The organism is Photobacterium sp. (assembly GCF_033720175.1).
GTDB lineage: Bacteria > Pseudomonadota > Gammaproteobacteria > Enterobacterales > Vibrionaceae > Photobacterium.
The window spans coordinates 57,672-173,014 of sequence record NZ_JAWWDA010000006.1; the positions used below are offsets into that span (position 1 = coordinate 57,672).

The following is a 115,343-nucleotide window of genomic DNA, read 5'->3' on the forward strand; positions in this document are numbered from 1 at the left end:
CAAGGCGATGTTATCGCCAGATTTCCCCATTTTAGCACGGTAGGTTGGCAGATCTTCGACAAAAACAATCGCCGATTCCGGCAAATCAATCGGAATAATATCGCCCGCCTGCAGCTCCATCAAATCACGCAATGATAAATCAAGATCCAACAGGTTGGCGCGAATATTCACTGGCACATCCATGATTTCATCACGCAGGGCTTTGCTCCAGCGTACATCGGTATCCATCTTGTCGCTCTGCACACCGGCATCGAGCAGTTCCCGGATCGGTTCAACCATGGAGTACGGCATCACAACGTGGAAATCTCCCCCACCGCCATCCACTTCAATATGGAACGAACTGACGACAATCACTTCTGTTGGGCTAACAATGTTGGCCATGGTCGGGTTGACTTCTGAGTCAAGATATTCAAACTCAACGCCCATCACCGGCGACCAGGACTCACGGTAGTCTTCAAACACCAGTTTCAGCAGCATCTGGACTATGCGACGCTCTGTCGGGGTAAACTCTCGCCCTTCGATCTTGGCATGGAACCGGCCATCACCACCAAAGAAATTTTCCACCAGGATAAAGACCAGACGGGCTTCCATAGTAATTAATGCCGTACCTTTAAGCGGCCTGAAGCGCACCATGTTCAAACTGGTCGGAACGTACAGTGTATTCTGGTACTCACCAAATTTGATCATCTGCACGCCGTTAATTGATACTTCTGCCGTTTTACGCAGCATGTTAAACAAGCTGATACGCATATGGCGGGCAAAACGCTCGTTGATCAGTTCCAACGTTGGCATTCGGCCACGAACAATTCTGTCCTGAGATGAAAAGTCGTAATCGGCTACACGGTTGTCACCGGCAACCTCGCCCTCTTCATCTTCTACGTCATCAACACCATGTAACAGGGCATCGATTTCGTCTTGAGTTAGTAAGTCACTCACATTAAACCTATTGCATTACGAAACCAGTGAAGAGCACACGCTCGACGACTTGGTTACCGGAGACTTTCATCATCGCAGATTGTATCGCAGACAGTGCCTGCGTACGCAAGTCAATACGACCACTTGGGGTACGTAGCTGTTCTACCGTTGCCGCACCAAATGCTTGTAATAACGTACTTTCAATCAACGGGGTATGTTGCATGGCCACAGCTTCATTACTATCACCACGTACCATTAACTGTACTTTGACTTGTACCAGGCGATCGCGTTTATCGCCCGTGACATTAAAAATAAACGGTTGCGGAAGGATAACGTAATAAGCCGGCTCAACCTGAGTCGCTTGCTGTGTGGCGGCAGCGCTCTTTTCCGGCTCAGGGGACTCATCCCCCAGCAGTAACCATGCACCGACGCCGCCACCCAGTAGCACAACGACGAGTGCAATGATAATAATAAGCTTTTTTTTGCTTCCCGTATTTCCAGCGCCTTCGGCCATTCTTTCTCTTACCCTTTATTATTTATAATTTTATTTAAAATCAGAAGCTTAAATGTCAGCTTTTTATTCGACGCCTCTCAGCATCCGCATAGGGGACTAGTCTAAGTCTCGCTATTTCTTAAGCATAATAATCCACCCGATCATCAGCCTGCTTGACAAACATTTCTACCGCTTCTGAGCCTGAATGCCCCATTTCCGATTCGCCGCCTGTATGGTCGCTGCCGCCAGATTGTTGCTGGGTACCACCTTGCTGACCAGATTGGCCTAGTTGTTGACGCGATCCATCTTGTTGTACCGTGCTTTGTGCTAACTGTAATCCTTGCTGATGAAGCATCTCACGTAATCTTGGCATTGCCTGTTCAATCAGATCTCGGGTTTGCTGATTACCGACCGTAAACTGGACCGAGGCCTGATCCTGGTTGAGCGAGAGTTTAATCTGCAACTTACCTAACTCGGGTGGATCTAAACGGATATCAACATGTTTGAGGTTTTTCGACATCATCATGTTAACTCGCTCAGCCACTTGATCGCCGGCTTGTTCTTTAGACAACTGCAACGGAGTTTGTGCCTGCGCTAAGGCTTCACTTTTTGCCTGCCCGTTAATACTTTGTTGCCCGGACAATGAGCTGATCTGATGTGCAATATCAGCCGGTTTCGTCTCGGCATTGAGGTTAGCGCTCCCTTCGACCGTCGCGGCCAGAGCAGCACTGTTAACCGCCGAATCCACCAAAGCCGTATCACCTGTTGTCGGATCTGCCACTCCAGCGGTGGTCGTCACCATTGCGCCCGCCAGCACCGACGATGCCTGAGTGGTTGCCCAGGGTATCACCGTCGCGCCGTCTACCGGGGCTGCCATAACGGTACCATTGACGACGGTTGCGGGTGCAGCCGCTAACGTCGTTGCCAACGCCCCGCCAGATGTCGTCAGTGACAGCTTACTTAGGCCTCCGATATTGTCAGCTTCTACCTGCGACGGCATATCTGCCGGTAACAGTTGCGCAGACAACCTGACTTTGCCTGCGACCGCTTGCTCACCATCGGTTGTCACCGCCATCCCGGCCATCACTTGAGGATCTATCACCTGAGAAGCGATGTCTTCACGGTTCGGTAAAAGTTCACTCGCTTGGCTATCCGACCCAGCTACCTGTGCAGATGACGCGGCAAAAACATTCGCCAGTTGCTCAGGACTGAGATCCGATTTGCTCTGAACGTCCGCTTCAGAGAGAGGCAGCCCTGCAGGATCCTGCGTACCAGCCGCCATCGTAGCTGTTGCCGCCACACTGCCAGTGTCGCTCGACGCATCAGTTGTTGTGTCACCCGTTACCGAGCCCATCATTTGGCTCATCAAGGGCTTAGCCGTATCACTGGTTGCTGCATCTGGCGGCAACGTTTTGCCAGCAGCCGAATGGGACTCCGACAGTTGCTGATTGGCTGCCGACAAGCGGTTAAGTAATTCTTCAGCGTCCGCCATTATCTGATGCTTATCTTCCGGATCAAGCGCTGTTTCTTGTGAGTCGGCTTGCTTGCCCGAGATTTGTTCGCTCTCGGTAGCAGATGCGCTCAATTTGCTCACGTCGACGATCTGTTCTATCTCAGCAAGCTGAACATCATCGCTCACTACATCTGAATCAATTTCGGTACTCAGGGTTTGTGCGGAAACAAAACCAAGCACCTGATTTTCTGGGTCAATGTTATCTGAACTGACCTTTTTGGCCGCACTCGCTGGCATGTCTTGCTTATCGCTGATTACGTCGTTCAGCTCGCTGGCAAAACGGTCTGCTCCATTGCTAGCCGCAGATGGTTGCAGATCGCCCTTTACGCTTTCAGCCGTCGCTTTTCCCTCAACGGCGATTTTACCGCTCCCCGAGCGAGGTAATGATGCTGAAAAATCTGCTGACAATAGACTAGACGAATTCATTGCGACTCTTTACATTGAGAATACCGGTAAGAATTTCATGCAAAAAACGCACCAGATTATACATTTCAGAAAGCGAATAGCGCGTTTCAAACCTCTCGCCCCTAACGCCTGCGAGCAAACTGCAGGGTCGAAAATTCATCCATCATCTGTTGTTCTTGCCGATCGAGCTTTTGCTGCCGTTCCGTCTTTTTTTTGTCTAACAGCCATTCGATCGAACGACGCTTTTTTCTTACCTCGTGCCAATGTTCGCTGCACTGTTCCACCTGAAAGTCAAACTGATAGCCGGCTTCTTTTTGCTTAGCAAGCGTCTCATCAAGCTGAGTCAGGAATTTTTGTAAGTGACTATACGAACTGGCCGTTAATCCTTGCTGACCACGCACTGAAAACTGTTTACAGTAATCCAGCCGGTACTGTTCTATTTGCTGCAGCTGCTGAAGATAATTTCCCTGTTCTAACCGGGCCTGATTCAACGCAAGCGATGCCTGATGTTCTTCATCTTTGGTTTTATTTAAAATCAGTTCTAATGCACTGTCTGACATAGCCGTTCCAATTTGCTCAGGCCATTAGCCTTGGGGCGCTTGTTTATCTTTCAACATAATTGCGGTGTCTTTGTGTTTGATTAGCCACTTAAGGTTGAGCGCAACATATTGACGCACATATCGTATGGTACAGACTCTTTCATCTCCTGCTGCAGATAAGCGTCTAATTTTGGCTTGAAGATAAAGGCCTGGTCGATACTGGGATCCGTTCCGGGTTTATACGCACCGATTGAAACCAGATCCTGATTCTTGCGGCAAATGGACAATATCTGCCGCACGGCTTTTGACATCAACATGTGCTCGTCACTGACAATCGCAGGCATTACACGGCTAACCGAACGTTCAACATCGATGGCCGGATAATGTCCGGCATCGGCCATTTCTCGGGATAAGACAATGTGACCATCGAGGATCGCCCGCGAGGCATCGGCGATGGGATCTTGTAAATCATCTCCTTCGGTCAGCACAGTAAAGAAGGCTGTAATTGACCCCTGGCTCTCGCTGCCGTTCCCCGCCCGCTCTACCAGCGCCGGTAACTTGGCAAATACTGAGGGCGGATACCCTTTGGTCGCCGGAGGCTCGCCCACCGACAAGGCGATTTCACGCTGGGCCTGAGCAAATCGAGTCAGTGAATCCATCAATAACAGAACATCTTGCCCCTGATCTCGGAAATATTCCGCGATTGTCAGAGCAGTCTGACACCCTTTTAAACGCATTAAAGGTGACGCATCAGCAGGTGCCGCTATTACCACGGCACGCTGGCGTCCCTCTTCACCGAGGATCTCGTCAATAAACTCTTTTACTTCCCGGCCACGTTCGCCGATCAACCCGACTACAACAACCTGGGCTGTCGTGCCGCGGGTCATCATGCCGAGGGTCACCGACTTACCGACACCTGAGCCGGCAAACAATCCGATGCGCTGGCCTTTGCCAACCGAAAGCAAACCATTAATGGCTTTAATACCCACATCAAGCGGCTCTTTGATCGGCTTACGCGCTAATGGGTTGATCGGCGCGGCATTAAAAGGGGCGCGGGTGGCGGTAAATATCTCGCCCAGACCATCAAGTGGATTACCGACGCCGTCGATCACCCGGCCTAATAATTCCGGCCCGACAGGTAAGCCGCTGTCCTGTAATACCGGCGTCACTCGGGCGCCAGGCATCACTCCGGTCAGCTGTTCACTGGGCATCAGAAATAAGGTTTCACCCGAGAAGCCAACAACTTCAGCTTCCATCTCACCGTTTAAGGTTTCCACGCGGCACTGACTGCCAACAGGCGCACGGCAGCCAATGGCTTCTAACGTTAAACCGACAACGCGGACCAGTCGTCCGGAAGCAACAGGGCGACACGCTAAGCCTTCAGTCTGGTATTGAGAGAGTCGCATTGCCAATGACGAAGACATTACTGCCCTCCTGACGGCTGGCTGTTGGCTCCACTAAATTGTTGCAATAAATGGCGAATACGATCTTCAATAAAATAATCGACCGTGGAGTCCTGTGATTTCAACTGAAGATCACCACGACTGAGTGACGGCTCCGCCTGTAATGACCACTTTCGCTCGGTCAGATCCTCTTCGCCATATGCTTTGCGCACCACGTCAAGATCATCAGGGTGAAGACTTAACTTTGTCTGGCGCTCGGCTATCGGTAGAGTAGCAATCACTTCACGGATGGTATTGAGTATAACTTGAGGATTAGTCTGTACTTCCACCCGAATTAATTCACGGGTCAGGCTGGTTACCAGATTCAGAACCTGATTTTCCACATCGGTATCGATTTGTTGCAATGGCGTGGCAAGCTGCTCAATCAACTGCATAAGATGCGATACCTGCTCACTAATTTGGGTTTGCCCCTGCTCCAGCCCTTGTTCCAGCCCTTGCTCACGGCCTTCCACCAGCCCCGTTTCAAGTCCTTCGGCCTTGCCGGCCTCGAAACCTTCAGCGTGCCCGGCTGCTTTACCCTCAGCAACCCCTTCGTCATAGGCTGATTGACGGATATCTTCTAAGTCAGAAGCCGTTAACGGGGGAGGCCCTTGTTCTTCTTCCTCTTCAAGCTCCTCTGACTGCCAGCTCGGATCGTAGTTAAGGGCATTATCACTGGGTGCCTCTCGCTGCTGGCTGTAGTCAGGGTACGCCCAACGTTCAAGCTCCTGAGCCTGATGTTCAGATACGCGAAGAAAACCACGGCGGCGTTCATTCGTCATACTGATAACCTAGGACAAGATCTGATTAGCTTACAGGAATTCATCAGCACCACCGCCACCTCCGAGCATTAACTCACCGGCATCGGCCAGACGACGGGCGATAGAAAGAATTTCTTTCTGTGCCGCTTCCACATCGGCCACACGGATAGGACCCATTGCTTCCAGGTCGTCTTGCAGCATTTCTGCCGCACGTTTTGACATATTACGGAGAATTTTCTCACGCAGGGTATCATCAGCACCTTTAAGGGCTTTCTGCAGCAGATCTTGCGGTACGTCACGCAGTAACAACTGGATTCCGCGATCGTCCACCTCAACAAGATTTTCAAATACAAACATCAGATCTTGGATTTGTGTTGCCATATCCTCGTCATTTTCATGGATCTGATCCATCAACAAGCCTTCGACATTGTTATCGAGGTAGTTCATGATTTCAGCCGCTGCTTTCAAGCCGCCAATTTTGGCCGCCTGAGTACCAGCCTGACCGGCAAACTGTTTCTCCATGATGTCATTCAGTTCATGCAATGCTGCTGGCTGAACTTCTTCAAGATTGGCAATACGCATCATCAGATCAAGCCGGACACGCTCTGAGAACTGAGACATGATTTCGGCAGACTGCTCAGGCTCCAGGTATGACAGTACGATAGTCTGGATCTGCGGGTGCTCGTTAAGAATAATGCTGGCAACCTGCCGCGGATCCATCCACTTCAATGAATCCAGCCCGCGAGAACCACTGCCCATCAGGATCTGATCAACCAGGTTATTCGCTTTATCTTCACCTAACGCAGCAATCAGGGTATTACGGACAAAATCTTCGCTGCCCGTACCGATACTGCTGTACTTCTGAATATCTTCGAGGAAATGGCGATGTACTGCAGAGGCCTTCTCCTGACTCAAATCTGCCATACTTGCCATCGAGCTACCGACTCGCTGGACCTGTTTCGGTTCAAGATGACGAATAATACTGGCCGCGTCCTGTTCACTGAGGCTGAGCAATAAGATCGCTGCTTTCTCAGTGCCGCTTAAGGTCATGACATCAAATTTTTTATCTTCAGTGGTTGCAACTTCATTAGCCATCTTCGTTTAACCAACCTTTCACTACTTGCACTGCTAAATCTTGCTCATTTGCCACCAACGCTCTGACCGCTTTTAGCAGATCTTCATCTTTATGCAGGTTTGGCAAATCTATATTACTGCTACTCAATTCAAAACTTTCCATACCATCGAGCTCAGCACCAATCAAACCAACCCCCTCTTCGCCATTGGCAAGGATCGGTAAGCCATTTGCATCAAGCGGCGTACCATCTGAGGCCTGGTTCGGATACAACAATTTTTTCATCGCCGGACGAACCAGCACGATGATTACGACGATAATCACCAAAGCGGCAGCCAGCCAGCGTATCCAGTTATTGAAATTCGGATGCTCCCAAATAGGCAAATCAACCAATTGCATCTCTTCCGGTACCGCGAATGCAACTGAGATGACTTCCAGCAGATCACCCCGTGACTCAGCAAACCCAACCCCGCCCATTAACAACCTGCGGATTTTAACCAAATCAGCTTCACTGACCGGGACGCGGGTAATTTCACCGGTTTCAGGGTTAATCACTTGCTTGTAATTGATCGCCACAGATACGGTCTGACGACTGATCGTGCCTGATTGGGCCCGCTTATGACTAATCGTGGTATCTAGTTCGAAGTTACGGGTGGCTTCACGGTGAACAGAGCCGTTGTTTGACCCCTTGCCTGACTGCATATCAGCAATGTCTTGCGGGATAGATGAGTCTGCAGGAGGCTGATTACTTAATGCGCCGGGAATGCCTGCAACCACATTGCCGTTATTGTAATCTTCCAGCGTATATTCACTGCGGGTTGATGGCGTCGCAGGATCAAACTGTTTACGCGTTTCTTCAATCGCACTGAAATCCATCGAGATATCGACCTGAGAGGTATAATTTCCCAGCCCTAAAACAGGAATTAAAATTGCGTCAATTTTTTCACGCAAGGTTTTTTCCTGTTTACGCTCTAATTCATATTCTTTACGCTTCGCCGTCGCACTCGGATCTTCAGTGCCCGAACTCAACAGCCGACCATGTTGATCGGTCACCGTCACTCGGGTTGGTTTCAGGTTAGGAACAGCCGTTGCCACCATATCAACAATGGAGTCAACTTCTTGCTGACCCAGCATGCCATTTGATGACAAGGTCAGAAACACCGTTGCTGACGCTTCCTGATTATGACGTACAAACACGCTTTGCTTAGGCATCGCCAAAAGCACCTGGGCTTTGCGTACCTGACGGATCTGTTCAATGGCACGAGCAAGCTGACGTTCCCGACTAAGCTTTAACCGCTCACGTTCAAGACGCTGGGAAACACCAAAGCCCATGTCTTGCAGCAAAATATCATCGCCTTCGGACACCACCGAATTTAACCCCGTACGGGTTAAGTCCAGCTTAATTGCAGCAAAATCATCAGCCGGAACACGAATCGTGTTCCCTTCCAGTTTGTAGTTCACCTTCTTCTGATCAAAATGATCAAGGATCGGAATAAGTTCATCTGTGGAATAGGTGCCGAGCGGACGCATCTCGGGCTCTTTTATCCACATCACCACCATGACAATTAATGCCACACAGATAGCAACAGACAGCACAAGAATAACCTGGCGTAATAAGTCCAGGTTGCCTAACAGGCTATCAACACGAGTGGCGCTTTTTTCTTCTGCATCGGGGTTATGCAGATCGAGTTCACTGTCTGTGACAACAGGAGCCGGTGCATTTCCCGCTACAGCTAATTCGTGGTTTGGTGTTTGTTCCGACACTAACTATATCCTGGATTACACTGGCATATTCATTAATTGTTTATAAGCTTCCACCAGTTTATTGCGAACCTGTACGGTAGCTTCAAAAGCAACACTCGATTTATTTCTTGCAATCATCACATCGGATAACGATACACTGCGATCCCCTTGATCGAACCGGGTGCTGAGATCGCTCGATTGCCCCTGAAGCTGATTAACCGACTTAACCGCATCGTTAAGCAATGCACCAAAATCGGCACTGACCTGCTGTCCCGTTGCCGGGCGAGAGGTATTTTGCGCTTCCAGCTTCAGGCTTTGCATTTCTGTTTGTAGTCCATTGACGTTCATTGTCTTCCTCGCGCTGTCATTATATTGACGATGGTGTCGATTAGCACTGCTTTTGCTCATTAAATGGCAAACTTAACGCCAGTTTTATTAATAAGCCGTAATAAATCACGCTTAATCTTATCAGAGTGGGATCTCAATTCCGGCATCGCGCATTTTTGCTAACTTGTAGCGCAATGTTCGCGGGCTGATGCCCAATTGTTCAGCCACGTCTTTACGTCGGCCTTCACAGCTTTTAATGGTATCGAGAATAATGGTGAACTCCTGCTCGCGAAGTTCATTTCCTAGTCCGTCGCGTGACGCTGCAACCGAGACAGGTTCAACAGTGGGTCGTTCTGCAGGTAATTGCACTGTCGTATGCAATTGTACCGCGGATTGCAGGCTGTGCGCATCCAGCCAGTCCAGCCCTTCCAGTAAAATATGTCCGCTTTCAATACTGAGGCTGTCACATAAAATTAATGCACGCTGAATAACGTTATCAAGCTCACGTACATTGCCCGGCCACCCGTATTGCTGCAATTTCACTTGCGCACTCTGGCTCAGTACCGGTACCGGTAACCCTTGTTTCATACAATGGCGTTCAGTGAAATATTGTGCCAACGGCACGATATCACCTTTACGATCTGTCAGCGCCGGCCAGACTAACGGAAACACATTCAGACGATAATACAGATCTTCGCGGAAATGTCCTTGCGCCACATACTGTTTTAAATCGCGGTTGCTGGTTGCCAGAACACGGATATTCAGCTTGATACTTTTACGACTGCCCAAGCGTTCGACTTCACGCTCTTGCAACACCCGGAGCAATTTTGCTTGCAGGTTTAAATCCATCTCACTGATTTCATCCAGTAAAATAGTGCCGCCCTGGGCTTGCTCAAATTTTCCCGGACACGCTTGCACGGCCCCGGTAAATGCGCCTTTTTCATAGCCGAATAACGTGGCTTCCAGCATATTATCCGGGATCGCCGCACAGTTAATGGCAACAAATGGGCCTTCGCTGCGATTGGAGTGATCATGGATGTAGCGCGACATAACCTCTTTACCGCAACCGCTCGGGCCTAGCACCATTACATTGGCGTCCGTTTTCGCGACCTTATCAGCTAAAGCGAGTAGTTTGAGGCTCTTCTCATCAGCGACAATAGCATGGCTTGACTCACTCTTGACTGGCGCATAACGACTCACCATGTTGAGCAGTACTTCGGGGGCAAATGGCTTAGCCATATAATCAATCGCCCCTTCTTTCATTGCTGATACCGCATCTTCAATGTTGGCGTAAGCGGTCATTAACAAAACTGGTGTCTTCGGCCAGTGCAGTTTGATATTACGTAATAACCCCAAGCCATCCATACCGGCCATCTGCACATCAGAAACGACAATATCAACAGGTTCCGATTTCAATATCAGTAAAGCTTGTTCTGCACTGTCTGCTTCTATCCATTGGTACCCCGCCAGCGCTAATGTATCAATCAAGGCTTCACGCAAGCCTTCATCATCCTCTACGACTAATACACGGCTTTGATTCATCGAAATTCTCCTAGCGCTGCCTGCTTCAAGGCCTGTTGTTCACTGTCCGAGCAGGTATTAACCTGCAGCGGTGCCTGATTTTCCGCAAGGGGAACCTTTAAAGTAAAACACGCCCCGTGGCCTGGTTCTGACTTTAATAAAAGGTGACCTTTATGGGCATTTGCTACCATCTGTACCACCGCCAGCCCCAATCCGGTTCCTTGCTGACGAGTCGTGAAAAACGGCTCTAATATTTTCGCCTGCATATCAGCCGGGATACCCGGCCCGTTATCGGTTACCGACAGATAGACATCACTGTTATACCGGGTGCAACTTACCGCGACTTTACATTGTTTACCCGACATCTGAATCGCGTTGGTGATCACATTACTTAATGCACTGGCCAGTGCATTGGCATTGCCCAAAATCATTGCACTTTCATCATCGCAATCAATACTGAAGTCGACCTGGTTCGCCACCACCTGCGCCTCCACCATTGGTTCCAGCTCGTTAAGCAAGCTCTCGAGGTCAAAGCGGTTTACCACCTTGTTGTCTCCGCCCTTGGCAAACAGCAACATATCATTGACTTGCTTCTCCAGGTCGTGAAGGCGATCAACTAATTTCGTCTGAAAGCGCTGTCGGGTCTGGGTATTCAGGTTAGGTGCCGATAAATTAGAGGCATACAGCATCGCACTTGATAAAGGGGTACGCACTTGATGTGCCAGAGAAGCGACCATTCTCCCCAGAGATGATAGCCGTTGCATTTCACTGAAACGGGATTGCAGCAGACGAGTTTCGGTCATATCGGTGATCAGAATCAGCTGACCGGCATCAGAAGCAGAAATCGCTAATTTAACCTTACGTCCGCTACGTAAAGAGACTTCATGACCGTCATCCTCCTGAGGAGCAAAAGCACGCTGGATCACCGAGAACCAGCGCTCTCCCTCAAGCGGCTCTTCTAACAGCCGGTGAGCCTCTGGGTTTGCTTCACATACGCACCCCATCGGATCAAGTAGAATCACTCCCGCAGGCATGACATCCAGTACTTGTTTATAACGGCTGATTTGCTGAGTTAACGTTCCTAGCGGAGATTCGATTTCACCCATGCGATACCTAACAAAAGTACATAAAATGCTTAATTAAGCATTTTCCATGCCAAATTAAAACCAATAGTATCAACAGGTTGAGTAAGAGGAAAGGGCTTTGGCAGGGTCAATAAAATGACACCCGCCCTAAAAAAGTGACAATTTAACGTAATTCTTCTTTGTTTAAACCATACTTACGCATTTTCTCAACCAGAGTCGTTCGACGCATACCTAACATATCAGCGGCACGGGCAACAACCCCCGACTGAGCTTCAAGTGCCTGGCAGATCATCTCTACTTCAAGTTCAGCCAGCATCTCTTTCAGGTTTACCCCTTCCGACGGCAGATCATTTAAGCCTAAGATTTCTTCCTGTTCACTATATGAAGAGGCGAACATATCGGCTAATGCTGCACGTTCCTGATCTTCTGTCGACAGAAAATTCTCTTCTGGCTGGAAGTCAGGAATATGGCTATAGCGATATTTCACCGGCAAATGATTCACATCGACCATTTCCCCCGGATACAGGATAAGAAGGCGTTCAACCAGATTCGCCAGTTCGCGAACATTGCCTGGCCAGTCATGCTCCATCAATGAAGTAATCGCCCGCGGCGTAAAGTGGATTAACTTCGCGCCTTCCGCTTCCATTCTTGCCAGCAGTTCTTGCAGCAACAGCGGCGTATCTTCAATACGTTCACGTAACGCCGGCATTTCAATAGGGAACACATTCAAGCGATAGTATAAATCTTCACGGAAGGTATTCTCGAGGATCATTGCATCGAGATTACGGTGTGTCGCCGCAATAATGCGGACATTGGTTTTAATGGTCGCATTTCCCCCCACCCGCTCAAAACAACGCTCCTGAAGCACGCGCAGTAATTTCACCTGCATCGACATCGGCATATCACCGATCTCATCGAGAAATAACGTGCCTCCGTCAGCCAACTCAAAACGTCCCTTGCGCGAAGAAATCGCCCCGGTGAAGGCCCCTTTTTCATGGCCAAACAATTCACTTTCAAGCAGATCCGGTGGAATAGCACCGCAGTTAACTGGCACGAATGGGCCGTTGCCACGAGAAGAGTGATAATGAATATTGCGCGCAACAACTTCTTTACCGGTACCGGATTCCCCAAGGATCAAAACACTGGCATCTGTTGATGCAACTTGCTCTATAAGGTGTCGTACCTGGCTGATGCTTTCACTGCGCCCCACCATGCTGCGGAATAACACATTCTTGCGCCCGATCTGAGGCACCTGAAAAGTACGCTTACCAAGAAACTCCTGACAATGGCGTAATGCACCGGCTAACTGACCGTAATTTAGCGGTAACTCTAACTCACCCACATAGTTGGTCAGCCCTGCTAAGTCGCGGGCATGATCAGATAAGGCAATCACCGGGATATGATTATGAATGCGTAAGTAGTCCAGAATTTTCTTAAGTGATTTATTGGAACTAATTTTACCCAGTAAACAGGCACCCCATGCCCTTTCCCAAAGTGGGTTTTCTACTTCATCGGTTGATACTGCTTCATGCTGTTCACCAACAAAGTTAAGAATCACACTGAGGTCATGACGGTGCTGCAGATCGTCATCAATAACGAGGGTCTTTGCTATACCTTGCATAGGACTGATATTGCCTGCCTTTATAAGAATTTTATATTTTGTGGCGTATTCGAGAGGAACAGCAACCAAAAGTTATGGGCTGCTATTGTAATAAAAGCACAGGAGAAGGCAACCGGGGACGCATAAAAGCTGTGACCCCAGTACAAAGGAATAAATAAACTAAGACAGGTTTTGGCTAAAATTGGATCTATTCAGGGGATTTCTGTAACTATCTAGCAATCCCCATTGACTATAGACGATAAGAATAACGACTACACATCAAGCTGAGTCATGTTGTGATAATCCACCGGGATCTGTTCCCATGCTGATTTGATCTCACGTAGCATATCGATCACATCATCAATCGGCTCAGGCTTGTTTTCCTGGTTTGCCAGGTAAATTTGCTGGATCATGAAGTCGTACAATGCGTCAAGGTTGGCCGCAATCTCACCGCCGTCTTCCATCGACAGGCAGCTGCGTAAACTGATAATAATATCGAGTGCTTTACCCAAACGTTCGCCTTTGATAGCAATCGAACCTTGCTGCATCGCGGATTTACCCTGGATAAGGCGCTCTATTGCACCGCCCATTAACATCTGGATCACCCGATGAGGAGATGCCGACGTTAACTGACTGTCTACTGAGACTCGTTTGTAAGCCTGTAGCGATCCTCTCATTGCCATTTTATTACCTTACCGAAATTTATTATAAACCTGCATCGAGCGTTGCCCGTGCTGTAGTCGTTGTAGTTGGCTTGCTGACATATCTCTGTGGTGACGGATCCGCGCAAGCAAACACGTTGTCCGTTCAACCGCAGCCTGCCACTCCTCTTTATTTAAGCGTTCAGGCTCAGCCATCAACTGTTGTAAAAGAGACTCGCGTTGCTGCAATAACTGTTGCAACTCATCAGAAGCAACGTCACCTTCAACAGCTAAAATCGCCTCCAGTTCATTGTCTAACTGATTTAAACGTTGCATAAAGGCTCTCTTCAATCATTACATCTGGGGCATCATGCTCATCATAGAACCAAGCTGGCCCTGCATTTTACCCATTGCTGAATCCATCGCCGTAAACTGATCATGGGTGCGCTTTTGCACGCTGTCCATGCGACGATCTAACTTCGCCTGATCAGAATTTAAACGCGTTACCTGATCTGTTAAGCTGTTTTCCCGCCCTCTGATACTGCCAGTGATCCCGGTATGCGAGTGGATCAAATCTTCAACCCTGCGCGCAAAACCATTAGGACCACCAAAAAATTCGCCGACATCGGAAAAATTCTTATCAAGCTGTTTGTCCAGCAGATCATAATCGACCTCCAGCCGGCCGTTCATACTCGTGGTGATGCCCAGTTCCGTCAGGGTTTTAACCGACGCTGGTGCATCATCGACCGGCGTCGAAAAAGCGGCTCGCAGTTGGTTGGTGACAGCACGGATAATGGTGTCACCCATTAAAGGGCCTTTTTCCTGAGTTTGTGGATCAAACTTGCCAAGTTGCTGGCTGACATCAAAAAACTGGTTATAAGCATTCACAAACTGCTCAATGGCGCCACCGACCTGGTTACGATCATAACTCACATCCACGACAGCATGGGGCGTTTCCAGGCCATCGGTCAACTGAGCTAAGTTCAGATCAACCCCTTTAATCGCATCTTCAATCACGTTCGTACTGCTGGTGACAACCGCCAACCCATCAATCAGCACGCGGGCATCTTTCGCCGGCTGCATTTCAGTCATGGAATTAACGTCATGGTTGCTGTTGAAACCAAACTTTTGCAACGTACTGAATGAAGGCGCATCGACTTTAACCTTGATGCTATTTTCTTCACCAGGTTTATCAGACGCCAACACCAAACGCGCCCCGACATCATCTTTAATGATGGATGCCATCACTCCGGGGTTAGATGGATGTCGGTTTATCAGCCGAACAACATCGATAATTTTGCTTTCATCTTCCGGGATATCAACCGTAAACGGCGTACCTGCCAGGCCGATAGCAAGTTTTCCCGCTCCCAATTTCTCTTTTTCATCAAAAGAGCTTGAAACAATTTTGTGAGATTGGGCGAGTTGTTGAACGTTAACCGTATATTTACCGGGAATGGCTTCGGGTGAGGCTGAAGCGGTTAAAACATCAGTGTCGTTAGAACTCGCCGTTCGCGCAGATAATACATCATTGTGACGAAAATCCGCCATCAGGTTTTTCATGGTATCTAACGAACCTTTCAGCCGCCCGTAGGCACTGAGACTGACATCAACTTTATCTCGCTGCTGATTGATACGCGCTTCTTTTGGAGCCCGTTCAGATTCAACGATCTTATTAACCATGTTGTTAATATCAAGACCTGAAGCGGTGGCTGATGCGCCTATGTTCATTGACTACCTCAAATGATACCAGAGTTACACTTTTGTCGTTACCAGCCCCCCGGAATGCGATGCTAGCTGCCGGGAAAGTTCCAACATATCTTCATCAGGGATCTGCCTGACCACATCACCATTTCGTTTTTCATAGACAGTGACAACATCACGACCAGATTCTTCATCGATACGAAATGCCAGGCCTTTATTCAAGGTGCCGACAAACTCTTCGATTTTTTCAACCATTTTCTCAAGCTGTTCGCGTTGGATCTCACCATGCTTTTTCAGCTCCGTCGATTGCTCTACCCGACGGACGTCCGCTTTACCTTTATCACTGCTGTGATCAAGGTCTGCGGCATTAACGGGGTTAGATGCTGATGGCAAGCCCCGAGAATCGTCTGAAATACTAGCAACATTTGTGCCATTTCTTGATAGCGATGAGGGCTGAGATGAAGTTGACACGGGTTTTATATCCATAATCATTCACCTTCTTACTTTTCTGAAAGCTGCATATAGCAGAAAACGGCAAGGGAAGGCCCCTTGCCGTTTTTAATGGAATTAACCTAGTAGGCTAAGTGCAGCTTGTGGCGCTTGTTTTGCTTGCGCAAGAATTGACGTCGCAGCCTGAGAAAGGATCTGGTTCTTGGTCATATTCGTTGTTTCTTTCGCAAAATCAGTATCACGAATACGGCTGTTAGAAGCAGAAACGTTTTCGTTAACGTTGTCTAAGTTGTTGATGGTGTGGTTCAGACGGTTCTGAGACGCACCCAACTTCGCACGGTCAGAGTCAATTTGCTTCAGGGCGTTATCAAGAATGGCGACGGCCTGCTGTGAACCACCTACCGATTCAACGTTGATCTCCTGAACAGATGCACTGCCCGCACCGGCTGCAGCATCTGCCAGACCTAGCGCAGCCGTTGTTGCTCCGCCTTCAAATGTGATCGCGGTATCTGAATCAGAAACAACCTGTAGCGCTAACTTTTCAACATCGTTGCCATTGGCATCTTGTTCAATAATCGTTGCAACAGATGCATTCACACCATCAACACGACCATTGATCTTGGTCGCAAGCTCTTCAATGTCATCGCCTTCTTTCATCTGAACAGCTGTGCCATTGATTTTAAGATCTTCACCAGCCATCGCAGCAGACACTTGCCAGTCAGAACCAACGCCAGCCGTTCCTTTCACTGCGGTGCTACTCATCGCATCAGCACGAGTATCAGTCAGAGTAAGCTGTACCGCTTCACCTGAGTCGGCACCAACCTGAATAGAGCGACTGCCAAATGTACCGTTCATCAGCTTGGTACCACCGAAAGAGGTGGTTTCGGCGATACGGTTTATTTCATCTTTCAGTGCTGTCACTTCTTCCTGGATAGCAACACGGTCATCTTTAGAGTTAGAACCGTTAGCAGACTGTAGTGACAAGTCACGCATGCGCTGCAGAATGTTAGTCGTTTCCTGCATTGAACCTTCTGCGGTCTGTGCCATAGAGATACCGTCATTGGCGTTACGTACCGCAACATCCAGACCACGGCTCTGGGTCATCAAACGGTTAGATATTTGCAGACCTGCCGCATCATCTTTCGCACTGTTGATTTTGCTACCTGTCGCAAGACGCTCCATAGATTTGCCAGTTGCTTCAGTTGCCTGGCCTAAGTAACGCTGAGCGGTCATTGCAGAAACGTTAGTGTTTACTGTAACTGCCATAATGTATCTCCTTCAGTATTCAAAATGGCTTGACCAGCCCAGCCGGAAAAACCTTGTTATTCTTAGTACATGAGTTGTAACGGCATGCTCAGGAAAACCTTTAAGTTTTTTTTTAGAAAATTTTGAAAACCGTAAGAAGTGTGATCAAGTTAATAAAAATCAACCCGATAATGTACAAAATCGTTCTGGGGTTCGGGAGGCCAGGAACAGGCAACAAAAAACGGCAAGGGATTGCCCCTTTGCCGTTTTTTATTTCAATGCGGGAAGACTATTGCAGCAGCGTCAGTGCTGCCTGTGGTACCTGCTTGGCCTGAGCCAGAATCGAGGTGCTGGCTTGCTGCAAGATCTGATTTTTAGCCATCTGCGTCGATTCCTTGGCAAAGTCCGTATCACGAATACGACTGTTCGAGGTCGATACATTTTCGGCAGTATTGGCCAGGTTGTTGATGGTATGGCCGAGACGGTTCTGCTTCGCACCCAGATCCGCACGCTGAGTATCGATATACTTCAGTGCCGCATCAATCGTACCGACAGCCTCCTGGGCACCGCCAACCGTGCCTACATCAACTTTTTGTACCGTGATTGACTGACTTGCTGAACCACTAAACAGATCCACACTTGCGCCCGCCGCATCTTTGCCTTGCGCGAGCTTTGTTGTGCCATCAATGGTGACGGCTCCGTTTTCGGAAAAAAGCTGAAGCTCACCTTTTTCACTGACAGAGGCGACAACGGCGGTTTGTTGCCCATTGATTCGCGTCGCCACTTCTTCAATATCATCACCGGCAATCATGTTAACTGAGACAGGATCGGTAGAGCCCGCAACCTTAATGACCAGTTGATCACCTGCAGCCGCTTGCCAGTCAGCACCCGCCATCCCTTTGGCCTTGATGATATCGCCCCCCATGCGCGAGTCATCGGCACGGACGCTGGTCAGGCCCATGATGATCGCTTCACCGGAATCTGCACCAATCTGAAACGCCGCTTCGCCGAACTGACCATTCAACAGTTTACGACCACCAAACGCCGTCGTTTCCGCAATACGGTTCAGCTCGTCCTGCAACGCTGAGACTTCTTGCTGAATTGCCTCACGATCATCATCTGAGTTGGCGCCGTTGGAAGACTGGAGTGACAGATCACGCATACGCTGCAGAATACTGGTGGATTCTTGCAAGGCACCTTCTGCCGTCTGGGCAATCGAAATACCGTCATTGGCGTTGCGTATGGCAACATTCAGACCCCGAGTTTGCGCCACTAGACGATTGGAAATTTGCAGACCCGCGGCATCATCTTTTGCGCTGTTGATTTTGCTACCCGTGGATAGACGCTCCATCGATTGGCTAAGCTCACCAGATGCTTTATTCAGGTAACGCTGCGCAGTCATGGCAGACACGTTGGTGTTTACAGTTACACCCATTTTGCTCTCCTTTGACTTTCGCTTTCAAGCGAAACAGCCTACCCGCAACGAACAGTTCAAAAGACAGTGAAGCGGGGCCAGCTATAAATTAATTTTCATTGGCAATAAATTTGCCACCGACCAGAACAAAGCAAACAACGTGCCAACATTAAAATCGTTATATAACATAATGTTAATGATGGGTGGCAACGGCAATATATAAAGGCGGCAATAACGTGCCCTTTAAGTCTATCGGGTAATTCCAATCGGAATAACAGTCGAACCATGCAGCAAGAGTAGGGGGCAGAAAAAGAAAAAGCCTTTGCATCAACAAAGGCTTTTCTTTTTCCAGACAAACCATTCGAGACAATCAAATATAATTGAACAGGTTCAAGTCTTTGGTTTTAGCAAAGGCTTGCTGCGATGCCTGCAATGCCATCATATTTTCATTTAGTTCAATGACGGCACTGGCATAATCTAAATCTTCCAGTGTGCCGCGAGCCTGGCTCATTACGATTCTAAAATCCTGGTGCATATCTTCCTGACGATCTAAGGTTTGCAGGCGAGTACCCACCTCTGAGCGTGTTCGGTTTATATGCTTGAACGCTTGCGACATCTCTTCTGCGACCTGATGCAATTCTGCACTGGCTGAGGCATCAGACACATCTTTATCCGCCAGCTCAATACCCCGCTTAAAGGCATCGAAAACACTGATATGCTCCTGGCGATTTAATGTCAGACTATCACCATCTGTCACCTCGCCTTCCAGATCAATTTGCAGTGTTCCCCATTGGATTCCGGTTTGCGGATCAAAAGGAGCGCTATTAACTAACGTGCCATTTTGAAACAGTTCGTATGATGTTCCGGCTCCGGACGTTGAAAACGCCACCCGATATTCAGACTGATCAGTATCGTTAGTATTGCTGGCCTGTGATAACAGCAATAATGAACCGCTCTGCAGAGCGTAATCAGCCTGGTAGTCACCATATGGATTAGCGACTTCCATGAAGAGTTTATCACCGGCATCATTGACCGGAACATCGACCGAAGGGGCCACTTTTGCCATCCGCTGATAACTGTCACCAACATAGGTCACATGGCCACTGTTATCACGGAAAAAAGGCTGCTGGCTGTATTGGGTGCCGGCAAAAACAAAATTACCTGACTCATCTTTGCTGTTAACCAGATTCATAAATGAATCGTATAACCCCTGCATATCCTGTTTATGTGCAACACGGTCATCACCAGACAATGAACCATTCACCATCATCATGGATTTACGCTTTGCCTCATCCAACAAGTTTTCAACTTCAGCAACAGCGGTTTCTTCATTGTTCAGGCGATTTCTCGCCATGGTAATACTTTTAATCGACTGATCAATGACGGTATTCTGTTGATCGAAGTTCTGAATATAGATTGATGACACCGGGTCATCACCGGCCGTTAGCAGGCGTTTTCCCGATGCTAATTGCTGGTGATTTTCCTGAACCCTCACTTGCTGACGATTCATATCATTGGCCACTGAGCGATAATTATGGAAGCTGGCAACACGGCTGATCATGACTTATGTAACTCCTTATCGTGACGCATTGAGGAGGGTTTCAAAGGTTTCATTTGCCACCGTCATAATACGTGACGATGCCATATAGGCTTGCTGGAACTTCATCATATTGGCCGCTTCTTCATCCATGTTTACCCCTGCAATTTCTGCAACCCGGCTTTCAGCCGCATCTTTTTCAACTAATCCGACTTCCTTCAGGCGTGCCGCCGAGGCCTTTTGCACCCCTATCTCGGTATTGAGCCCTTCATACACATCAATCACCGTTGAACGGCCGTTATTCATGAGTTTTTGTGACTGTAATTCCTGCATTTTTATCAGGTTACCATTATCACCAGAAGCAGCGTTCAGGTTAACCGCAAAGAGATCGCCCCCGATTGCACCTCCGGTTAAGGTGAATCGGGTTCCTCCCACGTTTACCTCTGTGGCCGGCGGATAAGCTTGCGGGGCCTGCAGAATATTGCCTTTCATATCTAGCACCGCAAACTGGCTGGCATCCGGCGACACTGCAACCTGAAACTCATTCAGCGTGCCTGCCGCAATAATACCGAGATCAGCGTTGCCATTAATTTTCGTGGCGGAGCTTAAATAACTTTGTGCTGCAAGCTGGGCAGGATCGCCTAAAGTCACCCGTATTTCACCCGCCGCATTCCGGGTCGGCCGTAGCGCTATATGCTCGCCAGCCCCAATCGGTACATCCATCTCCACCCGGAAGCCATCCATCGAGAAAGTCGGTGGCGTACCGCTAGGGATCACGTTCTGGCGGGCACCGTCAGGAGAAATCAGCGTGTGCTGACTGCCATCAAAGGTTAAATCGTATTCACCGATTTTTAACGCATTAATATCTTCGATATAGACTTTTAAATCGGCACCAGAGCCGGTAGGTATTCTTGCTCGGGCAGCTGCCGAGCGGGGGTCATTGACATCATGAAACAGGTTGGCACCGATCTGGCCGTTGAGATCGAGACCTTGCGATTGCAGTTCATTAACGGAATCGGCAAAACCGATAGCAATGCGTCCCATCTCATCCATGCCCTGTGACAATGTTTCATCGCGATACTGAAACAGTGCCGCCAGCTTGCCACCAATGTCATCATTTCGGATGGTTTTTAAAGACTTACCCTCAACAACAGCCAACTGTGTTTGCTGTGGATCCGGCTTGCCGCTGACCATACGCAGCTCGCTGGACTCAATACCCGAAACCAGAGTATGACCGCTGCCAATCATAATATTGAAGACTTCATCGTTTTTGCGGGTCACGGTGACTTTGGTGTATTGCGACAATTCATTAACCAGGTTTTGATGGCGATCCATCAAGTCATTATCAGCGCCTGAAGCGGGTGTTTTCACTAAAGCTTTATGAATATCAACCAGTTCTTTTCCGATATCATTGACGCGATCCAGGGTACGCGCCAAGACGTCATTAGCGACTGTTTTTTGCTGTGCCAATATTGTGTGGTTATCGTTAAGCCCGGCGGCAACCAATTTCGCCTTTTCAAGCACGACTTTGCGTGAGCCCATATCATTAGGGCTGTCAGACAGGGCTTTTACCGCGTCATACCATTGATTCATATCTTCAGGGATTTTTTTTGCACTGTTTGCCAGCATATTATCTAAACGGCCTAACTGCCCTTCCCGCTCAGTGGCATAACTTAAGTTGGTGGTTGTCAGGTTAAGCTCATTGGTGGCAAATTGATCGTAACCGCGGCGAACTTCTGCCGCGTGCACCCCAGTACCGTACTGACTACCGCCCCACCATGTGGGATCATTGGTTTCCTGAACCACTGACTGACGGCTATACCCTTCGGTATTAACGTTGTTGATGTTATGGCTGGTAGTATTGAGCTGCCGCTGTGCAGTAAGCACACCTTGAGAGCCCAGACTGAGCAGATCAAAAGCCATAACGCCTCCCGTTAGTATAAGGTTTGGTAAATCAAATAATTACCTGATTGCAATGCAAAAATCATTCCAATATAGAACTTTAAAATTAAAGTATTGATTCTATTTGGTTTTAAAATAATCCATGACAGAGGGAAGCGGAAAGGGGCAAAGGATTGCCAGAGAGGGAGAAAGCATCGCTTTCTCCAAAACAGGTTTATTTCATCAATGATTTTACAGTATTCATGACACTGATAACTTTATCGGAGTAGTTGGGATCGGTCGCGTAACCGGCCTGGTGCAAGTTCCGAATAAAATGGGAGGGTTCGGCAGGTTGTTCTAACGCTTTCGAATAACGCGGGTTATCGTTCAGAAAACGAACGTAATCATTGAAACTGTCCTGATAATTATCATAGGAGCGAAACGCCGCTTTTTCTTGCACTGCAATACCTTGGTGAAACTCTAAGGTATTGGTCGCCACTTTGTTGCCAGACCAGCGTGGATCGGCTTTGATATTAAACAGGTTATTACTGGATCCTGCCGCATTTTTAATGACTTTCTTCCCCCAGCCTGTTTCAAGGGCTGCCTGAGCAATGAGCACGGAAGGATCGGTCCCTATCGCACGGGCCGCTTTTTCGGCATACGGGCGCATTTTGGTGACAAAATCTTGCGGTGTATCGAACGTTTGTTGCCTTTTGGCTGCCAACATTGGCGGTTGAGCGATGTTCATGGTGCTGGCCTGCATCGCTTTGAATACGTCATCCGCCGCTTGATCCACCATTGCCTGATCCGGTTTTTTACCCTGCCCGTCGACGGGCAGACGCAGTGGCCCATCATGCACCGCATTACGTAGCACTTTATCTGTCTGCTGAGCGTCTTCACCGCCCAGTTGCGCGACAATCATGTCGGCTAACCCCAGCGATCCCGTAGAACTTAATTCACTGGCCATCTGCTCATCATGCATCTGCTCAAAGAATTTCGTGTTCTGGCTACTCATCAGATCAGATTCAAACGCTTCGTTGGCCTGACGCATCGACTTAAATAACATCTGAGTAAAAATCGACTCAAACTGCTCGGCGGCAGCACGTAGTGAGCCTGCCTCGTCCCCGTTGATGCCTGCTCGTAACCTTTCTAAATTTGAAATGTCATGGACAAAGCCAGTGTCGATATTTTTCATTGATGTAATTTCAGTCCTGAGTATTAGGTTCTGTGGTCGGGCATGCCCTTAAATAATAATGAGTTGGCCTTCAATGGCTCCCGCCTGCTTTAATGCCTGCAAGATAGCCATTAAGTCTGAAGGGGCTGCTCCAACCTGATTCACAGCGCGCACCAGCTCGTCTAAAGTGACGCCCGGTTCAAACTTAAACATACGAGAATCTTCTTCTGTCACTTCAATATCGGAGTTAGGCACGACAACCGTTTCCCCGCCGGAAAAAGCATTGGGCTGACTAACCTGGTAGTTTTCCTTAATTGAAACGGTCATACCACCATGAGTAATCGCAGCCGGATTCAGCTTCACGTGCTGGCCTACCACAATGGTTCCGGTACGTGAATTTACTATAATTTTGGCCGCGCCGTCAGCAGGGTTGAACTCAATATTTTCAATCGTTGATAAGAATGCAACACGCTGGCTGACATCGCGAGGGGCACGAACGCGTACCGATGTGGCATCCACTGCGGCCGCCATTTGCGGGCCTAAAAACTGATTGATTGCATCAGACATGCGCTGCGCGGTTGTAAAATCCGAGTCGAACAGGTTAAAGGTAAGAAAGTCACCACGACCAAATGGGTTAGGCACTTCCTGTTCAACAATCGCACCATTCGAAATTCGTCCTACCGTCGGTATATTACCCACCACTTTCGAACCATCGGCTCCCGTTGCACTGAAGCCGCCAACCACCAAACTGCCCTGTGCCACTGCATACACTTTGCCATCCAGACCTTTTAGGAAGGTTTGCAGCAAGGTACCGCCACGCAAGCTCTTGGCGGAACCGAGTGATGACACCGTTATATCAATAGACTGGCCTTGCTTGGTAAAAGGCGGCAGTGAGGCGTTGACGGCAACCGCAGCAACATTTTTGGTCTTTGGCTTAGTACCGGCAGGTAACTGAATACCAAAATTTTGCAGCATCGCGTTAAAGCTCTGATCGGTAAAGGGGGTCGTTTCGCCTGTTCCCGGCAGACCGACAACCAGCCCATACCCCACCAATTGGTTACTACGTACCCCGGCGACTTCTGACACATCTTTAATGCGTGCAGCTTGCAGTGGCAATGCCAGCATCAGTGTCAGACTCATGCAAAAAGTACGTAATTTCACTTTGGCGCTCCGCAATTCACTATCGAATAATTTAAAATTTAAATAACCTTGCAGCGAGTGGAATTGCTGCTAGAGGCTGACGTTAAAAAAGCGCGCCAGCCATCCCTGTTCTTGGGTATCTTGCCTGTCACCGGTGCCTGAATACTGAATACGGGCATTTGAAATACGGGTTGAGGCAATGGTATTTTCCTGGCTGATATCATCCGGACGGATCGTACCACTGACTCGGATATATTCATCACCCGTATTAAGGGTTAGCCATTTCTCGCCTCGAACCATCAGGTTGCCATTCGCCAGTACGTCAATCACTTCTACCGAAATAGAGCCCTTGATACTGTTGCTTTGATCGGCAGAGGTACTGCCGGCAAACTTATTGGCGTTCGCCACTTCATAAGAGAGGTCGCGATCGCCAATTGTCAATGGCTTGCCACCTAAAACCAGAGGATCCATCGATAAATCCGTTGATTTATCAAGATCGGTACTGGCACTTTTTTTCGCCTGGGTTTTCTCTTCTAACAATACCGTGACGATATCACCAATACCGCGCGGCTTAGTGTCATCATACAGATCTTGTGCCTGTGCCAGGCTAAACAATGAACCCGTTGCCGTTGCATAGTGCTCGGGCTTAGGTTGCGGTCGAACCGTGTTCCAGGCCGGGTCGCCTGCCTGCGGATCCTCCCGACGCCGGAGCATATCAATTAAATCCGAACCTTGACCAGCCGAACCCTCGACGGCATCAACCGATGTTGTTGCTTGGGCAACATCGGACGCTTCCGGAACCTGCGGCATAATTTCACAACCGGAAAGCATGACCACCAGACATACCATTAACTTTTTCATGTTAATTTAGCTCCCCGTTACAACTGCTGGTTCACGTAGCTCAGCATCTGATCAACGGTAGAAATCACTTTCGAGTTCATTTCATAGACCCGCTGCGCTTCAATCATGTTAACCAGCTCTTCGGTTACATTCACGTTTGACGTTTCCAGCATCGACTGGCGGATAGCCCCCATTCCATCAAGACCCGGAACACCTTCCTGGGCATCACCGCTCGCCCCTGTCGGCAAAAACAGGTTCTGGCCAATAGGTTCAAGGCCACCTGGATTGATGAAATCAACCGTCGTGATTTGTCCTAATACCTGATTTTCCTGCTGGCCACGAATTCGCGCTGATACTTCACCATCATTACCAACAGTAACGCCCACCGCATCCTCTGGTACAACAATTTCAGGTTGCAGCACATAGCCGGATCCTGTGGTTACCATCTGACCTTCGCCATTGATGGTAAACTGACCATTACGGGTATAACCCATGTTGCCGTCTGGCAAGAGGATCTGAAAGAAGCCATCCCCTTCAATCATCATGTCCATGGCGTTATTGGTCGTTTGGGTATTCCCCTGGGTAAAGACCTTTTGTGTTGCCACCACTTTTGAACCCGCCCCCAGCATCAGGCCGGTAGGTAATTGGGTATCCTGCGATGATTGACCACCAGGCTGATTAATATTCTGGTAAAACAGATCTTCAAAAACCGCACGGCTTTTCTTGAAGCCCACGGTCGAGGCATTCGCCAGGTTATTTGAAATGGTCGAGATATTGGTTTGCTGGGCGTCAAGACCGGTTTTACTTACCCATAGAGCTGGATGCATATTCGTTTCCTTTTATCGGATTAGCCTAAACGCAGCAGGGAAGAAGACGCCTGGTCCATTTCTTCTGCGGTTTTCATTATCTTGACTTGCATTTCAAAATGACGCTGAAGATCGATCATACTGGTCATTTCCCCCACCGCATTAACATTGCTGCCTTCCAACGCCCCTTTCAGTAAGGTGACACCCGCATCAGCATCAAATACCTGATCCGGTGTTTTCGATTTGAACAGGCCATTGACGTCTTTATACAACTCACGATTATTCGGGCGTACTAACTTCAACCGATCGACGACTTCCATCGCTTCCGGTGGCGCACCCTGGGGTAATACCGAAATCGTACCGTCGTTACCGACTTCAATTTTGCTGATTGGGAGAGGGATAAAGATCGGGCCGCCATTTTCACCCAGCATCAGATTGCCGTTGCTGTTTTGCAGCATACCGGTTTGGTCTATTTTCAGGTGGCCTGCACGGGTATAGGCTTCCTGACCCGAGGCATCCAAAACCGCAAGCCAGCCATCACCTTCAACGGTAACATCAAGATCGCGCCCGGTTGTCATAACGGAGCCTTGCGAAAAATCTTGCCCGGGACGTTCTGTCATCGCAAAGACCCTAGATGGCAAACCTTCGCCGTATGCCTGCATACTACGCGCTTGCTCCAGATCAGCTCGAAAGCCCGTTGTTCTCACATTGGCAAGGTTGTTGGCATGTAACTGCATACCATACATATCTTGCTTGGCACCACTCATGGCTAAATACAGCGCACGATCCATTATGACTCTCCCATCTCAACTCTACAAAACAAAGCAATAAGTATGCCAATGATAATAATTGAATATTAATCAATATCTTGATGAGTTACAGGCGTGATGAATAAATCAGAAAGGGCAATTTTATGACGGATAGGAACAAACTTTGCCGCCTGATGGTCAGGCGGCAAACTGTTTTATGGTGCCAAGGCCGGTTTATCTTTCAACAGAATTGCTGCAATGTTGAAAAATAAACCGGTCCTCTGATTGTTATCGGATTTGCAGGATAGTCTGTTGTAGCTGGTTATCCACTTCCAAGGCACGGGAGTTGGCCTGGAAGTTACGCTGAGCGGTAATAAGATCAACCAGCTCCTGGGTCATATCAATATTAGACTGTTCCAGTGTGCCACTTTTCACGGCACCAAATGCGCCCTGACTGGCTTCTCCCCAGATAGCAGCGCCAGAGTCCTGGCTTGTTACCCACTGCGTGCCGCCTTTAGATACCAGCCCCTGCTCGTTAGGTACGCGTACCATACCCACTCGACCCAATGTCACGTTTTCACCATTACTGTAGGTAGCAACAATAGAGCCTTTAGAATCGATATCCACCTTCGCCAGATACCCGGTGGTAGCGCCATCTTCGCTGAAACGACGCATTTCAAACGGGGCGGCATACTGGGTTGGCTCATCAAAATTGATATTTAAGGTCTGGGTATCGTCGGCACCATTTAGCTCAAGTCCCGCCCCGCCGTCACCTTTCCCCAGACTCTGGGTCACGATTTTCTGGCCATTATTCACCGACTTGACAGACCCGTCGGTATTAAATTCAATATAGGTACCAATATGGCCACTGCTATCAGGTGCATTTGCAGCACCAGTTGCGACTTCACCATCACCTTCCGGTGCGGTATTAACACTCACTTGTTTCTCACCGGTGGCATCCGTTACGGTATAGAAAGCCGCCCAGCGGTTTGCAACACTATTCGCTGCGTCATCTGCCGCCGCAGAGCCAGCATCTTTAACGTAATAGGTCGTCATTTTATATGGCTGACCGAGTGAATCATACATGGTCACAGATGTTGATTTGTTATAGGTATCTGAATCATTAAAATCAAATTTCTGTGCATCTTTTGCTTCAGCCGCGGCAGGTAAATTAACCCCGATATCAATGTTTTTAGAAGCTCGTGGCTGACCAAACTGATCCGGTACCTTCAGCGCCTGTGATTCGTAAGACATCACCTGATCCGTTTCCTGATCAACGCCGTAACCCAGCAGGTACTGACCTTCGGAGTTAACGATCTGGTTCTCTTTGTTAAGGTGAAAAGCACCATTACGTGTCAGGCTATTATTCTGAGGTTGTAGCTTATCATCAGCCACCGCAAAGAAACCGCTACCAGAGATACGGAGATCCATCGGGTTGTTCGTGTAGATACTCGACCCTTCATGGAATTGCTGTGCGACAACAGACGTCTGCACACCACCGCCTGTCGTGGTCTTGGCATTTGAAAAGATTGAGCTGGAGTACACATCACCAAATTCAGCACGTGACTCTTTAAATCCATAGGTATTAGAGTTAGCAATGTTATTACTTGTGGTGTTCAGATCTTTCTGTGACGCACCAATACCGCTCAATGAAATATTAAATCCCATGTTCTGAATCTCCTAATACCTGTTTAGACCTTGCCGACTTCTAACACTTCAGCAAGTTTAAATGGCGAGTCAAAGCCCGCGAGGTTAAGCATGACATTGCCGTCACCATTACCAAGCAACACACTGTTGACATTCGCATAGGTAGACACATCAAATTCTTGGTTTTTACCGTTAACTAAACCAGCCACTTTCAATTTATAGCGGCCTTCCGGCAACTGATTGCCATTTTCATCGGTACCATCCCACTCAAGACGATGTTCACCAGGAGGCTTGGCACCAAGATCAAACGATTTAATCAACTGGCCCTGTGCATTTTCAACGCGGACCAGCGTGTTATTAAGCGCTTGGGGTAACTTAACCATGCCGGTAATACCACCGTCAGCTTGTTTCACGCCGGTGGTGCTTGGGATCAATACATCACGCCCGACCAATGAAGACGCTTGCAGCGCCTGATTAGACGTCATGGCGGAGTTCAAGCTGCCAAACTGTTCATTCATCTTGGTGATACCGTCTACCGTGGCAAATGATGCCATCTGGGCAATCATCTGATCATTACCCACCGGTTTAAACGGATCTTGCTGGGCAAGCTGCTTGGTCAGCAACGACAGAAAGTCTTCTTGTTTAAGCTCGTTCTGACCCGTTACTTTTGACTGCGATTCTTGCAGCTTTTTCTCTTGCATCCCCTTGAGTTGATCAAGGTAGGACAAGTTGCTTTGACCTGTGCCTGTAATACCGGTCATAACAGTGGCTCCTTAACCCTTATTTACCCATCTTCAGTGTACTCATCAGCATCTGCTTACTTGCATCTGCAACCTGAACATTGCTCTGATAAGAACGAGACGCCGAAATCATGTTAGCCATTTCTTCCATCACATTGACGTTAGGTTTGTAAATATAACCTTCAGCATTCGCCATTGGATGTTGCGGATTATATTCCGCACGAAGTGGTTTCTGGCTTTCAACAATACCTTTGACCTGTACCGGTACACTTTCCTGGCGCTGAGCACCTGCATTTTGCAGGGCGGCGGCAAAGATCGGATGACGCGCTTTATAGGTTTCTTCCGCAGAGCTACTGACACTATTAGCGTTAGCAAGGTTACTTGAAGTGGTGTTCAGACGAATTGATTCTGCGCTCATGGCAGATCCTGTCACATTAAACACATTAAACAGGCTCATCGATTACTCCCCCCTCAGTGCCTTGCTCAGATTCTGAAATTTAGAACCTAAAAAATCCAGTGATGCCTGATATTCTAGCGAATTTTGCATAAACAGATTTTGCTCTAATTGTGCATCAACCGTATTACCGTCACCTGTATCAGGTTGGGTCGGAACACGGTACATCTGCTCACCCATAATTTTTGTAGAGGCAGAGATATGCCGCCCATCGGTTCGGCTCAGGCCAATGTTTGCCCCTGATGTTGCCGCTTTTAATGCACGCTCAAAGTTCATATCTTTGGCTTTATACCCCGGGGTATTAGCATTCGCTATGTTGCTCGCCAAGGTTTCAGCACGCTTACCGCGTACGCCAACCGTATGCTGGTGAACACCTAGCGCTTTATCAAAAGAAATGGACATACTCGCCTCCAAAGTAACTTGATATATGTAAAGCAATTACAGTGCCAAGTTTTACTTCAAGAAAGGGTGAACAGAGTTCGGGGAGAGGTAGAGAGTAGAGAGTAGAGAGTAGAGAGTAGAGAGTAGAGAGTAGAGAGTAGAGAGTAGAGAGTAGAGAGTAGAGAGTAGAGAGTTTCGAGACGCTAGTGGGCTCTTTCCAGAACCTAGCACCTCGAAACTCGAATTTTTACTTCAACTTGTAGATAATCCCTGGATTACAACGGATCATCTCAAACTTATCGGTTAGCCCCGTCAGCGATTCAGATGCCCCTAAGAACAAATACCCTCCTGGGTTTAAACTGGCGGCCATTTGGTTAAGCACCTTAGCCTTCATATCAGGAGAGAAATAAATCAATACGTTACGGCAGAAGATAACATCAAACTTACCGAGTAACGCATAGCTATCCTTTAAATTTTGCGGACGGAAGCTAACCATCCGTTTCACTTTGTCATTTACCCGCATACGGCCATCGCCATTATCTTCAAAGAAAATACGACGACGCTCTGGTGACAGACCGCGACTCAGGGCCAGGTTGTCATATGCTCCAGCACGACAGGTATCTAACATGGTTTGAGAAATATCCGTCGCAGTGATCTGCACCCCTGTCGGCAACATTCCCGGACGACGGTTCTGAAGTTCCAGTGTTGTCATCGCAATGGAATAGGCTTCCTGGCCTGAAGAGCTCGCCGATGACCAAATCTTAATCGGACGCTTGTTAGCGGCTAACTCCGGCAGAATTTTGTCGCCCAGGACAGCGTATGGGTAGGAATCCCTAAACCATAACGTTTCATTGGTTGTCATGGCATCAACAGCGGCGATACGCAACTCTCGATTTCGACCACTTATCACTACTTGCAGTAATTCAGATAGAGATGATAGCGAAAATCGGCTGACTAATGGACTCAGGCGGCTACGCACTAAGTACTGTTTACTATCGCCAAGTACAATACCGCATTGAGCTTCCAGAAAACGGCAGAAGTCTCGGTATTCTTGGTCCTTTATTGTTATAGCTGTCATCTACTACTCTTTGCTTTGTAAGATTATTCCGGCATCGCAGCTTTAACCGCAGCCCCCAGCTCATCTGGGTTAAATTTAGGAATAAATGCGTTTGCACCGACACGCTCAACCATTGCCTGGTTAAATACTCCACTCAAGGAAGTGTGCAGGATAACATGTAAATCTTTTAAGTTGGCATCATTACGTATTTCAGCCGTCAGTGTATAGCCGTCCATTTCCGGCATTTCTATATCTGAAATCACCAGCGCAAGCTGCTCATAGATACTGCCTTCCTTTGCCATCTCCCTCAGTTTATTGATCGCTTCTTTACCATCTTTCACTAAGACACATTCACAGCCAATCGCTTCAATCGCTCGCTGCACCTGCTTACGCGCCACACTGGAATCGTCGGCAACCAAGACTCGGCGGATCTCAGGCGAATCACTGATTAACTCTTCAAGCACCGTACCGGTAATGTCAGTATTGACTGGCGAAATCTCATCAAGGATTTTTTCAACATCGAGAATTTCAACCAGTTCATTGTCGATTTCGGTTACCGCCGTCAGGTAGTTTGCTTTACCTGTTCCTTTTGGTGGCGGCAAAATTGCCTCCCAGTTCATGTTGACAATCCGCTCAACAGAAGTGACTAAGAAGCCCTGAATAGAGCGGTTAAACTCAGAGATGATCACAAAACAGTTATCAAGATCATCGATCGGACGACCACCTGTCGCCAGGCTCATATCTATCACAGAGATCGTCTGGCCGCGAATATGCGCAATCCCTTTCACCAATGGGTGTAAATTTGGTATGGATGTTAATTTCGGGCACGGGAGTACCTCTTTCACCTTGAATACGTTTATTCCGTAGCGCTGACGTCTGTTAAGCTTGAATGTCAGAAGCTCCAAACGATTTTGACCAACGAGTTGGGTGCGCTGATTAACCGAATCAAGTATCCCCGTCATAAGGTGACTCCATGTTATGTATTTTTATATTTAGGAAAGTGAAGACGAGAAATCTTATCTGTAATCACATACTATGAGCATTAAGACTACCCATAGTAGCCCCATAGACTGTTAATAAAGAGTAAAGTCGTGAGCCAAAGAACACATTTAAAACTCTTCAAATTGATCTTCGGCCTGTTACCGATTTTCTTTAGCACTATTCTTTTCGCAGCACCGCAAACTGTACTTGAGACGGTACGCAGTGCTGCAGAAGATCATGTCTCACAAATCATTCCAATACCAGCTAATGGACAACTCAAAATTACCGCTTCGCCATTAGACTCCCGGCTAAGACTATCACAATGCTCAGCCTTACTGGAAAGCTCTATTCCCGGTAAACAGTCACTCTCTGGCAATATCACGGTATTAGTCCGTTGCTCGCCGGAAAACTGGCAAGTTTATGTTCCTGTTAATGTACAACTATTACTGCCACGAGTGGTTGCCGCCAAACCTCTGCCACGCGGCTCTTTACTCACCGCATCACATTTGAACGTTATGTTGGTAGAAAGCCGTTTTCAGCGAGGAATCGTCTTTGAGCATCCTTATCAAATTATTGGTTCAACCGTAAAACGTGCCGTTAACATGGGCGAAGCTGTGCAAGGTGGGGATATCTGTCTGGTTTGTCGAAACGACACCGTGATGATAAAAGCAAATGGCGGGGGCTTAAATATTGTGACTAAGGGTAACGCTTTAACGGATGGCTCGCTGGGTGAACAAGTCCGGGTACAAAATAGTCAGTCGAAACGTATCATTGATGGTATTATTACCGGAGTTGGTGAAGTAACCGTAAATTTTTAAAAAAAGACTAAAGTTATTATACCCGCCAGCCGATATCATGGTTGTCTCTAGTTTATTGTTCAAAGGCTAAATTTATGGCAAGTATTGATCAACTACGTTCCGGTCAACCAATGACAACGGCACGCAGTCATCAGAACAATGTGTCAAATTCATCATCAGCGCCATCAGGGGCTAAGCCACCTGTAGCACCGAGAGGGCAACATGACGCCGTGTCATTAAGTTCTCAAGGTAAAGCGGTTGGGCAAATTCACCAGCAACTTGCTGCTGAACCAAGCTTTGACAGTGCAAAAGTCTCAGCAATAAAAAAAGCTATCGCTAGCGGTGCTTATGTTGTTGATGCTGACAAGCTGGCATCTAACATGATGAAATTTGAAGATGAGCTGCGTGGGCTGTAAATCCGCCCATTGCTCTCTTTTTCATTCGTTTGCCGACTGCAACCAGTGAGAACCGAATGTCCCAGAGCATAGAGCAATTACTAGAACTTCAGAACGCGACGCTAATCTCGCTCTCACGCCTGCTTGAACAAGAGAAAGGTGCCATTGTTAACCGCCAGTCAGTCGAGATTGATCGTCTGGCGAAAGACAAACTCGCACTGATTAATCAGATCCAACAGCAAGATCACCTCATTGCCAGCCATACCCATCGCCAACAATTAGTTGATAATCCAGAACTTGTGCAAAAAGTCGAACAGATAAAAGTGATTGTGGCACGCTGTAAAGAATACAATGCCGTTAATGGTGAAGCGCTGCAGCGCGCACAGCTCAGTTTCCACAAACTCAATAACTTATTTCAGCAAAGCCGTGGCAAGCAGCAGATGACCTACAACAGTGAAGGGGTTGCACAGAATATCCGCTCTTTAGGGACGAATATAAAGGCCTAGCCTAGGTGCTAAGTACTAGATATTCGATACTACAAGAAGACATCACTTCTTAATCAAAATAATGCCTTTTCTTTTCCTAGCCCTCTTAGACTCGATTCTCGGTCTTTCTCTACTCTGTAACTTAAAACATCGTCTCTTGATTGGACGGCAAATGGAATACTTCGCCATGCTGCTTCAGCTTCTCCATTTTACGTAAATCTAATTGCATTTCAGTTACATAGCTATCCCCTACCGGATAACTGCTAATGACCTCTGCGCCTCGAATAATACCATCAACGGCACCATCCGTACTTTCAAGACCCAACTGTTGATCATCCATTTCCGCACGCGCACTAATTCGCATGCCATAGACCTGTTCAGTCAGTTCACGGTAGGCATCAATTTTAGACGCACGCATCGCACGCATACGCTTTTCTTCATGAGTACGGCCTCGCTGCTCACTGATCGTTGCATATCCAACAGCGGTTATTTTTTCATCACTGCGCATTTCGGTTAAAGGCTGACAACCCGCTAACAGTAGAAAAATCACCATCATCCAGCAACGCATAACAACTCCTAAGGCTTCAGAACTATAGTATTACGATCAAATTGTGTGGTTTCAGAACGGATAATAACACCATTTTGGATTCGCATTTTATTCAAAGAGTCGAGATCACGTCCAATACGATCTGCAGGCAAAAAACCCTGGGCAGAAGCAATCACGACACGAGAACGCATACCTATAATACGGGCATTGACCAGGACACCTGCGCCCTGACGCAACATGGTACCGGTTAAGACATAGTCAACAGGCTGCTGAGCGGCAAGCTCTTTCCAGTTCCGACTAATAGAAAAATCACCATCAGGGGTCACTTTTATCGCTCCGGTCGCTTTATAATCAACAACGGTGTATCCCCGTTGCTGCATCTGAAACATAAAGCTTTCCGTCACCGAATTACCCAGCCAGTTTGTTTCCGTCATTTCTTGCAGATCAACAAATGAAGTCACGGCCAGCGGCGTTTTGGCGGTCAGGTACTGGTTCGAATTGATCAGCTGTTCGGTTAACCCTTCAACAAAAAAGTCCATCGTATGGCGAGGGGTTTCCGTTAACATAAAAGCACTCCCCGTATACGGTTCTTTGCCATTGTAAATCGGAGAGTAGGTACATGATACCGTCAGTAGTGACAGCAGCAAGACTATCCATTTTTTCATTCTAACCAGCTCCGGATGAAAAAAGACTTGTAGCCTGTTATCGCCCATTGAAAGAAAAACTTTATCCATAATTTCACTATTACCATAGAAAATGTTTTTAGGAACACTCTTTGCATACGCTCTTGCGTACTCGCAGTGTTGTCATGTTCAACGATTCACTTAAAATAGCCAGGCAAGCATGAACACTAACTTGAGATAGGAAACGGCAAGTTTTATCTTCTGCTAATCGACATACAAGCAAATTCCATACCTAAGTTGAGAAAATATGAAAAGAAACATAATAAGATGCTTAAGTAGTCTGTGTTTAATTGCTTCATTCTGCGTGAATGCTGCTTGGCTTGAGGTCACCGGTCAAGCGGCTATGCTTGAAAGTGAGAGTACGGCCCGAAGCAACGCCCTTGAAGATGCCATCTATCAGGCCATGCTATATTCCGGCGCTGATATATCAAGTTTCTCTCATATCAAGCCATATCTAGTATCAGAGCGTGAAGAATATCAGTTCAGCGGCAATGAAGTTCGCCATGTCATGGTGTTAAAAACCCAGAAAAAAAGCGGCAATCTTTATGTGACCGCGCGCATTGATATCTACCCATCGGCAAATACTTGCCACAAAATCCAATACAAAAAAGGAGTACTGCTCGGCCAGTTCGACATTGTCTCGCCTCAACATGCCGCTATGGGTGGGATTTATCAGCTGGGTGATGACTTCACCGCGATGCTTCAACGTCAGATTGAAAGAAAATCGCAGAGCTTTGTTGTCTCTGGGATCACTCGAGTACCAATTCGACCTGAACAGCCTGACGCAATGACCATGCTGGCGGAAGACAATGATGCCCAGTACATTATCAATGGCCAAATAACCGATCTCACCTCAACATTAGATCAAAAGCTCATAAGAAGTGATCAGGTAAACCGACAGTTTGCCGCAACAGTACAAGTGATGGACGGCAAAACCGGTGAACAACTCTTTCAGAATAATTATCGGGAGGTTGCCGAATGGCCTTTTTCACGAGTCAGTCAGGTTGATACTAAAAGTGCACGATTCTGGCAATCCAGTTACGGCCAGGCGGTACAACGAATTAGCCGTAACGTAATGCTCGATTTGGAATCTTCCCTGTCTTGCCGTACCAGCTTACCGGAAGTTGTGAATGTTAATGGTAATACCGTACAAGTTAATGTGGGCCGTATTCATGGGGTAACCCGAGGAGATCAGTTACAACTCTGGCATAGCGCCGGCTTTATTGATCAAATGGGGATCCCGCGTAACCGTATGGTTCAGACAGACATCACCCTAACCGTCGAACGTGTCTACGAGAAGTCAACCGAGTTGTCAGTTAACCAGACCGATCTGGCCGGCAGCATTCAAGCTGGTGATTTACTGACCAGGCAAATACTCCGATAGCAGTAATTACTTAAAATCAGAGAGAATTTAGGTATAATGGCCTTCAAGCACTTAGCTTGAAGGCTCCCTTAGCTCAGCTGGATAGAGCGTCCCCCTCCTAAGGGGAAGGCCGCAAGTTCGAATCTTGCAGGGAGCGCCATTTCAACGTAGCTAATCTCCAATTATCTTAACTACCCTCTACCTGCTTTCCTTCATTTATTGATAATGCCATCCAGTGCCAACTTGCCATGCACAAAAATCATAAAATAAAAACCAGGCAGAAATCGAACATAATGAACTGACAGACATAAAAAAACCTCACCGAGGTGAGGTTTATCATTCTGGCAATTATCGCTTTCTCATAATTAAGACAAAACGATAAAAAAATTTGGTGGAGCTAAGCGGGATCGAACCGCTGACCTCTTGCATGCCATGCAAGCGCTCTCCCAGCTGAGCTATAGCCCCAAATAACAAACCAATATTAAAAACATAATGAATTCATGTCAATACCTTCAATATTCACATCCTCACATATTCCACAATTCTGCCAACTTGATCAAATTTGTGCTGTTTTTGAAATTTTGGAAATTTTATAAGGTCTCTTTTTAAGCATAAGGAAGCCACTGCTTATTAAGATTTGAAAAATATGATCCTGTTCTATGCTCTCAAATGAATGGGATGTAAACATTCATTTTTATGCGATAAATGTAGGATTTTGTAGGTTCAATTATAACACCTGCAAATAACAATGAATTGAAACTTCAACGGTACATGGGAGATTGCGTATGAAAAAGTTAACGATTTTTGTTACAGCAGCATTACTATCAATGAGTTTTAACTCAATGGCATTTACTCTTGCTGGCACTCCACTGGTTATAGACCAAGATGCTTTCAGATACTGCGCTGGTGCAACCAACTTCAATGTTTGTATAGAACGTTATGAGTTAATACATAAATCGAAGAAATAATTTAAGTCTTTATCTAGCGATAACAAGCGGAATGAACAATCATTCCGCTTATTCGTTTATGCGTTAGCTTCACGCTCGGCAATATAAGCCAAGGCCATGTTAATTCGAGCAATCACGCGCTCTTTACCCACCATCATCATCACCGCATCAACAGATGGTGATTGCCCCTGGCCAGTAACAGCAACACGCAGTGGCATACCCACCTTGCCCATGCCGACTTCAAGCTCTTCGCAGGTTTCAGCAATCACTTTATGCAAATTTTCAGTTGTCCACTCAGCTAATGTTTCTACTTTGGCCAGTGCCAATGCCAATGCATCTTTTGCGACAGGTCGCAGGTGTTTCTTCGCTGCCCCTGCTTCAAACTCGCTGAAGTCTTGGTAGAAATAGCGAGATTGCTCCGCCAGTTCAATCAGCGTATTACAACGCTCGCCAACCAGTTTAATGACATCCGTAATCGCAGGACCATTCGCGGTATCAATTCCTTTTTGATCTAAATGCCATTGCAGGTATTTAGCCACGTACTCAGGCTCTGCTGTTTTAATGTAGTGATTGTTCAACCACAGTAACTTGTCGGTATTAAATGCAGATGGAGACTTACTGATTGAACCGAGGCTAAACAGCTTAATCATCTCTTCCATTGAGAAGATTTCCTGATCACCGTGTGACCAGCCCAGGCGTACCAGGTAATTCAATAGCGCTTGCGGCAGATAACCTTCATCACGATACTGCATAACACTTACTGCACCATGACGCTTAGAGAGTTTAGTGCCGTCATCACCTAAGATCATTGCACAGTGTGCGAACTCAGGTACCGGTGCACCCAAGGCTTCATAAATGTTGATCTGGCGGGGGGTGTTGTTAATGTGGTCTTCACCACGCACAACTTGGGTAATACCCATATCCCAGTCATCGACAACGACACAGAAATTGTACGTCGGGCTACCGTCGGTACGACGAATGATCAGATCATCGAGTTCACTGTTAGCAATTTCGATATGACCACGAACTTTGTCATCAAAAACCACCGTCCCTTCTTTCGGGTTACGGAAGCGAATAACAAAAGGAGAATCTTCCGTTGCGGCAGCATTGGCGGCAACAACCTTCGGGTGACTTGCATCGTAACGCGGCTTAAGGCCGGCTGCCATTTGTTCTTCACGAAGTTCTTCAAGCAGCAGTTTCGGGCAGTAACACTTATAAGCTTTATCTTCAGCCAGTAGCTGATCGATTAGCTGGTTATAACGATCAAAACGTTTAGTCTGATAGTAAGGACCTTCATCCCAATCCAGCCCCAGCCACTCCATACCTTCAAGAATGGCATCGATCGCTTCTTGTGTAGAGCGCTCAAGATCAGTATCTTCGATTCGAAGAACAAATTCGCCATCCATATGCTTAGCAAATAACCAAGAATAAAGTGCGGTACGGGCACCACCGACATGGAGAAAGCCTGTTGGACTTGGAGCGAAGCGAGTTTTAACCGTCATGAAAGAACCTTAAGTAAAAATGATGAGCCAAATAGTAGTGCAACCGCACCACCTTCATCGATATTGACGCATTTTACCACCAGCCCAGCAATCCACAATACAGTTATATGGCCAAACTACCTCAAAATGCGAGATTCATAGCGACTTCCGCTAACTCAATTCAAGCGATATGTGTGGGAATACCATTCACTTTAAACACATTTGTGAAGAGAAGGCTGAGTATACAGTGGGCTGTGTCACTAAAAAGTATGCGTCTTATTATATTTCAGCAATCAGAGTATCAGCTGAAATCCAAGAATTTAAAATGTTTAATATTTTCCATATCACTACCATCACAAAGAAGAACAAAATAACACCCTCTAAATTTCACGTCACGATGCTTAATAAAGTTAACTGACGACTTTTACTAAAAAATCATGTGAGCCAACTCTATTATGTTTGATAATTAATTAAAAACCAATCACAAACGTTTATCCTTACGTTATCATCTCTAATTAAACACACACCGATGACTATTTAAAAAAAGGTCTATTTCAATGAAAATTAAAAATATTGTTACTTGTAGTATGATTAGTCTATTTTCATTACCAATTGTAGCTGACGTTACATTAGCACTTCCAAAAGAAGTGACTGTTTTATCGGTCAATGGAAAAGAAGGGAAAAGTGGATTGCTTGAGTTTATTAACTCTTCTCCTGATCACATTAATCTACCTAATGGTAGCAATCAGATCGTTTATGATGTCAGAAAAGTTTACAACAAAGGGTCGAGTCAAGGTGAGAAATATCAATCCCCACTTATGGTATTGAGTTTCAACAGTATTGACTCTGCTGTATTAATGAGATTACCACAATTAAATACATTAGAATCTGCCCGTAAATTTGATAGGAACTTAACTATCAGCTTAACAGATGAGTCCGGGGACTTCATTGATCACAGGAACACTCAACTACCTTTAGATGGATTATCGATTAATAAAAATTATAGTCAGCTATTAGCAAGCTATAATAAAACTCAGACTCCAAAAGTTAAAAACGTGGCTAATATTGATAATAAAAAAATAAATAGAGAAAAATCATCATCTGAAATAACCATACTTCAAGATATTTTCACAAAAATGGGTCAAGAAGAAAAGCGAGATTTTCTTACTTGGGCCATCAAAAATATCGATTAACTCAGTAATCAGCCATAAAAACCAGGTCATTTAATGACCTGATAACAATTCTTCAAGAAATACACTTTGGTTTTAAATGTTATTATCTGAACCATACTTTTTTCTATCGTTTTAATTCTTACTACTTGATTGTATATCATAAATATCCATTTCATCTAAACAATTACAAATAGAAAGGCTTCGGTAAAAACGAAGCCTTTTAAACACATTGACACTTAAATCCAAAAAATTAGAAGTACCATTCAGTACCAATACGTACCATGGTATCACCTTCGCCATCGTTACTATGCTCTGCAACGCGTAGGAAAGTGTATACAGAGTTAAAGCTATAGCCAAATTCTGCCGTTAGTGTTTCACGATCTAAATATGCATCTGTTTTAGAGTCAGTCTCACCCGTTTGATTTGCATAACCCAGACGGAAATTTGCACTACCCATATAGTAGTTAGCTTGAAGTGAGTAAGCTTCGATTTCACGTTTGTCGTATGCAAAGCCACCCTTGTCTTTCGCATCATATTCACCCGTTTTATACGCACCGGCAATCATTACGCTGTCCATTGGACGTAACTCGAAACCAGCAAAGAAAGAGTCCGTATCGCCGACTGAATTAGCTTTAGCGGGCTTAGCACTTCCATCTGGTAATAATGATACATCTGAACCAGAGTCAAAGATGGTATCAGTTGCTGTTTCAAATGCGGCGTGAAGGGTTAGCATCTCAACCGGGGTAATAGAAACTTTAGCCCCGTAGAATGTAGAATCATCGGTCTTAGAGCTACCATTACCTACCGACACACTAAAGTTAACCATATCTGCATAGTTAATTGAGTCAAAACGTACTTGCTGACTCTTACGATCAAATAAGAAACGCTCACCGCTACGCCATCCGCGGTCAAACGTTGTACCCATGTTAGATGCACTGTAAGGCCAGTCAACCAGTTCATACATTGGTGTTAGCATGCGACCAAAGCGTACCGAACCCCAGTCATCACCACGCATACCGACGTAGGTATCACGGTTACCTAACTTGGCACCATCATCTAAAACCCAACCGGATTCAATCTGGACAAAAGCTTCTACACTGTCTGTCATCGCCTGTGAAGCACGAAAGCCAACACGGCTCTCGTTCTCTAATTCAAAAGTACCACCTTTCGCACCGTAATCTACCGCCGAAATAGAAACGATACCATAAACCTCAACCTTAGAATCATTCGACTCACCGATGGTATATGCATTGGCAGAAACTGAAGCCATCGCAGCTGATGCGATTGCCGCACCCAGCAATGTACGCTTGAATGTCTTATTCATGGAAAACTCCTAATAATCGAATAAATAGCTGTTTTATGTGGACTAACCTCAGTTGGCCGCCGAAGATCAGCACACATAATTATGTTTAAGTGTTTTGAACAAGGGCAAGACTACAAGCTTTTTTCGATACGTGAAGATAGTGAAAAACAAACTATGACGACCTTCAAACCAGTGAAACCTAAAAAAAAATAAAACAATTAAAAACAACAAGATAACAACAAAACATAAGAAAACACAAAACACAGAGTACATGCATTAATGTGCGCTCAATCGCAAGATTGCGTACGGTACGGATAAAATTAGGCTTCCAATGAGAGTTTATGAGAGGGCTATAGATTGATTCATGTTTATTTTGACCAGAATCGTGATCTTCATCCCGTTTACTTAACGGGCCAATGAGCTTACTTCCGATTATCCACTTGTTTTTACATCACAATAAATCATGTTGAGCCAATATTGCTTAATCACTTACTCCTAACTAAAAATTCGAAAACACAACTGATGAAAACCAAAACTTGCAGATAAATATATAAAAAACATATGAATTTAATTAAATAGCCAGAGGGTATATATAGTCTGGCAATTAATTTCATGGTTGTGACTGATCTCTGATTACGACCATAGAGAGAGTAAATAAGCTTTTTCACACCAGAGCAGCAAAGTAAAATCGTAATGTAAAATAACTTTCCACAGGACAGCCGCTAACAGGTTAAGCTGCCCCTTAAAGGAGTCTTTAATGAAGGTAAAACAACTTGCTCTAGTAACGATGTTACTACCGTTGGCATCAACAGCTGGGGCGCAGGTTACGCTGGAAATACCGAAGGGAATTCAACCTTTGGTAATTAACGGCCAAGATGCCGGTTATTCCATATTTGGCTTTGATCATAAGCCGGAAATTGAATTGCCAGATGGTACCAATCAGGTGGTTTTCCGTATTGCTAAAGTTGTCAGAGAAGCAGGCAGCTTAAAAACAAAATATAAATCCACCCCTGTCATTATTCGTTTTGATGGAAATAATACCCAGCTAAAACTCGAGATTCCGAACATCAAGACAATCGATGAAGGCCGCGACTTTGACAACACGCCTTCGTTTACGGTTACAGAATCTGGAAGTGATTACCCATTCGTATTCGACACAATGCCCATTGGCTTTGATCTTGCCCCTGATTTTACTCGTGAAGTTGAAAAGTATAATAAGAGTGGAGCAATCGCCAGTCTCATCGCTTCCGTTGCTCTGCCCGAGAAAGTGGCATCTAAAGCCGTTGTTGAATTGTCAACCGACACCGTAATACCAACCCAGCTCACAGAATCCAATAAGGCTGAAATGATGCTGCAGCACTGGTTCCACCAGGCCGATGATAAAACAAAGAAGAAATTTTTAAGCTGGGCTGTCACCAATATCAATTAACTCTTTAATCCCAATAGGGATAACAGCAAAAAGGCTCATTCATAATGAGCCTTTTTTAATGGATTTGGTTTTATACCAATTGTCACTTTTTATAAAAAAGTAAAAAGCCGACTGATAAACAGTCGGCTTTAACGTCATATTATGCCATGTTTCTGTTAGACAAAATGCCTATTAGAAGTAGTATTCTACACCGACACCAGCACCAAATTGGCTTTCACCATCGCGAGTGATCTGGTATGGACGTGCATACACAATAGCTGATGGGTCTAGGAAGTACGTCGCATCAAAAGAGACGATATCTTCAGCACCAGCAGTCGTTTTAACATTGCCTGTTTCTAAATCTTGCTGAGCGGCATAACCTAAGCGGAATAGCCAGTCTTCCATAGAATAAGAAACACCGACTGAGTAAGCAGTCTGATCCTGGTCGGCTGAATTGTCATCATATTCAGCACCCATAATTTTATAAGCGCCGTGAACGCCAAATGAACCGAATGTTGCCTCAAAACCTGCAATGATCAGCTGAGTATCAGAACCAACGCGAGCCACAGTCTCATCATTCGGTGTATCTTTGTCATCTTTTACAGCTTTAGTCACTTCGCGGTCAGTACCGAGTTCATAACCAAGATGGAATACCGCTGGACCGGCTTTAATATGTGCAGCCGCACCATAGAAATTATTTCCATCTTCAGTAACGTTACCTTTACCAGCCGCTAATGAGAAATTCACCGCACCAAACTGAGCAGAATCAAAGCGGATGCTGTCACCATGACGATCGTAGTTTACACCGCCCTTGACATCAGTTACCCAGTCAAAGACTTTACCACGTGCTTGACCTGAGTATGGCCAGTCAACAATCTCATATGCTGGTGTTAATACACGACCGACGCGTACTTTACCGGCATCAAATTCAAAGCCGATATAGGTATCACGGAAACCAAAGTTAGCTGTATCTACTGAATCATCCTTAATCTTGGCATCGCCATCACCTACGTTACCGCCTTCCATCTGCCAGAAGAGCTTAGGACCTTTTTCCAGATCTATACTACCACGTAAACCAAAACGTGATTCATTCACAACATTTAAAGTATCACCTTCAGCCTCGCCGCCCCATACTGAGACAGCAATCTGACCATACAGATCCACAGTATCGGTTGCAGGTTTTGCTTGAACCGCGACTGAAGCCATTGCTGCAGCTGCAACAGCCACACCTAAAACTGAACGCTTAAACATGTTTTTCATGGAATAACTCCTAAAAAATACTAGCTGTTTACTTGTGTCTTATTGGTTGGCCGCCGAAGACACCAAGTAACTCTCCCGATATGCCAGCCGAAATCTAAATTCGACTAAATCATATTTTTTTAGTTCTTTATGAACCGCTGTGAAACTTCAGGTACAAGACTACTTTCGCAGCGCAAAACATCAACCATAACTTAATTAATTCTTTAAAAAATATGACTCAGTGCAAATTTAACGCGCTACAGTGATCAAGATCAAATCTCACTCAAAGAACTTGTAAACAAACCTAAAAGTTGATTAAAAACAACAATATAAATAAAAACAAAAAACATAAAATGAGAAGTGTCACTAAAAAATAGCCCGCCATTTTTATATTTACAGCTTGAAGGCTGTCAAATTTCTAAAAATTTAATTGAACTATTTTAGCCACGTAAAATATCTAAGGGGAATAATTTGAAATGAGAAATAAAGGCAAGGGGAATAAGTGGGTATGTTCATTAATATGGAAATAAGAACATACCCGGGGAGAAGGCGGTTAACGATTCATGAAATCAACAAGCGTTTGTTCATCCCAAATTTCAATGTCAAGCTCTTGTGCTTTGGCTAACTTAGAGCCCGCCGCTTCACCGGCAACCAGTAAATCGGTCTTCTTGGAGACACTGCCCGTCACTTTAGCCCCCAAGCTCTGTAACGCCGCCTTGGCATCAGATCGGGTCAGTTGCGATAGGGTACCAGTTAAAACAACAACTTTTCCTTCGAGAGGCAACTCCATGTCTGTATCCGGCTTTTCTATCGCAGGCCAGTGAATACCGACAGCCAGTAAGTCAGCGATCACTTCCATGTTATGCGGTTCACGGAAGAAGTTGAACAGGTGCTCAGCAACAATATTGCCGACGTCCGGAACCGTAATTAACTGTTCTTTCGTTGCCTTAGCAACGGCCTCTAAAGTTTCAAAATGGTTAGCCAGATTTGCAGCAGTGGCTTCCCCCACCTCTCGAATACCGAGTGAATACAAGAAACGTGGTAGCGTGGTCAACTTTGATTTATTAAGGGAGTCAATCAGTTTTTGGGCAGATTTAGGCCCCATACGCTCAAGCACTGTCACCATACCAGCCGACAATTTAAACAGATCCGCAGGGGTCGATACCATTTCCCGATCGACCAGTTGCTCGATGACTTTTTCGCCACAACCATCAACATCCAGCGCTTTACGGGAAACGAAATGTTTAAGGGCTTCTTTACGTTGCGCCTGACAGAACAAGCCGCCAGAGCAACGCGCCACCACTTCGCCGTCAACACGTTCTATTTTCGATTGACACACCGGGCATTCTGTTGGGAAAACAATCGGCTCGGCCCCCTCTGGCCGACGTGACTCAACCACAGAAACGACTTGAGGGATCACGTCCCCCGCCCGGCGAATAATCACCGTATCGCCAACCATCACGCCTAAGCGGGCGATTTCATCGGCATTATGCAGTGACGCGTTACTGACAGTGACACCACCGACAAAAACGGGTTTTAACTTCGCCACCGGGGTTATCGCCCCTGTTCGCCCGACCTGAAACTCAACATTGTTAAGTACCGTCATCTCTTCTTGGGCCGGGAATTTATAGGCAATCGCCCAGCGAGGGGCTCGTGCTACGAACCCAAGTTGCTTTTGTGTCTCAACATCATCAACTTTAATTACGACACCGTCGATTTCGTAAGCCAGATCCTGGCGACGCAGGCCAATATCCTGATAGTAGGCAATCACATCATTCAGAGTCTCAAGCTGCCTGATTTCAGGGCACATCGGTATCCCCCAGCCTTTCAATTGTACCAGGCGATCATACTGGCTTGGAGCCAATTCAATACCATTGACAATGCCGACAGAATAGGCATAGAAACTTAACGGGCGGGTTGCGGTAACCTTCGAGTCTAGCTGGCGAAGGCTGCCTGCCGCTGCATTACGCGGATTAACAAAAGGTTTTTCACCTTTTTTTAGGGCACGTGCATTCAGCGCATCAAAGCCTTTCTTAGGCATGAATACTTCGCCGCGAACTTCCAGCCGAGCCGGCCAGCCTCCACCTTGCAACTTCAGGGGAATGGAACGAATGGTACGTACGTTGGCGGTTATGTTTTCCCCCGTACTGCCATCACCCCGCGTTGCCGCCTGAACCAGCACACCGTTTTCGTACATCAGACTTACCGCCAAGCCGTCCAGCTTTGGCTCACAGCAGTAACTCAATTTCCCCGCAGAGATCCGGCGATCCAGCATCCGTTTTTCGAAAGCCCGCAGATCTTCGTCATTAAACGCATTATCAAGCGATAACATAGGTAGTTCATGCTTTACCTGGGTAAAAACGTCAAGTGGAGTACCGCCAACTCGCTGGCTAGGAGAATCAACCGTCACCAATTCCGGATATTCGGCCTCTAGATCCAGTAACTGTTGCATCATCCGATCATATTCAGCATCAGGGATTTCTGGGTTATCTTCTACATAATAACGGTGACCGTGATATGCGAGTTGTTCACGCAACGCGGCAATTTGTTGCTGAATGTCGGTACTCATTACTCTTCCTACCTAAAAAATAAGGCTCCTCTGCAGGAGCCTAATAGAAACTATCTATCTTAACTATGGAGCTTAAATCTGGGTGTACAGCTTAGCTTTTTCACGATATTCATCGATTCGGTTCGGGGTGATCATCGTTCGCTCATGATCAAGCACATCGGCATTTAATTCATCGGCAATCTGCTGAACCGTTTGTAGCATCAAATTGAAATTCTGATCAGCACGACCATAACAAGGCAGCATCAGATAAAAAGAGACGCCCGGTGTTTCAAAGTCGTCTGCGCCTCCTTCAGGGAAGTTGCCCGGATGGACCATATTAGCGACAGAAAACAGTACCGGTTCAATACCAGCCAGATCGGCATGACGGTGATAAACCGCATTATCGCCAAAAATCAGATTGTGTTGCTCAAGGCAACCAAATAACCTTGCCCCTTGCAGCATCTCGCCATTACGGGCATGGACACTCAGGGCCAGATAGCTCGGTTCAAGTTCCGGCTCTGGTTCTTCAGGTTCAATAAGCTCTGCAACCTCTTCCGAGATATCGGCCACAACCGGTTGGGCTTCTACACTGCTGTTGGGTTCAGCGTCAGGTCTTGTAGACAGCGCTGTATCCGCTGTTGCTGGCTCAGCGTTGACGACTTGAACAGGCTCAGCCTGCCCTTGCGGTTCAACAGACATTCTCTCCGCTGATGGTTCAGCAACCGGCACCGCCTCAGGCTTTGATTGGTCTGTATCGATACTCGCTGGCGGTTCAATTTTTTCCGCGGTTACTGATATTGTGGGCACATCAGCCCCATCATCGACAAAAGGTGCATTATAGGCAGCATCAAGCAGCGGATCAGCTTGCAACTTTTCGCCAAAATGTAATTCAGGCTCGGTACGTTTATGGGCTTTTTTCTCAGCTTCTTCTGGTGCATTATTGACCACCCGAACGAAACCAACGCCATCTTGATCAAAACCATCGGTATCTACATTGTTAGTATCCCCTAACTTACCTAACGGTTTCTCACCAAATTTCGCGGGCTTTTCTTTTCTGCTGGTCCAAAGACCGTGTAAAAGAAGCGCAGAGATAGCCAGCGCACCAACAATAATAAGAACCAGACGCAATTCCTGCATTATGAATACTCTGAATTAACTCGTTATCCCTTACGGGGTAAATGATAGTAAAAATGTCACAGGTCTTACAAAAGCACCTGAGCTGATTAAAAGCTAACAGGTTTAAAGCCTACTATTAACTTAATGTACCAAAACTCAATTAATAATGAGAAGATGAATATCGGTATTCGTGCAAGATAGTGCTACCGAGCACAAATTTGCACAAATTTCAGACAAAATAACCACCAAACTTCCCTCTTATAGCTATGACAACAAATTGGGGATTTGATTCTATACCGTTCTCCCCGTTAACATGCCCGGTATCCCATAGAAGAAGATCAACGTCCGCCTCTCTGGATGAGAACTTTGTGTAAGGAGTATTTAATGTCAAAACCGCAAATCATCCAAGCCCCAATCAGTGGCGCAGGATACTTTTTCAAAGGCATGTCTTTAGCCATGCAACCGGGAACCCGGCGATTTGTCATTCTGCCTCTCTTAATTAATGTGCTGTTGTTTGGCAGTGCATTTGGTTTTGTCTTAAGTCAACTCAGTGATTGGATTAACAGCTGGTTAGCATCATTACCGTCATGGTTAGATTGGCTGTCTTATGTGCTATGGCCACTGCTTGCGATAGCAACGCTGGTCATATTTTCATATCTCTTCAGTACCATCGCCAATTGGATTGCTGCGCCGTTTAATGGCTTACTGGCAGAGCACCTCGAAGCAAAACTGACCAATAAGCCTGCACCAGATGCGGGGCTAAAAGAGATAATGAAAGATCTGCCGCGGATCATGAGCCGAGAATGGACAAAAATTAAGTACTATCTGCCAAAAGCTATTGGCTTGCTCATCCTGCTTTGGATTCCGGCTATCGGCCAAACCGTTGGGCCGGTATTGTGGTTCTTATTCAGCGCATGGATGATGACCATTCAATATGTCGATTACCCGTTCGATAACCATAAAATTCCTTTTGGATCGATGCGTGATGCCTTGAAACTCAAACGCGGTAAATCACTCAGCTTTGGCAGTTTAGTCATGCTCTTTACCATGACACCCATACTGAACTTATTTGTTATGCCAATCGCCGTATGCGGCGCAACGGCGATGTGGGTCGATCATTACCGAGAGCAGATGATAGGTACTAAACACTAAGCAAAAAGGAGAGGAAACTCTCCTCTTATTTACAATGCGGTGGGCAAGATCAGGCTTGCTAAGCCAATTAATGTTTCAAAAACAATCGACTTACTTATCCTACCGCATATAAAGCCCAAGAACCGTTTTCACCGGTTATATACCCAAGTGGCACTCTTTCCGTAACCGCACTTCTCTCTCGATCCTCAAAGCTAGAATTTAGGGTCTTCTTTTATAACAATAAGATATAACAATAAATTACTTTCCAAATACTAATGACGGTTTATGCTTACTCTATCTGAAATTAGAACGTGTCATGAAGGAACGACAAGCATGAGCAAGATTTACGAAGATAACTCCTTAACGATTGGTAATACTCCGCTAGTACGTCTGAACCGCGTAAGTAAAGGTAACGTTCTGGCGAAAGTCGAAGCCCGTAATCCGAGCTTCAGCGTTAAATGCCGAATTGGCGCTAATATGATTTGGGATGCCGAGAAAAAAGGCCTCTTAAAAGACGGCGTTGAACTGGTTGAACCGACTAGTGGTAACACCGGTATTGCCCTGGCTTTCGTTGCTGCAGCACGCGGTTATAAGCTAACCCTGACCATGCCTGAAAGTATGAGCCTCGAACGCCGTAAGCTGCTTAAGGCTTTGGGGGCGAATTTGGTGCTGACCGAAGCACCAAAAGGTATGAAAGGTGCGATAGATAAAGCAGAAGAGATTGTAGCATCAGACCCGGATAAGTATCTGCTACTGCAGCAATTTAACAACCCTGCCAACCCTGAAATTCACGAAAAGACAACAGGTCCGGAAATTTGGGATGCGACAGATGGTGACGTTGATGTCTTCGTCTCTGGTGTCGGAACCGGCGGTACGCTGACAGGCGTTAGCCGTTTCATCAAGCTGCATAAAGGCAAAGCCATTACCACAGTTGCCGTCGAACCTTCCGAGTCTCCGGTTATTACCCAGACCCTGAACGGTGAAGAAGTAAAACCGGCACCTCACAAAATTCAAGGGATCGGCGCAGGCTTCATTCCAGGCAACCTTGATCTGTCTCTGATTGATGAAGTTGAACGCGTCAGCTCTGAAGACTCTATTGCGATGGCGCGCCGCCTAATGGAAGAAGAAGGTATTCTGGCTGGTATCTCTTCCGGTGCCGCCGTGGTGGCTGCAAACCGGATTGCTGAACGCCCAGAGTTTGCCGGTAAAAATATTGTTGTTGTGCTGCCAAGTTCAAGTGAGCGTTACCTGTCCACGGCTCTGTTTGCAGGTATTTTCACCGACAAAGAAACCCAACAGTGATCACACTTTTAAGTAATCCATAACTAATTCTTGCCTTATAAAGCTCCTGCGGGGGCTTTTTTGTTGCATTTTCCCTTTACGTTTAATATAAACTTGCAACGCTTTAATTTAAGCATCGAATTAAAAGGTTAAATTTTGACCTTAAAGATGCAACCAAGACAAACAATCTCACGAAAACTTGACTTGGGTTAAGCTAAAACGACGAACTGTTGGGTAGTTTATACTAAGTATTGGCAAGCTAAGACTACACACGTTAAGCTTTCTTTCAGTTACATAAATATTAAATAAATATTATATCGATAATCGGGGTGAAAAATGTATCAGAAGCAAGTTGAAATTACTGCAGAAAACGGTCTACACACTCGTCCAGCGGCTCAGTTCGTTAAAGAAGCTAAAGGATTCGACGCCGACATTACTGTTACTTCTAACGGTAAGAGCGCAAGTGCAAAAAGTCTGTTCAAACTACAAACACTAGGTTTAGTTAAAGGTACTCACGTAACTATCTCTGCTGAAGGTGCTCAGGCACAAGCTGCAGTAGACCACCTGGTTGCTCTAATGGACACGCTGCACTAATCCGCCGTCTGTTTGTTACGTTCCCTAGTTTTTTAGTTAATTTAAGGTAAGGCTATGATTTCAGGTATCCTGGCATCTCCTGGTATTGCTTTTGGTAAAGCACTGCTACTACAAGAAGACGAGATTGTTATTAGCAAAACTCCAATCTCTGCAGACCAGATCGATAACGAAATTCAATGTTTCTTCGACGCTCGAAAAAAATCTTCTGAGCAACTAGAAGTAATCAAAGAAAAAGCACGTGTCACCTTCGGTGAAGAGAAGGAAGCGATCTTTGAAGGTCACATCATGTTGCTGGAAGATGAGGAGCTTGAAGAAGAAATCATAGCCTTCATTAAAGACAACAAAGCATCTGCAGCCCTGGCTATTCACTCTATTATCGAAGAGCAGGCAACAACGCTAGAATCTTTAGATGACGAATACCTGAAAGAACGTGCAACGGATATCCGCGATATCGGTAGCCGTTTCGTTAAAAACGCATTAGGTATCAGCATCGTTAACCTAAGTGCCATTAACGAAGAAGTGATTCTGGTTGCAAACGACCTGACGCCTTCTGAGACAGCACAAATCAATCTGGATTACGTACTGGGCTTCATTACTGATATCGGTGGCCGTACTTCGCACACCTCTATCATGGCACGTTCTCTTGAGCTACCTGCAATCGTGGGTACCAACGATATTACAACTCGTGTTCAAAATGGTGACATGCTGATTCTTGATGCAATCAATAATCAAATCGTGATCAACCCAACACAAGCCGAGTTAACCAAATTCAAAACGATCCGTGACGAGTATCAGGCTGAGAAAGATGAGCTTGCAAAACTGAAGGACCTACCTGCTATTACCCTTGACGGTCAGCAAGTAGAAGTTTGCGGTAACATCGGTACCGTTAAAGACTGTGACGGTATTAACCGTAACGGCGGTGAAGGTGTTGGCCTGTACCGTACCGAGTTCCTGTTCATGGACCGTGACTCTCTTCCAACCGAAGATGAGCAGTATCAGGCATATAAAGACGTTGCTGAAGCAATGCACGGCGAATCAGTAATTATCCGTACCATGGATATCGGTGGTGACAAGGATCTCCCGTATCTGGATCTGCCTAAAGAAATGAACCCGTTCCTGGGCTGGCGTGCAATTCGCATCAGCCTGGATCGTCGTGAAATTCTGCGTGACCAGTTGCGTGCAATTCTACGTGCATCGGCACACGGTAAGATCCGCATCATGTTCCCGATGATTATTTCTGTAGAAGAAATCCGTGAACTGAAAGCAGCTATTGAAGAATACAAAGCTGAACTGCGTACTGAAGGCCTTGCTTTTGACGAGGAAATCGAAATCGGCGTAATGGTGGAAACACCTGCAGCAGCCGCTATCGCACACCACCTTGCTAAAGAAGTATCCTTCTTTAGCATTGGTACAAACGACTTAACCCAGTATACTCTTGCAGTTGACCGCGGAAATGAGCTTATTTCTCATCTATATAACCCGCTATCACCTGCCGTACTGACTGTGATCAAGCAAGTTATCGATGCTTCTCATAAAGAAGGTAAGTGGACTGGCATGTGTGGCGAGCTAGCTGGTGACGAACGTGCTACCCTATTGCTATTAGGCATGGGTCTGGACGAGTTCAGCATGAGCGGGATTTCAATTCCACGCATTAAGAAAGTTATCCGTAACACTAACTTTGCTGATGTTAAAGCCATGGCAGAGCAAGCACTTGCTCTACCTACGGCGGCTGAAATCGAAGCACACGTAGAAAAATTCATCGCAGAAAAGACCATCTGCTAATAATATAGCTGCAGATAGAATAACAACGCTTAGGAGCAACGATATGGGTCTGTTTGACAAATTGAAGAAGCTGGTTTCTGACGACAGCAACGAAGCTGGTGCCATTGAAATTATCGCACCACTTTCTGGCGAAATCGTAAACATCGAAGATGTGCCAGATGTTGTTTTTGCAGAGAAGATCGTTGGTGACGGCATCGCTATCAAGCCTACTGGAAACAAGATGGTTGCACCAGTAAACGGTACAATCGGCAAGATCTTCGAAACCAACCACGCCTTCTCTATTGAGTCTGACGATGGTATTGAGCTTTTCGTTCACTTCGGTATTGATACTGTTGAGCTGAAAGGTGAAGGCTTCACTCGCATTGCAGAGGAAGGCCAAACTGTTAAAATCGGTGACACTGTTATCGAATTCGATCTTGCGCTACTGGAAGAGAAAGCAAAGTCAACTTTGACTCCTGTTGTTATCTCTAACATGGACGAGATCAAAGAACTGAACAAACTTTCTGGCGCGGTGACTGTGGGTGAAACTCCAGTTCTACGCATCAAGAAGTAAGATTGTCTCAGTCTTAACAAAAACGCCACCTTCGGGTGGCGTTTTTGTTTATGGGTGCAAAAAATAGAGACGAGTATCTAGTGTCGAGATATTAGAATCTATAGTCGTGTAAGCACGATTTCAAAAACCTAAATGAAGTGTCAAGTTCTTGATCTTCCCAGAGCCTGTTTTTCCTAGGCGCTTAAAGCGTCTTATCCTCGCCACTCTAAAATCGCACCTAGTTTACTCGAAACAGTTTATCTGCCGCTCCTCAGGGCCATAGAACCGCTTTAAACCGCGCTTACCGTTTATTACAAACTTTCCAACATCTCAACCGGCGGTGCAAAGAAGTATGCGCCAGTGACAGCCTTCGTAAAACGTAGCATCTGATCCGATTGACCATCGCTATCGCCGTACATACTCTTTAACATCGCATTGAAATTATGCTGAGTATGGCAATAGGCAATGAACAGCAAGCCATGATCGCCGGTTACCGTGCCGTACGGCAGGCTGTGGCGCACAATCTTAAGGCCTTTGCCTTCTTCTTTAAGATCAACACGGCCAACGTGAGAAGCTGCGGGAACATCTTCCAACTCAACCGAGCCCTGTTTAGTCCGACCAATTACTTTTTCTTGTGCCTGAATATTCAGACGATTCCAAGCAGGCAGATTATGCACAAATCGCTGAACCATCACGAAACTACCACCTGCGAACTCACCACCTTTGATCAAAGCAACATCACTACGGGCTTCTGTCGTTTTCGGATTTTCCGTGCCATCAATGAAATCAATCATGTCTCGAGAGTCTAGGTACTTAAAACCATAAGTCTCGTCTAACACTTCAATGTCTTTTGCAACAGGTTCAAGAAAGCAACGTAAGGTGTAGAAGTTCAAATCATGACGGCTTGAGTTTATATGAAGCAGAATATCACCTCCCGTTACAGGTGCCGTGATATCACCGCTACCAAGCGGAGTAAAATCTTCAAATTCTGCTGGACAGCCTTTATCTAAAGACAGCCAGAATGCTTTGCCAAAGGCCAGGCTGGCACGAAGATTGCCATCAGGCTGCTGCTCGTTCAGTGTTGCTAATGTATGATGCAGCGATTTACACTGAGCAATAACCGCGTCCTTGCCTCCGATAACCTTCATTACAACATAAAGGGCAAAAGGGCCGGCTTCTGGCAAAATTGCGGGTTGTGCGATAGCCATATGATTCTCCTGAATATTCTTCAACGTCAATCTAGAGAAATGATTATAACGTTTCCGGCCATAAAAAACGCTCCCGACAGGAGCGTTATATTATTCAATCTTAAGCCGGTGAACGTTATACCGAAGTCACTTCGACATGAAGTTTTACCTGTTCATGGGAACGGTCATCAACCGTTTCAAATGATGTAGGCGAATTCAAACCCGTTGAAAGTGTAGGTGAAATAATGGTACGCCACTCACCATCATCCAGACGCTCTTGTACCTTAAAGGCTATTATCACTTCTTCCGCTGATACTTGCAGCAACTCTGCACTGCCAACCAGCTCACGGGCACTGCTCCCCTCTTCTGATGTGCCGAAAAAAACCGTTTCTTCACCAGGTAGCAGAGACAGTGATGTATTTACCGTCTGCTTGGTATCTAAACCGGTCAGTTCAAAGTTAACGTCTAATAACCAGTCAGCCATGGCTAAAGGGCTTAACAGTGCACTAAAGAGCACTAAACCTTTACTCCATTCATTCATTTGCTTTACCTCTCTATAGGCCTATCTGCAAATGTATTCCTGACTCGGGTGCTTCTCATCAAATACAAACTGAACCACAGGGTAAGCAACATCGTCGTTGCGCGAGTCCAGCTGAATGCACCATGAGTGAGCGACAGGTGATACAGTTGCAGTAAACAATCGGTGATATAGGCAGCAAGTAATAATTTTTTGCCGTGCTGCCATAAAAAATTCATTAAGTTGTAGTTTTTATATCGCAGGCCGGATAACCACATCAATAGTAGTGCGGGTAACCCTATTGCCATTCCGACATACAAGCTTTCTCGTAATGGATAGAAAATTGTCAGTATTTGCGACCCCTGATCGCGGCTGGCTCCAGCCATTACAAAGACAATCCACGCTTTAGCGCTGAACGCCAAAACTAACCACAACATCATCGAAGGCTTTAGCAAGCCATGCTTGTCATAAGCATCCATTGGATAAAACAAAGTGTTTCCTCACACATTCTCTCTCTATGAGCAATGGTGGCAAACCATACCAAATTCAACCAGTTGAATATAATGTACATTGTATTTATTGTTTTAATAAGATAATTCATCTCGATGAAACAGTAACCTCGCCGTGGTTAATTCTGTGGTACACCGCACTTTTCAATTATTCATCTTGTAGCCAAGATCACGCTTTATCTTCAAATAACCACACAAATTCTGTTTTATTACGAAAGCCTCGGTGTCAGAACAATTTAGGAAATGTTATAAAAAACAACCATATCTGACAAACATCAACGACTTAAACACTTGCCAGCAGTAGGCGAACCGAGAAAATTTTATTCATTAGTTGAAATATTCCTACACATCTCACCATTATACTCTCTGGAACAGACTCCCCCCCAAGTTAGGGACAAGGTATAATCACAAAAGCACCTCTATGATCAGACCATTGAGCGGAGTTAAAATGACCACCCAGAAAAACCCCAATCCCCCCTCACCAGAAACGCAAGCTGAAGCACTACGCATTGCGAAAGCGACGCAAAAGCCAGGCCAGACCAAAGATCAGACTAAACTGGTTGCGGTCGGCATTCAAAAAGGCATCGAACTCTATAAGAAACAGCAAAAAGTCAAAGCGCGTGAACGTGACAAGCTGCGTAAGAAACACGTCAGTAACCAACAGGAGCAGCCAAAAGAAGAGGCTCCAGCGACTCCTGAACACGTTGTCATTCACAAACAACATTGGTTGCCATGGGTGCTACTCGTGGCATCATGGGTAGGGTTTGCCGTTTTTCTAATGCAATCGTGACACAACCATAAATCTACTCGTATCAGATCACACAAAAAACAGGATGGCAAAAATGAAGCTTCAATTAATAAAGCCACTATTTCTGCTAGCAAGCACCGGAATTTTGTTCGGTTGTTCGAATGCCGACACTGATAATGTGTCATTTCCTGACAGATCAATGCAGCCATGCCGAGAGAGGCCAAATTGTGTCTCAACCGCTGATAAAAGGGAGGAATATCATTTAGCGGACTTTGTTCTGAGCGAAGCTGGCCTCAACAACTGGAAGCGTATTACTGAGCTGGCTCTTTCACTGCCTGGCGCCAGCTTAGGTTCTCAGAGCGAGGCGTATATTCGGGTAGAGTGCAGAAGTAGCCTGTTTAAGTTTGTTGATGATTTTGAAGTACGCCGACAAGACAAGCAGCTGATGGTACGTTCAGAATCGCGAGTGGGTTATTCCGATTTTGGCGTTAATCGAAAACGAGCAGAACTGTTCCGCAGTATGCTCTCTGAAGCCGGTTATATAGAACCTTAATATATAAACAAATTGTACGCAGAAAAAAGCCACGTCTCTCAGACATGGCTTTTTATTTCTTTTTTACACGGTAGTCACTAATGACAGCCAGGGGGGGCATCAGATATTTTTATCTTTACCCAACGCCAGTACGCCTACCGATATTGCAGCGACAACAGCAAACCCCGTTAAAATGATAACAGGCATTGCGGCATAACCTAGCGTGTGCCAAATAATCGACTCTAATGTGCTCATCGTCTTCTCACCTTGTTGTTATTACCAGCCTTCAACACCTTTCATATCAGGTAATTTATGTGCAATACCTTTATGGCAATCCACACATGTTTTCTCACCCGATGCCAATGCCGTTGAGTGCTGTTTAACACTACGTGGACCTTGTTCTGAAAAGTCCATGTATTCAAAGTTATGGCAATTACGACATTCCTGCGAATCATTTTCTTTCATCCGATGCCACTCACGGTTAGCAAGGTATGCACGGCGCTCTTTGAATTTTTCTTCTGTACCGATAGTCCCCATCGCGAAAGCCACCAGCTCTTTTGATGCCTGTACTTTACGAACGATCTTATCTGTCCAGTTATGCGGTACGTGACAGTCAGAGCAAATCGCACGCACACCCGAACGGTTCGAGAAGTGAACCGTCTCACGGATCTCTTTCACAATCGGCGCATGACAGCCTGAGCAAAACTCTTCCGTATTGGTTGCTTCCATTCCGGTGTTAAACGCCCCCCAGAATAACAAGCCGCCCATAAATCCCATAAACAAGACGACACCAACGGCCACTTTACTTGGCGATGTCAGTCTTCTCCAAAATGCCTTTAAAATGTTCATATATAGCCTCTCTTTTTATTGTGGCTATAATTAGCGCAGAGCATCAACACGTTGGAAACTGTTCTCAACCAATGGCTTTGCATCAGCCTGAGGAACGTGACACTGCTGACAGAAATAGCGACGTGGTGAAACATCTGACAATACCTGACCTTCACGGGTCTGGTAGTGGGTTACACTGATTTTCGTAGCGCCCATTTCTTTCGCATTTTTCCAACTGTGGCAAGCCAGACATTTATTCGCATTTAATGACACTTCGTAGTTACGAATGGTGTGTGGGATCAGCGGTGGCTGATAGACATAATCGCTATCAATCGTACCCTGATCTCGTGGGTAACGTTTAAATGCATCAGCCGGGCGGGTGGTTTCCAGCTCACTGACACCGCGTAATGATTCTACGCCACCAATCCCCCCCGGATTGGTAACAGCTTGGTTGTTAAGCTCATCTGCACTCTGCACGGTACCGGTCAATAACATACCAACAGCCATGACCGCTAAAACTAGTCGTTTCATTGTATTCTCCGCCTTTGGGCTAAATTCGTCTTAAGAACGTTAGCTATCCCGCCCTGGCCCAGTCGCTCACTGAGTGTGAACTCGATAGCTAACGTCATACGATTAATTAAACTTTAGTGATCTTGATTGGGCACTTCTTGAAGTCTGTCTGCTTAGACAGCGGATCAGTGGCATCCAAAATCAGTTTGTTAACCAAGATGCGAGCATCAAAGAATGGTACGAAGACCAAACCGACAGGAGGGCGGTTACGGCCTCGCGTTTCAACTCGGCAACGAACTTCACCTCGACGAGATTCCAATAACACTTCATCACCACGGCGCAGGCCACGGACTTGGGCATCATCAGGGTGGATATAACAAACCGCATCAGGCACGGCTTTGTACAACTCTGGAACACGGCGGGTCATGGTACCGGTATGCCAGTGTTCTAATACACGGCCAGTACATAGCCACATGTCATAATCTTTATCTGGCATTTCAGGTGCTGGCTCATACGGTGCAAAAATGATATTAGCTTTACCGTCTGGCTTACCATAGAAATGAAAACCTGAGCCTTCCGGAACATATGGATCTGAACCTTCAGCAAAACGCCATAGCGTTTCTTTGCCATCAACAACCGGCCAGCGCAGGCCACGCACTTTATGGTACGTATCATAGGGTGCTAAATCATGACCATGACCACGACCAAATGCTGCATATTCTTCAAACAGGCCTTTTTGCAGATAGAAGCCTTGCGCTTTTGCATCATCGTTAAGCTCTTGCGCTTCAGAGAGCGGATACTTATCTACCTGGCCATTGCGGAACAGTACTTCATACATGCTCTTACCGCGGTATTGCGGCATTTTCGCCAGCAGATCATCCCCCCACACTTCTTCAATCTTGAAGCGTTTAGAGAATTCCATTAGCTGCCACAGATCTGATTTTGCATCACCCTGCGCTTCAACCTGCTGATACCAAGCTTGGGTACGACGCTCGGCATTACCGTAAGCGCCCTCTTTTTCTACCCACATAGCGGTCGGAAGGATCAAGTCTGACGCCTGAGCCGTTACTGTAGGATACGGATCAGAACAAACAATGAAGTTTGCCGGGTTACGGTAACCAGGCAGACGCTCTTCATTGATATTCGGCCCCGCCTGCATATTGTTATTACACATTACCCAGTAAGCGTTTAGCTTACCGTCTTTTAGCATCCGATCCTGGACAACCGCGTGATAACCCGGTTTTGGCGGAATTGTACCTTCAGGCAGTTTCCAGATTTTTTCTGCAATCGCACGGTGCTTGGGATTTGCAACCACCATGTCGGCTGGCAAACGGTGAGAGAACGTACCCACCTCGCGGGCTGTACCACAGGCTGACGGCTGCCCAGTCAACGAGAACGGGCTGTTACCCGGCTGCGAGATCTTACCGGTTAATAGGTGAATATTGTAAACCAGGCTGTTCATCCACACACCACGGGTATGTTGGTTCATCCCCATGGTCCACAGTGACATCACTTTTACTTTCGGATCAGCGTACTGCTTTGCCATTTCCAGCAGCTTTTCTTGGGAAATCCCAGACATTTCAGAGGCTTTTTCTAACGTATACTCTGCAACCGACGCTTTATACTGCTCAAAGCTCATTGGGTGCATTTTGCCGACGTTCGGGTTTTCGGCCTTCTGCTGCAGTGGATGCTCGTCGCGAAGACCGTAACCAATGTCTGTCGTCGCACGCTTGAAGTGAGTATGCTTATCAACAAAATCCCAGTTCACGGCATCATTTTCGATGATGTAGTTAGCAATGAAGTTCGCAATTGCCAGATCGCTCTGCGGTTCGAAAATCATACCGTTATCAGCCAGTTCAAATGAACGGTGATAATAGGTCGACAACACGTTTACTTTGACATGAGGGTTACTTAAACGGCGATCAGTAATACGTGTCCATAGAACCGGGTGCATTTCAGCCATGTTTGAGCCCCAAAGCACAAACGCATCGGCATGTTCGAAATCATCGTAGCAGCCCATCGGCTCATCGATACCAAAGGTACGCATGAAGCCACCAACAGCAGACGCCATACAGTGACGCGCATTCGGGTCGATGTTGTTAGAACGGAAGCCGGCTTTCATCATTTTTGAAGCCGCATACCCTTCCATGACGGTCCACTGACCAGAGCCGAACATACCCACACTTGTCGGGCCTTTCTCTTGCAGTGCAGCTTTCCATTTCTCAGCCATGATATCGAAGGCTTGATCCCAGGAAATAGGGGCAAAGTCGCCGTCTTTATCAAACTTGCCGTTTTTCATCCGCAGCATAGGCGTTTGCAGACGGTCTTTTCCGTACATGATCTTAGAGAGGAAATAACCTTTGATACAGTTCAGGCCTTTGTTGACAGGCGCTTCCGGATCACCCTGAGTGGCAACGACTCGACCATTCTGCGTACCTACCAGTACCGAACAACCTGTACCACAAAAACGACACGGAGCCTTATCCCATTTAATTTTGGTTTGATCAGAACTCACAATTAAGTTAGTTGCTGACGCTGGCAAGGTAATACCAGCAACAGCTGCCGCTGATGCAGCCGCGTTTGCCTTAACAAACGCACGTCTTGTCATTTTCATGAATCATCCTCAGATTGCGGATCAAAGTGTTCAATTTGGTGGTACACTAAAAAAGTGATTAAAACATGGTCTAGGTTGTTAATTTTATCTATAGTATCAGTCACATACCCTTGATTCGCCGTTTCCAGAACGACAATGAGCTTTCCTTCTTCGCTCTCACCATGAATCTCCGTATCAGGAAAATCAAGTATCTGATTTTTAACGACTTCTAAATATTCTGGTTTTACATGTACAACCAGGCTAGAGATATGAACTTCCTGTTGCGCCATAAACTATTTCTCTTCTGCTTCGTTAATCACCATGGCGATTGCTGATGTCGGACAAACCGATAGACAGGCACCACACCCCGTGCAATCTTCTGCATTCAGATCCGGCAGAGCAACTCCGCCAGCTTGCGGCCTGAAATGTATTGCTTGTACTCCGCACATATCACCGCAACTACGGCATTCAATCTTGTTATATGCCAGACAACGCTGATTAATCTGAGCTTTCAGCTCCCAGGGGGTATCTGTTTGTGGATGAAACAATGACTCTGGACAAGCCTCTGCGCAGCGGTAGCAAAAAGTACATTCACCATCACCGTGGTTAAAGTCGATAGTTGGAAATCCCCCGTCACCTTTTACAATAACCTGGGGTTCACACGCACTGATGCATTTATTGCAGCGGGTGCAGCTCTCAGTGAAAAACGCTTCATCAATAACCCATGGCAAACGCTGCAATTCAGGATTGCGACGACGCTTAAACATATTACGGCGTGAACGATCGAACATGTGTTAACACCTTTGGTAAAATAATGTAACAATGAGCATTTTACTGACAGCAGCCAATACGCTAAGACGGAATCAAACTTGTCACAACTCTTCATCTTTTTATATGAGTAGTTTAAATCCAGTAATAATTGCTTAAATACCCCGTAAGGGTTAAATAGAGGTGAAATTGTTTTAGATCAATAAAGTGGGATGATATAACTTCCACTATTCGACTATGGGCAACAAACCCCAGTTTCGCTTTAATATATCGAACACCATTTAATCTATTGTTATATAAGGAATCTAAGTGCAAAACAGGCCCCTTAAGTCAGTGACTACAACCATAGCCCGGGCCATGCTGGCTATCTTGTTATTGTCAGTGGCGACCACCAGCTTTGCACTGCTTACGCTTGCTTCCAGTTTGAATGACGCTGAAGCAATCAATGTTTCCGGTTCGCTGCGTATGCAGAGCTATCGCTTAGCCTACGATATTCAAACCGAGTCACCTCAATTGTCAGATCACTTGGATCACTTCGAAAAATCGCTATTTTCACCGTCAATGGCCGCACTGGAACACTGGACCGTGCCTACCGACATTAAAACGCACTATTACGGCTTAATTGGTCGCTGGGAAAATCTTCATCTACAGCTCGAGACCTCCGATCGCCAGCAGTACTTAGAGAATGTCGCCAGCTTTGTCGATCGCATTGATGGCTTTGTCTTTGAGCTGCAGGAATTCTCTGTCATTAAACTGCAGGTGTTGTCGGTAATCGGTGGTATTGGGTTAAGTCTGATCTTACTCGTTGCCTTATTCACGATTCATTTCACCCAGCGAAAAATCGTTTCCCCTCTGAATCAATTAGTCACAGCCAGTGAACATGTCCAAAATGGCCTTTTCGATGTTAGCCTAGATATAAAAAGTGATAATGAGTTAGGCTTACTGGCCGATAATTTTTATAAGATGTCTTCTGAACTCGGAAAATTATATCGGGGGTTAGAGAAGAACGTGAATGAGAAAACACGTCGCCTGCGTCACGCCAATGAATCACTCCAGGTACTCTATAACTGCTCACAAGAACTGTCAGTCAGCCGGTTAACCCCGCAAAATTTCTCTGCCATGCTAGACACCCTGGTGGCGGTGGAAGGATTAACGGCAGCTAAACTGATTATAGAAGAAAACAGTGGCGGGCGGTCTGAGCTAACCGCCGGAATTGAATCTACCCAACCATGGCATTTTCAGGATTTAGCCATCGACGGGCAAGTGCTTGGCCAGCTATGGTGGCAATATACCTTGCCCTGCCCGGACCAAACGTTGATCGATAATATATCGCGCATATTAGCCCGAGGGATCTATTACAACCGGGCCCAAAAGCAGAGCGAGCAATTGCTCTTAATGGAAGAGCGGGCCACCATCGCACGCGAGCTACATGACTCCTTGGCACAATCATTATCTTATCTGAAAATCCAGATGACCTTGCTAAAACGTCAATTAGCCAGTAATGACACCGATAATGCTAATCAGATTCTGGCCGATATTGATAGCGGGTTGTCAGGCGCGTATACCCAATTAAGAGAATTGCTGAGCACCTTTCGCCTCACGATCAAAGAAGCCAACTTTGGTGAAGCCTTGGTAGAGATGCTTAATCCACTGGAAGAGCAGACAGATGCGCTGCTGATCATTGATAACCACTTGTCATCGCTCAGCCTCGATGCCCACCATCAGGTACATCTACTGCAAGTGATCCGTGAAGCGGTACTCAATGCGATAAAACATGCCCATGCTGACGAAATCATCGTCTCTTGTGAGCAAAGAGGTGATCATGTAGATATAAAAATTCGTGATGATGGGTTAGGTTTCGATCCTAACAGAAAAAAACTAAACCATTATGGTTTAGCCATTATGACCGAGCGAGCATCACGCCTACATGGTGATCTTCAAATAAATACAGTGCCGGGCGCAGGCTGTGAAGTGAGCCTCACCTTTTCACTTCAGATTTAAGGACATTAATATGACGTCTTGGAAAATAATGATTGTAGATGATCACCCGTTAATCCGACGTGGGATCGGCCAGCTATTAAGTTTTGAACCCGATTTTGAACTGATTGGCGAAGCCAGCAATGGTGCTGATGCCATAGCACTGGCGAATGAGAAAAACCCCGACCTGATCCTGCTCGATTTAAATATGAAGGGAATGTCGGGCTTAGATACCCTCAATGCGCTGCGGGCTGAAGGGAGCAGCGCCAGCATTGTTATTCTGACCGTCTCTGATAGCCGTTCCGATATCAAAGCGTTGGTTGCTGCAGGGGCTGATGGCTACTTGCTAAAAGATACCGAACCCGATGAACTCATCAGCCAGCTAAGGCAAGCGTTATGTGGCGCCAAGGTCTACAACGATCTAGTTCGGGATTACTTAGAAGATACCAGCGAACAAGATTCTCTGCTAAACACGCTTACAGACAGGGAAATGCAGATTTTACAAGAAGTTGCCAAAGGCTATCGAAATAAACAAATTGCCGATGCATTATTTATTTCAGAAGCGACCGTAAAAGTACACATGAAGAGCCTGCTAAAAAAACTACAGGTCAAATCACGTACCGCGGCAACTGTTCTTTATCTGGAAGCACAAGGGCAATAATGAAAAAGAATCTGATGATAGTACTGGTATCTTTGTTCTTATTCGGTTGTGAAACAACACGGCTGAACAACGAAAGCAGAGATATACAAGTTGTGTGGAATAATAGCGGAAAAATCAACCAATGTACCCACAAAGAAACCATCACAAGTTCTGAGGGGCACTGGTATACATTTTTGTTTATCGGCAATCAGGAGTTAACTGAGGGGGCACTTAACGCACTGAAAAATCGTGCCAGTGCACTTGGGGCCAATACCATCGATTTGTACGCGCCACGAACATTTAGTACATCCGTTACCATGATGGGTAATGCTTATGTCTGCCCACCACCGCTTAATTAACGTCCCATTCATCGTCCCCCTTCAGAAATGGAAAAACCGCAACAAGTGCGGTTTTCATTTATACCGAAAGGTATTAGCTCGCCAGTGAAGTGATCAGATCACCCTCCCGATCTTCAACCCATTGCAGGTCGAAAGGCCCCCAGTCACTTAACTGGTAATAACCATCATTGTGTCGCTTACCATCCTGAATAAAGGTGAGCTCTATCCCTAAACCAGGTAACGCTTTTAATACATCCTGAATGGTACGACGTGGCCATCCCGTCTGTTCAATCAGCCTTGGGACGTTTGGCCTTTCGATATGCTCGACAAGTAATGCCAGATAAAGACGACGAGCAAAAACCGGATTCAGTTCCATTGAGACCTCCATAATACTAATTTGAGTAATCATCGGGCCTGTTACGGATTGACAGCCGAGCTTTATTCCCTCATAGCCGATCTATATATTCAGCATGCCCTAGGTATCTACTCACCGCCACAGCCAAAATGACAACGGATCGAGCAACGACATACAGATGACTATTCAAATTGGTATAAAAGAGGCTTCATTATTCAGAGTAATAAAAATGAAATGTTGAGTTTGATCAAGATGGGAGACGGTTTAGCCACCAATACAGAACAGAAAGCGATTCAGATCTCATTTTTGTGATCTTGCATGTAGGCTCACCACCTCCCTTTCAGCCTCCACACCTCCATAAAGAGTCAGTAATTCTGAGCAAAGCTCACGAATCCAGCATTCCGGTGCATTGTGATCGCCTTACGTATCCATTAAGGTTGCCTATATATTCATCATCACCCGAGCACTTTATCTTTGTAGTGGCACTGTACTATGTTAAAGCCATGTAATGCCAATTGATATAAACCCCATTGCTAAGCCTGTGTAATCTCGCTATAAAGGAGAGCTAATTTGATAAAAAAGTCAGTCAGCTCAACTATGAATACAATTGCCTACGGTATTAAAAACTGCGACACCATCAAAAAAATGAAAAAGTGGCTGGATGCAGAGAACCAGGATTACACCTTTCACGACTACCGCGTTGACGGTCTAGATCAAGCCATGCTGGAGCAGTTTGAATCAGAATTGGGCTGGGAAGCAATGGTCAACAAACGCGGTACCACTTACCGTCAGCTTACTGACGACCAAAAGGCAAGCCTCGATAAAGAAACGGCTATGACGCTAATGCTGGAATACCCGGCAATGATCAAGCGCCCACTGCTCGTCCATAACGGTAGCTACTACCTGGGCTTTAAGCCCGCCCAGTACCAAACAATTTTTCAACCGTCACTTTCTACTCAGAAATAAAGGATACAAGGATGTCAGACAGCCCGGTAATTGCACTGGCAAAAGATCTTATCAGCCGCAACTCCGTTACCCCGGAAGATGCAGGCTGTCAGGACGTGATGATTGCCCGTCTTGAAAAACTCGGCTTCACAATTGAAACCATGGTCTTTGAAGATACCACTAACTTGTGGGCTCGCCGTGGAACGAAAGCCCCCCTGTTTGTTTTTGCCGGCCATACCGATGTGGTTCCAGCCGGATCATTAGAGCAATGGCATACCCCACCGTTCGAACCGACGATCATCGATGGTTATCTGCACGGTCGGGGAGCCGCCGATATGAAAGGCTCATTAGCCTGCATAATCGTCGCCGTTGAACGTTTTCTGGCAGAAAATCCCGACCATCCAGGTTCCGTGGCACTGCTGATCACCTCAGATGAAGAAGGGCCCTTTATCAACGGGACAACCCGTGTAATTGATACCCTGGAAGCACGTAATGAAAAAATCGATATGTGTATTGTCGGTGAGCCATCCAGTACTCATGCGGTCGGCGATGTCGTCAAGAATGGTCGCCGGGGGTCGCTCACCGGTGATTTGACCATAAAAGGCATTCAAGGCCATGTCGCCTACCCGCACTTAGCTGAAAATCCCGTTCATGAAGCGCTGGCGGCATTGGCTGAACTGGCGGGGACGACTTGGGATAACGGTAATGCCTACTTCCCCCCTACCAGCTTCCAAATCGCCAACCTTACCGCAGGAACAGGTGCCTCGAACGTTATTCCGGGAGAGTTTCATGTTCAGTTTAATTTTCGCTTCAGTACCGAGCTGACGGATACCGACATTCAGCGCCGTGTTCATTCGATGCTCGATGCCCACGGTTTAAACTATGAACTAAAATGGACACTGAACGGTTACCCGTTCTTAACCGATGAAGGTACATTGGTTGAAGCCGTGGTCGCCGCCGTTGAAGACGTGAATCATACCAAGCCAGAACTGTTAACCACAGGCGGTACCTCTGATGGTCGGTTTATTGCCCGAACCGGCGCGCAGGTTGTCGAGCTTGGCCCGGTCAACGCCACGATCCACAAAGTCAATGAATGTGTCAAAATTGCGGATCTTGAGAAGCTGACTGATATGTATCAGAAAGTGTTAGAAAAAGCACTGCGATGATCACCTCTACTTCTGCTCGGCAGCTTACTGCCGAGCAACTCACAGGCAGAAACAGCGGCCACTTAGTGGGTCATCAAAACTTCCAGTTGCATCACCTGATGCAACCGGCTTTCGCTGCGCTGCAGCAAGCCGCCCAACAGGCTGGGTTTGATATGCAGCTGGCCAGTGCATTCCGCCCTTTTGAACGCCAGCTATTAATCTGGAACAACAAGTTCAACGGTATCAGGCCATTGCTTGATAGCCAATGCCAGCCATTAGATACCAGCAAGCTCTGTGAACTGGACAAAATTATTGCCATCATGCGTTGGTCAGCCTTGCCGGGCGCCAGCCGCCATCACTGGGGCACAGATGTCGATGTCTATGCACAGAACTGTTTGCCCGTCGATACGCAATTACAATTAGAGCCATGGGAATACGCATCAGGGGGTCATCAGGCAGAATTTTATCAATGGCTTAAACACCATATGGCTGAATATGGCTTTTATCTGCCCTATGCAGAGGATCGCGGCGGGGTCGCTATAGAGCCCTGGCATATCAGCCACCATCCGGTAAGCCGGGAGTTGTTGGCACAACTGACACCTGAGCTGCTCTACCGCACACTTAATCACAGCCAAATAGCAGGAAAGTCGCAGATACTGGCAAACCTTGATAACCTCTATACTAGGTTCATTAACAATATCTGTGAGGTCTAGATGGAATGGTTACTAAACCCTTGGGTGATCTCAGCCATCGTTCTCAGCGTCGTGGTCAGTAATATTATGGCCTTAAAATATACCGCGAACATGAAGTTTGGCTACCGTGACAAGGCCAAATACCTCAAAGAGAAGCACGACCGTGAAAAGGCCGAGAAGGAAGAGCAAGATCCGAGTGATTAAATGCGAAGACCTAGAAAGAAACTAGTATCGAGTATCTAGAATCTCGATACTAGATTCTCGACTCTAGATACTCGCTCCTCGCACCTTCAAACTACGGGCGTACGAGGTAATTCGCTTGCCCTACCCACTTGTAGCTGGTCAGCTCTTCTAAACCCATAGGGCCACGGGCGTGCAGCTTCTGGGTTGATACTGCAACTTCAGCCCCTAAGCCAAACTGCGCACCGTCAGTGAAACGCGTTGACGCATTCACATAGACAGCCGCAGAGCCAGCCGCGTTAACAAATTGCTCTGCTGACTGAATATTATTCGTCAGAATCGCATCAGAATGGCTGGCATTGTGCTTACGCATATGAGCAATGGCTTCCTGCACATCGTGGACCACTTTGACGCCAAGGGTATAACTTAGCCATTCCGTGTCAAAATCACCGTCAGCAACACGGCGCAACTCAGCCGCCTTACCTTCAAGTAACTCATAGGCGGCCTCATCGGCGACTAAAGCAACATTACTGCTATTTAAACGCTCGGCCAGGCGAGGCAAGAACGCTTCGGCCACTTGTTCACTCACCAGCAGCGTATCTAATGCGTTACAAGCTGATGGGCGTTGTACCTTGGCATTCTCAACAACGTCCAGTGAACGGGCGAGATCTGCCGAATGATCGACATAAACATGACTAATACCGAAGCCACCAATAATGACAGGTATCGTACTGTTTTCCTTGCACATCTTGTGCAAGCCAGCACCGCCTCGCGGGATGATCATGTCGACATACTGATCCAGTTTGAGCAATTGTGACACCAGCTCACGGTCCGGTTTGTCAATATACTGTACCGATGCCGCAGGTAAGCCCGCCTTCTCCAGCGCTAGCTGGATCACTTTGACCAGTTCCATATTCGAATGGAACGTTTCGCGGCCACCACGCAAAATGCTGGCATTACCGGTTTTCAGACACAGTGCTGCAATATCGATCGTTACATTCGGACGTGCTTCATAGATAACACCCACCACCCCCAATGGCACACGACGGCGACTCAGGCGCATCCCGTTTTCCAGTACACGGCTATCTAATTCAGCGCCAACCGGATCACTTAAGCCGATCACATTGCGAACATCGCTTGCAATACCGCTCAGCCTGGCTTCATTGAGTAACAGGCGATCAATGAGTGCGTCTGTCATTCCGGTTTCACGCGCCGCTGCGATATCTTTGGCATTGGCAGCCAGAATTACATCTTTATTCGCTTCCAGCTCATCAGCAATAATCGCTAACGCCTGATTCTTTTGTGCTGTGGCTGCAGTAGCCAATTCGAAAGCCGCTTGCTGCGCAGCTTTACCCATATGTTCAAGATTCACAATTCTTCCTCTATTAACCAGAATGTTTCAATGGTTCAGGTTTAGATCACAACAAGATCATCACGATGAATGGCAACAGGGCCATACTCGTAGCCTAAAACCGAGTGGATATCCTGGCTGTGTTTTCCGGCAATCTTAGCCATATCCAGACTTGAATAGCGACAGATACCACGGGCGAGCAAGACGCCGCGAGTATCAAAGATACGGGCCACTTCACCACGCTCAAAAAGCCCATTGACTTGCGTGATACCTTTAGACAATAAGCTACTACCACGCTGTTGCACAGCGATCGCCGCACCAGGATCAATAATAATATCCCCCGCAGGCGGAGGACCCGCTAATATCCAGCGTTTACGGCTTTCCAGAGGGGACTCAAGAGGCAGGAAACGTGTCCCCACAGAATCGCCATTGGCGATATCTGAAATAACATCGGGGCGACTGCCTGCGGCGATAATCACTTCAATACCGGCCCGGCGTGCCACATCGGCAGCCTGCAGCTTCGTTGCCATGCCGCCAGTACCTAAGCCGCCAACACTACCACCGGCTAACTTACGTAACGTTTCGTCAATCGTATGGACCTCACGAATTAACTCCGCCTCTGGATTATGCCGAGGATCGGCAGTAAACAGGCCAGGTTGATCGGTCAACAACAGCAATTTATCTGCTCCGCCTAAAATACCGACCAAGGCCGATAAATTATCGTTATCGCCGACTTTAATTTCTGTTGTGGCAACCGCATCATTTTCATTGACGACCGGGATGATTCCGTTGTCTAGCAAGGCATTAATCATATCGCGGGCGTTAAGGTAACGCTCACGATCATCTAAATCTGCACGGGTTAGCAGCATTTGGCCTACATGCAGGTTATAGATACCAAACAAGCTCTCCCATTCCTGGATTAGGCGGCTCTGGCCAACCGCCGCAAGCAACTGCTTACTGGCCATCGTTTTCGGCAATTCAGGATAGGCCAAATGTTCTCGGCCTGCTGCAATCGCACCAGATGTCACAATTATGATTTTATGACCCTGACGACGCAAATAGGCACATTGACGAACTAACTCGACCATGTGAGCGCGATCTAGTTTCAGCGTTCCGCCCGTCAGCACACTGGTGCCGAGTTTAACGACAATAGTCTGCTTGACTGTATGGCTTTGCTTTAGGGATTGGGCCTGCCTCTCAACTCGAGAGTGTTCGCCCGCGAAATTCTGCTCTGTAGCATTCAAGTGATTAGTATCTACCATTGGGATTAAACAAATAGAGTGATAAATATTGATCTAATTGTTGTATCAATCCCATAGCCAGATCACAAGAAAAATGCTGCATTAGAAGGCAGAATTCATAAAAAATAGGCCAGACAGCCCTGATCTTGCAATTATGCCATCGAACCTAACGCCGCTTCTTTCAGATCATCCGCCGCAGTCACTTCCAGTCCACACTCTTCCTGTAATAAATTTGTCAGCTTGGAATAGAAGTCGCCAATAGTCTGGACAACCGCCTCTGCATGTTTGGCTGGCACTTTATCCTGGTTCCAGTTACCTTCACTGTCATAGCGACCAAAGTAATAGCGGTATTCAAACCCTGAGTCGGTCGCCGTCAGCACCAGCCACCATCCCCAGAATTCACGCTCTTCGGGTGATTTTTTCGCACTGATGCAACTGGCCAGACAATCGAAGAAAAACTCCCCTTCTTTTGAATGCTGTTGCCGCAGATAAGGCCCCAAGGCAGTCAATTTAGTCATTAAACGGCCATGAGGCGGAAAAACAGTGTTCGTCGTCATTAGCGTATCCCCATCCATAGTTATACCGAACAACAGTCATTCAGAAAAAACAGCCAGAAGCAAAAAAAGCAGTTACCACACACAACCGCTCAATCACGGACTTAAAGGCATATTCCAATTCGGCAGTGATACCATTTAAGCCACAAAGCCCTTTGCATAGCAACATTTTATTTACATCACATGCTCTTTCCGCCACCAGATTAAGTAAGCTTCTCCTTCAGCCAGTCAACAACGGTTGTCATCGCGCGATGATAGCCGTCATGCAGCGGCGTGTCGGGTAAGATTATCGCCTTTCCGCCCCGGCTCGACGTCGCAATCAATTGATTATCCATTTCGGCGCAAACCGGATCGTTATTCAGGCTAATACCCAACATCGGTATATCCACTTTTCGTCGACCAAGCAACCCTTGTTGTTTCAGTGACCAGGCTGATAAGTGTGAGGTCAGGCTGGCTTTTGACACTCCGTTTTTCCCCATTCTCGATGCAATGACATCCAAGGTCATCCGTGGTATCGCCTCCAACATTTTCGGCTGTGATAATATCCCATGAATCATCCCGCCTAAACTGACACAGGTTTTCAGTCTGCTAGGCTCCAGAAAGCCTAGACGAATCGCGGCATTACCACCAAAACGCAAGCCCAGCATGGCAACATTATGGTGATCAACCCAGGGCACATCGCGGATCTGCTGTAGTAAAGCCTGATGTAGCCGACTGGTATCTTCGGTTAATGGCCAATGGGAACTGTGACCGACCGAGGGCATATCCAGGGTGACCATCGCAAACCCTGCCGGCCCTAGATAATCCCTATATAGTCGCCACAGATCCGATTGCAAGGTATCTAAACCACCGCTGACAATCACGGTTGGCAACAACTTGTCGGTGCGAGGCAAATGAATATACGCCTGGAATGTCTTACCTTCATATTTTACATCGATGGTTTTCATCTGATGGGGCATTAATGCCATCGCTTCCCGGTAAGTTTGACTGGCCTTCACTTCAGCCTGTGCCGCCAGCGTATCCCCTTTTATGTGCGGATAAGCAGCAACACTGTAATACATACTAGCACTCAATAAAGTATGGGCCGCTTGCTCTTTTTTACCGGCATCGGCTAATGTGCGCGCATTTTTGAGGTAGCTCGCCCCCGATTGCGCCCACTCATAAATCCAGTTTCCCGGTTTATAACCAATCACAGTGTCAAGAAGCTCATCATTGGTTCTGGCTGCATCGGAGTTGGCCATTCTGGCAAAAATAGCTTCCATCTCGATGGGATCAATACCTTGCCATGCCCATTGAGGACGACGTAAAACGCGGTACCACCCATTTTCACTATCGCCATCAATATCGTTATGAACAGCAGCAGCACTAATATGGGCTAACTTCACCAGACTCGACGTTTCTTTTGAGGTTTGGCGAGGAGCAAAGAGCTTTTCAGATAAATTCGTTTTTGAAGGGTCAGACACAGTTGGCTCCAGTGATCAAAGTCCTATTTCCTGCACCATTAACCGGACCAATGGTAAATAAGGCCAGTGATAGCCAGCTCTGCAATAATTCGATCTATACAAAACAGATCTACAAAATACTGGTCTACAAAACACTGATCTATAAAAGCCAAGCCACAGCCTAAGGAGAATACTGACGGCTAATGTCAGGAATACCATACAGCCTATAGTATACCCAAACCACCTCAAGATGCAGGGGTCAGTGTCAATTCATTCGCTTTTAGTCAAGGCTGCCATTTCAGTGAATAGTGATTCTATTTATCTTTTCCGCTCAACAAAGATAACCAATCTCAGGACGGAATAATTGATACAAAAAAAGAGGCGTCATCTCTGACGCCTCTTTTTAAATGACTTATCGACAAGGTCGACCGTGATATTACTGCTTGGAAACTGGATCGACGTAAGTCACGGCCATGTCCCATGGCTGCTCAATCCAAGTATCTTGAGGAATATCAACAACGTAATCATCAACCAGATGTTTACCTTCCGGTTTCGCACAAACTGTGACAAATTTCGCTTTAGGGTACATAGCACGGATCATTTCAGCAGTACCGCCAGTATCGACCAGATCGTCAACCACTAAGAAGCCTTCACCATCTCCCTCAGCTTTTTTAACCACCTTCATTTCACGTTGGTGGTCGTGGTCATAGCTTGAAATACACACTGTATCAACGTGACGAATGTTAAGCTCACGGGCAAGGATCGCAGAAGGAACCAAACCGCCACGGCTAACTGCAATAATACCTTTCCACTGATCAGCCGGCAGTAATTTTTCTGCTAACTGACGCGTGTACATTTGCATGTTATCCCATGTGATAACGAACTTATTACTCATATCCGATGAACCTCTGTGTTAGCGAAATCAATCGCCGATAGTATTTATAAACTGCTATAAGAAAATAATTTTAGCAAGAAACAGGGCTGCAATAACCCATACGCTGATATTAACATCTCTTCCCTTGCCACTCATCACCTTAACGGCAGCATAAGTGATAAAGCCAAGACCGATACCCTCAGCGATAGAGTATGTTAATGGCATTAGCAAACAGACAACAACAACCGGGGCCGCTTCAGTCAAATCACGCCAGTCTATACTCACCAGACCTGACATCATCAGAATCGCCACGTAAAACAGTGCTCCTGCCGTTGCATAGGCGGGCACCATACCTGCCAGCGGTGCAAAGAATAGTGCTAAGAAGAATAATACACCAACGGTAACGGCTGTCAGACCGGTACGCCCGCCAACAGCAACACCTGCCACACTTTCAACAAATGATGTCGTGTTTGAGGTACCGAGTATCGCCCCCACAGACGTCGCCGTACTATCTGCAAGCAGTGCACGGTTCAAGCGCGGTAGCTTACCATCTTTATCGATCAGATCGGCTTTTGTTGCCACGCCCACCAGTGTTCCGGCAGTATCAAACAGATCAACAAATAAGAAAGCAAACACCACTGAAATCAGCCCAACCTCAAGTGCACCGCTGAAATCCATCTGCATGAATGTGGGTGCCAGGCTTGGTGGCATAGACATAACACCACCGTAAGTGATATCGCCAAACAGGATACCAAGCACAGTCACGGCAAGTATCGCAATCAGTACCGCGGCTTTATAACCGCGATGAACTAACCCAATCGTCAGGAAAAAGCCCAATGCCGCCATCATAGCAGGAAAACTTGTCAGATCTCCAATATGCACCAACGTTGCAGGGTGACCAACGACAATGCCCGAGCTTTGCAACGCAATGAAAGCTAAGAACAAACCAATACCTGCTGAGATACCGGTACGTAAAGCCATTGGAATCGCATTGATGATCCACTCTCGTACTTTCAGGAGGCTTAAAAGAATGAAACAAAGACCAGACAAGAACACCGCGGCCAAAGCCACTTGCCATGTATGTCCCATCCCGAACACTACGCCATAAGTAAAGAACGCATTCAGCCCCATCCCCGGAGCCTGGGCAACTGGGTAATTTGCGACAAAGCCCATAATGAAACAGCCGACCATCGCAGCCAGACAGGTTGCAACAAACACCGCCCCCTGATCCATCCCCGTGCTTGCCAGCATAGTTGGATTAACAAAAATGATATAAGCCATTGTCAGGAAGGTCGTCAGACCGGCTAACATTTCGGTCTGAACATCCGTTCCATGCTCTTTCAGTTTGAATAGTTTCTCAAGCATTGCTCTCGATTCCTTGGAGATAATACGCGCAGTTCAAAAATAAGGATTTAAAATAGAGAACGTTTGCGTCGCTCTATTTTTGGGGTGCGATTATATGCTGCTCAGCAAGCAATTTCCAGAAAATAACTCAATCATCAATAAAACAATGAGGGAAACGAACAAAAACCCAACCACAAACCCGACAGCAATAAATATAAGCAATTAAAATCAAATAGTTACAGTTAATTTGTGGTGTTCACTTTTTCACCACCATACAATCTCAACCTTGAAGCAAACGTTAATATGAGTGACATGATTGTTAAATTCAGTCGTTACAGGCATATGTAATCGAATACATAGAGAATCCAATGTATTTCTCTAAATCTGCAGATAAAGAGATCGTCACTCCTATACACATTTCGTTTCAAAGGGGTTGTCATTCCAGCACACACTTCGCTCGAGCTTAATTCCCGGAGGAAGTTCTGAATTTCGTATCTTGAGATGGTTTGGGGATATGAGTACAGATAAAAAAACGCCACCTCAGGTAGAGGTGGCGGCAGAATGTGGCAAATAACCAGATCCGATTATTTCAATATTCTAAATTTTGGGGGGTGAACAATACTGTTCGGCAAAGCAGTGTCAGCAAACACTACTTCACAAAAATTAATAGCCGAAAGAGCTCGGGTAAGTGAAGTTACCTGTATAAACAGAGCGGTTATTCCAGTAGTTTGCAATAGAATCAAATGCTTTCATTTTTATCACCTTAATCATAAGTCATTATAAAGACCATCTTTGGTCTCACTTAATCTCGGTTCCATGGAGGCGATATATCGGGCTCGTCCTGAGCAGTTCAGTGTATTTTCTCTTCCTCACCTGAGGAGTGTGTAAACTATACTCAATGCGTAATTAGATTACAACCATTTATTTTAACTCCGTCACACTTTTCAACTTTAAGTGATGCAGATCTCACTAATTTGTAATTTTATTACATTAATTGTAGTGTGGCGTATTGCTTGTAAAAATTACAATTTGACGTTCCAAACCATTTGCCTTTACACCGCATAAACATAATCTGGCTCGACTGGCGGGGCTAGCTATTATGTGTGCAGCGAGTTAAGCAGATCAAAGCAACCTGCCAGTGTCGGCCTGAAAGCGGGCAGTCTTAATTCTCATCTTTCACATTTTAATATTTAACTGTCACCCCCGTTTTCACAGTGGTATGCTGAGCCAGTTCCGATAGATATTTCTGCTATCATTTTGGCCAATCAGGCATTGATAATCCTGATTAATCGCCCTAGCCCAAGATTGTATAAGGGAGACTGCTGTGTCTGAAATCAGTCAACTGTCACCACAACCCGTGTGGCAATTCTTCGATCAAATCTGTGCCATTCCTCACCCGTCAAAGCATGAAGAACAACTTGCTCAGCACATCATCAAATTCGCTGAAAGTGAAGGTTTGGCGGTACGACGCGATGATGTTGGCAATGTCTTTATTAAAAAGCCAGCAACACCGGGAATGGAAGACCGCAAAGGCGTTGTTCTGCAAGCACACATCGATATGGTGCCACAGAAAAACGAAGATACCGATCACGACTTCGAAATAGATCCAATTCAGCCGTTCATTGATGGTGAGTGGGTAACCGCCAAAGGCACCACTCTTGGTGCCGATAACGGTATGGGCATGGCAACCTGTCTTGCAGTACTTGCGGCAAAAGACATTGAACACGGACCGCTGGAAGTCTTGCTGACCATTGATGAAGAAGCGGGCATGACTGGCGCATTCGGCCTGAAAGAAGGCTGGTTAGACGGCGATATCCTGCTGAACACTGACTCTGAGCAAGAAGGTGAAGTGTACATGGGTTGTGCCGGCGGTGTTGATGGCGCTATCACGCTTGATACCCGACGTGAAGCGATGCCTGCTGACTACCAAGCGGTGAAGCTGGTTATTAAAGGCCTTAAAGGTGGCCATTCTGGCTGTGACATCCACACTGGCCGCGCTAATGCGAACAAACTGCTTGGCCGTTTCCTTTTCTCACACGCTGAAGAATTAGGCCTGCGTATTGCTGAGCTAAGCGGTGGCAGCCTGCGTAACGCGATTCCTCGTGAAGCAAATACTATCGTTGCCCTGCCCGCAGAGAATGTGGATAAGCTGAATACACTGTTTGCCCACTACCAGGAGATCCTTGTTGCTGAGCTGAGCCGTATCGAAACCGGCATTACTTTATTTACAGAAACAGCCGAGCAACCTGATAACATTATTGTGACTGCCGATCAGAAACGCCTGCTAGCCGTTCTTAATGCTTGCCCTAACGGTGTTATCCGTATGAGTGATGACATTGAAGGGGTGGTTGAAACGTCTCTGAACGTGGGTGTGATCACCACGGAAGCTGATAAGATCACGATTCTGTGTCTGATCCGCTCACTGATGGACTCTGGTCGCAGCAATGTTGAAGGCATGCTAAAAGCTATCACCGAACTTGCCGGTGCGCAGTGTGAGTTCTCTGGCGCTTACCCAGGCTGGAAACCCGATGCTGACTCAGAAGTGATGAAGCTGTTCCGCGAAACCTATAACGATATTTACGGCAGAACACCGAATATCATGGTTATTCACGCCGGGCTGGAATGTGGCCTGTTCAAAGAACCTTATCCGCAAATGGATATGATTTCTTTCGGCCCGACCATCAAGTTCCCACACTCGCCAGACGAGAAGGTGAACATCGAGACGGTTGGTCTGTTCTGGGAACAAATGGTTGCGATTCTGAAGAATATTCCGGTTAAGAAGTAACGCGCGACTGAGTTTCGAGTAAAAAGATACGAGTGACGAGAGGCGGGTTCATAGGGACTCGCCTTTTTTGTATCTGGTTCCTGGTGGTCCTGTGGTCCTCCAGGCAAGTTTTCCTAATCCTGCTTGAACATCAAGCTCTTCGCTTTTCCTCGCCACTTGAACCTAGGAACTCAACACGGTTTCTCCATAGAGCCTCAGGGCCATAGGTCCGCTCTTCCCGCTCTTAAAACCCTTCAAACGATAGCTGTTGCGCTTTGATACCATAATCTAAGCCGACGCCAATACCTATCAATCTGATCTCACGACCTTTTTGCCGAGTAAGCGCTTCTTTTAATAAACCAACAAACTGAGATTTATCTAATGATGGCAGACTATGCTCAACCGTTGTTTGCTGAAAGTCGGCGAACTTCACTTTTATACTTTGCTTGGCAATATTCATCATCGGACGTACTCGCTTCAGGCGATTTTCGAGTTCCGGGTATAACGCTTCCACGACTTGCCAGCATTGTTCGTAATCGCTGATATTACGAGAAAATGTACGCTCTACGCCGACCGATTTACGCTGCCGCTCAACCACCACTTCACGATCATCTATCCCATGCGACCGCGACCATAGCGACTGACCGAATTTGCCAAACTGCTGCAACAATAAATGACGGTCATATGCCTGTACATCCTGCCCGGTATACAAACCTTGCTCATGCAGCTTCTGAATCGTTACTTTGCCAACGCCTGGTATTTTTTCTAACTTCAGGTTAGCAACAAATGGCCCCACTTCATCAGGCGTCACTACATATTGTCCGTTTGGCTTATTGAGATCCGAAGCAATTTTGGCGATAAATTTAACCGGGGCTATACCGGCAGAGGCCGTAAGATGAAGCTCCTCTTCTATCGCTCGCCGGATGTCTTGTGCAATCAGAGTCGCCGAGCCATGAAATAACTCACACGCAGTGACATCAAGGTAGGCTTCGTCGAGCGACAGTGGTTCAATTTTATCGGTATAGCGCTGAAAAATGGCACGGATCTGCTGTGATACTTCTTTATAAACCCCCATACGACCCGGCACCAAGGTTAAATGCGGACACAATTTCATTGCCTGAGCGGTCGGCATCGCAGAGCGTATCCCATATTTACGGGCGAGGTAGTTACAGGTACTAATAACCCCTCGTTGCTCGGAGCGACCGCCTATTGCGATAGGAATATTTTGCAGATCCGGGTTGTCACGCATTTCGACCGCGGCGAAAAAACAGTCCATATCAACGTGGACTATTTTCCGTTGCTCTGGATAGGTATCCGGCACAATTCCTCTCAACAAACAGGCTCTGACAACTGTCTTTATATACAGTAATTATTATATACCCAAACGCCCTCAACATGCGAGAACCAGAAGTAATGCTGATACCCAATCCATGACTTATCAGCTCAGTTATGCGAGAGTTAACATGCTTTTAGCCAAGAAGATAAATTAAAGACATAAAAAAGCCTGAGCATACTCAGGCTATTTGATCAATCGATGCTATCTATTTCGGCACTGTTAGCAGACTAAATAGCAATTCATTAAACGATCATCGACTAAACGATCTGATTTTTCTTCCACTCTGCTTGCTTTGCAGCCCGTGCTTCACGCTTTTTACGTGCATCACAAGGTTCGGGACAATTACATTCCTTCGCAATACCGATGCCGTCCAAACCACCACAACTTCCGCTTACTGATTTACGCTGAAAGATATAACCGACTGCCATCGCGATGATAACCAGCAGAAAGACCGCAAAGGTTGTTAGATATACTGTCATGATAACTCTCTATTTCTTTTGTAGATAAGGAGCAAATGCTTCTGATGCATATTCCTTGTAACCTTGTTCCGTTTTTACCACTAACAGAACAGGTAAATTTTCTGTTTCCGCTAACGCCAGTGCTTTTTCTTCTCCCATTACAGAGAAAGCTGTCGCTAACGCATCTGCCGTCATGCTGGATGGGTGCAATACAGTCACCGATACGACGTGATTGGCAATCGGTTTACACGTTTTGGGATCAATCAGGTGCGAATAGCGAACACCGTCTTCTTCGAAGTAATTACGGTAATCACCCGATGTTGCCACAGCCATATCACCTGGTTCAATAATTTCCTGCACTGCGCGGCTACCGTCATCAGTTGGTTTCTCTACCGCAATACGCCACGGCACACCTTCGAGGTTCACGCCTTTCAAGCGTAATTCACCACCAATTTCAACCAGGTAATCAACAACATTCAGCTCATCAAAATAGTCAGCAACAACATCAACACCAAAACCTTTCGCAATAGACGATAAGTCTACATAGAGCTCTGGGATATCCTTCGTCAGTGTATTTCCATCAACCGACAGGTGATCAATGCCGACAATTTTACGGCGGGCCGCTAATTCTTCATCTGTCGGGATCACTTCGGGACGCGCTTCCGGACCAAAGCTCCACAGATTCACCACCGGGCCAACAGTGACATCTAAGGCCCCGTCAGTAAGCTTAGATAAACGAATCGCTTCTTTCACCACTTTTGCGGTATCTGCAGAGACAGCGAATGGCTCATTCGTAGTCTGCAGGTTAAATTGACTGAGCTCGGAATGCTTACGATAGGTCGACATCTGATCGTTAACTCGCTCTAAACGACGATCAATCTCGGCCTGAATATCCGTCGCACTCGGTAAGCCTTCCTGCTTAATCAACTTAACAGAATAGTAGGTGCCCATTGTCGCACCGCTTAAATGGATCAACTCTCGTTGATCACCACAGCCAGCCAGGGTTATGGTCATAACAAGCAGCATTACTGCTCGGGTAAGGAACGTCTTCATTCAACCACTCCTCAAAAAGTAGAGGGACCCTCTATTACTGGGTCGCTAACAGCTGTCTGTCAATAACCACAATAGAAAGAGTATTATTATAATGCTGGTACGAAAAATGGCTGACCCTATCGGATCAGCCATTTTAATTATGTGTGAAAGGCTAATTAGCCACCGAAGTCATCCAACAGGATGTTTTCGTCTTCAACACCAAGATCTTTCAGCATACCGATAACAGCAGCATTCATCATTGGTGGACCACACATGTAGTATTCACAATCTTCTGGCGCTTCGTGATCTTTTAAGTAGTTCTCATAAATCACGTTATGGATGAAGCCTGTATAACCATCCCAGTTATCTTCTGGAGATGGATCAGACAATGCTACATGCCATTCGAAGTTCTCGTGCTCAGCCGCTAGCTTATCGAAATCTTCTACATAGAACATTTCACGCTTAGAACGCGCACCATACCAGTAAGTCATCTTACGGGTAGACTGCAGACGATGAAGCTGATCGAAGATATGCGAGCGCATTGGCGCCATACCGGCACCACCACCGATAAAGACCATTTCGTTGTCTGTATCTTTAGCGAAGAACTCACCAAACGGACCAGAAATAGTACACTTATCACCCGGCTTAAGTGACCAGATATACGATGACATCACGCCAGGCGGTACGTCAGGGTTATTTGGCGGCGGTGTCGCAATACGAACATTCAGTTTGATCAGGCCTTTCTCTTCTGGGTATGAAGCCATAGAGTAAGCCCGGATAGAATGCTCTTTCACGATTGACTCGTAACGGAACAAGTTAAACTTATCCCAGTCTTCGCGGTACTCTTCCGGTACATCAAAATCAGCGTATTTAATGTGGTGAGGCTCAGCTTCAATCTGAATGTAACCACCTGCACGGAAAGGAACTTCCTCGCCTTCAGGAATTTTTAGCACCAACTCTTTAATGAAGGTTGCTTCGTTATCATTCGAAAGAACTTCACATTCCCACTTCTTCACGCCGAAGATTTCTTCTGGCAGCTCGATCTGCATGTCAGATTTAACGCTGACCTGACAAGCCAGACGTTCGCCTTCGCGCGCTTCACCTTTAGTCACGTGGTCAAGTTCAGTCGGCAGAATATCACCACCGCCAGACTTCACTTTTACACGGCACTGACCACAAGAACCACCGCCACCACAAGCCGATGATACGAAGATACCATGAGCAGAAAGGGCATTGAGCAATTTGCCACCGGCAGCGGTTGTAATCGCTTTTTCCGGATCGTTGTTTACTGAGATAGTAATGTCGCCTGATGGTACCAGCTTAGATTTAGCGAACAGGATCACTAAAACCAAAGCCAGGATAATCAAGGTGAACATAACTACGCCAAGAAGAATAACATCCATTGACTATTCCTTATTATCCTGATTACAGCTGTACACCGGAGAAGGACATGAAGCCCAACGCCATTAGACCAACAGTGATGAACGTAATACCCAGGCCACGCAGACCCGGCGGTACATCAGAGTACTTCATCTTCTCGCGGATACCCGCAAGTGCCACGATTGCCAGCATCCAACCCACACCGGAACCGAAGCCATAGACAACAGATTCAGCAAAGTTGTAATCACGCTGTACCATGAAAGATACACCACCGAAGATGGCACAGTTTACGGTGATCAACGGAAGGAAAATACCTAACGCGTTATACAGCGGCGGGAAGAATCGGTCCAGAACCATTTCCAGGATCTGTACCAGTGCCGCGATAACACCGATGAACGTGATAAAGTTCAGGAAGCTCAGGTCAACGCCTTGAACGATAGCACCATCTTTCAACAGCAGGTTATAAACAAGGTTGTTTACCGGTACCGCAATCGTCAATACAACGATTACTGCAACGCCCAGACCGAAAGAGGTTTTTACTTTCTTAGATACGGCAAGGAATGTACACATACCCAAGAAGAACGAAAGTGCCATGTTCTCGATAAAAATCGAACGAACTAAAAGGCTTAGATAATGTTCCATGTTCCCCTTACTCCTTCGCTTCGACTTGTTCTGGACGGATAATCCGGATAGCCCAGATCATGAAACCAATCAGGAAGAAAGCAGATGGTGCTAATAGCATCAGACCATTTGGCTGATACCAGCCGCCGTCTGAAACCAGAGGCAGAACCTCAACACCGAATAGCTTGCCTGAACCCAGTAGCTCACGGAAGAAGCCAACAGTAATCAGTACGAAACCGTAACCAAGACCGTTACCAATACCATCGATAAACGACGGCAGTGGAGACGATTTCATTGCATACGCTTCTGCACGTCCCATTACGATACAGTTAGTAATGATCAGACCAACGAATACAGAAAGCTGCTTAGAAATATCATAAACATAGGCTTTCAGTACCTGGTCTACCACGATTACCAATGATGCAATGATTGCCATCTGCACGATGATACGCACACTGTTAGGAATATGATTACGGATTAGTGATACAAAAAGGTTAGAAAATGCAGTAACAAACATTACTGCCAGCGTCATTACAAACGCCGTTTCTAATTTTGTGGTTACTGCCAAAGCAGAACATACACCAAGAACCTGAAGCGCAATCGGGTTGTTATCGATAAACGGCGCAAACAGGATCTTTTTCATTTCTTTAGTATCAGCCATTATTCAGGCCCCCCTCACGAACCTTAGCCAGGAAAGGACCGAAGCCCATCTCACCTAACCAGAAGTCGAAGGTGTGTTGTACACCATTACCCGTTAAGGTTGCACCAGACAGACCATCGACACCGTGTAGATCGCCAGCAGGAGCACCACCTTTAACAATACGAATTGCTGGTTTGTTATTGTCGTCAAACAACTTCTTACCAACAAACTGAGCACGCCAGTTCGGGTTCTCAACCTCACCACCAAGTCCAGGCGTTTCACCCTGATCGTAGTAAGTGATACCTGCAACCGTGTTACCGTCAGTTTCAACCGCAACGAATGCATACATCATTGACCACAGACCATTACCGTGAATCGGTAAGATTAGCTTCTCAACATTGTCATTCGCATCTTTCACCAGGTAAACAGTCGCGATATTTGCACGGCGAATGATTTTACCAAGATCTTTATCAGCCTTTAGCTTAATAGACTGGCTTGGATCTTTCGCTGCAGAACGCTGTTTGTATTGAGCGGCAGTTTGACCGGCTTCGGTCTGTGCAACGAACTCACCCGTGTTGAGATCAACCAGCTTAGGCTCGATGAACTGCTCATAAGCTTCCGTTACGTTAGTGCCGTCTTGCAACAGACCTGAAACTGAAAGGATATTGCGCTGAACGTCAAGAACCGCATTGGCCTGCTGTAATGGACGCAGAACAACCGCAGCCGTTGATACCACGATAGAGCACACTAAGCTCAATGCGATAACAACAATCAGCGTTTTCTTAATGCTATCGTTATTACTTGACATGACGTGCTAGTCTCCGCTTGATGTTGCCCTGAACCACTAGGTTGTCAAATAGAGGTGCGAATAGGTTAGCGAATAGAATCGCCAGCATCATACCTTCAGGGTACGCAGGGTTAACCACACGAACCATTACTGCCATTGCACCAATAAGTGCGCCGTACCACCATTTACCTTTGTTAGTAAATGCAGCAGACACCGGATCGGTCGCCATGAACATCATACCGAACGCAAAACCACCCAGAACCAGGTGCCAGTGCCAAGGCATGCTGAACATTGCATTGGTATCAGAACCCATAATGTTAAACAGGGTTGCCGTCACGATCATACCAAGCATGGTACCCGCGATGATGCGCCATGAAGCAATGCCCATGTACACGATCATTGCGCCACCAAGGAGGATGAACAGCGTAGAAACTTCACCGATAGAACCAGGAATACGACCAATAAAGGCATCCATCCAGCTGATTGCTTCGCCAGTCACTACATTGATTAGGTTCGCATCACCGCCTTGTGCCCATTGGCTTAGCGCCGTCGCACCGGTAAAGCCGTCTGCCGCTGTCCATACTGCATCACCAGAGATTTGAGCTGGGTATGCGAAGAACAGGAATGCACGGCCTGCCAGTGCAGGGTTAAGGAAGTTACGACCGGTACCACCGAATATTTCTTTCGCAACAACAACACCAAAGGTAATACCCAGAGCTGCTTGCCAAAGTGGTAGTGTTGCCGGAACGATAAGCGCGAAAAGAATAGAAGTAACAAAGAAACCTTCGTTAACTTCATGCTTACGCACCATACAGAAAAGGACTTCCCAGAAACCGCCCACGGCAAATACAACTGCGTAGATAGGCAGGAAGTAAGTCGCACCCAGTAGCATTTTGCTACCCCAGCCAGAATCGGCCGATAAAGTGCCACCTAACATTTCTGTCAGCCAGTAATGCCAGTCGCCACCGATAATAGCAGCTAACTGATCACCCACATACATGTGGTTAAGAGCAGAAACGGCCTGGTGACCCGTGTTGTACATACCCCAGAACATTGCCGGGAATACTGCAAACCACACCATGATCATTAGGCGTTTTAAATCAATGCCATCACGAACGTGTGAACCAGTGCGTGTCACTGTTCCGGGTGTATACATAAGAGTTGCAAACGCTTCATACAGCGCAAACCATCTCTCGTGCTTACCACCTGGCTCAAAGTGATGTTCAACCTGCTCGAGTAAATTCTTGAGACCCATGAATTACCCTTCCTTCTCAATTTTGTCCAGGCACTCACGTAGCAGTGGACCAAACTCATACTTACCTGGGCATACAAACGTACATAGAGCCAGATCTTCTTCATCAAGCTCTAACGCACCCAGCAACTGCGCACTGTCACTATCACCCGCACACAGATCACGAAGAAGCAGTGTTGGCTCAATATCCAGTGGCATCACTTTTTCATAGTTACCAATTGGCACCATGGAACGCTCACTTCCGTTCGTCGTTGTTGTCATATTGAACAACTGACCAGAGAAGAGATGACTAAGGAAAGAACGAGTCACTGAGAACTTGTTTTTACCCGGTACGATCCAGCCTAAGAATTCTTTTTCATAGCCTTCACGCAGTGCCGACACTTGCAGGTGGTAACGACCAAGGTAAGCGTGTGGACCGGTCGCATGAACACCATTGAGAACAGAACCAGACAACACCCGAATATCACCAGGCATCATTTCTGAATCGGTCAACTGCTCAATTGAAGCACCGATCTGAGTGCGAACCAAACGAGGTTTATTCACAACAGGGCCGGCAAGCGCTACAACACGATCGGTATATAGCTCACCGGTTAGGAAAAGCTGACCGAATGCAATGACATCTTGATAGTTGATGTGCCATGCAACGTTTGCCGCGTTTGCACCGAACAACATGTGAATGTGAGTACCAACGATACCAGCAGGGTGTGGACCGTTAAATACATGCTCTTCAACATTTGCTTCAGAACTACGAGGTAGGCTCGCTCCAGATTTACAAACCAAAACTTTCCCGCTAGTCAGACGCGATAGTAGCGTCAAACCGGCAACAAAAGCGTCGCTTTGTTCATTAATGATAACTTCTGGATTGGCTGCCAGCGGGTTGCTATCGATAGCTGTTACAAAGATTGCCTTTGTTTCAGAATCGATTGGGGCAACCTTGCTAAATGGACGTGTGCGAAGCGCAGTCCACATACCAGATTCAACCAATTGCTCAACAATCGCAGGACGATCTAGTTGTGATAATTGATCTGCCTCATAGCGTTTGAACGTGATTTGCTCATTACCTTCTGCATCTATCACAACTGATTGCAGAACACGCTTAGCACCACGGTTGATTTCCACTACCTTGCCACTGGCTGGAGCAGTAAACTTAACGCCAGGATTCTTCTTATCTTCAAAAAGAACCTGACCTTTTTTTACCACTTCCCCAACACGGATATGCATTGTAGGACGCATACCAACATATTCTTCGCCAAGCAAGGCGACTCGTGTGATGGAATTACCATCATTTATCGCCTGGGTAGGAGTCCCTGAAATTGGGATATCCAGCCCTTTTTTTATTGTAATCATACGCACTTGCACTACATTAAAGGGAAAAAGAATTTTCTATTGCGCAATCAAGACTCGACTTTTCATCATCCGAAGCCAGCCTACTTTACGCTACCGAAACCGCAACACCCTATTAACTAGCTCGTTACTATATTGATAACGAGTAATTTTAAGGCCAGTATTCTAGCATTAATGCACTCGTTTTTACTATGCCAAACCATGCTAATCGGGGTGAAAACAAGCGAACATCTTAAAGGCAATAGATCGTAAGTTTATAATTTTGACCTGACCCACAAATGTGAAAATATCATAAATTATCAAAATATCTTCACCGGGAAAACATTGTTAACAAAAAGCAAACGCAACTAAAACACCCAGAACAATGGGGCAACAACCCCTCTATTCTATTTGTTTCAGATTTGTCTCGATGTTAATCGATATTTACATCGGCATTATCGGAAACTCGCCCATACCATCGGACATTGATTAAAAAACGACGGTAAGACTCATACACTTTTTGTACTGACGGTTCGGCCTGACTCATCTCTTGCATCAAATCCATTGTCAGCTTCTTGAACTCAGCTAATACGTCCTCAGGAAAAGCTTTGAGTACCACATCATGCTCATTAACTAAAATGTCCAGAGCCTGGACATTTTTCATCGTGTACTCATCAAGCATATCTTGATTTATCGCGCGGGCAGTGACTTCGACAATCTTTTTTAAATCATCAGGTAGCGCTTGAAACGCATTCTTATTAATCAGGAATTCCAGTGTCGTACTCGGCTCTTGCCACCCCGGGTAATAGTAGTATCTGGCAGCATTATGTAAACCAAACGCCAGATCATTATAAGGCCCCACCCACTCTGTCGCGTCAATCGCACCGGTTTCTAATGCCGTAAATAGCTCGCCGCCAGGCAAGCTTACAGGGATCCCGCCCGCACGCTTCAGCACCTCTGCGCCAATGCCAGGCAATCGCATTTTTAACCCTTTCAGATCGGCAAGAGTTTTAATTTCTTTATTAAACCATCCCCCCATTTGCGCGCCAGTATTCCCCCCGGCCATAGGTATAATCCCATAAGGTGAATACAATTCTTGCCACAATTCAAGCCCGCCGCCGTAATGCAGCCAGGCATTCATTTCTTGGGCTGTCATACCAAAAGGAATAGAAGTAAAAAGCGGTGCGGCCGGGATTTTTTTTTGCCAATAAAAGGCCGCCGAATGCCCCATTTGCGCGGTTCCTTTTGAAACGGCATTAAACACATCAAAGCTTGGTACCAGCTCACCTGCGCCATACACTTCAATCGTTAACCGCCCCTGACTCAACAGTTTAATTTTTTCCGCAAAGCGTTCAGGCGCCACCCCTAGTCCAGGAAACCCTTTCGGCCATGAGGTAACCAGCTTCCATTCAATCACCGCTGCTTGCTCTGCATTGTTTTCTTCACCCTGCCCGCCACAGGCAACCATCAGCAGAGATGCCAAAAGTAAAACAACCGCTCGAACACCAGCTTCTATCATTTGGCTCTCCTTTACTGTCTGACATCCTGTCATATGGTTCGGGATAATCATTGAGTCGATTTCAACACGTCAAGCTTTTCACAAGTATAGCCAGCCATTCTGATTCATACTTGCTCCCCTGTTTCCTGATGGGGGCTGAGTCATCATACGACAACCAAAACATCAATGTTGCTTTATAATTCAAATATTACGCCGAAAAAAACCGCAATAAGTGCGGTTTTTATAACAAAAAGCCACAGAGGGGGCTCAATCGATTTTTGAACCACCTCGGCAGGACGGTGAGACGGGCGCACCATCCAATAAATTTTGCCATTCATTTTGCGTATAAGTATGTATCGCCAGAGCATGGATGTCATTCGCAAGCTCTTGGGCAAGCGCAGCATTCACAGCACGGTGACGGCCAATTAAACGCAGGCCTTCAAACTGCCCACTAACCACAATGACTTTGAAATGGCTTTCAGAGCCTTCAGGCACGTTATGCATGTAGCTTTCATTGATCACCTCCAAATGGGTAGGCGATAATGCTTCCTGTAACTTTTCTTTGATGCGTTCCTTAATCATAACTCTTACTCACGGGGCGGCTAAATAGGTTCACCGGAAGACTTAAGTTAATTATTTAAGTCACCTCTTATTCAAATAGCAGCAGATAAAAGGTGTAAATTCCGATATTGGGTTTGCAGTACACGGTGGTTCTGCGAAAATACATTACTAATTAGCAAACATACCTGAAAGTTATCTGTAATGAAACCAGCGCTAACTCTGCACGAGCGTACGTTAAACCTGACACGTTTTCCGGTGCGAAAAATTGAAACACTGCAAGCATGGGATGCTGCAGATGAGTACCTTATTAGCCATACTCACAACATGGAATTGGATCCACAACGCCCTATTCTGATCTTCAATGACAGTTTTGGCGCCCTAGGTTGCTGGTTTTCTAATCAAGGGAACGTGACTAGCGTTACTGACTCTTTCATTGCAAAACAAGGTTGTATTGCAAACTTACAAGCTAACCAGCTTCCACCGATCAATATTATCGATTGCCTGGCTGAATTGCCGGAAAACCCACAATTGGTTTTGATTAAACTTCCCAAAAGCCATCGTCTGCTTTCCTGGCAGTTACAGCAACTGTGTAACCACCTTCCACAAGATTGCATCGTGATTGGTGCTGCTAAGGTTAAAGAAATTCACACATCAACGCTGAAGTTATGTGAAAAATATTTAGGCGAAACCAGAACCTCTTTAGCCGTAAAGAAAGCACGCCTGGTCTTTATCAAACCAAATCCTGCACTTGCGCAACCCATGCAGGCACCGAAGACGTGGGATGTACCAGAGCACGGTATAACACTAACCAACCACGCTAATGTATTTTCTGGCGAAAGCTTAGATATTGGCGCGCGCTTACTGCTTAAGCATATTCCTCAGAAATCAAAATACACCGATATTATCGATTTAGGCTGTGGTAATGGCGTGATCGGCATTAAAGCCGCGCAACTTAATCCACATGCCAACATCACTTGCGTCGACGAAAGCTTCATGGCGGCAGCCTCTTGTGAAGCCAACGCCAAACTCAATTTAAAAGTGCCCGATCAAATTAAAACAGTTGTAACCAACTGCTTAGAAACAATTCAATCTAACAGTGCCGATCTGATCCTATGTAACCCCCCGTTTCACCAGCAAACGACCATTACCGATCATATTGCCTGGCAAATGTTCTGTGACGCAAAGCAAGTTCTGAGACCTAAAGGTCAGTTAATAGTAATTGGCAACCGTCAGCTGGGATACGATGAAAAACTCAAGCGATTGTTTGGTAATGTCGATATCATTGCGCAAAATGACAAATTTATTGTTTATCAGTCAGGCAAGTAACGCCTCCAGTTAAGGACAGAAATAACCATGAAGAAATTTCTTTTCGCTGCATCAGTTTTGGCTCTCACCGCTTGTTCGGCACCATCTGAACCGCAGCTGTCTCTGACCCCAACGCCGGTTATTGCGAGCCAGGCAACAGCCCATGGCCAGTCTATGAGCCTGGAAAGCCGAGACCTGCGTACGGCACAGTTTATCGCTGTGGTTGACAGCGGGCGCAAAAATGTACAACCCTTACATGCCAGCCAGAATCTGCGTGTCACATTAGAAGATGCGTTATCTCGCCAACTTCGTTCGCAAGGTTATCTCATTACAGAAGAGGCTGAAGGCAAAGTACGCCTGGATATTCTGGAAGCGATGGTCAATGTAAAGCACAGCGTAATAAGCCATGATCTAAGCAGTAAACTGCAGCTTCAACTGGTGGTTGAAACACCAAACGGTAAGTTTGTAAAACGTTACTCAGGCAAGTCTGAAAAGACAGGTACAATGAGTGCGTCTGTTGAAGACATGGAGCAAAGCATCAATAACCTGATGACGGCGGTACTGAAAGATATTTATACTGATACAGCATTAAACCGTTACTTGCAGGAGAACCTGTGATGCGTCGCTATTTTATCGCTATCTGCTTGCTGTTAGCCTTACCTGTCAGTGCAGCAACTCAGGTGTTGGTGACGACTAACCTGGGCGAATTCACCATTCAGCTAGATGAAGAAAAAGCACCCATTTCCAGTGCCAATTTTCTTCGTTATGTTAACGATGGTAGCTATGTCGACACCATTTTCCACCGTGTGATCCCGGGGTTTATGGCCCAGGGGGGCGGATTTGACCGAGAGCTGAAACGCCGCCCGTCTTATGAACCGATTAAAAATGAATCCAACAATGGGCTGGAAAATATGCGGGCAACGGTTGCTATGGCCCGCACCACTGATCCTGATTCGGCAACACGTCAGTTCTATATTAATTATGAAAATAACAGCTTCCTGAATGCACAAGGCAGTCGTCCGGGTTATGCCGTGTTCGGAAAAGTTGTGAACGGCTTTCCAATTATTGAAAAAATGTCTTCTGTTCCGACAACAACTATACGGTCTATGGGTATGAAAGATGTCCCTCAGCAGCCTATAGTTATTAAGGCTATAAACATTATTAACAAGTAAGACAACGTCACCTGGCCGTTTTCTTACGACCAGGTGACTATTATGCTAACGTTAATCTCATCGCAGCCAGATATTCCCTCTGAAGTGGTCAGCCAACATATTTCCGACCATGCACCAGCCCTCGCTTTAAGTGCATTAGGCGTAATAAGCGGTGAAGTCAGTTGTCCATCACTCAAGCGCACCTGTACCGAACACTTCCATGAATGGTGGAAGCTGTCTGTTGCGGCAGGTACACCAAACGGTAAATATGAATCGGTATACTGGTATTTACTACAATTATTAGAAACACAGGAAGACTATCAGCTGCTCGGTAACAGTTTTGTTCAGTTCAAAGTCACCAGCTGTGCGCAATTTCTGCTTGGGATCGGCCCAGCCCCAGAAAAAATGCAAGGCATCAGACCTTAAGATATCTGTATCTAGGAGTGAGTGGCGTCCCCCTTCGATTCCATATACGTTCCTCACTTTACAAAATGACAATATTTGATGGCTAACCTCGTCAAAAATTCTGTGATGTCGTACAAGTACTAAATACCTGACAAGAAAACTACCTGACTCTGTTACCTTACCTTTATAATCGGTAAAACCAGCGGCGACGCTATCAAGATTTAGAGGTAATAATGGAGCAATCGATAGAGAATAATAACGAACAGGGTTGGCGGGTGTACTTAGAAAAAAAAGTACTGATCATGCTGGCCCTTGGGTTTTCTTCCGGATTACCTATCTTATTAGTCTTTGGTACTCTGTCATTCTGGCTTCGAGAAGCCGAAGTCAGTCGAACCGATATCGGTTTTTTTAGTTGGGTCGCATTAGCTTATGGCTTTAAATGGATATGGTCACCACTGATTGATCGTTTTCCTATCCCCATCTTTTCCCACCTATTCGGGCGCCGCCGTGGCTGGATGCTATTCTCGCAAATTTTGATCATCCTCTCTCTATGTGGCATGGCCATCAGTAATCCGCAGGTTGATCTTGTTCAACTGGCTATTTTTGCCGTTATTGTCGCCTTTGCTTCTGCGTCTCAAGACATTGTCATTGATGCTTATCGTATTGAACTGGCGACCGAGCGCTTACAGGCGGCACTCGCTGCCGCTTACATGACAGGCTATCGCTTAGCAATGATCATGGCAGGCGCTGGCTCACTGGCCTTCGCCGCCTGGTTTGGGTCTGACACCGTTTATGATGTCACGGGCTGGAAAGCCGCTTACTTTATCATGGCCGGTTTTATGCTGGTTGGGATCGTGACTGCGCTCTGCATTAATGAACCCAATATTGATAGCAGTGCAATTGATAATACTGAGCGTCTATACCGCCAGCAATTGCGCAATAAAGGCATGGGCGCACGACAGGCAAGACTGGTGGCTTGGTTCTATACCGCCGCTCTGATGCCTTTTCAGGATTTTTTCTCTCGTTACGGACGTAATGCGTTACTCATTTTGGCGCTCATTGGCTGTTACCGCATTTCCGATGTGGTGATGGGGGTCATGGCCAATGCCTTTTATGTCGATATGGGCTTCAGTAAAACGGAAGTCGCCTCTGTCTCGAAGATATACGGTGTCATTATGACATTAGTGGGAGCCGGCCTCGGAGGGATCCTGGTCAGTAAGTGGGGAACCCTGCGTATTCTGGCATTAGGTGCCATTCTGGCCGCCTGCACTAATTTACTCTTTATGCTCTTTACCTATATAGGCAATAGCCTGCCGATGCTGACAATCGTTATCTCAGCTGACAACTTAAGTGCCGGCATTGCCACCGCGGCATTTATTACCTATATGTCGAGTTTGACCAATGTTGCGTTCTCGGCAACTCAGTACGCCCTGTTCAGCTCGATCATGCTGCTGTTCCCTAAATTTATTGCCGGATTCTCTGGTATGTATGTTGATACCTTTGGTTATAACACCTTCTTCTTTACCACGGCATTGATAGGCCTGCCTGTTCTGCTGCTCATTTACTTAGTCGCAATAAAGTCGGAAAATCGGGGTGACGCCAGCGAATCGCTATCTTCATCGTAATTCTTTCTCACTATTATTTTCCTCCGGCTTAAATCTGAGGGGTATTCTGTTGATGCGGAACCCCCCTCTTTTTTTATCACCACCTTTCATCACTAAAACCCGCCTTAACTGCAGCCATGTAACGTTTCATTTCTCACTTAGCTCTGAAAAAGTTCAATCAAATCGCCAAAAAACCCAGTTCAGATCACGCAAACAAACAATCTGTAATCGATTACAGCCGATCACGATCACACTCTGCAAAGGATTGCGCAATCGTTACATTCACAACCGTGACATAAAGCAATAGAATGCTTGCATAAATTCAGGCAGCCCAATAATAAGCCTGGTCTTATCTACACAATTAGCGAGTACATACCATGCGCAAAACATTAGTAGCACTAAGCGTTCTAGCAGCAACGGCTTTACCAGCTGTGGTAAATGCAGCCGATTATTCTGACGACATTCACAAGAATGATTACAAGTGGTCACAATTCAACCTGATGTATGCTTTCGATGAGAAAGGTGCAGGTGCAGAATCATCTCACGACTACCTGGAAATGGAATTCGGCGGCCGCTCAGGCATCTTTGATCTGTACGGTTATGTTGATGTATTCAACCTGACCAGCGACAAAGACAGCGACAAAGCTGGTGCAGAAAAAATCTTCATGAAGTTTGCTCCTCGTGTCTCTCTTGATGCGCTAACCGGCAAAGACCTGTCTTTCGGTCCGGTTCAGGAGCTTTACCTTGCGACTCTTATTGAGTGGGGCGGCAACTCTGGTGTGAACAACCAGAAGATCGGTATTGGTTCTGATGTAATGGTTCCATGGCTAGGCAAAATCGGTCTGAACCTAATGGCTTCATACCGCGGAAACGACAAAGAGTGGAACGGTTACCACCTTGCTACTAACTGGTTCAAGCCATTCCACTTCTTCGACAACGGCAGCTTCCTGTCTTACCAGGGTTACATCGATTTCGAATTCGGTATGGATGATGACGCTGCTTTCCAATCTAGCACTGGCACCGGGATGTTCAACGGCCTGTACTGGCACTCTGATCGCTTTGCTGTAGGTTACGGTCTGAAGCTATACGATAACGTTTACGGTTTCGAAGATGGTCAAGCTCTACCATGGGCACCAGAGGCAGAATCTTCAGGTGTAGGCCACTACGTAGCCGTTACTTACAAGTTCTAAGCAATTCCCATTGCTGAACGAACGTTAAAAAGGCGCCGCTGGCGCCTTTTTTTATTGCTAAAATCCACTACACACCTGCCATTTCTCAGAAATAAGACAATTATTACTTCCAATATTCTCTTCCCTTGTACTTCATTTCTTTAGCAGATTTCCCAGCCCTGGTCCTCTCCTGGCGGTGAATAACATCTTATCGGCGAGAGAGAAAAAAAAAGGTAAGAATAAACACTAATCTTTGCTGTAGGAGTTCAACATTTATTTTCATCGCGCTCCAATTTAACTTAACGCTCTTTAGCCTTCACGCTCACAGACAGAGTGTGATGTCACAAAGAGCATATCAATACAGCAGTGGCAACGGTTAGCGAGATCCCCCATGAACAAAACACTCACAGCTCTCAGTGTCAGCTCGGCTCTGGCCCTTTCGGGCGCAGTATTTGCTGTCGATTATTCCGATGATATCCACAAAAATGACTATAAGTGGATGCAGTTCAACCTGATGTACGCCTATGAAGAACTTCCCCGCAGCCCGGATGCACATACAGGCCATGACTACCTGGAAATGGAGTTTGGTGGCCGTTCCGGGATCTTTGATCTCTATGGCTACATTGATATCTTCGACCTGACCGAGCACGATGCGAGTGATAAAAACGGCAAACCCAAAATATTCATGAAATTTGCCCCGCGCGTATCGTTAGATGCCGTGACAGGCAAAGATCTGTCATTTGGCCCGGTTCAGGAACTTTACTTTGCCACCCTGTTTAATTGGGGAGGCGGAACAGAAGCCGATTTCGACCCCAATAATTCTTTCTGGGGGCTTGGTTCTGATATCAACGTGCCGTGGTTCGGTAAAGTCGGGCTTAATTTCTATGGGTATTATAATATTACTGCCAAAGACTGGAACGGCTATCAGATTTCAACAAACTGGTTTAAGCCTTTTTATACCTTAGAAAACGGCAGCTTTGTCGCCTACCAGGGCTATATTGATTATCAGTTTGGTGCAGACGATACCTTCAAAGGAAATACTCAGGCTCAACACGGCGGTGTGATGTTTAACGGTCTCTATTGGCACTCAGACCGCTATTCCGTCGGCTATGGCTTTAAACTGTATAATGATGTGTATTTGATAGAGGATACGAATACATTCGAATCAACAGGTATTGGCCACTACGTCGCTGTAACCTATAAATTCTAAGCTAAACGCTTCGCTTTGAAATCACCATCATATTCAGAGTACCTTGCAGTGCTCTGAATTCTTCTGCCGGTCGTTATTGTTGACTCGCGCAAATGTGCCTGTGTGTTATGATTTTCGAGAGAAAATGAATTGAGATTTGCACGTGAAAATAACACTTTTGGGCGCAGGTGCTATTGGCGGCCTATGGAGTTGCCAGCTAGTAAAACAGGGACATAAACTTCAGCTGTGGACCCGCAAGGATGTCAAAACAATCAACCTGGCGTTTCAAGGCTTAAACCAAACCGAAACGGAGCTGTTTACCTTTCATTGTAATGATAAAGCCGCTGTCACCGAGAGTGACTGCATAGTGATCACCGTTAAAGCCTTTCAGGTTGAGCAGGCACTGCGTGATATCCTGCCCTTTATCAGCCCCGAAACACCTGTGGTGATCATGCATAATGGAATGGGAACCCAGCAGATGGTACACCAGCGGCTGCCCAACAACCCGATTATTTACGCCACCACCTCACAGGCAGCCTTCAAACCCCATCCGCGGCAAGTCAATCATACCGGTCTCGGGCCAACCTGGATGGGCGCAGAAAACAGCGCGGGCAAAAATTTCGACTTTCTGGCCGAAGTCTTCAATCAGGCGTTAGCACCTTGTCAGTGGCATCAGGATATTGCCCAGCCCTTATGGCACAAGCTGGCTATCAACTGCGCTATTAACCCTTTGACCGCTAAACATCAATGCCAGAATGGCGAACTTGCCCGGTCCGAGTTTAACTATTTACTTTCTCAAATCTGTCAAGAAGTGGCCGCGGTAATGAGCGCGGAAGGCTATCGGGTGACAGCTCGGGAATTAAAACAACACGTTGACAGGGTGATAGCAGCGACAGCGACAAATTTTTCTTCTATGAATCAGGATATTTGCCAGCAAAGGCCAACCGAGATCGACTATATTACGGGCTACCTGATAGCTCGGGCGAAGGTGCATGCTATTCCGGTCCCGATCAATACCCAGCTATGGCAACACATTAAACAACTGGAGCAAGACAACAATGACGAATGACCCTCAAATCAAAGTGGCCGTTTGTATCGCCCCCGGCACTGAAGAAATGGAAGCCATCAATACCATAGATATTTTAATTCGGGCCGGGTTTGATGTTACCACTGCCAGCGTCGCATCAGATGGTGCCTTGGTTGTTGAAGGCTCTCGTGGTATTAAGCTGGTTGCTGACGTTGCTTTGGTTGAAGTGGCAGACGCCCCCTTTGATTGCGTGGTGCTTCCTGGCGGCCTAGGCGGTTCAGAATGTTTCCGCGACAGCCCGCTGTTGGTTGAATTTGTTGCCCAGCACAAATATGACGGCAAGCTGATTGCGGCAATCTGCGCCGCCCCAGCCGTGGTTCTGGAACACCATAACCTGTTTCCGACCGCACTGATGACTGCGCATCCCGCCTTCCAAGACCAGATCCCCGACGCTCGCCGCCGCGTAAAACGCGTTGTTTTTGATACTAACAACAACTTACTAACCAGCCAGGGACCCGGCACGTCACAAGAATTCGCTTTAGAAATCATTGTACATTTAGCCGGTAAAGAAAAAGCGGCGGAAGTGGCTGCACCGATGGTGGTATGGCCGAATATGCATTACGACGTGTTGCCGAAGCAATAGGGTTGAGATTCGAGGTTCGAGGTTCGAGCAAAAGAAAATAAAAAAACGAGAGCCAAGGCTCTCGCTTTTTACTAGACACTCGAATCTAGGGACTCGTCTCTAGGATCTTGTCCCGGCTGTTACGGCCGATAAACTTTAACGTTACCGAAACCATTTTCTTTCAGGTACAACGCCTGCAAACGGCTCATTACGCCACGGTCACAGTACAGCAGGTACTCTTTACTCTGATCGAGATCGCCAAACTGAGTGGCCAGCTTATAAAACGGTAGATGCTTAACTTCCACACCGTCGATAATAAGCGGGCTTTCATCTTCTTCATCCGGGCTACGGATATCCAGCACGATGGCATTGCTATCAATTTGATCAACCAGCTCAATTTCAGGCGCTTGTTCCTGGCTCTGCTTCTCGATATCACGAATATCCATCACCCGTGCTTCTTCAATCACACGATCCAGGATAGCAAAATCAAACTTGGCTTCTTCTGCCTCAAGTTTCCCTTGCACCGCTTTCACTGTCGGATTCTTCGAAATCACACCACAGAATTCAGGCATGGTTTTCGCGAACTCTTCGGTACCAATCTCACGCGCCACGTTGATAATATCTTCTTTGTCCCAATTGATTAAGGGACGAAGAATCAAGCTGTCAGTCACGTTATCGATCATGCGCAGATTTGTCAGTGTCTGGCTCGACACCTGACCTAACGCTTCACCGGTTACCAAAGCTTGAATACCAAAACGTTCGGCAACCTGACCTGCAGCGCGCATAAACATACGTTTAAGCACGACACCCATCTGGCCGTTCTCTATTTTCTCTAAAATTTCAGCGACTACGGGCTCAAAATCAATCGAAATGAATTTCACTTTTGCCGACGAACCGTACTTCTTCCATAAGAAGTGTGAGACTTGCTTCACACCGATCTCGTGAGCAGGGCCTCCTAAATTAAAGAAGCAGTAATGAACTTTACTGCCACGCTTAATGTGCAGGTAGCTCGAAACACCTGAATCAAAACCGCCTGAAATCAAGCTCAGTACATCTTCCTGAGTTCCCAGAGGGAAACCGCCCAGGCCCTTATGGCGAGCAAGTACCTGTTTAAGAATATTGTTTTCGACTTCAATATTAACCGTAACATCCGGCTTTTTCAGTTTAACCTTGGCTGATTCGACTGCTTGGTTCAAACCACCACCGACATAGCGTTCAAGTTCAATCGAGGTAAAATCATGCTTGCCAACACGCTTCGCCCGTACACAGAATGTTTTCCCCTCGATATCCTTACGCACCAGCTCCAGTGTTTTCTCATAGATATCGTGCATGTCAGTGAAGTCGGTTTGATTAACTTCAAGCACATGGTGAATACCCGATGTTTGTGTTAACACAGCCAGTACCTGCTCACGAATCGTCTCATCTTTCACCGTTACTTCAATGTAAGTACGGCGGTTGACGACCGACACAGAATCAGACAAACGCTGAAGAATAATGCGAATATTGCTGTCTAGGATTTTGGTAAAGCGCTTACGAATAGATTCGCTCTTTACAAAAATCTCTGGATGGGGTTTTACGATAAATTTCATAACACGCTTCGCTACACAGGGCCAAACTAAAGGCGCGGATTATACAGCAAGCTTGCTGTTGCTGAAACAAAGATATAACCAAACCATCTCAAGAGACGAACTCTCGATCTTGAGATGGTTTCGGTCTACAAGGCAATGTTAGCCCCCTTGTACCACTAATAATAGCTATCCGGGATTATTCTGCGTGTCAGAACTGATGACTTCATCTGAATAATGCGCTTTGCCCTGCATGATCGTAATCTCAACCCGGCGATTTTCGGTACGTTGTTGCTCTGTTTTATTGCCATTTAACGGGGCGGTACCCGCCAGGCCAACAACCCGCAGTCGCTTATTGTCAAACCCCTCGACCTGCTCCATTTCCTGGGCAACCGAAACGGCGCGCTGGGCCGAAAGATCCCAGTTTGAACGGTATAGTTCAGAATCAAGTTTTTGATTATCGGTATGACCGGTAATTCGGATCACTCCCGGAACCTCTTTCACTAAATCGGCTATCTGGCGAACCAAAGGTCGGAATTTTGGCTGTAAAAAAGCCGATCCCGCAGGAAATGCCCCCTTTTCTTTAATCCGAATCACGACCTGCTGCCCGAAGTTTTCGACTTCAAGTGCGCCATCTTTAATTTCTCGGTCCAATGCTTTTTGCAACATTTCAAGCAATTGCGCTTGTGATTCAGACATCTCAGATTCGTTGTTCTGATTGCTTTCGGTGGATATATCCGCGCTTTTCCCCCCCGTCAGCTTGCCCGCTTCACGCTTGGTACCGCCAGCCCGATCGGATTCCCCATCATGGAACTCTAACGTTCGCTGGGTCATATCAATCGTCTGCTGCATAATCACTTCAATCGGCGTCGGCTCAGGCCGCCCCGGGCGAAACTCCTGGGCGATAACACTTGTACCTTTCGGAATGTCTTTAACATCCAGCATGTTCTGAACGCCAAAAGCAAATTTCATTGACCCCGCAATCTGCTTAAACTTCAGCACATCCATCTCAGAAAACGACAGCAGCAGAACGAAAAAGCACATCAGTAATGACATTAAGTCTGCAAAGGTACCCATCCAGGCAGGTAGCCCCGGCGGTGGACACTTGCAGCTCTCATCTTCCATCATTAAGCTCCCATTAATTTGAATCTACATCAAAAATTCGTTTTTTCTCATTGAGGTAGTTCCTCAGGTAGCTATCAATCACACGCGGATTCTGGCCATCTTGAATGGCCAGTACCCCATCCATGATCAGACGACGGTTAAGCTTCTCTTGCTCGCGACGCAGAGATAGTTTGTCAGCGATGGGGAAAAATACCATGTTCGACAAAACGGCACCGTACAGTGTCGTCAGAAGCGCCACCGCCATGGCCGGGCCGATAGATTTAGGGTCATCCATATTTGAAAGCATCGCAACCAAGCCAACCAGCGTACCGATCATTCCCATCGCGGGTGCTACGTCACCGAAAGCTCGAAATACCCCAGAGCCTTTTTCATGTCGCTCATCAGTCAATGCAATATCTTTCTTCAGCGTCTCCCTTACCACGTCTGCATCATGACCATCGACCAATAAATCGATGCCTTTTTGCATGAAACTATTGGTAATATCCATTTCTTCAAGTGCAAGAAATCCGCCTTTACGCGAGGCATCGGCCATTTCGACCACTTTAGCAATCAGGTCGATAGGCTCATCACATTTAAACATGAAAGCTTTGCCTGCAACTTTACTGGCACCGAAAAATTGCCCCACTGTGAATTTCATCAATACAACGAAGGTTGAACCACCGACTACAATCAAGATGGAAACCGGATCGATGAACATACTAATGCTGCCACCAATCACCATTGCCATGATCACGAAGGCAAAACCACCAATTAAACCTATTAACGTAGCCAAATCCACGAAGCGTTCCCCTTTTGCGACTCGCAAGATACTAAAGAGTATCAATTTTATACGGCTTTATTTTACAGAACTCGAAGTATATCGGCACCTTTCGTTTATGATTTAGCTTTCTTGCTTCAAAAGGCGAAAATTACTGTCTGCAGCACAGAATATTGTGACATAATTTGACCCAGAATAATCTCTACGTTATTTTTCCTGCACTTTCAGAATAGTGAGCACTTTATGGCAGCTAAAAAACCAGAAAATATGGCGTTTGAAGCCGCACTTGATGAGCTCGATACGATTGTCAATGAGCTGGAGTCGGGTGACATTGCACTAGAAGACGCGCTGAAAAAATTTGAGCGCGGTATTGCACTGGCACGTAGCAGCCAACAAAAACTCACCCAAGCTGAGCAACGTGTAGAAATTCTGCTGCAAGCGGACGATGAAGCCCCCCTGACTGAATTTGATGCTGACAATGAATGACATCCGGTCTTTAACACCCTCTCTAAAATACTACCAAGAGCGTAGTAACCAGCAGCTAGCACAATGGATTGCGGCTCAACCTTTTGCCGACCATGCGCTGATAGAAGCCATGAAGTATGGCACTCTGCTTGGTGGTAAACGTGTTCGCCCATATCTGACCTATGTCACCGGGCAAATGTTAGGGGCAGAGTGTGTCGATCTCGATACCCCGGCAGCGGCCGTCGAATGTATTCATGCTTACTCGTTAATTCACGATGATCTGCCAGCAATGGATGACGACGAACTTCGGCGCGGTCAGCCAACCTGTCATATCGCCTTTGATGAGGCCACCGCCATTTTAGCCGGCGATGCGCTCCAAACCCTGGCATTTGAAATTCTTGCTGATGGCCCGCTAAGCCCAGAAGGGCATACCAGACGAGTGGCGATGATAAAAGAACTCGCTCAGGCATCCGGTGCGGCAGGTATGTGTATGGGTCAAGTGCTGGATTTAGAAGCAGAAGGTAAACATGTCGATTTACAACAACTTAAATCGATTCATAAACACAAAACCGGGGCTCTTATCCGCTGTGCTGTTCGTTTAGGTGCATTGGCCGCAGGCCCCAAAAGTGTAGCTGTATTACCCCAGCTTGATCAGTATGCTGAAGCGATTGGCCTGGCCTTTCAGGTTCAGGATGATATTCTCGATGTAACCAGTGATACCGAAACTCTGGGTAAACCTCAGGGTTCAGATCTTGCTCTGGAAAAAAGCACCTATCCGGCTTTGCTCGGATTAGAGGGAGCTAAAGAGAAAGCTCAGCAACTTTATCAAGAAGCGCTACAAGCATTGGATGCAATACCCTACAATACACACCAATTAGAAGTTTTCGCCCGATACATCATCGAGCGCAATAACTAAAATCAGTAAAAGCGCCGAAATGTTATGACTCTGGATATCTCAAAATACCCCCATCTGGCTCTGGTCAACACCCCAGATGAATTACGATTACTGCCGCTTGAAAGTCTGTCGATGGTATGCGATGAGTTACGTACGTACTTACTCAACTCCGTCAGTCAGTCAAGTGGACACTTTGCCTCCGGCCTCGGTGCTGTTGAGCTGACTGTTGCCCTGCATTATGTGTACAACACCCCATTTGATCATTTGATCTGGGATGTTGGCCACCAGGCATACCCGCATAAAATTCTCACTGGGCGCCGGGATCAAATGCCGACCATACGCCAGAAAAACGGTCTGCATCCGTTCCCATGGCGTGAAGAGAGCGAGTATGACGTACTTTCTGTCGGTCACTCTTCAACCTCGATCAGCGCCGGCCTGGGCATGGCGATTGCGTCTGAAAAAGAGGGGCTGGGCCGTAAAGTCGTCAGTGTCATCGGCGATGGTGCCATTACCGCGGGCATGGCTTTTGAAGCCATGAACCATGCCGGTGATGTTCACTCCGACATGTTAGTGATTTTAAATGACAATGAGATGTCTATCTCTGAAAATGTCGGTGCCTTGAATAATCATTTGGCACGTCTGCTATCCGGCAGCCTTTATACCACCATTCGCGAAGGTGGCAAAAAAGTGTTGTCTGGTGCGCCCCCCATCAAAGAACTGGTGAAACGCGCAGAAGAACATATAAAGGGCATGGTTGTACCCGGCACCATGTTTGAAGAGCTTGGCTTTAACTACATCGGCCCTGTTGATGGCCACGATGTCGCAGAGCTGGTCAAAACACTGAAGAATATGCGCAACCTGAAAGGGCCGCAATTTCTTCATATTATGACCAAAAAAGGAAAAGGTTACGCACCGGCAGAAGCCGATCCGATTAACTACCATGCGGTACCAAAATTCGATCTGAGCCAGAACCCACTACCGAAAGCGAAAGATGCCAAGCCTACTTTCTCTAAGATCTTCGGTGACTGGCTGTGCGATATGGCCGTTGAAGATGAAAAGCTGATGGCAATCACGCCGGCGATGCGCGAAGGCTCTGGCATGGTACGCTTCTCGAAAGAGCACCCGAGCCAGTACTTTGATGTCGCTATTGCAGAGCAACATGCCGTCACACTGGCAAGCGGGATGGCTATTGGTGGCTACCATCCGGTTGTCGCGATCTACTCGACCTTCCTGCAGCGTGGCTACGATCAGTTAATCCATGATATCGCTATTATGGATCTGCCCGTCATGTTCGCGATTGACCGTGGCGGCCTGGTCGGCGCGGATGGCCAGACGCATCAGGGAGCCTTTGACTTGAGCTTCATGCGCTGTATTCCCAACATGGTGATCATGGCACCCAGTGACGAGAATGAATGTCGTCAGATGCTTTATACCGGCCATAAGCACCAGGGACCCAGTGCGGTTCGTTACCCTCGAGGTACCGGTATGGGGACTGAAATCCAATACCAAATGACGGAGTTGGAAATTGGCAAAGGCATTGTTCGTCGTCAGGGCGAAAAAGTCGCTATTCTAAGCTTTGGAACAATGTTGTCCTACGCCCTGGAAGCCGCAGAAAACCTCAATGCAACGGTGGCTGATATGCGTTTTGTTAAACCCCTTGATGAAGCCCTTATTTTGACGCTGGCGGCAACACATGATGTACTGGTAACGGTAGAAGAAAATGCCATTGCCGGTGGTGCTGGCAGCGGTGTCATTGAGTTTATGATGAAGGCAAAATGCTTGAAACCCGTCCTGAATATCGGCCTGCCCGACCAGTTTATTGAACCGGGCACACAGGCAGAATTGCACTCGTCACTGGGTATTGATGGCCCAGGCATCGAGAAACAAATTCGCGAGTATCTGAAGTAAAGAGCAAGTAACTAGAGGCGAGTTGCTAGGATCGAGTAACTCGCTTCTGATTTCTAGGCACTAATAGTGAGTATTTAAAGCTCCAATGCCTATAGTAGCTTTTCCTTACCCTTTTCAGTACCGCTCCCTCATACCCGCCAAGCTTGATATGGCCTTGATTCAGAAGTAGGAAAGTTTTGGGAGAGGTAAAAAAGCCGCGCGGTTGCACGGCAGATTAAGACTTCTTGACTCTGCTCGATTCCGGAGCACTGCGGTTACCAGCCCTGCCAGTATCCTATGCCCCACAGGGCAATCATCGCCATAAAGCCCGCGAGAATGTCGTCAACCATGATGCCGAAGCCACCATGAACATGCTTATCAAGCCAACTGATCGGCCACGGTTTGACCATATCAAAGAAGCGGAACAGAATAAAACCAGCAAGCACCCATTGCCAGCTCAGTACCGGGGCTATTGCCATGGTGATCCAGAAACCGACAAATTCATCCCACACGATACTGCCGTGATCGTGCACCCCCATATCATCAGATGTTTTCTGACAAATTGTGATCCCGATAATCGCAGCGATAATCGTGATCAGAAGATAGGCAGCAAAAGGCAGCTGGACCATCAGCAAATAAAACGGGATCGAAGCAACGGTACCCACGGTTCCCGGTACGATGGGCGATAAGCCACTGCCAAACCCGGTAGCTAACAGGTGCCAGGGATTTTTCAGGTTGATTAAATCTTTGGGATTACTCACGCATTACTCCGAAAAATGGTCATAACCATGTAATTGCCACGCCAGCAACTCATCACGTCGCATCAGCTTAATACCCGTTCCGGTCCGCAGCTGGCCAATACAGGTCGCTTTCACTCCGGTATGGGCCAAAGCGGTATCAAGCGCACCACGGTTCTGTTCGGGAACAGTAAAGCATAACTCGTACTCTTCGCCACTGGCCAGCGCCAATTGCTGCGCTTTGTCCAATTCAGGCTCAAAGGCTAGCAGTTCGGGTGACAAGGGTAATTTATCAACATCAACGGTTGCAGCAAGCTGTGAGCGTTTCAGAATATGGCCAAGATCAGAAATCAAACCATCGGAGATATCTAAAGCGGATGATGCGATACCACGCAGGGCCTGACCGGCAAGAATACGGGGTTGGGCTTTATAATGGCGTTCTATCAAGGTCGCTTTCAGCGCTTCATCGGCCACGGTGACTTCGCCCAACAGCACAGCCAAGCCTGCGGCACTATCACCTAACTGACCGGTAACATAAATCCAGTCACCCGAGTTGGCGCCACTGCGGGTGAGTGCCTGCCCTTCAGGAACAAACCCATGTACCGTTAAGGTAATACTGAGTGGTCCTTTGGTGGTATCGCCACCGATCAGCTGAACATTGAAATAATCCGCTAATGCAAAGAAACCGTCACAAAAACGGCTGAGCCAAGCTTCGTCAGGAGCCGGCATGGTGAGGGCCAGAGATACCCAGGCCGGGGTCGCTCCCATTGCCGCAAGATCACTCAGGTTAGACGCTAACGCTTTGTGCGCCACCAGCGCAGGATCGGCACCGGCAAGAAAATGGGTTCCGGCAACCAGTGAGTCGGTACTAACCGCCAGATGGCTGCCAGCAGGGACATTGAGCAACGCACAATCATCACCAATAGCCAAGGCAACATCACGACGATTGACATTTTGATGCTCAAAATAACGAGCGATGAGGTCAAATTCGTTACTAGCCATAATTCTTATTTTATTAAGTCATTCTTTGCTTATTGGACACAGAAAAAAGGCCAGCAAAGCTGGCCCCATAGCATCGTTTCCGATTATTTCTTTCTGCGAAGAGTTGGTGCGGCTTTATCCAGCACACCATTCACAAATTTGTGGCTATCTTCTGCACCGAATATTTTTGCAAGTTCGATTGCTTCATTGATAACGACTTTATAGGGAACATCTTCGCGCTTAACCATTTCGTACATCGCTAAGCGAAGTAACGCAAGTTCCATCTGGTCCAAATCTTGTAACGGACGAGACAGGTATGGACGCATCTTGCTATCCAATTCCTGATGGTTAAGTACGACACCCGTTAACAGATCGCTAAAATAGCCGACGTCTGTATGTGGTGCAGCAAGAACAGGAGCATCAGCTTGATGCTCTTCTTCTTCAAATTTATGATCAGTTAAGAAATGTTGCTCAATATCAGCAACATTGCCTTTCGTGATCTGCCAAGAATAAATAGCTTGTACAGCAAACTGACGTGCATTACGACGCGCGGCTGGTTTCACATTAACCCCCATCAGGATTCAATTTGGGACAGAACATTAATCATTTCAAGCGCGCTTAGTGCTGCTTCTGCGCCTTTATTACCAGCCTTGGTACCGGCACGCTCAATGGCTTGTTCAATAGAATCGACAGTCAGAACACCGAACGCGACTGGAGTATTAAACTCGAGTGCGACCTGAGCCAGACCTTTATTACACTCACCGGCAACATAATCGAAGTGTGGGGTTCCACCACGAATCACAGAACCCAGAGCAACAATCGCATCATAGCGATCGCTTTTAGCAACCTGCTGTGCAACTAACGGTAGCTCGTAAGCACCAGGACAACGAACAACGGTGATATTGTCATCGCTTACCTGACCTTGACGTTTCAGCGCATCTAGTGCACCTGAAAGTAAGCTTTCATTGATAAAGCTGTTGAAGCGTGCGATTACGATAGCAACTTTTGCGTTTGGTGCCGCGATGGCGCCTTCAATTACCTTCATGGGCCTTCCTGTGACTATGTCTTTCCGGTTTGAGAAACCGCGGGAGTCTATCACACTTTATACAAGTGTCGCTACGGACAACCGGCGGTTTCACCTGATTAGTTAAATTTATATCCCTCCGCCGCGATCGATATGCGCAGAGACGTATAGCGTTAGCGAATCCTGCTTCAGCAGGACTGTTATCCGTTTACGCCGGATTATTCACAAACGTACTCAACAATGTTCAGGCCAAAACCTGACAGCGAGTGGTAACGTTGAGTACTGGATGATAACAAGCGCATATCAGACACCCCTAAATCAGCCAGAATTTGCGAACCGACACCGACCTGGCGCGATTGATCTTTCGGATTCAATTTTACTTTCGGTTGACCGTTAGCCTGAGCCGACAAATTTTTCACCTTAGTAATAATTGTGTCATGGCTTTCCTGCTTGCTCAGCACCACCAGTACGCCACCGTCTTCGGAAATACGCTTCATCGCGGCAGGTAACGTCCATTGAGATGCACCTGAATGCAGAATATCTTTAAACGTATCTTGCAGGTGAACACGTACCAGCGTGGCCAGTCCCTCTTTTATTTCACCCTTACGCAATGCGTAGTGGATCTCGTTATCAATGGTATCACGGTAGGTGATCATATCGAACTCACCGTACTCGGTTGGCAAACGACATTCAGCAATGCGTTCGATGGTGGTTTCGTTGTTATTGCGGTACTCAATAAGATCGGCAATCGTCCCCAGCTTCAGATCGTGCTTTTCAGCAAACACTTCCAGTTGCGGGCGACGGGCCATGGTGCCATCTTCATTAAGGATCTCAACGATCACACTGGACGGTTCCAAACCGGCTAAACGTGCGATATCACAGCCCGCTTCAGTATGGCCTGCACGAGTTAATACCCCGCCTTCCTGTGCCATCAGCGGAAAAATATGGCCCGGCATCACAATATCAGCAAAGCTTGCATTCGGTGCGACTGCTGCCTGCACGGTACGGGCGCGATCGGCTGCAGAAATACCGGTGGTCACCCCCTCTGCAGCTTCAATCGATATCGTAAAGTTCGTGCTGAACTGCTCGGTATTATCTTGTACCATCAAGGGGAGATTCAGCTGCTTACAACGTGCATGAGTGAGTGTTAAACAAATCAGTCCACGACCATGCATCGCCATAAAGTTAATAGCTTCAGGGCTGATTTTTTCGGCAGCAATGATCAGATCGCCTTCATTTTCACGATCTTCATCATCCATTAAGATAACCATCTTACCCTGACGAATATCATCGATAATTTCTTTTGCACTGCTTAAAGCCATAACAATACCCTTATTCTAATCTTTATCCTAAAAACCCAGTTTTAGCTAATAAGTCCATGGTCACTTCTGATTTTTTATCAGCTGCTTTTTCACCTAACATCAAACGCTCTAAATAGCGGGCAATAACATCCACCTCTACATTCACTTTACGGCCCGCCTGGAATGACTCCATTGTCGTCTCTGCTGCAGTATGAGGCACGATAGTCAATTTAAACTCATTGCCACGAATTGCATTGACCGTCAGGCTGATACCATCAATAGATACCGAGCCTTTTTCAGCAATGTACTTAGCCAGATGGTCTGGGGCTTTTACCCAAAACTCAATCGCACGACCGGTATGGTCACGGGCAATAATTTCCCCAACCTCATCAACATGGCCTGAGACCATGTGACCGCCAAAGCGGGTCGTTGCCAGCATGGCTTTTTCCAGATTCACTTTCTGGCCTGATTTATAATCAGTAAACGCTGTTCGCTTTAATGTCTCGAGGGATAAATCAGCCACATAGCCTTTGCCGGTCAGTTCAACGACCGTCAGGCAAACGCCATTGGTGGCAATACTGTCACCCAGTTTGACATCTGACAGATCAAGCGTGCCTGACTCAACAGTAACAGAAATGTCTGCACCTTTTGGCGTCAACGCAGTAATGGTGCCTACAGCTTCAATTATGCCGGTAAACATATCTAAAAATTCCTTGATTTGCTCTATACGTTAAACGCGAGCAATAATACGTAAATCAGGGCCCACCATGCGAACGTCGGTTATCTCAAGTTGAGGTACCTGAGACATCGCAGTCAGCCCTTGTAAATCAATTAACCCGCGGCTATCGCTACCCATCAGTTTGGGTGCCTGGTAAATGATCAGCTCATCAACCAATCCAGCAGACAGCAACGCACCAGCCAATCCCGCCCCCGCTTCCACCCAGATATGGTTAATCTCTTGCTTTGCCAGTGCAGCCATCAACTGCGACAGATCCAGCCGTTCAGAGTCTGGCTGACAGGGTATGATCAGTTGATCCACAGAATCGGGCCATACTTCCTGTCCGGCTTTCGCCCGCGCCAGATAAGCCTGCCCCGGCAAACTGAATAGCTGATGCTCAGGCGTCACACGATTCTGGCTGTCGATAATCACCCTTGATGGCTGGCGCAATGCCTGTTGTGGGTATTCGGTCTGGATCTGCTCACCCAGCTCATCCCACCGCACATTCAATGACGGGTCATCCGCCAATACCGTCGCACTGGTCGATAAAATCGCTCCGGCGCAAGCGCGGAAGCGTTGTACATCCGCGCGGGCCTGCGGGCTGGTGATCCACTTGCTTTCACCATTGGCCAATGCTGTACGGCCATCAAGGCTTGATGCTAATTTTAGCTGCACATAAGGCCACCCGGTTTTCATTCGCTTTATAAACCCGGCATTCAGTGCTTGGGCATCGGCTTCCAGCAACCCCGTCTGAACCTCAATACCGGCGACTTGCAGCATTTCAATACCCCGGCCGCCGACTTGAGGATTGGGATCAACCATCGCGCAGACAACACGAGAAACGTTGGCATTAATTAGCGCCTGGGCGCAAGGAGGAGTGCGACCAAAATGAGAACAAGGCTCTAGCGTCACATAAGCAGTAGCACCATCGGCATGCTCGCCAGCAGCTCGCAGAGCAAACACTTCTGCATGTGGTTGCCCGGCCTGATAGTGGTAACCTTCACCAACAATGGTCGTACCCTGTGCGATAACACAGCCGACATTAGGGTTCGGGGCTGTTGTGAAACGGCCGCGTTTTGCCAGTTTTATGGCACGCAGCATCATGGCATGATCAATGGGAGAGAACATCTGACTTTGCATTCATTTAGCTTAGAGGTAGTGGAATAGCTCACCGTGACTCATTGCACCATGAGCTAAACAATCACTTTTATTTTTCTAACTTGGCGATTTCTTCACCAAATTCACGAATATCTTCAAAACTACGGTAGACCGAAGCAAAACGGATATAAGCAACTTTATCCAGATCTTTCAATGCTTCCATCACTAAGTTACCGATCATATCAGACGGTACTTCGCGTTCACCCGTGGCGCGCAAGCGGGATTTAATGGTGTTAATAGCACGTTCGATATCATCTGCGCTTACCGGCCGTTTCTCCAACGCGTGTTGGATACCGCCACGAAGTTTATCTTCGTTAAACGGTTCACGATTACCATTGGTTTTTATCACCCTTGGCATCACCAGCTCAGCGGTTTCAAACGTTGTATAACGCTCATTACACGCTAAGCATTGACGACGACGGCGGACTTGATGGCCATCGGCAACCAGACGGGAATCGATTACTTTGGTGTCATTGGCACCACAAAAAGGACAATGCATCATGCCTCCTAATTTTCGTCGACTCAGTGTAACCCATTTCAACCACAGATAGAGAATTTAACCACGGTTTTCTTTGTAATCAGAGATCAAAACAAAACACTTTGCATTCTGACTCGCCCCAAAAAACAAAACGGCACTATAAAAGTGCCGTTTTTCCAGATGCAACATTACGCGGTTCCAGGCTCTAGGAGCAAAGCGTACTCGTCACCCGATTAAGAGTAGACAGGTAGACGCTTACAGATTTCGAGTACTTTCGCTTTCGTCGCTTCAATCACTTCAGGCTTGTCGATGTTATCCAGTACATCACAGATCCAGCCAGCAAGCTGCTTGGTGTCGTCTGCGGTAAACCCACGACGCGTGATCGAGGGCGTGCCAATACGGATACCAGAAGTCACGAACGGGCTGCGAGGATCATTCGGTACACTGTTTTTGTTCACTGTAATATTCGCCGCACCTAATGCCGCATCCGCTTCTTTGCCGGTAATGCCTTTGTCGATGAGATCAACAAGGAACAGGTGGTTTTCAGTACCGCCGGAAACGATGTTATAGCCACGCTCAAGGAACTCACCCACCATGACTTTGGCATTCTCAACAACATGCTGCTGATAAACTTTAAATTCAGGTTCCATCGCTTCTTTGAATGCGACGGCTTTTGCTGCAATAACGTGCATCAGGGGACCGCCCTGACCACCAGGGAATACTGCTGAGTTCAGTTTCTTATAAAGATCTTCACCTTCATTAGAAAGGATCAGACCGCCGCGTGGGCCGGCCAGCGTTTTATGCGTCGTTGTTGTTACCACATGTGCATGGGGCACCGGGTTAGGATACACGCCGGCCGCAATAAGACCTGCAACGTGCGCCATATCAACGAAGAAATACGCACCAACTTTGTCTGCGATTTCACGCATGCGTTTCCAGTCAACAACTTGAGAATACGCAGAAAAACCACCGATGATCATCTTCGGTTTGTGCTCTAAAGCAAGAGCTTCCATTTCTTCGTAATCAATCTGGCCATTCTCATCGATACCGTAAGGAATAATATTGTAAAGCTTTCCCGAGAAATTGACCGGTGAACCGTGCGTTAAGTGACCGCCGTGTGCCAGGCTCATACCAAGAACAGTATCGCCGGGATTGAGTAGTGCCATATAAACGGCATTGTTCGCCTGAGAGCCCGAGTGAGGCTGAACGTTGGCATACTTAGCACCAAACAGCTGGCAGGCGCGGTCGATAGCCAGTTGCTCGGCTTTATCAACATATTCACAACCGCCGTAGTAGCGTTTGCCTGGGTAGCCTTCAGCATATTTGTTAGTCAACTGAGAACCTTGTGCTTCCATTACACGCGGGCTCGTGTAGTTTTCAGAAGCAATCAACTCGATGTGCTCTTCCTGACGTGCAGTTTCTTCCTGAATTGCTGCAAAAAGTTCCGCGTCATAGTCGGCAATATTCATATCGCGCTTTAGCATCTGTCTCTCCTGACTAAAATAACCACAAGTTGTTGGTAACAACGAAATTCGCAAAGCTAGGCCCCACGGGGACGCAAACGTTTTCGTATCACCCATAATTAACGCTGCATTTTACAGAAATTGATCTAAATCAGATACCCCTAAAATAACTTTTTATTACATTTTATCCATGTTTATTTTCGAAGCAGCGATGAATGTTTTTCATCTTTATTCAATACCGGATTACGGACGAACACTCTATCAGAATAATATCAAGGAAAAATCAAAAAAATCGATTTACAAAAACGTATATTTATATTTACAAGTCCATTCTATCCCTTTCCCGCCCAAGCTTCTTTATCAACCTGAACCCTATTATCATCGCGTTCATCAATATAAGGAGTTTTCTTTTGAGCGGTAACAAGCATTCTTTGAATGAAAATATCATTGCCATCCTAACTGGCACCTTTATCGCTGCGCAGGGCGTTTTTTTTCTCCAGCAAGCTGACTTGCTGACCGGGGGCACAACGGGACTGGCACTATTACTCAGCCAAGTTGTTGATGTCTCTTTCGGTAAACTGTACTTTCTGATGAATACCCCTTTTTACCTGATGGCCTGGTTCCGCATGGGCAGACAGTTTGCTATCACCAGCATCATTTCCGGAGGATTGGTCTCGATCATCACCGACAACCTCCACTACGTGCTGGAAATTAGCCGACTTGATCCGATTTACTGTGCTGTCATCGGGGGGTTACTGATGGGCCTTGGCATGCTGATCCTCTTTCGTCACCACACCAGCCTCGGTGGATTCAATGTACTGGTTCTCTACTGCCAGGAGAAATTTGGCATCGCGGCGGGCAAAATGCAGATGTGCATCGACATTGGTATTCTGATTGGTTCTTTCTTCTTCGTAACGCCGGTGATTTTGATCTTATCAGTACTGGGCGCCATCGTACTGAACCTGGTGCTGGCAATGAACCATAAACCAGGCCGCTATAATAATTTAGCCACACAACAGCCATAATACAGAGTAAAGGCTGTAGGAAAAGCGAGATGTCTGACATTTCGCTTTTCCCTAGCCCCCGCTTTTCCTAGGGACTAGAGCCCGCTCTTAAATGGCGTCTTCGTCTTCCTCGCCAGTCCGTATGCGAACAACGCGCTCAACATCAAACATGAAAATTTTACCGTCACCAATCTTGCCAGTCTGGGCGGTTTCGATAATTGTATCGATACATTGTTCGGCAACTTCATCTGCGACTACTATTTCAATTTTTACTTTTGGCAGGAAATCGACCATGTATTCGGCACCACGATATAATTCAGTGTGGCCTTTTTGGCGACCAAATCCTTTCACTTCAGATACCGTCATACCCGTGATACCGACTTCAGCCAAAGCTTCACGAACATCATCAAGCTTAAATGGCTTTATAATGGCTTCAATTTTTTTCATTTTTCATCATCCTTTGCTGAGCAGAGGTTTACCAGTTAGTACCTTGATACTATTCTAGCCACCTGATTTACTGTTTTTTTATTATCGCCGATCTGACCAATTAAATTAAGCGCTATTAAGACTTTTCAGTCTTTATGATGCATTGAGTAACGACTCAATGAGAGTTGTTCTGCCGAGAGTAACCTCACATTAGAGTCCATCATTTCGATATTTCATCCTTGATATGGCATTTTGAAAATCGTCGGACAATCTGTGATCGTCATCTTTCTCTGCTTCCTGTCTGCGTTGGCATCTGGCAAATAAAATAACCCATCGGGATAACCATTATATTAATGAATTCGCCGTCAACTGGACCAGATCAACGAATCCGTCTAATGAACGAACAACCCGGGTATTCGGATTAGCTTGTAACGCGTTACGATTTAACCATACCGATTTCAAGCCTGCTCGCTGGCCGGCCTGAGCATCGCGCTGGGGGTGGTTACCGATATACCAGCATTGTTCCGGGCTGACCTGGCCCCTTTGGCATGCCGCCTTAAAAATCCCCCAATCAGGCTTTGCTACGCCCGCCTGCTCCGATGTCATCACAAAACGAAAATAGTGGCGAATACCGGTTTGCTCTAATTTGGCCTCTTGCTGGTAAATAAAACCATTACTGATCACTGCAAGGGGGGCGGTATCTTTTAGCCGCTGCAATGCCGGCTCCACATCCGGAAACAAACGCCAGTGCTGTTGATAGATGTTAAAATACTCGGTGAAGAGTTGATCGGCTTGTTTACAGGTTAACGGGCGCTTAAATAACTCACTGATACGGGCCCGGCGCTGCTGCTCAAAATTCAGTTCGCCAGCCCTCCAACGGGCACGGTGCTTATCTGTGATCTGCCGCCAGATCACTTCTGGGGTATCTGTCAGTGCAATCACCTTGTCATGATACCGTGAGACAAAGGTACGGATTGCATCCTGCTCCGCACCATCATGATCGAGTAACGTATTATCAAGATCGAAGAAAATCATATAGCCTCTTCACACTCACCAACCATTGTTCCAAATTAATAACAAATTATCTACAAGGCGAGAAAAATCGAACATCAAGGCAGATAAAGGCTAATTCAGCCGGCTTTTTGGCCGCTTTCACTCCGTCTGATTATAAAAAAGCCGCGACCTAATCAGATCGCGGCTTTTGGGGTACTTGGACGTTTGCGTCTACATCAACCGATATTAACGCGCGCGTTGCGGAACATGCGCATCCACGGGCTGTTTTCGCTCCAGTCATCCGGGTGCCATGAGTTGGCCACGGTACGGAATACGCGCTCTGGGTGAGGCATCATGATAGTCACACGGCCATCCGTGGTAGTCAGGCCCGTAATACCGTTTGGCGAGCCGTTCGGGTTAGCCGGATAATTCTGGGTAACATTACCGAAGTTATCCAGGTAACGCAGTGCCACCGTACCGGATTGCTCAATGGCATTGAGGTGTTCACCGTTACGAACTTCGACACGACCTTCACCGTGGGAAACCGCGATAGGCATACGCGATCCCGCCATTTCATTAAAGAACAATGAGTCACTCTTCTGCACTTCAACCAGGCTAAAGCGCGCTTCAAAGCGTTCTGATTCGTTACGTACGAAACGAGGCCATAGATCAGCACCCGGGATCAAGTCATGCAGGTTTGACATCATCTGACAACCGTTACAGACCCCCAGAGCCAGGGTATCGTTGCGGTGGAAGAAGGCTTCAAATTGATCTCGTGCCATGTTGTTGAACAACACTGACTTCGCCCAGCCTTCACCGGCACCTAATACGTCACCGTAAGAGAAACCGCCGCAAGCGACAAGGCCATTGAAACCATCCAGCTTCACGTTGCCAGAAAGAATATCACTCATGTGAACATCTCTCGCATCAAACCCTGCACGATCAAAGGCTGCTGCCATTTCCACATGGGAGTTAACGCCCTGCTCTCGCAGAATCGCCATTTGCGGTTTCGCGCCCTTGTTAATAACAGGAGCGGCGATGAATGGCGCAGCAACATCTTTGTTAATGTCAAAAGATAGCTTGATGTTCAAACCAGGATCGCTGTTGTCTTTCTTGGCCTCAAACTCTTGCAATGCACCTGCCGGGTTATCACGCATCGCCTGCATCTGATACGTGGTTTCAGCCCAGATAGTACGAAGTTCTGTCCGGCTCTGCTCTAAAACGCGGTCGTTGCCATTCCAGATACGAACCACATCTTCATCAACGACAGTACCAATCACATGGCTACAGGCTTCCAGGCCGTTTGCTGCCAGTACCGATTGAACCGTATCGAGATCTTCCGTGCGAACTTGCAGTACCGCACCTAGCTCTTCGTTGAATAACGTTGCCAGTACATCGTCGCATTCATCAAATTCAGAGGTGTTGATATCCACTTCAACACCGGTGTGACCGGCAAATGCCATTTCAGCCAGGGTGACATACAAACCACCATCACCACGGTCATGGTAAGCCAGTATTTTTTCATCTCGGACCAGAGCTTGAACTGCGTAGAAGAAGCCTTTTAGTCGCTCTGGGCTATCAACATCAGCAGGCTTGTCACCCAATTGCTTATAAACCTGTGCCAGTGCTGTTGCACCGAGGCGGTTTTGACCACAGCCGAGATCAATCAATACCAGGCTTGATTCGCCCTTATCGGTACGGAGCTGAGGCGTGACGGTCTTACGGACGTCTTCGACACGGCCAAATGCGGTAATAACCAAGGATAGCGGAGAAGTAACTTCCTTGTGTTCACCGTCTTGCTCCCACTGGGTCTTCATCGACATCGAGTCTTTACCCACCGGAATGGTCAGGCCAAGCGCCGGACACAGCTCTTCACCGATCGCTTTAACGGCTTCGTACAGACCCGCATCTTCG

The 115,343-nt window shown here is 46.7% G+C and carries 115 protein-coding genes and 2 tRNA genes (2 of these 117 cut by a window edge); 36 read left to right on the forward strand and 81 right to left on the reverse strand.

Annotation, left to right across the window (positions count from 1 at the left end):
• From fliM to R3289_RS08605, 31 genes are all read right to left on the reverse strand, one after another.
• Window positions 1–936: the 5' portion of a flagellar motor switch protein FliM gene (fliM, locus tag R3289_RS08455; protein WP_318925088.1), read on the reverse strand. It extends 117 nt beyond the left edge of the window; the window shows 936 of its 1,053 coding nt (coding positions 1–936); the start codon lies at window positions 934–936; its stop codon lies off the left edge, out of view.
• A gap of 7 nt (window positions 937–943) precedes the next feature.
• The gene (fliL, locus tag R3289_RS08460) at window positions 944–1,429 is read right to left on the reverse strand and encodes a flagellar basal body-associated protein FliL (RefSeq protein ID WP_318925089.1); all 486 of its coding nucleotides are present in this window, start codon (window positions 1,427–1,429) and stop codon (window positions 944–946) included.
• 118 nt (window positions 1,430–1,547) lie between these two features.
• Window positions 1,548–3,347 carry a flagellar hook-length control protein FliK gene (locus tag R3289_RS08465; protein ID WP_318925090.1) on the reverse strand — a complete coding sequence of 600 codons (1,800 nt, stop codon included), beginning with the start codon at window positions 3,345–3,347 and terminating at the stop codon, window positions 1,548–1,550.
• 101 nt (window positions 3,348–3,448) lie between these two features.
• On the reverse strand, window positions 3,449–3,886 hold the full coding sequence (fliJ, locus tag R3289_RS08470; protein WP_318925091.1) for a flagellar export protein FliJ: 438 nt from the start codon (window positions 3,884–3,886) through the stop codon (window positions 3,449–3,451).
• 80 nt (window positions 3,887–3,966) lie between these two features.
• Window positions 3,967–5,289 carry a flagellar protein export ATPase FliI gene (gene fliI, locus R3289_RS08475; RefSeq protein WP_318925092.1) on the reverse strand — a complete coding sequence of 441 codons (1,323 nt, stop codon included), beginning with the start codon at window positions 5,287–5,289 and terminating at the stop codon, window positions 3,967–3,969.
• Complete coding sequence (gene fliH / locus R3289_RS08480; RefSeq protein ID WP_318925093.1) at window positions 5,289–6,089, reverse strand: flagellar assembly protein FliH; 801 nt, start codon at window positions 6,087–6,089, stop codon at window positions 5,289–5,291. Before fliH ends, fliI begins: the two co-directional genes overlap by 1 nt.
• A 30-nt stretch (window positions 6,090–6,119) precedes the next feature.
• Window positions 6,120–7,163 (reverse strand): flagellar motor switch protein FliG, encoded by a 1,044-nt coding sequence (gene fliG / locus R3289_RS08485; protein ID WP_318925094.1) that lies wholly within the window; start codon window positions 7,161–7,163, stop codon window positions 6,120–6,122.
• Window positions 7,156–8,904: a flagellar basal-body MS-ring/collar protein FliF gene (gene fliF / locus R3289_RS08490; RefSeq protein ID WP_318925095.1), complete on the reverse strand. Its 1,749-nt coding sequence runs from the start codon at window positions 8,902–8,904 to the stop codon at window positions 7,156–7,158. Before fliF ends, fliG begins: the two co-directional genes overlap by 8 nt.
• Before the next feature lie 15 nt (window positions 8,905–8,919).
• Window positions 8,920–9,231: a flagellar hook-basal body complex protein FliE gene (fliE, locus tag R3289_RS08495; RefSeq protein ID WP_318925096.1), complete on the reverse strand. Its 312-nt coding sequence runs from the start codon at window positions 9,229–9,231 to the stop codon at window positions 8,920–8,922.
• Window positions 9,232–9,351: 120 nt separating this feature from the next.
• Window positions 9,352–10,752, reverse strand: a complete 1,401-nt coding sequence (locus R3289_RS08500; RefSeq protein WP_318925097.1) for a sigma-54 dependent transcriptional regulator — start codon at window positions 10,750–10,752, stop codon at window positions 9,352–9,354.
• Complete coding sequence (locus tag R3289_RS08505; RefSeq protein WP_318925098.1) at window positions 10,749–11,837, reverse strand: sensor histidine kinase; 1,089 nt, start codon at window positions 11,835–11,837, stop codon at window positions 10,749–10,751. Before R3289_RS08505 ends, R3289_RS08500 begins: the two co-directional genes overlap by 4 nt.
• 142 nt (window positions 11,838–11,979) lie before the next feature.
• Entirely contained in the window at window positions 11,980–13,437 is a 1,458-nt protein-coding gene (locus R3289_RS08510; RefSeq protein WP_318925099.1) for a sigma-54 dependent transcriptional regulator, read from the reverse strand.
• A 251-nt stretch (window positions 13,438–13,688) separates the two neighbouring features.
• Complete coding sequence (fliS, locus tag R3289_RS08515; protein WP_318925251.1) at window positions 13,689–14,093, reverse strand: flagellar export chaperone FliS; 405 nt, start codon at window positions 14,091–14,093, stop codon at window positions 13,689–13,691.
• Window positions 14,094–14,108: 15 nt separating this feature from the next.
• Entirely contained in the window at window positions 14,109–14,393 is a 285-nt protein-coding gene (locus R3289_RS08520; RefSeq protein ID WP_318925100.1) for a flagellar rod protein FlaI, read from the reverse strand.
• An 18-nt stretch (window positions 14,394–14,411) separates the two neighbouring features.
• Window positions 14,412–15,785 (reverse strand): flagellar filament capping protein FliD, encoded by a 1,374-nt coding sequence (fliD, locus tag R3289_RS08525; protein ID WP_318925101.1) that lies wholly within the window; start codon window positions 15,783–15,785, stop codon window positions 14,412–14,414.
• A 24-nt stretch (window positions 15,786–15,809) separates the two neighbouring features.
• Window positions 15,810–16,244 carry a flagellar protein FlaG gene (locus R3289_RS08530; protein WP_318925102.1) on the reverse strand — a complete coding sequence of 145 codons (435 nt, stop codon included), beginning with the start codon at window positions 16,242–16,244 and terminating at the stop codon, window positions 15,810–15,812.
• Window positions 16,245–16,325: 81 nt separating this feature from the next.
• Window positions 16,326–17,474 carry a flagellin gene (locus R3289_RS08535; protein ID WP_318925103.1) on the reverse strand — a complete coding sequence of 383 codons (1,149 nt, stop codon included), beginning with the start codon at window positions 17,472–17,474 and terminating at the stop codon, window positions 16,326–16,328.
• Window positions 17,475–17,742: 268 nt separating this feature from the next.
• Window positions 17,743–18,888: a flagellin gene (locus R3289_RS08540; RefSeq protein WP_318925104.1), complete on the reverse strand. Its 1,146-nt coding sequence runs from the start codon at window positions 18,886–18,888 to the stop codon at window positions 17,743–17,745.
• Window positions 18,889–19,237: 349 nt separating this feature from the next.
• Window positions 19,238–20,428 (reverse strand): flagellar hook-associated protein FlgL, encoded by a 1,191-nt coding sequence (gene flgL / locus R3289_RS08545; protein ID WP_318925105.1) that lies wholly within the window; start codon window positions 20,426–20,428, stop codon window positions 19,238–19,240.
• A gap of 15 nt (window positions 20,429–20,443) precedes the next feature.
• A complete protein-coding gene (gene flgK, locus R3289_RS08550) occupies window positions 20,444–22,327 on the reverse strand; it encodes a flagellar hook-associated protein FlgK (RefSeq protein WP_318925106.1) in 1,884 nt (627 codons plus the stop codon).
• Between the two features lie 193 nt (window positions 22,328–22,520).
• Window positions 22,521–23,480: a flagellar assembly peptidoglycan hydrolase FlgJ gene (flgJ, locus tag R3289_RS08555; protein WP_318925107.1), complete on the reverse strand. Its 960-nt coding sequence runs from the start codon at window positions 23,478–23,480 to the stop codon at window positions 22,521–22,523.
• 48 nt (window positions 23,481–23,528) lie between these two features.
• On the reverse strand, window positions 23,529–24,599 hold the full coding sequence (locus R3289_RS08560) for a flagellar basal body P-ring protein FlgI (protein ID WP_318925252.1): 1,071 nt from the start codon (window positions 24,597–24,599) through the stop codon (window positions 23,529–23,531).
• 90 nt (window positions 24,600–24,689) lie between these two features.
• A complete protein-coding gene (gene flgH, locus R3289_RS08565) occupies window positions 24,690–25,460 on the reverse strand; it encodes a flagellar basal body L-ring protein FlgH (protein WP_318925108.1) in 771 nt (256 codons plus the stop codon).
• Window positions 25,461–25,477: 17 nt separating this feature from the next.
• On the reverse strand, window positions 25,478–26,266 hold the full coding sequence (gene flgG, locus R3289_RS08570) for a flagellar basal-body rod protein FlgG (RefSeq protein WP_318925109.1): 789 nt from the start codon (window positions 26,264–26,266) through the stop codon (window positions 25,478–25,480).
• A gap of 20 nt (window positions 26,267–26,286) precedes the next feature.
• Window positions 26,287–27,036 carry a flagellar basal-body rod protein FlgF gene (gene flgF / locus R3289_RS08575; protein WP_318925110.1) on the reverse strand — a complete coding sequence of 250 codons (750 nt, stop codon included), beginning with the start codon at window positions 27,034–27,036 and terminating at the stop codon, window positions 26,287–26,289.
• A 246-nt stretch (window positions 27,037–27,282) separates the two neighbouring features.
• The gene (flgE, locus tag R3289_RS08580; protein ID WP_318925111.1) at window positions 27,283–28,662 is read right to left on the reverse strand and encodes a flagellar hook protein FlgE; all 1,380 of its coding nucleotides are present in this window, start codon (window positions 28,660–28,662) and stop codon (window positions 27,283–27,285) included.
• A gap of 23 nt (window positions 28,663–28,685) precedes the next feature.
• Complete coding sequence (gene flgD / locus R3289_RS08585; RefSeq protein WP_318925112.1) at window positions 28,686–29,402, reverse strand: flagellar hook assembly protein FlgD; 717 nt, start codon at window positions 29,400–29,402, stop codon at window positions 28,686–28,688.
• A 19-nt stretch (window positions 29,403–29,421) separates the two neighbouring features.
• Window positions 29,422–29,838 carry a flagellar basal body rod protein FlgC gene (flgC, locus tag R3289_RS08590; protein ID WP_318925113.1) on the reverse strand — a complete coding sequence of 139 codons (417 nt, stop codon included), beginning with the start codon at window positions 29,836–29,838 and terminating at the stop codon, window positions 29,422–29,424.
• A 3-nt stretch (window positions 29,839–29,841) separates the two neighbouring features.
• Window positions 29,842–30,237, reverse strand: coding sequence for a flagellar basal body rod protein FlgB (flgB, locus tag R3289_RS08595; RefSeq protein ID WP_318925114.1), 396 nt, complete (start codon window positions 30,235–30,237; stop codon window positions 29,842–29,844).
• Window positions 30,238–30,463: 226 nt separating this feature from the next.
• Window positions 30,464–31,294, reverse strand: coding sequence for a protein-glutamate O-methyltransferase (locus R3289_RS08600; protein WP_318925115.1), 831 nt, complete (start codon window positions 31,292–31,294; stop codon window positions 30,464–30,466).
• A 23-nt stretch (window positions 31,295–31,317) separates the two neighbouring features.
• Window positions 31,318–32,235 (reverse strand): chemotaxis protein CheV, encoded by a 918-nt coding sequence (locus R3289_RS08605; RefSeq protein ID WP_318925116.1) that lies wholly within the window; start codon window positions 32,233–32,235, stop codon window positions 31,318–31,320.
• Between the two features lie 129 nt (window positions 32,236–32,364).
• Between R3289_RS08605 and flgA the strand changes: the two genes are divergently transcribed.
• The 3 genes from flgA (at window position 32,365) to R3289_RS08620 (ending at window position 33,952) form a co-directional block, all read left to right on the forward strand.
• Window positions 32,365–33,072, forward strand: coding sequence for a flagellar basal body P-ring formation chaperone FlgA (gene flgA, locus R3289_RS08610; RefSeq protein ID WP_318925117.1), 708 nt, complete (start codon window positions 32,365–32,367; stop codon window positions 33,070–33,072).
• A 74-nt stretch (window positions 33,073–33,146) separates the two neighbouring features.
• Window positions 33,147–33,467: a flagellar biosynthesis anti-sigma factor FlgM gene (flgM, locus tag R3289_RS08615; protein ID WP_318925118.1), complete on the forward strand. Its 321-nt coding sequence runs from the start codon at window positions 33,147–33,149 to the stop codon at window positions 33,465–33,467.
• 56 nt (window positions 33,468–33,523) lie between these two features.
• Complete coding sequence (locus R3289_RS08620; protein ID WP_318925119.1) at window positions 33,524–33,952, forward strand: flagella synthesis protein FlgN; 429 nt, start codon at window positions 33,524–33,526, stop codon at window positions 33,950–33,952.
• Window positions 33,953–34,073: 121 nt separating this feature from the next.
• Here R3289_RS08620 and R3289_RS08625 read toward each other — a convergent pair whose 3' ends face one another.
• Both R3289_RS08625 and R3289_RS08630 read right to left on the reverse strand, forming a co-directional pair.
• Window positions 34,074–34,499 carry an LPP20 family lipoprotein gene (locus R3289_RS08625; protein WP_318925120.1) on the reverse strand — a complete coding sequence of 142 codons (426 nt, stop codon included), beginning with the start codon at window positions 34,497–34,499 and terminating at the stop codon, window positions 34,074–34,076.
• A gap of 8 nt (window positions 34,500–34,507) precedes the next feature.
• Window positions 34,508–35,143, reverse strand: a complete 636-nt coding sequence (locus R3289_RS08630; protein ID WP_318925121.1) for a FlgO family outer membrane protein — start codon at window positions 35,141–35,143, stop codon at window positions 34,508–34,510.
• Between the two features lie 265 nt (window positions 35,144–35,408).
• On the opposite strand from R3289_RS08630, the gene R3289_RS08635 reads away from it, so the two are divergent.
• Window positions 35,409–36,545 carry a flagellar assembly protein FlgT gene (locus R3289_RS08635; protein ID WP_318925122.1) on the forward strand — a complete coding sequence of 379 codons (1,137 nt, stop codon included), beginning with the start codon at window positions 35,409–35,411 and terminating at the stop codon, window positions 36,543–36,545.
• Window positions 36,546–36,607: 62 nt separating this feature from the next.
• A tRNA-Arg gene (locus R3289_RS08640) sits at window positions 36,608–36,684 on the forward strand.
• Between the two features lie 229 nt (window positions 36,685–36,913).
• On the opposite strand, the gene R3289_RS08645 is transcribed toward R3289_RS08640, so the two are convergent.
• A tRNA-Ala gene (locus tag R3289_RS08645) sits at window positions 36,914–36,989 on the reverse strand.
• Window positions 36,990–37,309: 320 nt separating this feature from the next.
• On the opposite strand from R3289_RS08645, the gene R3289_RS08650 reads away from it, so the two are divergent.
• A complete protein-coding gene (locus tag R3289_RS08650) occupies window positions 37,310–37,492 on the forward strand; it encodes a hypothetical protein (protein WP_318925123.1) in 183 nt (60 codons plus the stop codon).
• A 56-nt stretch (window positions 37,493–37,548) separates the two neighbouring features.
• On the opposite strand, the gene gltX is transcribed toward R3289_RS08650, so the two are convergent.
• The gene (gene gltX, locus R3289_RS08655; RefSeq protein WP_318925124.1) at window positions 37,549–38,973 is read right to left on the reverse strand and encodes a glutamate--tRNA ligase; all 1,425 of its coding nucleotides are present in this window, start codon (window positions 38,971–38,973) and stop codon (window positions 37,549–37,551) included.
• 536 nt (window positions 38,974–39,509) lie between these two features.
• Here gltX and R3289_RS08660 point away from each other — a divergent pair.
• Window positions 39,510–40,145, forward strand: coding sequence for a DUF2057 domain-containing protein (locus tag R3289_RS08660; protein ID WP_318925125.1), 636 nt, complete (start codon window positions 39,510–39,512; stop codon window positions 40,143–40,145).
• 229 nt (window positions 40,146–40,374) lie between these two features.
• Here the strand turns inward: R3289_RS08660 and R3289_RS08665 are convergent, their stop codons facing one another.
• Complete coding sequence (locus tag R3289_RS08665) at window positions 40,375–41,448, reverse strand: porin (RefSeq protein WP_318925126.1); 1,074 nt, start codon at window positions 41,446–41,448, stop codon at window positions 40,375–40,377.
• A gap of 736 nt (window positions 41,449–42,184) precedes the next feature.
• Here R3289_RS08665 and R3289_RS08670 point away from each other — a divergent pair.
• A complete protein-coding gene (locus R3289_RS08670; protein ID WP_318925127.1) occupies window positions 42,185–42,856 on the forward strand; it encodes a DUF2057 domain-containing protein in 672 nt (223 codons plus the stop codon).
• A 171-nt stretch (window positions 42,857–43,027) separates the two neighbouring features.
• Here the strand turns inward: R3289_RS08670 and R3289_RS08675 are convergent, their stop codons facing one another.
• The 3 genes from R3289_RS08675 to zipA all read right to left on the reverse strand — a co-directional run bounded on the left by R3289_RS08675 (window position 43,028) and on the right by zipA (window position 47,759).
• Window positions 43,028–44,095 carry a porin gene (locus R3289_RS08675; RefSeq protein WP_318925128.1) on the reverse strand — a complete coding sequence of 356 codons (1,068 nt, stop codon included), beginning with the start codon at window positions 44,093–44,095 and terminating at the stop codon, window positions 43,028–43,030.
• A gap of 532 nt (window positions 44,096–44,627) precedes the next feature.
• A complete protein-coding gene (ligA, locus tag R3289_RS08680) occupies window positions 44,628–46,643 on the reverse strand; it encodes an NAD-dependent DNA ligase LigA (RefSeq protein ID WP_318925129.1) in 2,016 nt (671 codons plus the stop codon).
• 72 nt (window positions 46,644–46,715) lie between these two features.
• On the reverse strand, window positions 46,716–47,759 hold the full coding sequence (gene zipA / locus R3289_RS08685) for a cell division protein ZipA (RefSeq protein WP_318925130.1): 1,044 nt from the start codon (window positions 47,757–47,759) through the stop codon (window positions 46,716–46,718).
• A gap of 363 nt (window positions 47,760–48,122) precedes the next feature.
• Here zipA and cysZ point away from each other — a divergent pair, with 363 nt between their 5' ends.
• The 5 genes from cysZ to crr all read left to right on the forward strand — a co-directional run bounded on the left by cysZ (window position 48,123) and on the right by crr (window position 53,079).
• On the forward strand, window positions 48,123–48,890 hold the full coding sequence (cysZ, locus tag R3289_RS08690) for a sulfate transporter CysZ (protein ID WP_318925131.1): 768 nt from the start codon (window positions 48,123–48,125) through the stop codon (window positions 48,888–48,890).
• Window positions 48,891–49,202: 312 nt separating this feature from the next.
• On the forward strand, window positions 49,203–50,171 hold the full coding sequence (cysK, locus tag R3289_RS08695; RefSeq protein ID WP_318925132.1) for a cysteine synthase A: 969 nt from the start codon (window positions 49,203–49,205) through the stop codon (window positions 50,169–50,171).
• Window positions 50,172–50,486: 315 nt separating this feature from the next.
• On the forward strand, window positions 50,487–50,744 hold the full coding sequence (locus R3289_RS08700; RefSeq protein WP_107281790.1) for an HPr family phosphocarrier protein: 258 nt from the start codon (window positions 50,487–50,489) through the stop codon (window positions 50,742–50,744).
• Window positions 50,745–50,798: 54 nt separating this feature from the next.
• Window positions 50,799–52,526 (forward strand): phosphoenolpyruvate-protein phosphotransferase PtsI, encoded by a 1,728-nt coding sequence (gene ptsI / locus R3289_RS08705; RefSeq protein ID WP_318925133.1) that lies wholly within the window; start codon window positions 50,799–50,801, stop codon window positions 52,524–52,526.
• A gap of 43 nt (window positions 52,527–52,569) precedes the next feature.
• Complete coding sequence (gene crr / locus R3289_RS08710) at window positions 52,570–53,079, forward strand: PTS glucose transporter subunit IIA (protein WP_318925134.1); 510 nt, start codon at window positions 52,570–52,572, stop codon at window positions 53,077–53,079.
• A 290-nt stretch (window positions 53,080–53,369) separates the two neighbouring features.
• On the opposite strand, the gene R3289_RS08715 is transcribed toward crr, so the two are convergent.
• The 3 genes from R3289_RS08715 to R3289_RS08725 all read right to left on the reverse strand — a co-directional run bounded on the left by R3289_RS08715 (window position 53,370) and on the right by R3289_RS08725 (window position 55,253).
• Entirely contained in the window at window positions 53,370–54,266 is an 897-nt protein-coding gene (locus tag R3289_RS08715) for a Dyp-type peroxidase (protein WP_318925135.1), read from the reverse strand.
• Window positions 54,267–54,381: 115 nt separating this feature from the next.
• Window positions 54,382–54,786 carry a hypothetical protein gene (locus tag R3289_RS08720; RefSeq protein WP_318925136.1) on the reverse strand — a complete coding sequence of 135 codons (405 nt, stop codon included), beginning with the start codon at window positions 54,784–54,786 and terminating at the stop codon, window positions 54,382–54,384.
• Between the two features lie 5 nt (window positions 54,787–54,791).
• Window positions 54,792–55,253, reverse strand: coding sequence for a DUF2919 domain-containing protein (locus R3289_RS08725; protein ID WP_318925137.1), 462 nt, complete (start codon window positions 55,251–55,253; stop codon window positions 54,792–54,794).
• A 466-nt stretch (window positions 55,254–55,719) separates the two neighbouring features.
• Between R3289_RS08725 and R3289_RS08730 the strand changes: the two genes are divergently transcribed.
• Both R3289_RS08730 and R3289_RS08735 read left to right on the forward strand, forming a co-directional pair.
• Window positions 55,720–56,061 (forward strand): DUF2956 domain-containing protein, encoded by a 342-nt coding sequence (locus R3289_RS08730; RefSeq protein ID WP_318925138.1) that lies wholly within the window; start codon window positions 55,720–55,722, stop codon window positions 56,059–56,061.
• Window positions 56,062–56,113: 52 nt separating this feature from the next.
• Window positions 56,114–56,572: a DUF1499 domain-containing protein gene (locus tag R3289_RS08735; protein ID WP_318925139.1), complete on the forward strand. Its 459-nt coding sequence runs from the start codon at window positions 56,114–56,116 to the stop codon at window positions 56,570–56,572.
• 99 nt (window positions 56,573–56,671) lie between these two features.
• Here R3289_RS08735 and R3289_RS08740 read toward each other — a convergent pair whose 3' ends face one another.
• From R3289_RS08740 to napF, 6 genes are all read right to left on the reverse strand, one after another.
• Entirely contained in the window at window positions 56,672–56,806 is a 135-nt protein-coding gene (locus R3289_RS08740) for a TIGR02808 family protein (protein WP_318925140.1), read from the reverse strand.
• 21 nt (window positions 56,807–56,827) lie between these two features.
• The gene (locus R3289_RS08745; RefSeq protein ID WP_318925141.1) at window positions 56,828–57,400 is read right to left on the reverse strand and encodes a NapC/NirT family cytochrome c; all 573 of its coding nucleotides are present in this window, start codon (window positions 57,398–57,400) and stop codon (window positions 56,828–56,830) included.
• A gap of 30 nt (window positions 57,401–57,430) precedes the next feature.
• On the reverse strand, window positions 57,431–57,910 hold the full coding sequence (locus R3289_RS08750) for a nitrate reductase cytochrome c-type subunit (RefSeq protein WP_318925142.1): 480 nt from the start codon (window positions 57,908–57,910) through the stop codon (window positions 57,431–57,433).
• 106 nt (window positions 57,911–58,016) lie between these two features.
• The gene (gene napA / locus R3289_RS08755) at window positions 58,017–60,503 is read right to left on the reverse strand and encodes a periplasmic nitrate reductase subunit alpha (protein ID WP_318925143.1); all 2,487 of its coding nucleotides are present in this window, start codon (window positions 60,501–60,503) and stop codon (window positions 58,017–58,019) included.
• The gene (locus tag R3289_RS08760) at window positions 60,500–60,772 is read right to left on the reverse strand and encodes a chaperone NapD (protein ID WP_318925144.1); all 273 of its coding nucleotides are present in this window, start codon (window positions 60,770–60,772) and stop codon (window positions 60,500–60,502) included. Before R3289_RS08760 ends, napA begins: the two co-directional genes overlap by 4 nt.
• 3 nt (window positions 60,773–60,775) lie before the next feature.
• Window positions 60,776–61,273, reverse strand: coding sequence for a ferredoxin-type protein NapF (napF, locus tag R3289_RS08765; protein WP_318925145.1), 498 nt, complete (start codon window positions 61,271–61,273; stop codon window positions 60,776–60,778).
• Between the two features lie 286 nt (window positions 61,274–61,559).
• Between napF and narQ the strand changes: the two genes are divergently transcribed.
• Genes narQ through R3289_RS08780 form a run of 3 tightly spaced genes read left to right on the forward strand, consistent with a single transcriptional unit; the run spans window position 61,560 to window position 64,226 of the window.
• On the forward strand, window positions 61,560–63,251 hold the full coding sequence (narQ, locus tag R3289_RS08770; RefSeq protein ID WP_318925146.1) for a nitrate/nitrite two-component system sensor histidine kinase NarQ: 1,692 nt from the start codon (window positions 61,560–61,562) through the stop codon (window positions 63,249–63,251).
• A gap of 10 nt (window positions 63,252–63,261) precedes the next feature.
• The gene (locus R3289_RS08775) at window positions 63,262–63,888 is read left to right on the forward strand and encodes a response regulator (protein WP_318925147.1); all 627 of its coding nucleotides are present in this window, start codon (window positions 63,262–63,264) and stop codon (window positions 63,886–63,888) included.
• On the forward strand, window positions 63,888–64,226 hold the full coding sequence (locus tag R3289_RS08780; protein ID WP_318925148.1) for a DUF4156 domain-containing protein: 339 nt from the start codon (window positions 63,888–63,890) through the stop codon (window positions 64,224–64,226). The genes R3289_RS08775 and R3289_RS08780 overlap by 1 nt, the downstream gene beginning before the upstream one ends.
• 73 nt (window positions 64,227–64,299) lie before the next feature.
• Here the strand turns inward: R3289_RS08780 and R3289_RS08785 are convergent, their stop codons facing one another.
• Complete coding sequence (locus R3289_RS08785) at window positions 64,300–64,581, reverse strand: winged helix-turn-helix domain-containing protein (protein ID WP_107281808.1); 282 nt, start codon at window positions 64,579–64,581, stop codon at window positions 64,300–64,302.
• Window positions 64,582–65,157: 576 nt separating this feature from the next.
• Here R3289_RS08785 and R3289_RS08790 point away from each other — a divergent pair.
• The 4 genes from R3289_RS08790 to R3289_RS08805 are packed head-to-tail and all read left to right on the forward strand — an operon-like array spanning window position 65,158 to window position 67,546.
• Window positions 65,158–65,526 (forward strand): ArsC family reductase, encoded by a 369-nt coding sequence (locus R3289_RS08790; RefSeq protein ID WP_318925149.1) that lies wholly within the window; start codon window positions 65,158–65,160, stop codon window positions 65,524–65,526.
• A gap of 11 nt (window positions 65,527–65,537) precedes the next feature.
• Entirely contained in the window at window positions 65,538–66,671 is a 1,134-nt protein-coding gene (gene dapE, locus R3289_RS08795) for a succinyl-diaminopimelate desuccinylase (protein ID WP_318925150.1), read from the forward strand.
• On the forward strand, window positions 66,668–67,363 hold the full coding sequence (locus R3289_RS08800; protein ID WP_318925151.1) for a M15 family metallopeptidase: 696 nt from the start codon (window positions 66,668–66,670) through the stop codon (window positions 67,361–67,363). Before dapE ends, R3289_RS08800 begins: the two co-directional genes overlap by 4 nt.
• On the forward strand, window positions 67,364–67,546 hold the full coding sequence (locus tag R3289_RS08805) for a DUF2897 family protein (RefSeq protein ID WP_107281811.1): 183 nt from the start codon (window positions 67,364–67,366) through the stop codon (window positions 67,544–67,546).
• A gap of 91 nt (window positions 67,547–67,637) precedes the next feature.
• Here R3289_RS08805 and R3289_RS08810 read toward each other — a convergent pair whose 3' ends face one another.
• From R3289_RS08810 to R3289_RS08835, 6 genes are all read right to left on the reverse strand, one after another.
• Window positions 67,638–68,879 (reverse strand): glutamate-5-semialdehyde dehydrogenase, encoded by a 1,242-nt coding sequence (locus R3289_RS08810; RefSeq protein ID WP_413466690.1) that lies wholly within the window; start codon window positions 68,877–68,879, stop codon window positions 67,638–67,640.
• A gap of 56 nt (window positions 68,880–68,935) precedes the next feature.
• Window positions 68,936–70,135, reverse strand: a complete 1,200-nt coding sequence (gene proB / locus R3289_RS08815; RefSeq protein ID WP_318925153.1) for a glutamate 5-kinase — start codon at window positions 70,133–70,135, stop codon at window positions 68,936–68,938.
• Window positions 70,136–70,266: 131 nt separating this feature from the next.
• The gene (gene crl / locus R3289_RS08820; protein WP_318925154.1) at window positions 70,267–70,671 is read right to left on the reverse strand and encodes a sigma factor-binding protein Crl; all 405 of its coding nucleotides are present in this window, start codon (window positions 70,669–70,671) and stop codon (window positions 70,267–70,269) included.
• A gap of 200 nt (window positions 70,672–70,871) precedes the next feature.
• Window positions 70,872–72,131: an esterase FrsA gene (gene frsA / locus R3289_RS08825; protein WP_318925155.1), complete on the reverse strand. Its 1,260-nt coding sequence runs from the start codon at window positions 72,129–72,131 to the stop codon at window positions 70,872–70,874.
• Window positions 72,132–72,546: 415 nt separating this feature from the next.
• On the reverse strand, window positions 72,547–73,005 hold the full coding sequence (gpt, locus tag R3289_RS08830) for a xanthine phosphoribosyltransferase (protein ID WP_318925156.1): 459 nt from the start codon (window positions 73,003–73,005) through the stop codon (window positions 72,547–72,549).
• Window positions 73,006–73,059: 54 nt separating this feature from the next.
• Complete coding sequence (locus R3289_RS08835; RefSeq protein WP_318925157.1) at window positions 73,060–74,349, reverse strand: NCS2 family permease; 1,290 nt, start codon at window positions 74,347–74,349, stop codon at window positions 73,060–73,062.
• 1,303 nt (window positions 74,350–75,652) lie between these two features.
• On the opposite strand from R3289_RS08835, the gene R3289_RS08840 reads away from it, so the two are divergent.
• Complete coding sequence (locus R3289_RS08840; RefSeq protein ID WP_318925158.1) at window positions 75,653–77,113, forward strand: aminoacyl-histidine dipeptidase; 1,461 nt, start codon at window positions 75,653–75,655, stop codon at window positions 77,111–77,113.
• A 223-nt stretch (window positions 77,114–77,336) separates the two neighbouring features.
• On the opposite strand, the gene dinB is transcribed toward R3289_RS08840, so the two are convergent.
• From dinB to bolA, 11 genes are all read right to left on the reverse strand, one after another.
• Window positions 77,337–78,425 (reverse strand): DNA polymerase IV, encoded by a 1,089-nt coding sequence (gene dinB / locus R3289_RS08845; RefSeq protein ID WP_318925253.1) that lies wholly within the window; start codon window positions 78,423–78,425, stop codon window positions 77,337–77,339.
• Between the two features lie 260 nt (window positions 78,426–78,685).
• On the reverse strand, window positions 78,686–78,907 hold the full coding sequence (nqrM, locus tag R3289_RS08850; RefSeq protein ID WP_318925159.1) for a (Na+)-NQR maturation NqrM: 222 nt from the start codon (window positions 78,905–78,907) through the stop codon (window positions 78,686–78,688).
• A gap of 9 nt (window positions 78,908–78,916) precedes the next feature.
• On the reverse strand, window positions 78,917–79,939 hold the full coding sequence (locus R3289_RS08855) for an FAD:protein FMN transferase (RefSeq protein WP_318925160.1): 1,023 nt from the start codon (window positions 79,937–79,939) through the stop codon (window positions 78,917–78,919).
• A gap of 155 nt (window positions 79,940–80,094) precedes the next feature.
• On the reverse strand, window positions 80,095–81,321 hold the full coding sequence (nqrF, locus tag R3289_RS08860) for an NADH:ubiquinone reductase (Na(+)-transporting) subunit F (RefSeq protein WP_318925161.1): 1,227 nt from the start codon (window positions 81,319–81,321) through the stop codon (window positions 80,095–80,097).
• A gap of 22 nt (window positions 81,322–81,343) precedes the next feature.
• Window positions 81,344–81,940: an NADH:ubiquinone reductase (Na(+)-transporting) subunit E gene (gene nqrE / locus R3289_RS08865; RefSeq protein WP_107284909.1), complete on the reverse strand. Its 597-nt coding sequence runs from the start codon at window positions 81,938–81,940 to the stop codon at window positions 81,344–81,346.
• A gap of 7 nt (window positions 81,941–81,947) precedes the next feature.
• Window positions 81,948–82,580 carry an NADH:ubiquinone reductase (Na(+)-transporting) subunit D gene (locus R3289_RS08870; protein ID WP_318925162.1) on the reverse strand — a complete coding sequence of 211 codons (633 nt, stop codon included), beginning with the start codon at window positions 82,578–82,580 and terminating at the stop codon, window positions 81,948–81,950.
• Complete coding sequence (locus R3289_RS08875; protein WP_318925163.1) at window positions 82,573–83,367, reverse strand: Na(+)-translocating NADH-quinone reductase subunit C; 795 nt, start codon at window positions 83,365–83,367, stop codon at window positions 82,573–82,575. Before R3289_RS08875 ends, R3289_RS08870 begins: the two co-directional genes overlap by 8 nt.
• Complete coding sequence (locus R3289_RS08880) at window positions 83,357–84,601, reverse strand: NADH:ubiquinone reductase (Na(+)-transporting) subunit B (protein WP_318925164.1); 1,245 nt, start codon at window positions 84,599–84,601, stop codon at window positions 83,357–83,359. The genes R3289_RS08875 and R3289_RS08880 overlap by 11 nt, the downstream gene beginning before the upstream one ends.
• Window positions 84,602–84,604: 3 nt before the next feature.
• Window positions 84,605–85,945 (reverse strand): Na(+)-translocating NADH-quinone reductase subunit A, encoded by a 1,341-nt coding sequence (locus R3289_RS08885; protein ID WP_318925165.1) that lies wholly within the window; start codon window positions 85,943–85,945, stop codon window positions 84,605–84,607.
• Window positions 85,946–86,354: 409 nt separating this feature from the next.
• On the reverse strand, window positions 86,355–87,440 hold the full coding sequence (locus tag R3289_RS08890) for a TRAP transporter substrate-binding protein (protein WP_318925166.1): 1,086 nt from the start codon (window positions 87,438–87,440) through the stop codon (window positions 86,355–86,357).
• 246 nt (window positions 87,441–87,686) lie between these two features.
• On the reverse strand, window positions 87,687–88,001 hold the full coding sequence (gene bolA, locus R3289_RS08895; RefSeq protein ID WP_318925167.1) for a transcriptional regulator BolA: 315 nt from the start codon (window positions 87,999–88,001) through the stop codon (window positions 87,687–87,689).
• Between the two features lie 180 nt (window positions 88,002–88,181).
• On the opposite strand from bolA, the gene R3289_RS08900 reads away from it, so the two are divergent.
• The 9 genes from R3289_RS08900 to yajL all read left to right on the forward strand — a co-directional run bounded on the left by R3289_RS08900 (window position 88,182) and on the right by yajL (window position 96,473).
• Window positions 88,182–89,306, forward strand: coding sequence for a methyltransferase (locus R3289_RS08900; protein ID WP_318925168.1), 1,125 nt, complete (start codon window positions 88,182–88,184; stop codon window positions 89,304–89,306).
• A 27-nt stretch (window positions 89,307–89,333) separates the two neighbouring features.
• Window positions 89,334–89,903, forward strand: a complete 570-nt coding sequence (locus tag R3289_RS08905; protein ID WP_318925169.1) for a YajG family lipoprotein — start codon at window positions 89,334–89,336, stop codon at window positions 89,901–89,903.
• On the forward strand, window positions 89,903–90,457 hold the full coding sequence (locus tag R3289_RS08910) for a peptidylprolyl isomerase (protein ID WP_318925170.1): 555 nt from the start codon (window positions 89,903–89,905) through the stop codon (window positions 90,455–90,457). The genes R3289_RS08905 and R3289_RS08910 overlap by 1 nt, the downstream gene beginning before the upstream one ends.
• A gap of 42 nt (window positions 90,458–90,499) precedes the next feature.
• The gene (locus R3289_RS08915) at window positions 90,500–90,862 is read left to right on the forward strand and encodes a hypothetical protein (RefSeq protein WP_318925171.1); all 363 of its coding nucleotides are present in this window, start codon (window positions 90,500–90,502) and stop codon (window positions 90,860–90,862) included.
• Window positions 90,863–91,074: 212 nt separating this feature from the next.
• Window positions 91,075–92,466, forward strand: coding sequence for an AmpG family muropeptide MFS transporter (locus tag R3289_RS08920; RefSeq protein ID WP_318925172.1), 1,392 nt, complete (start codon window positions 91,075–91,077; stop codon window positions 92,464–92,466).
• 356 nt (window positions 92,467–92,822) lie between these two features.
• Window positions 92,823–93,635 carry an outer membrane protein OmpK gene (locus tag R3289_RS08925; protein ID WP_318925173.1) on the forward strand — a complete coding sequence of 271 codons (813 nt, stop codon included), beginning with the start codon at window positions 92,823–92,825 and terminating at the stop codon, window positions 93,633–93,635.
• A 370-nt stretch (window positions 93,636–94,005) separates the two neighbouring features.
• Window positions 94,006–94,824, forward strand: a complete 819-nt coding sequence (locus tag R3289_RS08930; protein ID WP_318925174.1) for an outer membrane protein OmpK — start codon at window positions 94,006–94,008, stop codon at window positions 94,822–94,824.
• Window positions 94,825–94,966: 142 nt separating this feature from the next.
• Window positions 94,967–95,872, forward strand: coding sequence for a 2-dehydropantoate 2-reductase (gene panE, locus R3289_RS08935; RefSeq protein WP_318925175.1), 906 nt, complete (start codon window positions 94,967–94,969; stop codon window positions 95,870–95,872).
• Window positions 95,862–96,473 carry a protein deglycase YajL gene (yajL, locus tag R3289_RS08940; protein ID WP_318925176.1) on the forward strand — a complete coding sequence of 204 codons (612 nt, stop codon included), beginning with the start codon at window positions 95,862–95,864 and terminating at the stop codon, window positions 96,471–96,473. Before panE ends, yajL begins: the two co-directional genes overlap by 11 nt.
• Before the next feature lie 119 nt (window positions 96,474–96,592).
• Here yajL and thiI read toward each other — a convergent pair whose 3' ends face one another.
• The 3 genes from thiI to pomA form a co-directional block, all read right to left on the reverse strand.
• Window positions 96,593–98,041, reverse strand: a complete 1,449-nt coding sequence (gene thiI / locus R3289_RS08945) for a tRNA uracil 4-sulfurtransferase ThiI (RefSeq protein WP_318925177.1) — start codon at window positions 98,039–98,041, stop codon at window positions 96,593–96,595.
• Window positions 98,042–98,206: 165 nt separating this feature from the next.
• Window positions 98,207–99,142: a flagellar motor protein MotB gene (locus tag R3289_RS08950; RefSeq protein ID WP_318925254.1), complete on the reverse strand. Its 936-nt coding sequence runs from the start codon at window positions 99,140–99,142 to the stop codon at window positions 98,207–98,209.
• Between the two features lie 13 nt (window positions 99,143–99,155).
• Window positions 99,156–99,920: a flagellar motor protein PomA gene (pomA, locus tag R3289_RS08955; RefSeq protein ID WP_318925178.1), complete on the reverse strand. Its 765-nt coding sequence runs from the start codon at window positions 99,918–99,920 to the stop codon at window positions 99,156–99,158.
• 222 nt (window positions 99,921–100,142) lie between these two features.
• Between pomA and xseB the strand changes: the two genes are divergently transcribed.
• From xseB to dxs, 3 genes are read left to right on the forward strand one after another with little or no spacing between them, the layout of a single operon-like run.
• Window positions 100,143–100,385 (forward strand): exodeoxyribonuclease VII small subunit, encoded by a 243-nt coding sequence (gene xseB / locus R3289_RS08960; RefSeq protein WP_318925179.1) that lies wholly within the window; start codon window positions 100,143–100,145, stop codon window positions 100,383–100,385.
• Window positions 100,378–101,280 carry a (2E,6E)-farnesyl diphosphate synthase gene (ispA, locus tag R3289_RS08965; RefSeq protein WP_318925180.1) on the forward strand — a complete coding sequence of 301 codons (903 nt, stop codon included), beginning with the start codon at window positions 100,378–100,380 and terminating at the stop codon, window positions 101,278–101,280. The genes xseB and ispA overlap by 8 nt, the downstream gene beginning before the upstream one ends.
• 24 nt (window positions 101,281–101,304) lie before the next feature.
• On the forward strand, window positions 101,305–103,167 hold the full coding sequence (gene dxs, locus R3289_RS08970; RefSeq protein ID WP_318925181.1) for a 1-deoxy-D-xylulose-5-phosphate synthase: 1,863 nt from the start codon (window positions 101,305–101,307) through the stop codon (window positions 103,165–103,167).
• 254 nt (window positions 103,168–103,421) lie between these two features.
• Here dxs and pgpA read toward each other — a convergent pair whose 3' ends face one another.
• From pgpA to glyA, 9 genes are all read right to left on the reverse strand, one after another.
• The gene (gene pgpA / locus R3289_RS08975; protein WP_318925182.1) at window positions 103,422–103,907 is read right to left on the reverse strand and encodes a phosphatidylglycerophosphatase A; all 486 of its coding nucleotides are present in this window, start codon (window positions 103,905–103,907) and stop codon (window positions 103,422–103,424) included.
• A gap of 3 nt (window positions 103,908–103,910) precedes the next feature.
• Entirely contained in the window at window positions 103,911–104,885 is a 975-nt protein-coding gene (gene thiL / locus R3289_RS08980) for a thiamine-phosphate kinase (RefSeq protein WP_318925183.1), read from the reverse strand.
• An 83-nt stretch (window positions 104,886–104,968) separates the two neighbouring features.
• On the reverse strand, window positions 104,969–105,439 hold the full coding sequence (gene nusB / locus R3289_RS08985) for a transcription antitermination factor NusB (RefSeq protein ID WP_318925184.1): 471 nt from the start codon (window positions 105,437–105,439) through the stop codon (window positions 104,969–104,971).
• Window positions 105,439–105,909: a 6,7-dimethyl-8-ribityllumazine synthase gene (gene ribE, locus R3289_RS08990; RefSeq protein ID WP_318925185.1), complete on the reverse strand. Its 471-nt coding sequence runs from the start codon at window positions 105,907–105,909 to the stop codon at window positions 105,439–105,441. Before ribE ends, nusB begins: the two co-directional genes overlap by 1 nt.
• Before the next feature lie 197 nt (window positions 105,910–106,106).
• Window positions 106,107–107,210, reverse strand: a complete 1,104-nt coding sequence (ribBA, locus tag R3289_RS08995) for a bifunctional 3,4-dihydroxy-2-butanone-4-phosphate synthase/GTP cyclohydrolase II (protein ID WP_318925186.1) — start codon at window positions 107,208–107,210, stop codon at window positions 106,107–106,109.
• Window positions 107,211–107,232: 22 nt separating this feature from the next.
• Window positions 107,233–107,889: a riboflavin synthase gene (locus R3289_RS09000; RefSeq protein ID WP_318925187.1), complete on the reverse strand. Its 657-nt coding sequence runs from the start codon at window positions 107,887–107,889 to the stop codon at window positions 107,233–107,235.
• A gap of 30 nt (window positions 107,890–107,919) precedes the next feature.
• Entirely contained in the window at window positions 107,920–109,035 is a 1,116-nt protein-coding gene (gene ribD, locus R3289_RS09005) for a bifunctional diaminohydroxyphosphoribosylaminopyrimidine deaminase/5-amino-6-(5-phosphoribosylamino)uracil reductase RibD (protein WP_318925255.1), read from the reverse strand.
• Window positions 109,036–109,114: 79 nt separating this feature from the next.
• Window positions 109,115–109,564, reverse strand: a complete 450-nt coding sequence (gene nrdR, locus R3289_RS09010; RefSeq protein WP_318925188.1) for a transcriptional regulator NrdR — start codon at window positions 109,562–109,564, stop codon at window positions 109,115–109,117.
• Between the two features lie 212 nt (window positions 109,565–109,776).
• The gene (glyA, locus tag R3289_RS09015; RefSeq protein WP_318925189.1) at window positions 109,777–111,027 is read right to left on the reverse strand and encodes a serine hydroxymethyltransferase; all 1,251 of its coding nucleotides are present in this window, start codon (window positions 111,025–111,027) and stop codon (window positions 109,777–109,779) included.
• 389 nt (window positions 111,028–111,416) lie between these two features.
• Between glyA and R3289_RS09020 the strand changes: the two genes are divergently transcribed.
• Window positions 111,417–112,031 (forward strand): YitT family protein, encoded by a 615-nt coding sequence (locus tag R3289_RS09020; protein ID WP_318925190.1) that lies wholly within the window; start codon window positions 111,417–111,419, stop codon window positions 112,029–112,031.
• An 87-nt stretch (window positions 112,032–112,118) separates the two neighbouring features.
• Here the strand turns inward: R3289_RS09020 and glnB are convergent, their stop codons facing one another.
• From glnB to purL, 3 genes are all read right to left on the reverse strand, one after another.
• Window positions 112,119–112,457 carry a nitrogen regulatory protein P-II gene (glnB, locus tag R3289_RS09025; protein ID WP_107284939.1) on the reverse strand — a complete coding sequence of 113 codons (339 nt, stop codon included), beginning with the start codon at window positions 112,455–112,457 and terminating at the stop codon, window positions 112,119–112,121.
• A 324-nt stretch (window positions 112,458–112,781) separates the two neighbouring features.
• Window positions 112,782–113,471 (reverse strand): HAD family hydrolase, encoded by a 690-nt coding sequence (locus R3289_RS09030; protein ID WP_318925191.1) that lies wholly within the window; start codon window positions 113,469–113,471, stop codon window positions 112,782–112,784.
• A gap of 194 nt (window positions 113,472–113,665) precedes the next feature.
• A protein-coding gene (gene purL, locus R3289_RS09035) for a phosphoribosylformylglycinamidine synthase (protein ID WP_318925192.1) crosses the window boundary here: on the reverse strand, window positions 113,666–115,343 show its 3' portion. The gene runs 2,243 nt beyond the window's last position; only the last 1,678 of its 3,921 coding nucleotides appear in the window; its start codon lies beyond the right edge, outside the window; its stop codon occupies window positions 113,666–113,668.

Bases quoted from the DNA above. Each gene is read 5' to 3' on its own strand.
- R3289_RS08560 (WP_318925252.1), bottom strand. From the start codon at position 24,599: ATGAGTCTGACACTGATGCTGGCATTGCCACTGCAAGCTGCACGCATT.
- yajL (WP_318925176.1), top strand. From the start codon at position 95,862: ATGACGAATGACCCTCAAATCAAAGTGGCCGTTTGTATCGCCCCCGGC.
- R3289_RS08540 (WP_318925104.1), bottom strand. From the start codon at position 18,888: ATGGGTGTAACTGTAAACACCAACGTGTCTGCCATGACTGCGCAGCGT.
- ligA (WP_318925129.1), bottom strand. From the start codon at position 46,643: ATGAGTACCGACATTCAGCAACAAATTGCCGCGTTGCGTGAACAACTC.
- xseB (WP_318925179.1), top strand. From the start codon at position 100,143: ATGGCAGCTAAAAAACCAGAAAATATGGCGTTTGAAGCCGCACTTGAT.
- flgJ (WP_318925107.1), bottom strand. From the start codon at position 23,480: ATGAAAAATATCGACACTGGCTTTGTCCATGACATTTCAAATTTAGAA.
- R3289_RS08915 (WP_318925171.1), top strand. From the start codon at position 90,500: ATGCTAACGTTAATCTCATCGCAGCCAGATATTCCCTCTGAAGTGGTC.
- R3289_RS08790 (WP_318925149.1), top strand. From the start codon at position 65,158: ATGAATACAATTGCCTACGGTATTAAAAACTGCGACACCATCAAAAAA.
- R3289_RS08520 (WP_318925100.1), bottom strand. From the start codon at position 14,393: ATGCAACGTTTAAATCAGTTAGACAATGAACTGGAGGCGATTTTAGCT.
- flgC (WP_318925113.1), bottom strand. From the start codon at position 29,838: ATGAGCCTGTTTAATGTGTTTAATGTGACAGGATCTGCCATGAGCGCA.
- R3289_RS08900 (WP_318925168.1), top strand. From the start codon at position 88,182: ATGAAACCAGCGCTAACTCTGCACGAGCGTACGTTAAACCTGACACGT.
- R3289_RS08740 (WP_318925140.1), bottom strand. From the start codon at position 56,806: ATGAGCACATTAGAGTCGATTATTTGGCACACGCTAGGTTATGCCGCA.
- R3289_RS08870 (WP_318925162.1), bottom strand. From the start codon at position 82,580: ATGGCTGATACTAAAGAAATGAAAAAGATCCTGTTTGCGCCGTTTATC.
- flgE (WP_318925111.1), bottom strand. From the start codon at position 28,662: ATGGGATTTAATATTTCATTGAGCGGTATTGGTGCGTCACAGAAAGAT.
- bolA (WP_318925167.1), bottom strand. From the start codon at position 88,001: ATGATTAAGGAACGCATCAAAGAAAAGTTACAGGAAGCATTATCGCCT.
- glyA (WP_318925189.1), bottom strand. From the start codon at position 111,027: ATGCTAAAGCGCGATATGAATATTGCCGACTATGACGCGGAACTTTTT.
- R3289_RS08875 (WP_318925163.1), bottom strand. From the start codon at position 83,367: ATGTCAAGTAATAACGATAGCATTAAGAAAACGCTGATTGTTGTTATC.
- fliJ (WP_318925091.1), bottom strand. From the start codon at position 3,886: ATGTCAGACAGTGCATTAGAACTGATTTTAAATAAAACCAAAGATGAA.
- R3289_RS08605 (WP_318925116.1), bottom strand. From the start codon at position 32,235: ATGACGGGGATACTTGATTCGGTTAATCAGCGCACCCAACTCGTTGGT.
- ispA (WP_318925180.1), top strand. From the start codon at position 100,378: ATGAATGACATCCGGTCTTTAACACCCTCTCTAAAATACTACCAAGAG.
- R3289_RS08930 (WP_318925174.1), top strand. From the start codon at position 94,006: ATGAACAAAACACTCACAGCTCTCAGTGTCAGCTCGGCTCTGGCCCTT.
- R3289_RS08665 (WP_318925126.1), bottom strand. From the start codon at position 41,448: ATGAATAAGACATTCAAGCGTACATTGCTGGGTGCGGCAATCGCATCA.
- flgF (WP_318925110.1), bottom strand. From the start codon at position 27,036: ATGGATCGTGCGCTGTATTTAGCCATGAGTGGTGCCAAGCAAGATATG.
- R3289_RS08760 (WP_318925144.1), bottom strand. From the start codon at position 60,772: ATGGCGCAACAGGAAGTTCATATCTCTAGCCTGGTTGTACATGTAAAA.
- flgK (WP_318925106.1), bottom strand. From the start codon at position 22,327: ATGGCTTTTGATCTGCTCAGTCTGGGCTCTCAAGGTGTGCTTACTGCA.
- R3289_RS08805 (WP_107281811.1), top strand. From the start codon at position 67,364: ATGGAATGGTTACTAAACCCTTGGGTGATCTCAGCCATCGTTCTCAGC.
- R3289_RS08620 (WP_318925119.1), top strand. From the start codon at position 33,524: ATGTCCCAGAGCATAGAGCAATTACTAGAACTTCAGAACGCGACGCTA.
- zipA (WP_318925130.1), bottom strand. From the start codon at position 47,759: ATGCAGGAATTGCGTCTGGTTCTTATTATTGTTGGTGCGCTGGCTATC.
- crl (WP_318925154.1), bottom strand. From the start codon at position 70,671: ATGACGACGAACACTGTTTTTCCGCCTCATGGCCGTTTAATGACTAAA.
- R3289_RS08925 (WP_318925173.1), top strand. From the start codon at position 92,823: ATGCGCAAAACATTAGTAGCACTAAGCGTTCTAGCAGCAACGGCTTTA.
- cysZ (WP_318925131.1), top strand. From the start codon at position 48,123: ATGTCAAAACCGCAAATCATCCAAGCCCCAATCAGTGGCGCAGGATAC.
- ribE (WP_318925185.1), bottom strand. From the start codon at position 105,909: ATGAAGGTAATTGAAGGCGCCATCGCGGCACCAAACGCAAAAGTTGCT.
- R3289_RS08675 (WP_318925128.1), bottom strand. From the start codon at position 44,095: ATGAAAAACATGTTTAAGCGTTCAGTTTTAGGTGTGGCTGTTGCAGCT.
- R3289_RS08650 (WP_318925123.1), top strand. From the start codon at position 37,310: ATGAAAAAGTTAACGATTTTTGTTACAGCAGCATTACTATCAATGAGT.
- R3289_RS08465 (WP_318925090.1), bottom strand. From the start codon at position 3,347: ATGAATTCGTCTAGTCTATTGTCAGCAGATTTTTCAGCATCATTACCT.
- nqrE (WP_107284909.1), bottom strand. From the start codon at position 81,940: ATGGAACATTATCTAAGCCTTTTAGTTCGTTCGATTTTTATCGAGAAC.
- fliL (WP_318925089.1), bottom strand. From the start codon at position 1,429: ATGGCCGAAGGCGCTGGAAATACGGGAAGCAAAAAAAAGCTTATTATT.
- R3289_RS08950 (WP_318925254.1), bottom strand. From the start codon at position 99,142: ATGGAAGATGAGAGCTGCAAGTGTCCACCGCCGGGGCTACCTGCCTGG.
- R3289_RS08775 (WP_318925147.1), top strand. From the start codon at position 63,262: ATGACGTCTTGGAAAATAATGATTGTAGATGATCACCCGTTAATCCGA.
- flgB (WP_318925114.1), bottom strand. From the start codon at position 30,237: ATGTCCATTTCTTTTGATAAAGCGCTAGGTGTTCACCAGCATACGGTT.
- R3289_RS08920 (WP_318925172.1), top strand. From the start codon at position 91,075: ATGGAGCAATCGATAGAGAATAATAACGAACAGGGTTGGCGGGTGTAC.
- dxs (WP_318925181.1), top strand. From the start codon at position 101,305: ATGACTCTGGATATCTCAAAATACCCCCATCTGGCTCTGGTCAACACC.
- R3289_RS08880 (WP_318925164.1), bottom strand. From the start codon at position 84,601: ATGGGTCTCAAGAATTTACTCGAGCAGGTTGAACATCACTTTGAGCCA.
- dapE (WP_318925150.1), top strand. From the start codon at position 65,538: ATGTCAGACAGCCCGGTAATTGCACTGGCAAAAGATCTTATCAGCCGC.
- R3289_RS08855 (WP_318925160.1), bottom strand. From the start codon at position 79,939: ATGAAGACGTTCCTTACCCGAGCAGTAATGCTGCTTGTTATGACCATA.
- ribBA (WP_318925186.1), bottom strand. From the start codon at position 107,210: ATGGCTTTAAGCAGTGCAAAAGAAATTATCGATGATATTCGTCAGGGT.
- R3289_RS09000 (WP_318925187.1), bottom strand. From the start codon at position 107,889: ATGTTTACCGGCATAATTGAAGCTGTAGGCACCATTACTGCGTTGACG.
- proB (WP_318925153.1), bottom strand. From the start codon at position 70,135: ATGGTAGATACTAATCACTTGAATGCTACAGAGCAGAATTTCGCGGGC.
- ptsI (WP_318925133.1), top strand. From the start codon at position 50,799: ATGATTTCAGGTATCCTGGCATCTCCTGGTATTGCTTTTGGTAAAGCA.
- R3289_RS08635 (WP_318925122.1), top strand. From the start codon at position 35,409: ATGAAAAGAAACATAATAAGATGCTTAAGTAGTCTGTGTTTAATTGCT.
- R3289_RS08625 (WP_318925120.1), bottom strand. From the start codon at position 34,499: ATGCGTTGCTGGATGATGGTGATTTTTCTACTGTTAGCGGGTTGTCAG.
- R3289_RS08715 (WP_318925135.1), bottom strand. From the start codon at position 54,266: ATGGCTATCGCACAACCCGCAATTTTGCCAGAAGCCGGCCCTTTTGCC.
- R3289_RS08910 (WP_318925170.1), top strand. From the start codon at position 89,903: ATGCGTCGCTATTTTATCGCTATCTGCTTGCTGTTAGCCTTACCTGTC.
- flgD (WP_318925112.1), bottom strand. From the start codon at position 29,402: ATGACCGGTATTACAGGCACAGGTCAAAGCAACTTGTCCTACCTTGAT.
- fliD (WP_318925101.1), bottom strand. From the start codon at position 15,785: ATGAACATAGGCGCATCAGCCACCGCTTCAGGTCTTGATATTAACAAC.
- R3289_RS08885 (WP_318925165.1), bottom strand. From the start codon at position 85,945: ATGATTACAATAAAAAAAGGGCTGGATATCCCAATTTCAGGGACTCCT.
- R3289_RS08735 (WP_318925139.1), top strand. From the start codon at position 56,114: ATGAAGCTTCAATTAATAAAGCCACTATTTCTGCTAGCAAGCACCGGA.
- fliG (WP_318925094.1), bottom strand. From the start codon at position 7,163: ATGGCTAATGAAGTTGCAACCACTGAAGATAAAAAATTTGATGTCATG.
- fliH (WP_318925093.1), bottom strand. From the start codon at position 6,089: ATGACGAATGAACGCCGCCGTGGTTTTCTTCGCGTATCTGAACATCAG.
- napF (WP_318925145.1), bottom strand. From the start codon at position 61,273: ATGTTCGATCGTTCACGCCGTAATATGTTTAAGCGTCGTCGCAATCCT.
- thiL (WP_318925183.1), bottom strand. From the start codon at position 104,885: ATGGCTAGTAACGAATTTGACCTCATCGCTCGTTATTTTGAGCATCAA.
- nqrF (WP_318925161.1), bottom strand. From the start codon at position 81,321: ATGGATGTTATTCTTCTTGGCGTAGTTATGTTCACCTTGATTATCCTG.
- R3289_RS08670 (WP_318925127.1), top strand. From the start codon at position 42,185: ATGAAGGTAAAACAACTTGCTCTAGTAACGATGTTACTACCGTTGGCA.
- R3289_RS08505 (WP_318925098.1), bottom strand. From the start codon at position 11,837: ATGGGTGAAATCGAATCTCCGCTAGGAACGTTAACTCAGCAAATCAGC.
- nusB (WP_318925184.1), bottom strand. From the start codon at position 105,439: ATGGGGGTTAATGTGAAACCAGCCGCGCGTCGTAATGCACGTCAGTTT.
- gltX (WP_318925124.1), bottom strand. From the start codon at position 38,973: ATGACGGTTAAAACTCGCTTCGCTCCAAGTCCAACAGGCTTTCTCCAT.
- R3289_RS08905 (WP_318925169.1), top strand. From the start codon at position 89,334: ATGAAGAAATTTCTTTTCGCTGCATCAGTTTTGGCTCTCACCGCTTGT.
- nqrM (WP_318925159.1), bottom strand. From the start codon at position 78,907: ATGACAGTATATCTAACAACCTTTGCGGTCTTTCTGCTGGTTATCATC.
- glnB (WP_107284939.1), bottom strand. From the start codon at position 112,457: ATGAAAAAAATTGAAGCCATTATAAAGCCATTTAAGCTTGATGATGTT.
- R3289_RS08600 (WP_318925115.1), bottom strand. From the start codon at position 31,294: ATGACAGCTATAACAATAAAGGACCAAGAATACCGAGACTTCTGCCGT.
- R3289_RS08630 (WP_318925121.1), bottom strand. From the start codon at position 35,143: ATGAAAAAATGGATAGTCTTGCTGCTGTCACTACTGACGGTATCATGT.
- R3289_RS08700 (WP_107281790.1), top strand. From the start codon at position 50,487: ATGTATCAGAAGCAAGTTGAAATTACTGCAGAAAACGGTCTACACACT.
- R3289_RS08730 (WP_318925138.1), top strand. From the start codon at position 55,720: ATGACCACCCAGAAAAACCCCAATCCCCCCTCACCAGAAACGCAAGCT.
- fliI (WP_318925092.1), bottom strand. From the start codon at position 5,289: ATGTCTTCGTCATTGGCAATGCGACTCTCTCAATACCAGACTGAAGGC.
- flgM (WP_318925118.1), top strand. From the start codon at position 33,147: ATGGCAAGTATTGATCAACTACGTTCCGGTCAACCAATGACAACGGCA.
- R3289_RS08810 (WP_413466690.1), bottom strand. From the start codon at position 68,879: ATGGGTAAAGCTGCGCAGCAAGCGGCTTTCGAATTGGCTACTGCAGCC.
- R3289_RS08780 (WP_318925148.1), top strand. From the start codon at position 63,888: ATGAAAAAGAATCTGATGATAGTACTGGTATCTTTGTTCTTATTCGGT.
- R3289_RS08750 (WP_318925142.1), bottom strand. From the start codon at position 57,910: ATGAAACGACTAGTTTTAGCGGTCATGGCTGTTGGTATGTTATTGACC.
- flgH (WP_318925108.1), bottom strand. From the start codon at position 25,460: ATGAAAAAGTTAATGGTATGTCTGGTGGTCATGCTTTCCGGTTGTGAA.
- R3289_RS08500 (WP_318925097.1), bottom strand. From the start codon at position 10,752: ATGAATCAAAGCCGTGTATTAGTCGTAGAGGATGATGAAGGCTTGCGT.
- cysK (WP_318925132.1), top strand. From the start codon at position 49,203: ATGAGCAAGATTTACGAAGATAACTCCTTAACGATTGGTAATACTCCG.
- gpt (WP_318925156.1), bottom strand. From the start codon at position 73,005: ATGAGTAATAAGTTCGTTATCACATGGGATAACATGCAAATGTACACG.
- nrdR (WP_318925188.1), bottom strand. From the start codon at position 109,564: ATGCATTGTCCTTTTTGTGGTGCCAATGACACCAAAGTAATCGATTCC.
- R3289_RS08510 (WP_318925099.1), bottom strand. From the start codon at position 13,437: ATGCAAGGTATAGCAAAGACCCTCGTTATTGATGACGATCTGCAGCAC.
- R3289_RS08890 (WP_318925166.1), bottom strand. From the start codon at position 87,440: ATGATAGAAGCTGGTGTTCGAGCGGTTGTTTTACTTTTGGCATCTCTG.
- thiI (WP_318925177.1), bottom strand. From the start codon at position 98,041: ATGAAATTTATCGTAAAACCCCATCCAGAGATTTTTGTAAAGAGCGAA.
- R3289_RS08800 (WP_318925151.1), top strand. From the start codon at position 66,668: ATGATCACCTCTACTTCTGCTCGGCAGCTTACTGCCGAGCAACTCACA.
- flgL (WP_318925105.1), bottom strand. From the start codon at position 20,428: ATGATCAGCCGTGTTGCCAGCTTCCATAATTATCGCTCAGTGGCCAAT.
- fliE (WP_318925096.1), bottom strand. From the start codon at position 9,231: ATGAACGTCAATGGACTACAAACAGAAATGCAAAGCCTGAAGCTGGAA.
- R3289_RS09030 (WP_318925191.1), bottom strand. From the start codon at position 113,471: ATGATTTTCTTCGATCTTGATAATACGTTACTCGATCATGATGGTGCG.
- crr (WP_318925134.1), top strand. From the start codon at position 52,570: ATGGGTCTGTTTGACAAATTGAAGAAGCTGGTTTCTGACGACAGCAAC.
- R3289_RS08835 (WP_318925157.1), bottom strand. From the start codon at position 74,349: ATGCTTGAGAAACTATTCAAACTGAAAGAGCATGGAACGGATGTTCAG.
- R3289_RS08720 (WP_318925136.1), bottom strand. From the start codon at position 54,786: ATGAATGAATGGAGTAAAGGTTTAGTGCTCTTTAGTGCACTGTTAAGC.
- R3289_RS08785 (WP_107281808.1), bottom strand. From the start codon at position 64,581: ATGGAACTGAATCCGGTTTTTGCTCGTCGTCTTTATCTGGCATTACTT.
- R3289_RS08745 (WP_318925141.1), bottom strand. From the start codon at position 57,400: ATGAACATTTTAAAGGCATTTTGGAGAAGACTGACATCGCCAAGTAAA.
- napA (WP_318925143.1), bottom strand. From the start codon at position 60,503: ATGAAAATGACAAGACGTGCGTTTGTTAAGGCAAACGCGGCTGCATCA.
- flgG (WP_318925109.1), bottom strand. From the start codon at position 26,266: ATGCATCCAGCTCTATGGGTAAGTAAAACCGGTCTTGACGCCCAGCAA.
- R3289_RS08535 (WP_318925103.1), bottom strand. From the start codon at position 17,474: ATGGCAGTTACAGTAAACACTAACGTTTCTGCAATGACCGCTCAGCGT.
- R3289_RS08530 (WP_318925102.1), bottom strand. From the start codon at position 16,244: ATGGATATAAAACCCGTGTCAACTTCATCTCAGCCCTCATCGCTATCA.
- fliS (WP_318925251.1), bottom strand. From the start codon at position 14,093: ATGAGAGGATCGCTACAGGCTTACAAACGAGTCTCAGTAGACAGTCAG.
- ribD (WP_318925255.1), bottom strand. From the start codon at position 109,035: ATGTTCTCTCCCATTGATCATGCCATGATGCTGCGTGCCATAAAACTG.
- R3289_RS08660 (WP_318925125.1), top strand. From the start codon at position 39,510: ATGAAAATTAAAAATATTGTTACTTGTAGTATGATTAGTCTATTTTCA.